106 protein-coding genes and 2 pseudogenes (2 of these 108 only partly in view) are annotated in these 114,769 nt (G+C 66.8%); 55 read left to right on the top strand and 53 right to left on the bottom strand.

Going from position 1 to position 114,769, the window contains the following annotated elements:
• The 3 genes in view from AC4LGL_RS30390 to AC4LGL_RS30380 are tightly spaced (each overlapping or abutting the next) and all read right to left on the bottom strand, a layout consistent with a single transcriptional unit that may run on beyond the window.
• Positions 1-364, bottom strand: the 5' portion of a protein-coding gene (locus tag AC4LGL_RS30390; RefSeq protein ID WP_491841989.1) for a nitric oxide reductase activation protein NorD. The gene continues 1,322 nt to the left of window position 1, outside the view; the window shows 364 of its 1,686 coding nt (coding positions 1-364); its start codon is at positions 362-364; its stop codon lies beyond the left edge, outside the window.
• Positions 361-1,182 carry a CbbQ/NirQ/NorQ/GpvN family protein gene (locus AC4LGL_RS30385; protein ID WP_491841988.1) on the bottom strand — a complete coding sequence of 274 codons (822 nt, stop codon included), beginning with the start codon at positions 1,180-1,182 and terminating at the stop codon, positions 361-363. Before AC4LGL_RS30385 ends, AC4LGL_RS30390 begins: the two co-directional genes overlap by 4 nt.
• Positions 1,182-2,348 carry a spirocyclase AveC family protein gene (locus AC4LGL_RS30380; RefSeq protein ID WP_491841987.1) on the bottom strand — a complete coding sequence of 389 codons (1,167 nt, stop codon included), beginning with the start codon at positions 2,346-2,348 and terminating at the stop codon, positions 1,182-1,184. The genes AC4LGL_RS30385 and AC4LGL_RS30380 overlap by 1 nt, the downstream gene beginning before the upstream one ends.
• A 124-nt stretch (positions 2,349-2,472) precedes the next feature.
• Here AC4LGL_RS30380 and AC4LGL_RS30375 point away from each other — a divergent pair, with 124 nt between their 5' ends.
• Positions 2,473-3,075 carry a TetR/AcrR family transcriptional regulator gene (locus AC4LGL_RS30375; RefSeq protein ID WP_491841986.1) on the top strand — a complete coding sequence of 201 codons (603 nt, stop codon included), beginning with the start codon at positions 2,473-2,475 and terminating at the stop codon, positions 3,073-3,075.
• A gap of 25 nt (positions 3,076-3,100) precedes the next feature.
• Here the strand turns inward: AC4LGL_RS30375 and AC4LGL_RS30370 are convergent, their stop codons facing one another.
• Positions 3,101-4,243, bottom strand: coding sequence for an amidohydrolase family protein (locus AC4LGL_RS30370; RefSeq protein WP_491841985.1), 1,143 nt, complete (start codon positions 4,241-4,243; stop codon positions 3,101-3,103).
• A 16-nt stretch (positions 4,244-4,259) separates the two neighbouring features.
• Positions 4,260-5,720, bottom strand: a complete 1,461-nt coding sequence (locus AC4LGL_RS30365; RefSeq protein ID WP_491841984.1) for an aldehyde dehydrogenase — start codon at positions 5,718-5,720, stop codon at positions 4,260-4,262.
• 147 nt (positions 5,721-5,867) lie between these two features.
• Between AC4LGL_RS30365 and AC4LGL_RS30360 the strand changes: the two genes are divergently transcribed.
• The 4 genes from AC4LGL_RS30360 to AC4LGL_RS30345 are packed head-to-tail and all read left to right on the top strand — an operon-like array spanning position 5,868 to position 9,233.
• Positions 5,868-7,142 carry an aromatic ring-hydroxylating oxygenase subunit alpha gene (locus AC4LGL_RS30360; RefSeq protein ID WP_491841983.1) on the top strand — a complete coding sequence of 425 codons (1,275 nt, stop codon included), beginning with the start codon at positions 5,868-5,870 and terminating at the stop codon, positions 7,140-7,142.
• 4 nt (positions 7,143-7,146) lie between these two features.
• On the top strand, positions 7,147-7,476 hold the full coding sequence (locus tag AC4LGL_RS30355; protein WP_491841982.1) for a hypothetical protein: 330 nt from the start codon (positions 7,147-7,149) through the stop codon (positions 7,474-7,476).
• Positions 7,473-8,732, top strand: coding sequence for a metal-dependent hydrolase family protein (locus tag AC4LGL_RS30350; protein WP_491841981.1), 1,260 nt, complete (start codon positions 7,473-7,475; stop codon positions 8,730-8,732). The genes AC4LGL_RS30355 and AC4LGL_RS30350 overlap by 4 nt, the downstream gene beginning before the upstream one ends.
• 48 nt (positions 8,733-8,780) lie before the next feature.
• Positions 8,781-9,233 carry a MarR family winged helix-turn-helix transcriptional regulator gene (locus AC4LGL_RS30345; RefSeq protein ID WP_491841980.1) on the top strand — a complete coding sequence of 151 codons (453 nt, stop codon included), beginning with the start codon at positions 8,781-8,783 and terminating at the stop codon, positions 9,231-9,233.
• Positions 9,234-9,258: 25 nt separating this feature from the next.
• On the opposite strand, the gene AC4LGL_RS30340 is transcribed toward AC4LGL_RS30345, so the two are convergent.
• Entirely contained in the window at positions 9,259-10,356 is a 1,098-nt protein-coding gene (locus tag AC4LGL_RS30340; RefSeq protein WP_491842016.1) for a fatty acid desaturase family protein, read from the bottom strand.
• A 230-nt stretch (positions 10,357-10,586) separates the two neighbouring features.
• Here AC4LGL_RS30340 and AC4LGL_RS30335 point away from each other — a divergent pair, with 230 nt between their 5' ends.
• From AC4LGL_RS30335 to AC4LGL_RS30315, 5 genes are read left to right on the top strand one after another with little or no spacing between them, the layout of a single operon-like run.
• Positions 10,587-11,651 (top strand): 2Fe-2S iron-sulfur cluster-binding protein, encoded by a 1,065-nt coding sequence (locus AC4LGL_RS30335; protein WP_491841979.1) that lies wholly within the window; start codon positions 10,587-10,589, stop codon positions 11,649-11,651.
• Between the two features lie 7 nt (positions 11,652-11,658).
• Positions 11,659-12,402 carry an SDR family NAD(P)-dependent oxidoreductase gene (locus tag AC4LGL_RS30330; RefSeq protein ID WP_491841978.1) on the top strand — a complete coding sequence of 248 codons (744 nt, stop codon included), beginning with the start codon at positions 11,659-11,661 and terminating at the stop codon, positions 12,400-12,402.
• 55 nt (positions 12,403-12,457) lie between these two features.
• Positions 12,458-13,726, top strand: coding sequence for an aromatic ring-hydroxylating oxygenase subunit alpha (locus tag AC4LGL_RS30325; protein WP_491841977.1), 1,269 nt, complete (start codon positions 12,458-12,460; stop codon positions 13,724-13,726).
• Between the two features lie 2 nt (positions 13,727-13,728).
• Entirely contained in the window at positions 13,729-14,064 is a 336-nt protein-coding gene (locus tag AC4LGL_RS30320; protein WP_491841976.1) for a hypothetical protein, read from the top strand.
• Positions 14,065-14,093: 29 nt separating this feature from the next.
• Positions 14,094-14,939 carry a TauD/TfdA dioxygenase family protein gene (locus AC4LGL_RS30315; protein WP_491841975.1) on the top strand — a complete coding sequence of 282 codons (846 nt, stop codon included), beginning with the start codon at positions 14,094-14,096 and terminating at the stop codon, positions 14,937-14,939.
• A 5-nt stretch (positions 14,940-14,944) separates the two neighbouring features.
• On the opposite strand, the gene AC4LGL_RS30310 is transcribed toward AC4LGL_RS30315, so the two are convergent.
• From AC4LGL_RS30310 to AC4LGL_RS30290, 5 genes and pseudogenes are all read right to left on the bottom strand, one after another.
• Complete coding sequence (locus AC4LGL_RS30310) at positions 14,945-16,453, bottom strand: GMC family oxidoreductase (RefSeq protein ID WP_491841974.1); 1,509 nt, start codon at positions 16,451-16,453, stop codon at positions 14,945-14,947.
• Between the two features lie 75 nt (positions 16,454-16,528).
• On the bottom strand, positions 16,529-16,717 hold the full coding sequence (locus AC4LGL_RS30305; RefSeq protein WP_166907787.1) for a ferredoxin: 189 nt from the start codon (positions 16,715-16,717) through the stop codon (positions 16,529-16,531).
• A gap of 69 nt (positions 16,718-16,786) precedes the next feature.
• A pseudogene (locus AC4LGL_RS30300) lies at positions 16,787-17,541 on the bottom strand (DUF6891 domain-containing protein).
• A gap of 151 nt (positions 17,542-17,692) precedes the next feature.
• Positions 17,693-19,111 (bottom strand): WS/DGAT/MGAT family O-acyltransferase, encoded by a 1,419-nt coding sequence (locus AC4LGL_RS30295; protein WP_491841973.1) that lies wholly within the window; start codon positions 19,109-19,111, stop codon positions 17,693-17,695.
• A gap of 27 nt (positions 19,112-19,138) precedes the next feature.
• The gene (locus tag AC4LGL_RS30290; protein ID WP_491841972.1) at positions 19,139-20,365 is read right to left on the bottom strand and encodes an alpha/beta hydrolase fold domain-containing protein; all 1,227 of its coding nucleotides are present in this window, start codon (positions 20,363-20,365) and stop codon (positions 19,139-19,141) included.
• 124 nt (positions 20,366-20,489) lie between these two features.
• Here AC4LGL_RS30290 and AC4LGL_RS30285 point away from each other — a divergent pair, with 124 nt between their 5' ends.
• Together AC4LGL_RS30285 and AC4LGL_RS30280 are read left to right on the top strand one after the other, a co-directional pair.
• Entirely contained in the window at positions 20,490-22,652 is a 2,163-nt protein-coding gene (locus tag AC4LGL_RS30285; protein WP_491841971.1) for an acyl-CoA dehydrogenase family protein, read from the top strand.
• A gap of 143 nt (positions 22,653-22,795) precedes the next feature.
• Entirely contained in the window at positions 22,796-23,698 is a 903-nt protein-coding gene (locus AC4LGL_RS30280; RefSeq protein ID WP_491841970.1) for an alpha/beta hydrolase, read from the top strand.
• Here AC4LGL_RS30280 and AC4LGL_RS30275 read toward each other — a convergent pair.
• Both AC4LGL_RS30275 and AC4LGL_RS30270 read right to left on the bottom strand, forming a co-directional pair.
• Positions 23,678-23,923: a hypothetical protein gene (locus AC4LGL_RS30275; protein WP_491841969.1), complete on the bottom strand. Its 246-nt coding sequence runs from the start codon at positions 23,921-23,923 to the stop codon at positions 23,678-23,680. The genes AC4LGL_RS30280 and AC4LGL_RS30275 overlap by 21 nt on opposite strands.
• Positions 23,924-23,939: 16 nt before the next feature.
• Positions 23,940-25,475, bottom strand: coding sequence for an APC family permease (locus AC4LGL_RS30270; RefSeq protein WP_064882020.1), 1,536 nt, complete (start codon positions 25,473-25,475; stop codon positions 23,940-23,942).
• A gap of 185 nt (positions 25,476-25,660) precedes the next feature.
• Between AC4LGL_RS30270 and AC4LGL_RS30265 the strand changes: the two genes are divergently transcribed.
• Genes AC4LGL_RS30265 through AC4LGL_RS30220 form a run of 10 tightly spaced genes read left to right on the top strand, consistent with a single transcriptional unit; the run spans position 25,661 to position 33,480 of the window.
• Positions 25,661-26,941, top strand: coding sequence for a class-III pyridoxal-phosphate-dependent aminotransferase (locus AC4LGL_RS30265; protein WP_491842015.1), 1,281 nt, complete (start codon positions 25,661-25,663; stop codon positions 26,939-26,941).
• A 26-nt stretch (positions 26,942-26,967) separates the two neighbouring features.
• On the top strand, positions 26,968-28,515 hold the full coding sequence (locus AC4LGL_RS30260) for an aldehyde dehydrogenase family protein (RefSeq protein WP_491841968.1): 1,548 nt from the start codon (positions 26,968-26,970) through the stop codon (positions 28,513-28,515).
• A 4-nt stretch (positions 28,516-28,519) separates the two neighbouring features.
• Positions 28,520-29,125, top strand: a complete 606-nt coding sequence (locus AC4LGL_RS30255; RefSeq protein ID WP_491841967.1) for a BMC domain-containing protein — start codon at positions 28,520-28,522, stop codon at positions 29,123-29,125.
• Positions 29,122-29,631, top strand: coding sequence for a hypothetical protein (locus AC4LGL_RS30250; protein ID WP_491841966.1), 510 nt, complete (start codon positions 29,122-29,124; stop codon positions 29,629-29,631). Before AC4LGL_RS30255 ends, AC4LGL_RS30250 begins: the two co-directional genes overlap by 4 nt.
• Positions 29,625-29,882 (top strand): EutN/CcmL family microcompartment protein, encoded by a 258-nt coding sequence (locus tag AC4LGL_RS30245; protein ID WP_491841965.1) that lies wholly within the window; start codon positions 29,625-29,627, stop codon positions 29,880-29,882. Before AC4LGL_RS30250 ends, AC4LGL_RS30245 begins: the two co-directional genes overlap by 7 nt.
• A 31-nt stretch (positions 29,883-29,913) precedes the next feature.
• Positions 29,914-30,195 carry a BMC domain-containing protein gene (locus tag AC4LGL_RS30240; RefSeq protein WP_019347921.1) on the top strand — a complete coding sequence of 94 codons (282 nt, stop codon included), beginning with the start codon at positions 29,914-29,916 and terminating at the stop codon, positions 30,193-30,195.
• A gap of 2 nt (positions 30,196-30,197) precedes the next feature.
• The gene (locus tag AC4LGL_RS30235) at positions 30,198-30,860 is read left to right on the top strand and encodes a hypothetical protein (protein WP_055119561.1); all 663 of its coding nucleotides are present in this window, start codon (positions 30,198-30,200) and stop codon (positions 30,858-30,860) included.
• Positions 30,860-31,864, top strand: a complete 1,005-nt coding sequence (locus AC4LGL_RS30230) for a phosphotransferase enzyme family protein (RefSeq protein ID WP_491841964.1) — start codon at positions 30,860-30,862, stop codon at positions 31,862-31,864. Before AC4LGL_RS30235 ends, AC4LGL_RS30230 begins: the two co-directional genes overlap by 1 nt.
• A gap of 19 nt (positions 31,865-31,883) precedes the next feature.
• The gene (gene fabG, locus AC4LGL_RS30225) at positions 31,884-32,663 is read left to right on the top strand and encodes a 3-oxoacyl-ACP reductase FabG (RefSeq protein WP_491841963.1); all 780 of its coding nucleotides are present in this window, start codon (positions 31,884-31,886) and stop codon (positions 32,661-32,663) included.
• Positions 32,664-32,712: 49 nt separating this feature from the next.
• Positions 32,713-33,480 carry a GntR family transcriptional regulator gene (locus AC4LGL_RS30220; RefSeq protein ID WP_064913153.1) on the top strand — a complete coding sequence of 256 codons (768 nt, stop codon included), beginning with the start codon at positions 32,713-32,715 and terminating at the stop codon, positions 33,478-33,480.
• Positions 33,481-33,510: 30 nt separating this feature from the next.
• Here the strand turns inward: AC4LGL_RS30220 and AC4LGL_RS30215 are convergent, their stop codons facing one another.
• Together AC4LGL_RS30215 and AC4LGL_RS30210 are read right to left on the bottom strand one after the other, a co-directional pair.
• Positions 33,511-33,792 (bottom strand): hypothetical protein, encoded by a 282-nt coding sequence (locus AC4LGL_RS30215; RefSeq protein WP_491841962.1) that lies wholly within the window; start codon positions 33,790-33,792, stop codon positions 33,511-33,513.
• Positions 33,793-33,840: 48 nt separating this feature from the next.
• On the bottom strand, positions 33,841-34,833 hold the full coding sequence (locus AC4LGL_RS30210) for an alpha/beta hydrolase (RefSeq protein ID WP_491841961.1): 993 nt from the start codon (positions 34,831-34,833) through the stop codon (positions 33,841-33,843).
• Positions 34,834-34,902: 69 nt separating this feature from the next.
• Between AC4LGL_RS30210 and AC4LGL_RS30205 the strand changes: the two genes are divergently transcribed.
• Positions 34,903-35,604 (top strand): UdgX family uracil-DNA binding protein, encoded by a 702-nt coding sequence (locus tag AC4LGL_RS30205; protein WP_491841960.1) that lies wholly within the window; start codon positions 34,903-34,905, stop codon positions 35,602-35,604.
• Here AC4LGL_RS30205 and AC4LGL_RS30200 read toward each other — a convergent pair.
• The 7 genes from AC4LGL_RS30200 to fadD4 form a co-directional block, all read right to left on the bottom strand.
• Positions 35,520-36,983 (bottom strand): aminotransferase class I/II-fold pyridoxal phosphate-dependent enzyme, encoded by a 1,464-nt coding sequence (locus AC4LGL_RS30200; protein ID WP_491841959.1) that lies wholly within the window; start codon positions 36,981-36,983, stop codon positions 35,520-35,522. The genes AC4LGL_RS30205 and AC4LGL_RS30200 overlap by 85 nt on opposite strands.
• Positions 36,949-38,115, bottom strand: coding sequence for an MFS transporter (locus AC4LGL_RS30195; RefSeq protein WP_491841958.1), 1,167 nt, complete (start codon positions 38,113-38,115; stop codon positions 36,949-36,951). Before AC4LGL_RS30195 ends, AC4LGL_RS30200 begins: the two co-directional genes overlap by 35 nt.
• Entirely contained in the window at positions 38,112-39,389 is a 1,278-nt protein-coding gene (locus AC4LGL_RS30190; RefSeq protein ID WP_491841957.1) for an amidohydrolase family protein, read from the bottom strand. Before AC4LGL_RS30190 ends, AC4LGL_RS30195 begins: the two co-directional genes overlap by 4 nt.
• Positions 39,383-40,495 carry a CoA transferase gene (locus tag AC4LGL_RS30185; protein ID WP_491841956.1) on the bottom strand — a complete coding sequence of 371 codons (1,113 nt, stop codon included), beginning with the start codon at positions 40,493-40,495 and terminating at the stop codon, positions 39,383-39,385. Before AC4LGL_RS30185 ends, AC4LGL_RS30190 begins: the two co-directional genes overlap by 7 nt.
• Positions 40,495-41,397 (bottom strand): hotdog family protein, encoded by a 903-nt coding sequence (locus tag AC4LGL_RS30180; protein ID WP_491842014.1) that lies wholly within the window; start codon positions 41,395-41,397, stop codon positions 40,495-40,497. Before AC4LGL_RS30180 ends, AC4LGL_RS30185 begins: the two co-directional genes overlap by 1 nt.
• Before the next feature lie 74 nt (positions 41,398-41,471).
• The gene (locus AC4LGL_RS30175; protein WP_491841955.1) at positions 41,472-42,356 is read right to left on the bottom strand and encodes an enoyl-CoA hydratase/isomerase family protein; all 885 of its coding nucleotides are present in this window, start codon (positions 42,354-42,356) and stop codon (positions 41,472-41,474) included.
• On the bottom strand, positions 42,353-43,903 hold the full coding sequence (fadD4, locus tag AC4LGL_RS30170; protein WP_491841954.1) for a fatty-acid--CoA ligase FadD4: 1,551 nt from the start codon (positions 43,901-43,903) through the stop codon (positions 42,353-42,355). The genes AC4LGL_RS30175 and fadD4 overlap by 4 nt, the downstream gene beginning before the upstream one ends.
• 225 nt (positions 43,904-44,128) lie before the next feature.
• Between fadD4 and AC4LGL_RS30165 the strand changes: the two genes are divergently transcribed.
• On the top strand, positions 44,129-46,780 hold the full coding sequence (locus AC4LGL_RS30165) for an ATP-binding protein (protein ID WP_491841953.1): 2,652 nt from the start codon (positions 44,129-44,131) through the stop codon (positions 46,778-46,780).
• A gap of 10 nt (positions 46,781-46,790) precedes the next feature.
• Here the strand turns inward: AC4LGL_RS30165 and AC4LGL_RS30160 are convergent, their stop codons facing one another.
• A complete protein-coding gene (locus AC4LGL_RS30160; RefSeq protein ID WP_491841952.1) occupies positions 46,791-47,366 on the bottom strand; it encodes a TetR/AcrR family transcriptional regulator in 576 nt (191 codons plus the stop codon).
• 76 nt (positions 47,367-47,442) lie between these two features.
• On the opposite strand from AC4LGL_RS30160, the gene AC4LGL_RS30155 reads away from it, so the two are divergent.
• A complete protein-coding gene (locus AC4LGL_RS30155) occupies positions 47,443-50,472 on the top strand; it encodes an MMPL family transporter (RefSeq protein ID WP_491841951.1) in 3,030 nt (1,009 codons plus the stop codon).
• 89 nt (positions 50,473-50,561) lie between these two features.
• Here AC4LGL_RS30155 and AC4LGL_RS30150 read toward each other — a convergent pair whose 3' ends face one another.
• The 3 genes from AC4LGL_RS30150 to AC4LGL_RS30140 all read right to left on the bottom strand — a co-directional run bounded on the left by AC4LGL_RS30150 (position 50,562) and on the right by AC4LGL_RS30140 (position 54,863).
• Entirely contained in the window at positions 50,562-52,391 is a 1,830-nt protein-coding gene (locus AC4LGL_RS30150) for a phosphoenolpyruvate carboxykinase (GTP) (RefSeq protein ID WP_491841950.1), read from the bottom strand.
• A gap of 157 nt (positions 52,392-52,548) precedes the next feature.
• Complete coding sequence (locus AC4LGL_RS30145; protein ID WP_491841949.1) at positions 52,549-54,027, bottom strand: hypothetical protein; 1,479 nt, start codon at positions 54,025-54,027, stop codon at positions 52,549-52,551.
• Complete coding sequence (locus AC4LGL_RS30140) at positions 54,024-54,863, bottom strand: P-loop NTPase family protein (protein WP_491841948.1); 840 nt, start codon at positions 54,861-54,863, stop codon at positions 54,024-54,026. The genes AC4LGL_RS30145 and AC4LGL_RS30140 overlap by 4 nt, the downstream gene beginning before the upstream one ends.
• 287 nt (positions 54,864-55,150) lie before the next feature.
• Here AC4LGL_RS30140 and trmB point away from each other — a divergent pair, with 287 nt between their 5' ends.
• The 3 genes from trmB to mmpL3 all read left to right on the top strand — a co-directional run bounded on the left by trmB (position 55,151) and on the right by mmpL3 (position 59,763).
• The gene (gene trmB, locus AC4LGL_RS30135; protein WP_491842013.1) at positions 55,151-55,948 is read left to right on the top strand and encodes a tRNA (guanosine(46)-N7)-methyltransferase TrmB; all 798 of its coding nucleotides are present in this window, start codon (positions 55,151-55,153) and stop codon (positions 55,946-55,948) included.
• Positions 55,945-56,661, top strand: a complete 717-nt coding sequence (locus AC4LGL_RS30130; RefSeq protein WP_491841947.1) for an NYN domain-containing protein — start codon at positions 55,945-55,947, stop codon at positions 56,659-56,661. Before trmB ends, AC4LGL_RS30130 begins: the two co-directional genes overlap by 4 nt.
• A 78-nt stretch (positions 56,662-56,739) precedes the next feature.
• Positions 56,740-59,763 carry a trehalose monomycolate exporter MmpL3 gene (gene mmpL3, locus AC4LGL_RS30125; protein ID WP_491841946.1) on the top strand — a complete coding sequence of 1,008 codons (3,024 nt, stop codon included), beginning with the start codon at positions 56,740-56,742 and terminating at the stop codon, positions 59,761-59,763.
• Between the two features lie 72 nt (positions 59,764-59,835).
• Here the strand turns inward: mmpL3 and AC4LGL_RS30120 are convergent, their stop codons facing one another.
• Complete coding sequence (locus AC4LGL_RS30120; RefSeq protein WP_491841945.1) at positions 59,836-60,972, bottom strand: AI-2E family transporter; 1,137 nt, start codon at positions 60,970-60,972, stop codon at positions 59,836-59,838.
• A 72-nt stretch (positions 60,973-61,044) separates the two neighbouring features.
• Between AC4LGL_RS30120 and AC4LGL_RS30115 the strand changes: the two genes are divergently transcribed.
• From AC4LGL_RS30115 to AC4LGL_RS30105, 3 genes are read left to right on the top strand one after another with little or no spacing between them, the layout of a single operon-like run.
• Positions 61,045-62,193 (top strand): lysylphosphatidylglycerol synthase transmembrane domain-containing protein, encoded by a 1,149-nt coding sequence (locus tag AC4LGL_RS30115; protein WP_491841944.1) that lies wholly within the window; start codon positions 61,045-61,047, stop codon positions 62,191-62,193.
• A gap of 9 nt (positions 62,194-62,202) precedes the next feature.
• The gene (locus AC4LGL_RS30110; RefSeq protein WP_491841943.1) at positions 62,203-63,402 is read left to right on the top strand and encodes a M23 family metallopeptidase; all 1,200 of its coding nucleotides are present in this window, start codon (positions 62,203-62,205) and stop codon (positions 63,400-63,402) included.
• Positions 63,389-63,754: a DUF3054 domain-containing protein gene (locus AC4LGL_RS30105; protein WP_491841942.1), complete on the top strand. Its 366-nt coding sequence runs from the start codon at positions 63,389-63,391 to the stop codon at positions 63,752-63,754. Before AC4LGL_RS30110 ends, AC4LGL_RS30105 begins: the two co-directional genes overlap by 14 nt.
• On the opposite strand, the gene AC4LGL_RS30100 is transcribed toward AC4LGL_RS30105, so the two are convergent.
• The 4 genes from AC4LGL_RS30100 to AC4LGL_RS30085 all read right to left on the bottom strand — a co-directional run bounded on the left by AC4LGL_RS30100 (position 63,742) and on the right by AC4LGL_RS30085 (position 66,980).
• Positions 63,742-65,088, bottom strand: coding sequence for a HAMP domain-containing sensor histidine kinase (locus tag AC4LGL_RS30100; RefSeq protein ID WP_491841941.1), 1,347 nt, complete (start codon positions 65,086-65,088; stop codon positions 63,742-63,744). The genes AC4LGL_RS30105 and AC4LGL_RS30100 overlap by 13 nt on opposite strands.
• A gap of 37 nt (positions 65,089-65,125) precedes the next feature.
• Entirely contained in the window at positions 65,126-65,794 is a 669-nt protein-coding gene (locus AC4LGL_RS30095; RefSeq protein ID WP_167769574.1) for a response regulator transcription factor, read from the bottom strand.
• Positions 65,795-65,870: 76 nt separating this feature from the next.
• On the bottom strand, positions 65,871-66,254 hold the full coding sequence (locus AC4LGL_RS30090) for a heme-binding protein (RefSeq protein WP_491841940.1): 384 nt from the start codon (positions 66,252-66,254) through the stop codon (positions 65,871-65,873).
• A 168-nt stretch (positions 66,255-66,422) separates the two neighbouring features.
• Complete coding sequence (locus AC4LGL_RS30085; RefSeq protein ID WP_491841939.1) at positions 66,423-66,980, bottom strand: hemophore; 558 nt, start codon at positions 66,978-66,980, stop codon at positions 66,423-66,425.
• A gap of 268 nt (positions 66,981-67,248) precedes the next feature.
• Here AC4LGL_RS30085 and AC4LGL_RS30080 point away from each other — a divergent pair, with 268 nt between their 5' ends.
• Positions 67,249-70,116: an MMPL family transporter gene (locus tag AC4LGL_RS30080; RefSeq protein WP_491841938.1), complete on the top strand. Its 2,868-nt coding sequence runs from the start codon at positions 67,249-67,251 to the stop codon at positions 70,114-70,116.
• A 467-nt stretch (positions 70,117-70,583) separates the two neighbouring features.
• Positions 70,584-71,024: pseudogene (locus AC4LGL_RS30075) on the top strand (hypothetical protein); the annotation flags it as partial.
• Between the two features lie 27 nt (positions 71,025-71,051).
• Here the strand turns inward: AC4LGL_RS30075 and AC4LGL_RS30070 are convergent.
• Both AC4LGL_RS30070 and AC4LGL_RS30065 read right to left on the bottom strand, forming a co-directional pair.
• Positions 71,052-71,741 (bottom strand): hypothetical protein, encoded by a 690-nt coding sequence (locus tag AC4LGL_RS30070; RefSeq protein ID WP_491841937.1) that lies wholly within the window; start codon positions 71,739-71,741, stop codon positions 71,052-71,054.
• On the bottom strand, positions 71,738-72,337 hold the full coding sequence (locus AC4LGL_RS30065) for a hypothetical protein (protein ID WP_491841936.1): 600 nt from the start codon (positions 72,335-72,337) through the stop codon (positions 71,738-71,740). The genes AC4LGL_RS30070 and AC4LGL_RS30065 overlap by 4 nt, the downstream gene beginning before the upstream one ends.
• Positions 72,338-72,402: 65 nt before the next feature.
• On the opposite strand from AC4LGL_RS30065, the gene AC4LGL_RS30060 reads away from it, so the two are divergent.
• Entirely contained in the window at positions 72,403-74,391 is a 1,989-nt protein-coding gene (locus AC4LGL_RS30060) for a M13 family metallopeptidase (RefSeq protein ID WP_491841935.1), read from the top strand.
• A gap of 57 nt (positions 74,392-74,448) precedes the next feature.
• Here AC4LGL_RS30060 and AC4LGL_RS30055 read toward each other — a convergent pair whose 3' ends face one another.
• Both AC4LGL_RS30055 and AC4LGL_RS30050 read right to left on the bottom strand, forming a co-directional pair.
• Complete coding sequence (locus tag AC4LGL_RS30055; RefSeq protein ID WP_491841934.1) at positions 74,449-75,468, bottom strand: L,D-transpeptidase; 1,020 nt, start codon at positions 75,466-75,468, stop codon at positions 74,449-74,451.
• 142 nt (positions 75,469-75,610) lie between these two features.
• Entirely contained in the window at positions 75,611-76,858 is a 1,248-nt protein-coding gene (locus AC4LGL_RS30050; protein ID WP_491841933.1) for an MFS transporter, read from the bottom strand.
• A gap of 138 nt (positions 76,859-76,996) precedes the next feature.
• Between AC4LGL_RS30050 and AC4LGL_RS30045 the strand changes: the two genes are divergently transcribed.
• Positions 76,997-77,296, top strand: a complete 300-nt coding sequence (locus AC4LGL_RS30045) for an MTH1187 family thiamine-binding protein (RefSeq protein WP_055119508.1) — start codon at positions 76,997-76,999, stop codon at positions 77,294-77,296.
• On the opposite strand, the gene AC4LGL_RS30040 is transcribed toward AC4LGL_RS30045, so the two are convergent.
• Entirely contained in the window at positions 77,293-77,520 is a 228-nt protein-coding gene (locus tag AC4LGL_RS30040) for a hypothetical protein (protein WP_491841932.1), read from the bottom strand. The genes AC4LGL_RS30045 and AC4LGL_RS30040 overlap by 4 nt on opposite strands.
• Positions 77,521-77,522: 2 nt before the next feature.
• Positions 77,523-77,828, bottom strand: coding sequence for a copper-sensing transcriptional repressor RicR (gene ricR, locus AC4LGL_RS30035; RefSeq protein ID WP_003884906.1), 306 nt, complete (start codon positions 77,826-77,828; stop codon positions 77,523-77,525).
• A gap of 98 nt (positions 77,829-77,926) precedes the next feature.
• Here ricR and AC4LGL_RS30030 point away from each other — a divergent pair, with 98 nt between their 5' ends.
• The 3 genes from AC4LGL_RS30030 (at position 77,927) to AC4LGL_RS30020 (ending at position 81,479) form a co-directional block, all read left to right on the top strand.
• Entirely contained in the window at positions 77,927-78,391 is a 465-nt protein-coding gene (locus AC4LGL_RS30030) for a hypothetical protein (RefSeq protein ID WP_491841931.1), read from the top strand.
• A 65-nt stretch (positions 78,392-78,456) separates the two neighbouring features.
• Positions 78,457-80,157, top strand: a complete 1,701-nt coding sequence (gene ilvD, locus AC4LGL_RS30025; RefSeq protein ID WP_491841930.1) for a dihydroxy-acid dehydratase — start codon at positions 78,457-78,459, stop codon at positions 80,155-80,157.
• Between the two features lie 155 nt (positions 80,158-80,312).
• Positions 80,313-81,479 carry an ankyrin repeat domain-containing protein gene (locus AC4LGL_RS30020; RefSeq protein ID WP_491841929.1) on the top strand — a complete coding sequence of 389 codons (1,167 nt, stop codon included), beginning with the start codon at positions 80,313-80,315 and terminating at the stop codon, positions 81,477-81,479.
• On the opposite strand, the gene AC4LGL_RS30015 is transcribed toward AC4LGL_RS30020, so the two are convergent.
• Positions 81,451-84,057, bottom strand: coding sequence for a LuxR C-terminal-related transcriptional regulator (locus AC4LGL_RS30015; RefSeq protein WP_491841928.1), 2,607 nt, complete (start codon positions 84,055-84,057; stop codon positions 81,451-81,453). The two genes, AC4LGL_RS30020 and AC4LGL_RS30015, sit on opposite strands and share 29 nt — an antisense overlap.
• Before the next feature lie 179 nt (positions 84,058-84,236).
• Positions 84,237-84,677: an SPW repeat protein gene (locus AC4LGL_RS30010; protein ID WP_491841927.1), complete on the bottom strand. Its 441-nt coding sequence runs from the start codon at positions 84,675-84,677 to the stop codon at positions 84,237-84,239.
• A 146-nt stretch (positions 84,678-84,823) separates the two neighbouring features.
• On the opposite strand from AC4LGL_RS30010, the gene AC4LGL_RS30005 reads away from it, so the two are divergent.
• The gene (locus AC4LGL_RS30005) at positions 84,824-86,278 is read left to right on the top strand and encodes a hypothetical protein (protein ID WP_491841926.1); all 1,455 of its coding nucleotides are present in this window, start codon (positions 84,824-84,826) and stop codon (positions 86,276-86,278) included.
• 99 nt (positions 86,279-86,377) lie between these two features.
• On the top strand, positions 86,378-87,358 hold the full coding sequence (locus tag AC4LGL_RS30000; RefSeq protein WP_491841925.1) for an NAD(P)H-dependent flavin oxidoreductase: 981 nt from the start codon (positions 86,378-86,380) through the stop codon (positions 87,356-87,358).
• Positions 87,359-87,447: 89 nt separating this feature from the next.
• Here AC4LGL_RS30000 and AC4LGL_RS29995 read toward each other — a convergent pair whose 3' ends face one another.
• On the bottom strand, positions 87,448-88,164 hold the full coding sequence (locus AC4LGL_RS29995) for a TetR/AcrR family transcriptional regulator (protein ID WP_491841924.1): 717 nt from the start codon (positions 88,162-88,164) through the stop codon (positions 87,448-87,450).
• 90 nt (positions 88,165-88,254) lie between these two features.
• Here AC4LGL_RS29995 and AC4LGL_RS29990 point away from each other — a divergent pair, with 90 nt between their 5' ends.
• Together AC4LGL_RS29990 and AC4LGL_RS29985 are read left to right on the top strand one after the other, a co-directional pair.
• Entirely contained in the window at positions 88,255-89,340 is a 1,086-nt protein-coding gene (locus tag AC4LGL_RS29990; RefSeq protein WP_491841923.1) for an oxygenase MpaB family protein, read from the top strand.
• A 1-nt stretch (position 89,341) separates the two neighbouring features.
• The gene (locus AC4LGL_RS29985) at positions 89,342-91,033 is read left to right on the top strand and encodes an aldehyde dehydrogenase family protein (RefSeq protein WP_491841922.1); all 1,692 of its coding nucleotides are present in this window, start codon (positions 89,342-89,344) and stop codon (positions 91,031-91,033) included.
• Positions 91,034-91,041: 8 nt separating this feature from the next.
• On the opposite strand, the gene AC4LGL_RS29980 is transcribed toward AC4LGL_RS29985, so the two are convergent.
• On the bottom strand, positions 91,042-91,629 hold the full coding sequence (locus tag AC4LGL_RS29980; RefSeq protein ID WP_491841921.1) for a TetR/AcrR family transcriptional regulator: 588 nt from the start codon (positions 91,627-91,629) through the stop codon (positions 91,042-91,044).
• A gap of 140 nt (positions 91,630-91,769) precedes the next feature.
• Between AC4LGL_RS29980 and AC4LGL_RS29975 the strand changes: the two genes are divergently transcribed.
• The 3 genes from AC4LGL_RS29975 to AC4LGL_RS29965 are packed head-to-tail and all read left to right on the top strand — an operon-like array spanning position 91,770 to position 95,687.
• The gene (locus tag AC4LGL_RS29975) at positions 91,770-92,492 is read left to right on the top strand and encodes an SAM-dependent methyltransferase (protein ID WP_491841920.1); all 723 of its coding nucleotides are present in this window, start codon (positions 91,770-91,772) and stop codon (positions 92,490-92,492) included.
• Positions 92,398-92,784: an MmpS family transport accessory protein gene (locus AC4LGL_RS29970; protein WP_491841919.1), complete on the top strand. Its 387-nt coding sequence runs from the start codon at positions 92,398-92,400 to the stop codon at positions 92,782-92,784. Before AC4LGL_RS29975 ends, AC4LGL_RS29970 begins: the two co-directional genes overlap by 95 nt.
• Entirely contained in the window at positions 92,781-95,687 is a 2,907-nt protein-coding gene (locus AC4LGL_RS29965) for an MMPL/RND family transporter (protein ID WP_491841918.1), read from the top strand. Before AC4LGL_RS29970 ends, AC4LGL_RS29965 begins: the two co-directional genes overlap by 4 nt.
• Before the next feature lie 71 nt (positions 95,688-95,758).
• Here AC4LGL_RS29965 and AC4LGL_RS29960 read toward each other — a convergent pair whose 3' ends face one another.
• The 5 genes from AC4LGL_RS29960 to AC4LGL_RS29940 are packed head-to-tail and all read right to left on the bottom strand — an operon-like array spanning position 95,759 to position 99,474.
• Positions 95,759-96,415: an O-methyltransferase gene (locus AC4LGL_RS29960; protein ID WP_491841917.1), complete on the bottom strand. Its 657-nt coding sequence runs from the start codon at positions 96,413-96,415 to the stop codon at positions 95,759-95,761.
• Positions 96,416-96,425: 10 nt separating this feature from the next.
• Complete coding sequence (locus AC4LGL_RS29955; protein WP_491841916.1) at positions 96,426-96,896, bottom strand: TIGR04338 family metallohydrolase; 471 nt, start codon at positions 96,894-96,896, stop codon at positions 96,426-96,428.
• Positions 96,893-97,636 (bottom strand): DUF2786 domain-containing protein, encoded by a 744-nt coding sequence (locus AC4LGL_RS29950; protein ID WP_491841915.1) that lies wholly within the window; start codon positions 97,634-97,636, stop codon positions 96,893-96,895. The genes AC4LGL_RS29955 and AC4LGL_RS29950 overlap by 4 nt, the downstream gene beginning before the upstream one ends.
• 9 nt (positions 97,637-97,645) lie before the next feature.
• The gene (locus AC4LGL_RS29945) at positions 97,646-98,638 is read right to left on the bottom strand and encodes an alpha/beta fold hydrolase (RefSeq protein ID WP_491841914.1); all 993 of its coding nucleotides are present in this window, start codon (positions 98,636-98,638) and stop codon (positions 97,646-97,648) included.
• Positions 98,635-99,474, bottom strand: a complete 840-nt coding sequence (locus tag AC4LGL_RS29940) for an alpha/beta hydrolase (protein WP_064881325.1) — start codon at positions 99,472-99,474, stop codon at positions 98,635-98,637. Before AC4LGL_RS29940 ends, AC4LGL_RS29945 begins: the two co-directional genes overlap by 4 nt.
• 44 nt (positions 99,475-99,518) lie before the next feature.
• On the opposite strand from AC4LGL_RS29940, the gene AC4LGL_RS29935 reads away from it, so the two are divergent.
• Positions 99,519-100,547 carry a sigma-70 family RNA polymerase sigma factor gene (locus AC4LGL_RS29935; RefSeq protein ID WP_491841913.1) on the top strand — a complete coding sequence of 343 codons (1,029 nt, stop codon included), beginning with the start codon at positions 99,519-99,521 and terminating at the stop codon, positions 100,545-100,547.
• A 14-nt stretch (positions 100,548-100,561) separates the two neighbouring features.
• Here AC4LGL_RS29935 and AC4LGL_RS29930 read toward each other — a convergent pair whose 3' ends face one another.
• Together AC4LGL_RS29930 and AC4LGL_RS29925 are read right to left on the bottom strand one after the other, a co-directional pair.
• Entirely contained in the window at positions 100,562-101,458 is an 897-nt protein-coding gene (locus tag AC4LGL_RS29930; protein WP_491841912.1) for a type IV toxin-antitoxin system AbiEi family antitoxin, read from the bottom strand.
• Between the two features lie 164 nt (positions 101,459-101,622).
• Positions 101,623-102,114, bottom strand: a complete 492-nt coding sequence (locus AC4LGL_RS29925; protein WP_491841911.1) for a VOC family protein — start codon at positions 102,112-102,114, stop codon at positions 101,623-101,625.
• A gap of 174 nt (positions 102,115-102,288) precedes the next feature.
• Between AC4LGL_RS29925 and AC4LGL_RS29920 the strand changes: the two genes are divergently transcribed.
• Entirely contained in the window at positions 102,289-103,413 is a 1,125-nt protein-coding gene (locus AC4LGL_RS29920; protein ID WP_064957619.1) for an NDMA-dependent alcohol dehydrogenase, read from the top strand.
• Between the two features lie 58 nt (positions 103,414-103,471).
• On the opposite strand, the gene AC4LGL_RS29915 is transcribed toward AC4LGL_RS29920, so the two are convergent.
• Together AC4LGL_RS29915 and AC4LGL_RS29910 are read right to left on the bottom strand one after the other, a co-directional pair.
• Entirely contained in the window at positions 103,472-103,885 is a 414-nt protein-coding gene (locus AC4LGL_RS29915; RefSeq protein ID WP_491841910.1) for a YkvA family protein, read from the bottom strand.
• A 78-nt stretch (positions 103,886-103,963) separates the two neighbouring features.
• The gene (locus AC4LGL_RS29910; protein ID WP_055119465.1) at positions 103,964-104,740 is read right to left on the bottom strand and encodes an SDR family NAD(P)-dependent oxidoreductase; all 777 of its coding nucleotides are present in this window, start codon (positions 104,738-104,740) and stop codon (positions 103,964-103,966) included.
• Between the two features lie 72 nt (positions 104,741-104,812).
• Between AC4LGL_RS29910 and AC4LGL_RS29905 the strand changes: the two genes are divergently transcribed.
• The 7 genes from AC4LGL_RS29905 (at position 104,813) to AC4LGL_RS29875 (ending at position 112,171) form a co-directional block, all read left to right on the top strand.
• Positions 104,813-105,523: a pirin family protein gene (locus AC4LGL_RS29905; RefSeq protein WP_491841909.1), complete on the top strand. Its 711-nt coding sequence runs from the start codon at positions 104,813-104,815 to the stop codon at positions 105,521-105,523.
• On the top strand, positions 105,501-106,757 hold the full coding sequence (locus tag AC4LGL_RS29900; RefSeq protein ID WP_491841908.1) for a PQQ-dependent sugar dehydrogenase: 1,257 nt from the start codon (positions 105,501-105,503) through the stop codon (positions 106,755-106,757). The genes AC4LGL_RS29905 and AC4LGL_RS29900 overlap by 23 nt, the downstream gene beginning before the upstream one ends.
• A 16-nt stretch (positions 106,758-106,773) precedes the next feature.
• On the top strand, positions 106,774-107,208 hold the full coding sequence (locus AC4LGL_RS29895) for a helix-turn-helix transcriptional regulator (protein ID WP_491841907.1): 435 nt from the start codon (positions 106,774-106,776) through the stop codon (positions 107,206-107,208).
• 5 nt (positions 107,209-107,213) lie between these two features.
• Positions 107,214-107,624: a VOC family protein gene (locus AC4LGL_RS29890; protein WP_491841906.1), complete on the top strand. Its 411-nt coding sequence runs from the start codon at positions 107,214-107,216 to the stop codon at positions 107,622-107,624.
• A gap of 3 nt (positions 107,625-107,627) precedes the next feature.
• Entirely contained in the window at positions 107,628-109,991 is a 2,364-nt protein-coding gene (locus AC4LGL_RS29885) for an ATP-binding cassette domain-containing protein (protein WP_491841905.1), read from the top strand.
• Between the two features lie 305 nt (positions 109,992-110,296).
• Complete coding sequence (locus AC4LGL_RS29880; RefSeq protein WP_491841904.1) at positions 110,297-111,028, top strand: TMEM165/GDT1 family protein; 732 nt, start codon at positions 110,297-110,299, stop codon at positions 111,026-111,028.
• A 63-nt stretch (positions 111,029-111,091) separates the two neighbouring features.
• Positions 111,092-112,171 (top strand): phosphodiester glycosidase family protein, encoded by a 1,080-nt coding sequence (locus AC4LGL_RS29875; protein ID WP_491841903.1) that lies wholly within the window; start codon positions 111,092-111,094, stop codon positions 112,169-112,171.
• Between the two features lie 2 nt (positions 112,172-112,173).
• On the opposite strand, the gene AC4LGL_RS29870 is transcribed toward AC4LGL_RS29875, so the two are convergent.
• The 3 genes from AC4LGL_RS29870 to AC4LGL_RS29860 form a co-directional block, all read right to left on the bottom strand.
• Positions 112,174-112,698 carry a LuxR family transcriptional regulator gene (locus AC4LGL_RS29870; protein ID WP_491842012.1) on the bottom strand — a complete coding sequence of 175 codons (525 nt, stop codon included), beginning with the start codon at positions 112,696-112,698 and terminating at the stop codon, positions 112,174-112,176.
• 218 nt (positions 112,699-112,916) lie between these two features.
• Positions 112,917-113,195 (bottom strand): barstar family protein, encoded by a 279-nt coding sequence (locus AC4LGL_RS29865; protein WP_491841902.1) that lies wholly within the window; start codon positions 113,193-113,195, stop codon positions 112,917-112,919.
• The gene (locus AC4LGL_RS29860) at positions 113,192-113,632 is read right to left on the bottom strand and encodes a guanyl-specific ribonuclease (protein ID WP_491841901.1); all 441 of its coding nucleotides are present in this window, start codon (positions 113,630-113,632) and stop codon (positions 113,192-113,194) included. The genes AC4LGL_RS29865 and AC4LGL_RS29860 overlap by 4 nt, the downstream gene beginning before the upstream one ends.
• A gap of 72 nt (positions 113,633-113,704) precedes the next feature.
• On the opposite strand from AC4LGL_RS29860, the gene AC4LGL_RS29855 reads away from it, so the two are divergent.
• Positions 113,705-114,769 carry the 5' portion of an acyltransferase family protein gene (locus tag AC4LGL_RS29855; protein ID WP_491841900.1) on the top strand. It continues 1,086 nt past the right edge of the window, so only the first 1,065 of its 2,151 coding nucleotides appear in the window; its start codon is at positions 113,705-113,707; the stop codon falls past the right edge of the window.

The raw sequence follows: 114,769 nt of genomic DNA, 5'->3' as shown, positions 1-114,769 counted from the left end.
ACTCCTCGCAGCTGGTCGACTGTGCCGCCGCGGTGGGGGCGACCGATGCCGCCAGGGCAATCCGCGGGCTGAGTTCAGCCAGGACACGATGGCCTTCGACCCCCAGATACCGGCGCGCCAGCGAGGGCCGCGCCCGCAGCTGCTTGAGGTACTGACTGTCGAGGCTTCCGGCTCCGAGGAGCGCGCTCTGGACCAGAGCCTCGCGACGCTGCCGGTCCCGATCCGCGCTCGCCGACACGAAGATCGTCTGCCCGTCGGTGTACGCAGGCTCGTTCGCGCGCGCGACGGCCACCTCGACCGGCCGCCCGGCGAGGAAACCGGCCAGAAACCGAAAGTGATGCGGTTCCGGGAGGTCGGTGCTCACGGTGGTGGCAGGACTGCGTCGACGAGTTCTCCGAGTCCCCGGATCACATCGGGATCGTCGGACAGCACCTCGACCACCGCGGACTGGACAGCGTCGCGCAGGTTGAGTCCTTCGGCGACGAGACCGCCGGCGAGAATCAGCATGCGGGTCGAGGCCACCTCGCTCAGTGCGGAGCCGTCAAGGCGCCGGATGGCGGCTCCGAGGGCGACCAGCGACGCAGCGGTGGATGAGTCGATTCCAGCCTCGACGGCGACGATCTCGGTCTCGATCTCGGCTGTCGGGAAGTCGAGGCTGATCGCGACAAAGCGTTGCCGGGTCGAGTCTTTGAGGCTCTTCAGGATGCTCTGGTAGCCGGGGTTGTAGGAGATCACCAGTTGAAAGCCGGGCGCTGCGGACAAGGTGGTGCCCAGCCGGTCGATCGGCAACTCACGCCGGTGGTCGGCGAGCGGATGGATGACCACCGTGGTGTCCTGACGCGCCTCCACGATCTCGTCGAGGTAGCAGATGGCGCCGTCTCGCACCGCTCTGGTCAACGGGCCGTCCACCCAGACTGTTTCGCCGCCCTTGAGCAGGAAGCGCCCCACCAGATCGGCAGATGTCATGTCCTCGTGCCCGGCGACGGTGATGAGCTCGCGACCGAGTTCGTGAGCCATCGCCTCGACGAAACGGGTCTTGCCACACCCGGTGGGGCCTTTGAGGAGCACCGGCGCCCCGCGGCGGGCGGCCGCCCGGAAGGTCTCCACCTCCCCGCCCGCGGGCCGATAGAACGGCGGCTGTATTCCTGATTCGGCGGTCGACCGAAACTTACTGACCGTCATCACTTTTCGGGCCTTTGGATCGGCACCACGGGCGGGATGCTCACCCCATCCGGCAGCACCAGTTCGCCTTCGTGGTTCACATACCCCGAGTGTTTGGTCGGCAGCGGCAGGTCAGGATTCGGGCACGGCCGGTCAGTCCCTTCGCCGCAGATCCCGGGGTTGAAGTACGAGCGCTTCTGGACATCTTCGGGCCACGCATCCCCGTGCATGCCCAGCCAGGTCGCGGGAACGTTGTAGAAGAGGAAGAAGCACGCGCTGACACCACCGAAGATGGCCAGGAAGCGGACGAACTGTTGTTTCACGAACCCGCCGCGGACCCGGTCGATTCCCCGTTCGACCACGGTGCGGCCGCGGTCGTCGGTGAAGAAGCGCAGGCAGACCAGCGCGGTCTGGACACCACCCCACATCAGCCCCTCGTAGATCGGCCACTGGTAGTAGGTGCCGGCGTTGAACGACAAGGACTGGATGGCGCCGGGATAGGAGTAGAACCCGATCGGCAACATGATCAGGGCCTCCATGACGAAGTCGAAGACGAAGGCGATCGCATAGGTGACCAAGACCAGCCGCAGATTGGTGATCCCAGGCCAACGGTTCTTGATCTTTCGCATGATCGCGCAGCCGACGATGGTGAGCAGCAAGACCCCGTACGCATAGCCGGGGATGTTGGTCAGCAGCGGTTCGGGCACCGTGTGGCCCGGTTCCTCATGCGCCACCCAGCCCGGAATGTACGGCGCCCACGACCCCTGGTTGAACAGCCAGGCGTTGTACGTACACCAGGTGCTGTAGTAGTTGAGCATCGGATCCTGGAACATCATCAGACCCATCGACACGAGCAGCATGCCGTCGAGCGTGATCCGCCGCTCCCGCATCCAAGGCCGAATAATGAAGAACCACAAGGCAAACGGCAGACCCACCCATAGGACCACAGCGTTGGCCATCAGCGGGATCTTCATATACATCGGTGGCTCACTCGGGCCGCCCGACACCGGCTCGAAATAGGGGCCGGTCACCCACCGGGTGAACACGTACAACGTCACCAGCAGGAACACGCCGCCGACGGTCGCCCAGATCCTGTACGCATTCGACGACGGCGGACCTTGCTTTCCGAGTTCGGCGATGCCGCCGACCGATTCGGTGACAGCAGGCTTCTTGGACAGATCACTCATGTTCGGTTTCCCCTTGGCGATCGTGGAGACAGCCGGTGGTGTGAGGCCGGCCAACGGGTGCAAATATACTCATGGGTATCTGAGATTCCAATAGGTCACTCAGATTCTGTGGCAGAATTCTGCCATGGTGGAGCGCTGGACCCGAGAACGCAGACTGGAGCACACGCGTTCGGTACTGCTCGACGCCGCCGAAGAGGTATTTGCCGAAAAAGGTTTTGCCCCAGCCACACTCGATGACATCGCACGAGCCGCCGGTTACACCAAGGGCGCCATCTACAAGCACTTCACGACCAAGGAAGACCTGTTCCTGGCGGTGAGTGACCGCTATTGGCGACGCTATTTCGACAATTTCGCCGAGGTGATGTCGAGCGCGAAACAGGTCGGTGCGCGTGAACGCGACGAGATCGCAAAGCGCTGGCGGCAATTGAGCCAAGACCGCGGCGCCGAGCACGCCGCCTTGGGGCATGAGTTCACGCTCTACCTCCGGCGAAACCCGGAGTCACGAGACCGTGTCGCCGCCAAGCGTTCGGAGGTTGTCGACGCGCTGGCGAAGTTCATCGTCAACGGCATCGAGCAATTCGGCGGCACCCTGCTGATACCGCCGAAGACGTTCGCCCAAGTTCTCATCGCCACCAGCGACTCGGTGGTTCTGGGCAGCGAACTCGACGATGTCGACCTCTACCGGCCCATGGTCGAGATGTACGTATCGGCCATCAAGCTGCCCTGACGCCCCGCCCTGCACGCGCCAAGTCTCAGAAGACGCGAACCTGCCCCTCGAGCACCGGAACGGTCTCGGGCAGCTTGTAGGTCTCGATGCCGTTGCGGAACATGATGGGCTCGCGGGCGTGCTCGGGCAGATGCTTGACCAGCCAGCGGGGATCGTCGAACGTCCAGTGCGGGTAATCGCTGGAAAACAGCAGGATCTTCTCGCACTCCATCCACTCGAAGGCCCGGGACAGTTCGGTCTTGTCCTCGGGATAATCCAACGGCTGGGTGGTGAACTTGATGTGGTCCTTGACGTACTCCGACGGCTTGCGCTTGATGTCCATCCAGTTCTTACGCTTCGCGTAGATGGCATCCATCCGCCACATCAAAGGCAGGATCCAGGTGAACGCATGCTCCACGAACACCACCCGCAGCGTCGGGAAGCGGTCGAAAACCCCGTCGAAAATCAGGCTCATCACCTGGTTGGCCGCCAGCAGCGAGTACGTGACCATGAAGTCGTGGTTGTAGCTGGGCAACCCGACCGGCGGGAGTGGGAGTTCGTCGTACTCGCCGCGGGACAGGTGGCAGCTCACGGTGATGTCGTGCTTGGTCGCCGCGGCCCAGATCGGGTCGTACTTCGGGTCACCCCACGACGGACGCGGCTCGGCCTTGATCAGGATCTGCGCCATGTAGGGATGGCCGGCCCACCGCTCGATCTCCTGCGCCCCCAACTCCGGCGCCTCGACTGCCAGGCAGATGGATCCGCGCCAGCGCTCATGCCAGTTGTTGTGGCTGTCGAGCCAGTGATTGGCCTGCCAGTCGTTCAGCGCGCAGTTCATCACATGGTTGGCCTCGGGAATGTGGGCCGAGTACGCCGCGGGTTCCAGGACGGCGATGTCCGCTCCGGCCTCCATGATCAGCTGCCGGAACGCGAGATCGGGGTCGCTGCCGGCGAATTCGCCGTCGGACGGGAAGGAATCGGTACGCATTGCGTAGGCATGCGCGTAGTCGGGAGCGTCGTAGTAGATCAGGTCGCCGACGTCGTGGGTGTTGAAGTATCGGGACCGCCACGGCTCGGGGATGTACTGACCGAGCTCGCCCCGCCGGGGCACGGGATGCACGTCGGAATCGACGCATCGCACCGCGATGCGCTCAGCCGCAGGAATCCTGGGCGACGTAGTAGTGGTCATCGTCATTCCCTCTCGATCACCGGGTGGCCGCGACGGCGATGGACTTGGTCTCGAGGTACCCGTCGAGCCCTTCACGGCCGAGTTCGCGGCCGTAGCCGCTGTCCTTGATACCGCCGAACGGTGCGAACGGATCCATCGTGTACCCCTGGTTTACCCCGAAAGTCCCGGTTTGTACACGCTCGGCGATCCCGATTCCCCGGTCTGGATCGGCCGTCCACACCGAGCCGGCCAGGCCGTAATCGGAGTCGTTGGCAATCGCGACGGCCTCGTCCTCATCCCGGTATCCGATCACCGTGAGGACGGGACCGAAGATCTCTTCGCGGGCGATGCGCATCGAGTTGTCAGCGCCGGCGAACAGCGTGGGCCGGACGTACCAGCCGGTGTCCACACCGGCGGGCAGATCGGTGCCGCCGCAGACCAGACGGGCGCCCTCGCGCCGGCCGAGGTCGATGTAGTCACGCACGCGTTGCTGTTGGCGTCGGGACACGAGTGGCCCGAGCTCGGTGGCGGGATCGGCGGGATCGCCCACGACGAGTGCGTTCATCCGGTCGGCCAGGGCGTCGACGAATTCGTGTTCCCGATAGGCCGGGACGACGATGCGGGTCAGCGCGTTGCAGATCTGGCCGCTGTTGGACAGGCTGGCCGAGCGCACCCCGGCTGCGACTGTCGCCGGGTCGGCGTCATCGAGGATGATCGCCGCCGACTTGCCGCCGAGCTCGAGGCTGACCTTGGTCAGGTTGGCCGCGGCGGCTGCTGCGACGGCCCGGCCCGCGGCGCTGGAGCCGGTGAACGAGACCTTGTCGACGCCGGGATGACCGACCAGACGGGCACCGACGGCGGCATCCCCCTGGACGACGGAGACGACGCCGTCGGGCAGGCCGATCTCTTTGAGCATGTCGCTTAAAAGCAGTGCATCCAATGGGGATTCGGGGGCGGGTTTGAGTACCACGGCGCACCCGGCCAGCAGCGCCGGCACCAGTTTGGTGACGATCAGGAACTGCGGCATGTTCCAGGGCACGATGGCGGCGACGACGCCCACCGGTTGCTTCTGGATACGTACGTCCGATCCGAAGAAACCGGTGCGGGTCTCCTGCCAGAGGTAGGTCTCGGCGAGGTCGCTGAACGCGGACATCATCATCGTCGGCAGTCCGACCTGCGCCCGTTGGGCGAAAGTGATCGGCGCACCCATCTCGGCCGAGATCAGCTGGGCCATCTCACCGCGTCGGCCGGCGTAGGCCTCGGCGAGGCGCCGCACCGCCGCGATGCGCTCCGCTGGGTCGAGACGTGGCCACGGCCCGTGATCGATGGCCGCACGGGCGGCCGCCACGGCGGCGTCCACCTCGGCCGGCCCGGCCGCCGCCACCCGGGCGATGGGTTGCTCGGTATGCGGCGAGATCACCTCCACGGTGTCGGCAGGGTCGCCGTCGAGCGACCAGTCGGCCTCGATTCCCAGGTACTCCCCAAGATGCTGATCCATCCAGACTCTCCCGCCTCAGTCGAATTCAGAGTATCAACTACTTGTCATTGACGAAACCGCCGTCTACCGTCGAGCCTGAAGCCCCTGGCCGGCATCGCAGCCCCATGTCGGCATCATCGGTCGAACCACATCTCTTTAGGAGCGAGCATGGCTCGGTTTCCCAAGCCGGCTGAAGGCAGCTGGACTCAGCACTACCCGGAGCTCGGCACCGGCCCGGTGTCCTACGAAGACTCGATCAGCCCGGAGATCTATGAGCTGGAGCGCAAGGCGATCTTCAAACGCGCATGGCTGAATGTCGGTCGCGTCGAACAGCTTTCACGCAAGGGCAGCTATTTCACCCGGGAGATGAAGGCCGCCAACACCTCGATCATCGTGGTGCGCGGCAAGTCCGGGGAGGTCAAGGCGTTCCACAACGTCTGCCGCCACCGGGGGAACAAACTGGTGTGGGACGACATGCCGCTGGAGGAGACCAGCGGGGTGTGCCGGCAGTTCACCTGCAAGTACCACGCCTGGCGTTACGACCTGGACGGCGAGCTCACCTTCGTCCAGCAGGAGGCCGAGTTCTTCGACCTGGACAAGAGCCGCTACGGCCTGGTCCCCGTGCATTGCGAGGTGTGGGAGGGGTTCATCTTCGTCAACTTCGCCAGCAATACTGAAGCCCCCGAACAATCTCTCCGCGAATTCCTGGGCCCGATGATCACCGATCTGGAGGGCTACCCGTTCGACAAGATGACTTCACGATTCACCTATCGCTCTGAGGTGAAGGCGAATTGGAAGCTGTACATGGACGCCTTCCAGGAGTTCTACCACGCCCCCATCCTGCACGCGAACCAATCCCCGACCGCCTACTCGAAGGCCGCCGCGGAGTCCGGTTTCGAGGCACCGCACTACCGGATCGAAGGGCCGCACCGGCTGGTGAGCACGTCCGGTGTCCGGGCGTGGGAGATGCCCGACGAGATGCGCAAGCCGATGGAAGACATCTGCCAGAGCGGACTTTTCGGCCCGTGGGAGAAGCCGGATCTCGGCGAGATGCCGGCCGGGCTGAACCCCGCCAAGTGCGATCCGTGGGGGCTGGACTCCTTCCAGCTGTTCCCCAATTTTGTCGTGCTGTTCTGGGGCCAGGGCTGGTATCTGACGTACCACTACTGGCCGACGTCGTTCAACACGCACACCTTCGAGTGCACGCTGTACTTCCCGCAGCCGCGCACGCCGCGGGAGCGGTTGGGCCAGGAGTTGGCCGCCGTCTCGTTCAAGGAGTACGGACTGCAGGACGCCAACACCCTGGAGGCGACGCAGAGCTCCATCGAGACCCGGGTGGTCGACGAGTTCCTGCTCTGCGATCAGGAGATTCTGCTACGTCACCTGCACAAGGAGACCGCGGCCTGGATCGACGACTACCAGCGCAAGACCGCAGGAGTGTGAACCGATGAGCACCCAACTACCCGCTGAATTCGCTGACCTGGAACAGTTTTCAGACTGGTGCCTGCCCAGTGAACCGCAGCGCTACGCCAAGCGGCTGGCTTCCACCATGACCGAGATGCAGGCCTTCTACGACGCGATCACGCCGCGGGCCGAGGAAGCGATCAGCTTCTGCGACAAGTTCAGCCTCGACGATTTACCCGAGGACGTGCTCAACCTGATGCACCTGCTGTACTCGATGATCACGGTGTCGTTCCCGGTGGAGTGCTGGAAGCAGCCTCGGGTACCTGATTCCGGTGCGACATCGTTGGACTGCGTCGCTGAGCCCGTGCCGTGACCCAAACCGAAGCCTCGACGACGATTCTGCGCGCCGCCCGTTGGGTGGACGTGGCCGACGGCCAGGTCCGGTCTCCCGCGGTCGTAGTGATCGAGGGCAACCGCATCAAGGACATCAACCCCGAAGGACCACTGCCGGATTCGGCCACCGTCATCGATCTGGGCGATACCACTCTGCTGCCCGGGCTGATGGACATGGAGCTCAACCTGCTGATCGGCGGTCCGGGCAATCCCGGCGGCCTGCCGACCCCGATGCACGGCGTGCAGGACGATCCGGCGTACCGGACGCTGCGCGGCGCGGTCAACGCCCGCACCACGCTGGACGCCGGGTTCACCACTGTCCGCAACCTGGGCCTGATGGTCAAGACCGGCGGCTACCTGCTCGACGTCGCACTGCAGCGCGCCATCGACCAGGGCTGGCATCAAGGGCCCCGCATCTATCCGGCCGGCCACGCCGTCACCCCCTACGGCGGACATCTCGACCCCACGGTCTTCCAGCGGCTGGCACCGGGCATCATGCCGCTGTCGGTCGCCGAGGGCATCGCCAACGGGGTGCCCGACGTCATCGCGTGCGTGCGCTACCAGATCCGCCACGGCGCCAAGCTGATCAAGGTTTCGGCCTCCGGTGGCGTGATGTCCCACAGCACCGCACCCGGCGCCCAGCAGTATTCCGATGCCGAGTTCGCCGCGATCGCCGACGAGGCCCACCGCGCAGGCGTCAAGGTCGCTGCCCACGCGGTCGGGGACACCGCGATCCAGGCCTGCATCCGCGCCGGTATCGACTGCATCGAACACGGATTCCTGGCCAGCGACGAGACGATCCAGATGATGGTCGACCACGGCACGTTCCTGGTTTCCACCACCTATCTCACCGACGCGATGGCCATCGACCGCATCGCGCCCGAGCTGCGTAAGAAGGCCCTCGACGTCTTCCCACGGGCAAAGGCCATGCTGCCCAAGGCCATCGCGGCAGGCGTGCGTGTCGCCTGCGGCACCGATGCCCCGGCGATCCCGCACGGCGAGAACGCCAAGGAACTGGTTGCCCTCGTCGAACGCGGCATGACCCCGATGCAGGCGTTGCAGGCAGCGACGCTGGTGGCCGCAGAGTTGGTCGATGCCGCCGACGAGCTGGGCCGGCTGGCACCCGGGTACCTGGCCGACGTCGTCGCCGTTGCGGGCGATCCCAGCGTGGACATCGCGACGACGCTCGATGTGCGGTTCGTGATGAAGGACGGCAGCGTCGTCAAGCACAGATAGCACTGTGCGCTAGCGTCGAAAGTGACGGGCACGGCAGGAGACGAGAGCATGGACCTCACCGAGAACACCTTGTGGTGGCTCAAGCAGGCGTTCTACTTCTCGCTCACCGAGGTCAACGAGTCGGTCAAAGAACACGGGGTCACCACGGCCCAGATCGGTGTCCTACGCCAGCTGACCAATCAGCCGGGCCTGTCCGGCGCCGAGTTGGCCCGTCGCCTGCTGATCACCCCGCAGGGCGTGCAGCTCGCGCTCACCGCGCTGGAGAAGCGGGGCCTGGTCGAGCGCAAACAGGATCCCCAGCACGGACGCATCCTGCAGGTCTTCCTCACCGACGAGGGGCGCGCGGTGGCCTCGGCGGTGGTCGCCGACGCAGTCGCCGCCCATGAGCGGGTGTTCGGCGTGCTCACTGACGAGGAGCAGGAGCAGCTGAAGGCACTGCTGCGTCGGGTGATCGAACAGGGCACGGGCCACACCCCGCACTCCGATCACATCGACCCATGACGTCTCCCGGTGGGCGCAACCAGGACTATGTGCGGCGTCGGCGGCCGATGCTCAGCATCCAGTCGGGAAACGCCAACCCGTGGATGATCCGCTGTGTCCGGAAGTACTGGCGCGGAAGCGATGCCGTGTTGTAGGGCAGGTCGTACTTCTCGCACAGTTGCCGTACGCGAACGCTGACCTCGGGGAGGCGGTTGCTCGGCAGGTCGGGGAACAGGTGATGCTCGATCTGATAGCACAGGTGACCGCCTGAGAACGCCAGCAGCCGGCTCGCGTTGAAGTTCGCGGTCCCGACCATCTGCCGCAGATACCACTCGCCTTTGGTCTCGTCGGTGACCACCGCAGGGTCGAACGTCTCGGCGCCGTCAGGGATGTGCCCGCAGATGATGTTCACGTACACCCAAAGGTTCCGGACCACATTCGCGGTGATGTTGGCTGCCAGGGTCCGGCGCCACCGGCGCAGGCTGAGGGCGGGCAGGACCACATAATCCTTGCTCAGCTGGCGGGCGATCTTGCCGAAGAACTTCCGCTTCTCCACGGCCAGACCGTCTGCCGTCTCGTGGCGCAGACGCTCGGAGTGCAGGCCGTGCAGGGCAATGCCCCATTCGAACATCGCGGCCAGCACCAGGTTTCGCACCGGGGTCGCCAAGTGGACCCAGCGCCACGGCTGGTCGGTGGTGACCCGATGCAGGCGGTAGCCGATGTCCTCGTCCATCCCGAGCACGTTGCTGTACACGTGGTGCCGGTAGTTGTGCGAGTACCGCCACTGCGCGGAATGTCCGACCATGTCCCACTCCCAGGTGTTGGAGTGGATCTCGGGATCGTTCATCCAGTCCCACTGGCCGTGGGAGATGTTGTGGCCGAGTTCCATGTTCTCGATGGACTTCGCATATGCCAGTGCGCACGTGCCCACCAACCATCCGGTCTTCGACCGGGTGCCGGCGATCGTCAGTCGCGCCGCGACGTCGAGCGCGCGGTGGAAATGGATCACCCGCCGGATGTAGGCCGCGTCCTGCGCCCCGAGGGACTCCTCGACGTCTCGGCGGATGACGTCGAGTTCATAGGCGATCTCTTCGACATCCTCACTGCTGAGATGCAGGTAGGCGGGAACATCGGCGATCGCCATCAAGGTGTCCTCGGGGTGGTGCGGCAGGTAGAGCGGCACAATCACCGCGAGCGTCGGACCGCAGCCTAGAGCCTCAGACTTACCGACGGGTAATCGAGCGCGCCCACCAGGCAAAATGGCGGCGCAAACGTGCGGCCCGCGCGTATCGACCGGAGTCGGCCATGCCGCCATACCGTCGTTGATATCTACCACTTGAGATTAATGACAAGTACTTGATATTGTTGGCCGCGATGGAGACATCGACTACGACACCACGCATGGAATCCGCCGACGTGATCGACGCCGACGGGTTCACCCCCGTGCCGATCAAGCAGGTGATCAGGGAGACCTCCGACGCGGTGTCCCTGGTTCTCGACATACCCGAGCCGAACCGAGATCAGTTCCGTTATGAGGCAGGGCAATTCGTTACCATCCGGGCGAGAATCGATGGGGCCGAACACCGTCGGTGCTACTCGATGTCGTCGTCGCCGGCCGTCGATCCCGATCTGCGGATCACCGTCAAGCGTGATCGCGACGGCCTGGTCTCCAACTGGGTCAACGACACCGTGGGCATCGGCGATGAACTGCACATCGCACCACCCGAGGGCCGCTTTGTCCTCACCGCAAGCGAACGCAACGTCGTCACCTTCGCCGGCGGCAGCGGCATCACCCCCGTGTTCTCGTTGGTGCAGTCGGCGCTGGCCGCCACCACCCGCAGGACTCGACTGTTCTACGCCAACCGCAATCTCGACTCGGTGATCTTCCGGGAGGCGTTGGCCGCCCTCGTCGACAGCCACAGCGAGCGCGTTGAGGTGCACCATCATCTCGACGATCTGGACGGCGTCGTCTCGCCGCAACACATCGCTGACTTCATCGCCGACGACAGCCGGACTGAAACCGATTACTACGTCTGCGGACCCGCCCCGTTCATGGACACCGTCGAACGCGTCCTGCTCGACTCCGGAATCCCCAGGCAGCAGGTGCATCTGGAGCGGTTCAGCGTCGCCGCGATCCCACCGCCCGACCTGACCGAACCCGTGGTCACCGAAGAGGTGACCATCGAACTCGGCCGCAGCACGATCACCGCGCCGTACCGAGCGGGCAACACCCTGCTGCAGACGGCGCGCCTGGCCGGCCTGAAGGCGCCGTCCTCCTGCGAAACCGGTTCGTGTGGAACATGTATAGCTCAGGTGGTCGAGGGCAGCGCGCGCATGCTCAACAACGATGCCCTCGACGACGACGAGATTGCCGAGGGGTGGGTGGTGACGTGCCAGGCGCTGCCCACCAGCCGCCGAGTGAGAGTGGTCTATGAGTAAAGCAAGTATGAGCAGGGTCGCCGTGGTGACGGGCGGGGCGTCGGGAATGGGTGAGTCGACGTGCCACGAGTTGGGACGACGCGGCCACAAGGTCGCTGTGCTCGACGTCAATGCCGATGCCGCCCAACGCGTCACCGACGACCTGCGGTCGGCCGGCGCCACCGCCTTCGCGGTCGGCGCCGACATCACCGACCGGGCCGCGGTGGAAGAGGCCTTCGGCAAGGTGCGCAGCGAGCTCGGGCCGGTCGGCGTCCTGGTGACGAGCGCGGGCATGTTCGGGTACGCCTCGTTCGCCGACATCACGGAACAGTCCTGGGCCCAGATGATCGACGTGAATCTGAGCGGGACGTTCCGCTGCTGCCAGGTGGCCCTGCCGGACATGGTCGAGGCGGGGTGGGGTCGTATTGTGATGATCTCCTCGTCGAGCGCGCAGCGCGGCACCCCGTTCGCAGCCCACTACGCCGCCTCCAAAGGCGCTCTCTTGACCCTGACGAAATCGCTGGCGCGCGAATACGCCGCGCACGGCATCACGGTCAACAACATCCCACCATCGGGTATCGAGACCCCGATGCAGCACCAGTCGCAAGCCGCGGGCTACCTGCCGCCCAATGAGACGATCGCCGCCAACATCCCGCTCGGCCGGCTCGGCACCGGTGCGGATATCGCTGCCGCCGTGGGGTTCCTGTGCTCCGAGGAGGCCGGTTTCATCACCGGCCAAACCCTCGGGGTGAACGGCGGCGCCGTGATGTAACGGCTCCCGAGCCGTCCGAGCAGTCCCAAAACGCACTAGTCACACGGAGGTTCACATGGCAACCAAGTGGCCCAAGCCGGCTGAGGGCTCCTGGACCGAACACTATCCCGATCTGGGTACGGGACCGATCCCGTTCCGGGACTCCATCTCCGAAGAGTTTTATGCCCTGGAGCGGGAGGCCATCTTCAAGCGGGCCTGGCTCAACATCAGCCGGGTCGAGGAGACGCCCGAGGTCGGCAGTTTCATCACCCGGCAGATCGAGGCCGCCGAAGCGTCGCTGCTTCTGGTGAGAGACCACGACGGCGGTATCCGCGCCTTCCACAATCTGTGCCGCAGGCGCGGGCACACGCTGGTGCCCCCGGACTTCCGCGCCACCGAATTACGCAGTACCGGAGCCGAGTTCGAATGCCGACACTGCGGCTGGCGTTACGGCCTGGACGGAAGGCTGGTATCGCTGCCCGACGCCGACCGCTTCACCGACCTGAACCCTGATGACTACGGGCTGGTTCCGGTGCACTGCGACGTCTGGGCCGGCTTCGTGTTCGTCAACCTCGGCCGCGAACCGCGCCAGAGCCTGCGCGACTTCCTCGGCCCCATGGTGACCGCACTCGACGATTACCCGTTCGACAAACTCAGCGAGCGATACGACTGGGTGGCGCACAACAACAGCAACTGGAAGATCTTCGCCGATGCCTTCCAGGAGTACTACCACGTGCCGTCGCTGCACACCCAGCAGGTGCCTCCGGAGGTGCGGGATCCCAACGCCGGCTTCACCTGTGGACACTTTCAGCTCGACGGTCCACACCGGCTCGTTTCGACCGCCGGCACCCGACGCTGGCTGCTGGCACCGGAATACATGTACCCGATCGAGCGGGCCACCCAGAGTGGCCTGGTGGGTCCGTGGCGCACCCCCGATATCGGCGAGCTACCGATGCACGGGCTCAACCCGGGCAACATCGAGCCGTGGGGCATCAGCAACTTCCAGATCTTCCCGAATCTGGAGATCCTGATCTACGGCGGCTGGTACCTGCTCTACCGCTATTGGCCGACGTCGCACAACACCCACCGCTACGAGGCGTTCACCTACTTCCACCCGGCCCGCACGGTGCGGGAGCGGGTCGAGCACGAGGTGGCCGCCGTGGTGCTCAAGGAGTTCGCCCTGCAGGACGCCGGCATGCTCGGCGGCACCCAGGCCGCGCTCGAATACGACGTCATCGACGAGTACCCGCTCAACGATCAGGAGATCCTGGTGCGGCACCTCCACAAGATGGCGGTCGACTGGGTCGAGGACTATCAGCGCGACCGCACGCCGGCGGGAGCATGAGCATGACCTCGCCCCGACTCCCCAGCGCCTTCGCCGAGCTGGAGCCCTACGCCGAGATCTGGTGCCTGCCAACGGAGACCGAACGGTGGGATCGTCGCCTGGCCAGCACCATGCCGGAGATGCATCAGTTCTACGACGCCTTCTTCCCGCGCGTCGAAGAAGCGATCGAGTACTGCGACAAGTTTCCGCTCGACGACATTCCCGACGATGCGCTGAACCTGCTGCACCTGATCTATTCGCTGATCATGGTCGCCATGTCGGTGGAGATCATGCACCAACCGGCGCCGACCGATTCCGCCGACGCCGTGATGATCCGCACCGGCGAGCCACGGCCGTAACACCACCGAACACCGAAAGGACGCACCCGATGAGTGTGTTGACCATCAACAAGCTGACCACTTCGGTGGGCGCCGAGGTTGTCGGCGTCGACCCCGAACGCCTGGGCACCGACGACAGCCTGGGAGCCGCGGTGCTCGACGCCCTGGAGGACAACGGGGTGCTGGTGTTCCACGACCTGCATCTGGATCCCGAAGCCCAAGTGGCTTTCTCACAGCGCCTCGGCGAGATCGACCGCTCGGCAGACGGCCATCACCCGGTCTCGGGGATCTACCCGATCACGCTGGACAAGACGAAGAACAAGGCCGCCGAATACCTCAAGGCGACGTTCGACTGGCATATCGACGGGTGCACCCCCATGCACGACGAATGCCCGCAGAAGGCGACGGTGCTGTCGGCCTTGGAGGTCGCCGCACGGGGAGGTGAAACCGAGTTCGCGAACACCTATGCGGCCTACGACTCGCTCGATGCGGCCGAGAAGGAGCGCTATCGCGGGCTGCGGGTGGTCCACTCCCTGGAAGCGTCGCAGCGGCGGGTCTATCCGGATCCGACGCCCGATCAACTGAGCCGTTGGCAGGCCCGGCCCACCCACGAGAACCCGCTGGTATGGACGCACCGCAATGGGCGAAAGTCTTTGGTACTGGGCGCTTCGGCGGACTACATCGTCGGGATGGACCGAGACGAGGGCCGGGCCCTGCTCGCCGAGCTCCTCGCCCACGCCACCACCGCAGACAAGGTGTACAGCCACAAGTGGTCGGTCGGCGACACCGTCATCTGGGACAACCAGGGAGTTCTGCACCGCGCCGCGCCGTACGAACCCAACTCCCCCCGCCACATGCTGCGCACCACGGTGCTCGGCGACGAGCCGATCCAGTAACCCCGTCAGGCGCCGCGCAGTACGAGATCGGCGGCGCGGTGGGCGATCATCATGGTGGGCGCGTTGGTGTTGCCCGAAGTCAGTGTCGGCATGACGGATGCGTCGATGACGCGGAGCCCGTCGATGCCGTGCACGCGCAACTCGGGGTCCACGACCGACGCGTCGTCGGTACCCATGCGGCACGTTCCGACCGCATGGCCGATGCTGGTCTCCCGTCGGGCCAGCCATGCGTGATCCTGATCGCCGGTGTTCAGGTACGCGCCCGCAATGCCTCTCATCGCCGAGGCTCCCTCGACGACGTCACGGGCGTGGCTCATCCCCTTGCGCAGCCGATCGATGTCGTCCCCGTCGCCCAACCGCTCGAATTCGATCCGAGGCTTCCCGCCGTGCAGTCCGACCCGGCCCCGGGTCTTCGGATGCATGAGCACGGTGTAGACGGTGAACCCGTCGACGCGCTCGATGGCCGTGCGCCCCGTGCTCCCGTCGAGCTCGTAATGTATGGGGCTGACCGCGATTTGGAAATCGTCGGTGAAGATCTGGGCTTCGAACGGCGACATGGTGAGTATGCCGGTGCCACCGAGCAGCAGTGAGCCGACACCCCTCAGCGCCCTGATCGGGCCGAGCGTATTTGCCGTGGGCACCTTCGATTCCCAGAACTGAGTGCCGACCAGGTGGTCCTGGAAGTTCTCGCCGACGCCGGGAAGGTCGAGTACGGCGCCTGCGGGCCCGATACCCGAGTGCAACAGCAGCGCCGGCGAGCCGATGGCGCCCGCGCTCAAGATAACCTCTTGGCGGGCAATAAGTTTGCGACCCCCGCACTCGACGCCGACGGCTCGACCGTTCTCGATGAGTACCCGTGACACCGTCGTCCTGGCGAGCAGCCGCGGCCGTCGATCTCGGGGCAGCGATCGGAGGAAGCCACGTGCCGAGGAGACCCGCAGGCCCCGGCGCTGGTTGACCTGGGTTCGGGACACGCCCAGTTGCGACCGGCCGTTCTGGTCCGGGTTGAGGTCATGTCCGGCCTCGGCGGCGGCAGCGATGAACGCCTCGTCAACCGCATGGTGGTGCCCACACCACGACACCGGAATCGGGCCAGCGTCGCCGCGATACTCGTCACCGCCGCCGACCCAGTTCTCGATCGCCTTGAAATGCGGCAAAACCACATCGAACGACCAACCCGCGCATCCAGCCTCGGACCAACCGTCGTAGTCGGCAGCGCGTCCACGCACGTAGACCATGGCGTTGATCGACCCGCTGCCGCCGATGATGCGGCCACCGGGGAAGTGCTCGGCGATGTCGCCCTTGCTCGGGTCGGGTGCGCACTGGTGTTTCCAGTTCGCCGTCATGTAGAGCGAGGCAATCCCGGTCGGTACGCGGACGTCGGGCCGGTGATCCGTGCCGCCGGCCTCGATCAGCACCACATCGGCACCTGCCGACGCCAGCCGGGCTGCCACGATCGATCCGGCCGAACCCGCACCGACGACGATGAAATCGGCAATGTCGGCGGCAGGCATGCCACGGAGGCTAGCCAGTTCTCCCGAGATGCGCGGGCGGATCGACCATTTGACCGACAGGCATAGAGGACCCGGTCAGCCGCGCCGCAGTGCCGCGCGCGGGCATTCCTCTATCGCACGAGCGGCGAGTGCTTCCAACTCGGCCGGCACCGGATCGAGCTTCACGACCGAGTAGTCGTCCTCGTCGAGTTCAAACAGCTGCGGCGCGAGTTTCTCGCAGATCGCATTGCCTTCACAACGGTCCAGGTCGACTTCGACGCGCACGGCAACCTCCCGAGGAGTTTCTCCAAGATTTATTTGTAGAAATACTACCTCTGATGGGCACCCGCGGCCCTAGAAACCGTCGCCACGCGGTTTCAACAGACCGCCCAGCCACCGCACCGGCGCCGCCCAGCTCCGGTTCGGCTCCTGCGACACGTCGGCCGCGCGGGGTGACAGCGGCTTGCGCCACTCCTTGATCTCCACTTCGATGCGTTCGCGGCGTGACCCCGACCAGTACGTAGTCAGACCGAAACTCTCGGCCACTGCGACGATTCGCTGCCCCACCATGGTGTCGGTACGGTCCTTTACCTCCTCGGTCGCCGCTTCGTCGCCGTCGTAGGACGCCTGGACCAATGCCTCCGGCAAGTCAGGATGCGCACGAAAAGAGCTGTATCCCAATGCCAATTGCGGCGGGTATTCACCGAGCCGCAGTGCATCTTGCTCGTGGAAGAAGGTGTAGGCCCACTCGCGGTAGCGATACCAGTCCGGCGGATTCGGATTGAGGGTGCGCTCGTCATCGATCTCGCTGGTGCCACAGGTCATGCAACAGGAGAAGCACATCCGGCCGAGATGCCCTCCGATTCCAGCTGAGTGAACGCGTCCTTCAGCCGTCCGTAATCACCGGTGTCGAGCCAGGCGGCCTGCTCGGCCACCCGCTCATCCCACATCGATCCCACCAGGAGCGCCGCGTCGTCAGGCTGCAGCACTTCGGAATCGGACACCCAGTCCAGCAAGCCGCGGTAGTCCCAGAACCCGGCGATCAGTCGAAGCCTGATCTCCTCCTGCAACTCGGCGAGATCGCCGGACCTCGAGTCCCCGATGTCCATGGGTGGAATCCTTCCCTTTGGCCGGCTTATCCGGCACCCCGGCCGATCTGCGAATGCGCGAGGGTGCGGCAACTGTCGCTGCTGCACGGTGTGTCGGCAGGCAAACACGCACGCTCGCGGTGCAGGGAGAGCCGTCTGCCTACCTACGCACCTACTGCGGCATCGCAGACTCGACCACGGTCAACTTCTCCGAAAGCCCTGCGACCCTGCGAATTTCGCGGAATTCCTCGACCATGCCGTCGGTGACCTCGTGCGGATCGTCAACCGTGGCGTCGTCGGAGAGCACCGAGATGTTGAGCTGATCGACGTAGCTCCAGACTGTGATGTTCAGCCCGCTGCCCGTCGTGATCGGCCCGACCGAATAGATCTCGGTGACGGTGGCACCGCCGACCTTGCCGCGTTCCCGAGGTCCCGGAACGTTCGAGATGTTGAGGTTGAGCACCTTGTTCTGACCGTCCTGATGGGACAGCCATTTGAATGCGGCCTCGACGGGCGCGGGCGGCATGTACGCGGCCCAGCGCGCGATCAGTTCCGGACCGATCAGTTGATGGCTTTCCTTCGCCAGCGCGGCTGCATCGTGCGCCCGCTGCACCCGCTCGGCGGTGTCGGCGACATCCACCGGCAGTGCCACCAGCACACCGCTGAAGCGGTTACCCGAGATGCGGTCCGGCGAGAAGTCGAAGCTCATCGGCACCGAGGCCAGCAGCGGATGGTCGGCCTTGCCGTCGTATTTGAGCGACAACGTGCGCAGCGCCCCCGACGACATGGCCAGCACCAGGTCGTTGATCGTCACCCCGAGCTTCTTGCTCGTCTCCTTGACGTCGGCCAATGCCAGTGTGGCCGTGGCGAACAGGCGCTTCTCGTCGAGGATGTGGTTCATGAAGCTGGGCGGCGGGGTGAACGGCCGGGTCAATTCGGGCGACAGCTTGCGGCTGCTGCGTCGAACCCGCCCGAACCCCTTGGCCGTGTATCGCATGGTCCCGGGCAGCCGGCCGAGCTGGCGCATGTGATCGGCGAACGCCGAGCGCACGAGTTCGGACTTGCTCGGCGCTGGATCGGTGGCATACGAGTCGTCGTCGCGGTCCGGTCCGTCGCGCAGGTCCATCCCGCGGGCCAGGAGATTGGCCGAGGCGACCCCGTCGGCCAGGGCGTGGTGGATCTTGCCGACCACGGCGATGCGTCCGTTGGCCAGGCCTTCGACGAAGTACATCTCCCACAACGGCCGGCTACGGTCCAGCGGAGTGCTGCCGATCTCACCGATGGCCTCGTCGAGTTCGCGGCGCCCACCCGGGGCACGTACCCGCCACGGCCGGACGTGGTACTCCAGGTCGACGTCGCAGTTCTCCCGCCACATCGGGTGGTGGAACTTGAACGGGATGTCGACGAGCTGATAGCGGAACGGGTCGAGCTTGTGCAGCCGCCCGCGGATCACCTCCCGGAACTCGTCGATCCCGAAAGTCCGCTCACCCATGTCGTCGAGCGCGATGACCGCGATCTTCAACGTGTGCATATGCACGTTGGGCGTCTCTGTATACAGCAGGAACGCGTCCCACCCACTCAACCGCTTCACGGTGTCCCTCCCCAGGTGTGGAAACGTCTATATGACCGCTTTAGCCTCGTCCATCGCCCGGTTTCGGTGAATCTGGTTGAGGAACAAGCCGATTGCCGTAGCCATCGTCCCGGTTCTGGCCCCGTCCGTCATGTCGAAGGCATGTCCGGCGCCGGGCAACTCGAGGTAGCTGACCGCGGCCCGCGACACCGCTTTGAGCTTGTCGACGAAACTGCGTGCCTGCGCGACCGGGATGACACTGTCGCCGGTGCCGTGGATGACCAGGAACGGCGGCGCATCGGGATGGATCTGCGCGATCGGTGAGGCCTTCCGGAAGATCTCCGGATATCGATCGAGCTTGCGGCCCACCACGATCCGTTCCAGGAAGTCGACGAAGCGGACCCGCTCCTCGGTGGAGCGGTCCTCCCAGTCGTAGCGCCCGTAAATGCCCACGACGGCATCGACCGAGGTGTCGGCGCCCTCCGGCAGGTCTCCTTGGAGCTCGGGGTCGTTCGGGGTGAGCCCGGCGAGCGCGGCCAGATGACCGCCGGCCGAGCAACCCGCGACGGCGACGAAGTTGCGGTCGCCGCCGAACTTGTCGACATTGGCCCGCGCCCAGGCGATGGCGGCCTTGACGTCGGTGATGTGCCGCGGCCAGCGATGATGCGGGGCCACCCGGTAATCGATCGACAGACACACCCAGCCCTGCTGGGCCAGATGCGACAACAGCGCGTAGCCCTGCAGGATCCGGCCGCCGTGCACCCAGGCACCGCCCGGTACGAACAACAGGACGGGAGCGGGGGCAGCGCTGGGCAGATCCTTGGACCGCCACACATCGAGCAGCTGGGTCGGGTCGTCGCCGTAGCGCACCGAGGTCCGGTACACGTCGCGCCGGTACTCGTAGGTGTGCCACAACGGCGCCACGCTGTCGGGAGCCGGCCAGTCGATGGCCAGGTCGGCCGGCGAGACCACGCCGCGCAGCGCCTCCTGGGCGACGGCGTTGGTCTGTTCCCGCTCCGACTTCCGCAACTCGCTGTTGTCCGGGGCGAACCAGGACTTCGCCGAGGAGGCGACGAACTCGGGCAGGTGGCGGAATCCCCACACGCTCATGGCAGTAAGGGCGCCGAGCGGTTCCAGGTGCTTGCCCACGACGGGCAGCGAAGCCGATGCCACGCTAAGCGCCAGCATATGATCGGAAGGCTTGGCATGCAGCAACCATTTTGCTCGATCAGCGAGCGTCGGTGCGGGGTACCGGTTATCCGGTCGTGCCGTCATTGCGCGAGCGTACCCCGCAGCCTATTGACTCAGGCGACAACTTCGCCGACTTGTCCACCCGGCGTCGAATTGTGACCTGCATCACGTCGACTTAGCCGCATAACCCCCGTTAGCTTCGCTAACCATGACTAAGTCTGCGCTGGCCATCACCGAAGAGCACCTGGACCTCGCCGATGCTGCACTCGGGCAGTTGAACCGCCTCGACAGCCGCGCAGCCGCCCGCGCCACCTTGGAGAAGGCGGGCAGCTATCCCGACGAGATCTGGGCGGCCGGCGCCGGGCTCGGCTGGAACGGACTCGCCCTCTCCGAGGAGTACGGGGGCTCGGGCTTCGGCCTGCCCGAACTCGCGGTGGTGGCCGAGGTCGCCGGACGCGAACTGTGCCCGGGTCCGTTCCTGCCCACCGTGTCCGCCTCGGTGGTCATCGACCGCTATGCACCGGATTCCGTTCGCGCCGAACTGCTTCCGGGCCTCGCCGAGGGAACGACGGTGGCGGCACTCGGACTGGCCGGCTCGGTGAGCATCGGCGCCGACGGACTCCTCGGCGGGCAGGCCCGTGCGGTACTGGGCGCCCCCGATGCGCAGGTACTCGTGCTGGCCGCCGGGGACGACATCGTCGTCCTCGACGCCGTTTCCGACGGAATCACCGTCACCGCAGAGGATTCCCTGGACACCACCCGCAGCATCGGCGCGGTGGACCTGCGCGCGGTGGCGGTCGACGAGAGCCGGATCCTGCGTGGGGCCGCACGCGGGGCCCGCACGGTGTTCCGGATCCTCGGCTCGGCTGAGGCGGTCGGTGTGTCCTGGGCCGCGCTGGACATGGCGGTCGAGTATGCGAAGGTGCGCGAGCAGTTCGGTCGCACCATCGGTACCTTCCAGGCCGTCAAACACCACGCGGCCAACATGCTCGTCGACGCCGAACAGACCACCGCAGCGGTGTGGGACGCCGCCCGCGCCGACAACCTCGACGGAGCCCCGTTCGCCGCCGCGGTGGCCGCCGCCCACGCCATCCGGGCCCAGATCTTCTGCGCCGAGACCAACGTTCAACTGCACGGCGGCATCGCCTTCACCTGGGAGCATGACGCGCACCTGTACCTGCGACGCGCCAGGACCCTGGCCGCGGTACTCGGCGACGGCGCCGATCCGCTGATCGACGTCGTCGACGGCCAGCGCAGCGGACAGGCGCACGGGGCGTCCTTCACACTGCCCGAAGACGCCGAGCAGTATCGCCAGGACGCGCAGGCCGCGGCATCGGCAGTGCGGGCGCTGCCCGAGGACAAGCGCCGCGACTACCTGGTGGATTCCGGCTACCTGGTGCCGCACTGGCCCAAGCCGTATGGCCGTGCCGCAGATGTGTTGGAACAGTTGGTGATCGAGGAAGAATTCACCGACATCGAGCGCGCGGACATGGGCATCACCGGCTGGGTGACCCTGACCATCGCCCAGGCCGGTACCGACGATCAGCGCGAGCGCTGGGTGGAGCCGGTGCTGCGCGGTCAGGTGATGTGGTGCCAGCTGTTCTCCGAGCCGGGTGCGGGTTCGGATGCCGCCGCCGTGCGCACCGCGGCGAAGAAGGTCGACGGCGGCTGGCGGGTAACTGGTCAGAAGGTGTGGACCAGCCTGGCCCAGCACTGTCAGTGGGGCCTGGCCACCGTGCGCACCGACCCCGATGCACCCAAGCACGCCGGCGTCACCATGATGGCGATCGACATGAAAGCCCCTGGGGTGACGGTGAATCCGTTGCGCGGGCTGACCGGTGACGCACACTTCAACGAGGTGTTCTTCGACGACGTGTTCGTCCCCGACGCCGATGTCGTCGGCGATGTGAACAAGGGCTGGCTGGTCGCCCGGGCCACGCTGGGTAACGAGCGCATCTCCATCGGCGGCGGTTCGGCGGCGCCCACCGGATTCGACGCCGACGAGCTGGTGGCGCTGATCGACGCGGATCCGGATGGCGCCCGCTATGTGCGGCGCGCCGGCGAGGTGATCGCCGTGGGCCACACGCTGCGTCTACTGAACCTGCGCCGGGTGAGCCGGGCCATCGCCGGCACCGAGCCCGGACCCGAGGGCAACGTCACCAAGCTGTTGGTCGCCGAGCATTCTCAGCACCTGACCGAGCTGGGCATGGATCTGGTCGGTTCGGCCGGCGTGACCGGGCAGACGCCGAAGCTGACCCGCGCCTATCTGGGCAACCGGGCCATGACCATCGCGGGCGGGACCTCCGAGATCACGCGGAACACCATCGCCGAGCGCATCCTCGGTCTCCCCCGCGACCCGCTGCTGAAGTAGTGCCCGCTTGGCGCTGGCGCACCGATTTCTACCTGCGGGTCGCGGTGCGACGCGACGCACAACCCGGGTGTGGAAACGGCACGAATGGACGGACGGAGGGCCTGCTTGACATGGCCTCGAGATCACCGGGTAGAACGGTATTTGTGACCTCAAGCACAGGCGCCCGGCCCGCGTTCCACCCGGACCTCGAGCGGATCGCCCGTTTCATCCCCCGCAAGCTGGTGTCCAGGCGCACGCTGCCGGTACTGCAGCGTCTCACGGTGCTGCAGAACCGGCAGACACCCAAGGACGTCGAGGTGCTCACCTTGAGCTCCGGCGTCGGGGTGCGGCTGTTCCGGCCTACCGGGGTCACCGCACCGGCGCCGGCGCTGTTGTGGATCCACGGCGGCGGCTACGTGCTGGGGAGCCCGGCGCAGGACGACGCCCTGTGCCGACGCTTCGCCAGGGAACTCGGCATCACAGTGGCGGCGGTCAAATACCGACTGGCGCCGCAGAACCCCTACCCGGCCGGGTTGGAGGACTGCTACGAGGCACTGAAATGGCTCGCCGCGCTGCCCGCGGTCGACGCCTCGAAGGTGGCGATAGCCGGTGCCAGTGCGGGCGGCGGATTGGCTGCCGCCCTCGCGCTCCTGGCTCGTGACCGCGGCGAGGTGTCCCTTGCCGCACAGATACTCGTGTACCCGATGCTCGACGACCGCTCGGTGGGACCGGAACTGGAGAATCCCGGCCACCGACTGTGGACGCAGGGAAGCAACAAGTTCGGCTGGTCGGCCTACCTCGGCGATGCCGACCCGGCCACCGCGGTGCCGGGACGTCGTGACGATCTGGCCGGCCTGCCGCCGGCCTGGATCGGGGTGGGAACACTGGACCTGTTCCACGACGAGGACATGGCCTATGCCGAGCGCCTTCGGGCCGCCGGGGTCGACTGCCAGGTGGAACAGGTGTACGGGGCGTTCCACGGATTCGACCAGATTGCCGCGAAAACACCGGTGGCCCAAGCCTTCATGGCCAGCCAGTGTGAGCGCCTACGCGCGGCGTTCGCCTGATAGACGCTGCTCGCGCAGATGCCGGCAGGCCAGTCCGAGCAGTGACCGGTCCGCCGCCGACAGCGCCCTGACCCTGGGCACCTGACCGGAGACGATGCCGGCGAACCGGGCGCACAACTGCTCGGCGGTCATCCCGAACTCGAGCCAGACGTCGTCCTCGCGCGGACCCCCATAGGGAGCCCACGCGAGGACGAACTTCAGCAGGACACGCTCGAAGGAGTCCATCTACCTGTCGAACGCGTCAGTCTCGAACAACGTTGTCCTCGAACACGATCCGGCCGATCAACTCGTAGCGGCGTGGATCGCGCAGCTTGAAGTAGGTGGCCATTCCCGCGCCCAGGACGAAGATCCCCACCACGATCCACGGCGTCAACTTGAACAGCAGGGTGCCGGATGCGGTACCCGCGGCGGCGTCCTTGTGTTCCCACAGCAGGTACACGACATAGAGCATGCCGATCCCGCCGAGGCCGGGGGCGATGAGCGTCTTGAACCAGTGCTTGGACACCGGGTGGTTCTTGCGGATGTGGAAGTAACTGATCACCGAGAACGCACACAGCGACTGCACGATCAGGATCGCCATCGTCCCGAGGATCGCCAGCAGCGTGTACATGTGCACGTAGGGGTCCATTCCGGCGAACAGGAAGGCCAGGATGATCACCAGCGCGATGCCACTCTGTACGAACGAGGCGATGTAGGGCGAACCGTGCGTGGGATGTGTTGAGCCGATGGTCTTCTGCAGTCCCTTGGACAGACCCTCACGGCCGAGCGCGTACAGATAGCGCGAGGCGCAGTTGTGGAATGCCATCCCGCAGGCGAACGATCCGGTGACCAGCAGGACGTTGAACACCGTGATGGCCCATTCGCCGTAGGCATCCCGCACCGGGGCGAAGAAGATCTCCGAGGACGTGGCCGAATCCTGTGCGAGTTCCACCGCGTGCTGCGGTCCGGTGCCGGCGATCGCCATCCAGGACACGAACACGTAGAACACGCCGACACCGACGACGCTCAGCATCGTGGCGCGGGGAATGATCTTCTTGGGGTTACGCGACTCCTCGCCGTACATCGCGGTCGACTCGAACCCGACCCATGACCAGAATGCGAAGAACAGGCCCAATCCGGCACTGGCACCGGCGATTCCAGCTGCCGGAGAGAAGGCGCCGATCGGGTTGATGGTCTCGGCGATCGCGAATCCCTGCGGGCCGCCGCCCTTGAACAGCACCGCCACCGCGCCGAGCGCCAACATCACGATCTCGGTCACCAGGAACACGCCGAGTACCTTGGCGGTCAGGTTGACGTCGAAGTAGGTCAGGGCCGCGTTGATCACCAGCATCAGCAGCGCCGGGATGATCCAGTGGATATGGACACCGAGCTGGGATTGCATGAAGTTCTGGAAGAAGAACGAGAAGATCCCGATGAGCGAGGCCTCGAACACCACGTAGGCCATGGTGATCAGCCCGCCGCTGGCCATCCCCACGATGCGGCCGAGGCCGTGGGAGATGTAGCCGTAGAACGCGCCGGTGGTGGTGATGTGCTTGGCCATGGTCGCGTAGCCGACGGCGAAGAGGCCGAGGACGACCGTCGCCACGATGTAGCCGGCCGGGGCGTGTGAACCATTTCCGAAGCCAACTGCGATCGGGACATTGCCGACCATTGCGGTGATCGGTGCTGCCGTCGCCACCGCCATGAAGATGACGCCGACCGTCCCGACGGCGTTGCGCTTTAGTCGCTGTACATCGTGAGCTGCAGATTCACTCTTTGCGACAACTTGTTCGGTCATCTAGCGGAATACCTTCCAGGTAACAGTGGATGCTCGATGTGGCGTGGGCCACAGTGCGAACCTAAGGCATATTGGCACGACCAAAAGCGGTTCGCAAGCACTACTCGCAACCATTGACATAAATGGTTGCGACCGTTTACGGTGAGGGCCATCACAGCTACCGGGTAGCTACTCAAGGGAGCCGCATGTACGACTACGGCACGTTCACGTTCGAATCCAAAGCCGAAGTGCTGGATAGGGCGAAGACGTTCTGGAATCCAGACAAGACGCAGTTCTGGACCGATACGGGTGTCGATCTGGTGATCGACCGCAGGGAAGGCTACTTCCTTTGGGACATGGAGCAGCGTCGTCTCATCGACATGCACCTCAACGGCGGCACCTACAACCTCGGTCACCGCAATCCCGAAGTGATGCAGGCGATTACCGAAGGCATGCAGCACTTCGACGTCGGTAACCACCACTTCCCCTCGGTGGCCCGTACCGCCCTGGCACAGCGCCTGGTCGAGACGGCCCCGGCGTCGATCAAGAAGGTCGCGTTCGGGTCAGGTGGCGGCGAGGCCATCGACATCGCGCTCAAGAGCGCCCGGCACGCGACCAAGCGCCGCAAGATCGTCTCGATCGTCAAGGCCTATCACGGCCACACCGGTCTGGCGGTGGCCACCGGCGACGACAGGTTCGCCAAGTTCTTCCTGGCCGACCAGCCCGATGAGTTCCTCCAGGTGCCGTTCAACGACATCGCCGCGATGGAGAAGGTGCTGGCTCCCGGCGATGTCGCCGCGGTGATCATGGAGACCATCCCGGCCACCTACGGATTCCCTCTTCCCGCACCGGGATACCTGGAGGCGGTCAAGGCCGCCACCGAGAAGCACGGCACGCTCTACATCGCCGACGAGGTGCAGACCGGTCTGATGCGCACCGGTGAACTGTGGGCCATCACCAAACACGGCATCGAACCCGACATCCTGGTCACCGGCAAGGGCCTGTCCGGCGGCATGTACCCGATCACCGCGGCCCTCCTCGGCGATCGCGCAGCGCAGTGGCTCGATGAGGACGGCTTCGGCCACATCTCCACCTTCGGTGGCGCCGAACTCGGTTGTGTCGCGGCGATCAAGACCCTGGAGATCTGTACCCGACCCGAGGTGCGCTCGATGGTCCACTACATCTCCGACATCTTCGACCAGGGCCTGCGCCGCATCCAGGCCGACCACCCGGACTGGTTCGTCGGAATCCGGCAGAACGGTGTGGTGATCGGCCTGGAGTTCGACCATCCCGAGGGCGCCAAGTTCGTGATGCGCGAGCTCTACCAGAACGGGGTCTGGGCGATCTTCTCGACACTGGATCCCCGTGTGCTGCAGTTCAAACCGGGTCTCCTGCTCTCGCGCGAGCTGTGCGAAGACGTCCTGGACCGCCTCGAAGTAGCGGTGAGCCGGGCCAAGACCGCCGCCATCGGACGGAAGAACGGGTGAGCGAAGCGATGGAAAACCAACACGGTATGACCAGTACTGCACAGGCCGGCCACATGCTCGAACGGGCCCGGTGGGCCGCCGCGGCCTACGCCGACTACGACGCAGCCGCGGTGAGCAACATCGTCAACGCGGTGGCCGAGGCCGGCTACGCCGAGGCCGAACGCTTTGCCGCCGAGGCGGTCGCCGAGACCGGCATGGGTGTGGTGGCCGACAAGGTCACCAAGAACCGGGCCTGCTCCCGGGGCATTGTCGACTACTACCGGGGAGAAGATTATGTGTCTCCCCGGATAGACGATGCCCGCAAGATCGTCGAACTGCCCCGGCCCGCGGGTGTGGTGCTGGCACTGACGCCGACCACCAATCCCGTTGCCACGGTGTATTTCAAGGTGATCCTGGCGCTGATGACGCGCAACGCCGTCGTCGTCGCGCCACATCCGCGGGCCAAGCAGTGCTCGGCCGACGCCGCCCGTGTGCTCGCCGAGGCCGCCGTCGCGGCCGGCGCACCCGACGGCATCGTGCAGGTCGTCGACGAGCCGTCGATTCCGCTGGTCCAGGCGCTCATGGCCGACGAACGCACCGACGTCATCGTCGCCACGGGCGGCACCGGCGTGGTCCGTGCCGCATACTCGTCGGGCAACCCCGCGCTCGGGGTCGGCCCGGGCAACGTCCCCGTGTTCGTCGACGCCAGTGCGGACATCAACGCCGCCGCCAAGCGGATCGTGGACAGCAAGGCATTCGACAACTCGGTGCTGTGCACCAACGAGTCGGTGCTGATCGTCGAAGAGGCCATCGCAGACAAGCTGCGCTCGGCGCTGACCCGGGCCGGGGCGCACATCCTCGACGAGGACGGCGCCAAGCGGCTGCGGGCCTACATGTTCGCCGACGGCCACCTCAATACCGATGTGGTCGGACGGGACGCCGCGTGGATCGCGGGGCAGGCCGGTCTACGGGTGACCCCCAAGACCCGCGTGCTGATCGCGCCGTTCGACGACGTGATCACCGAGGAGATGCTCGCCCACGAGAAGCTGTCCCCGGTGCTCGGCATGACCACCGCTGCAGACGCGGCACGGGGCATCCGGGCGGCCCGGGCCGTGGTACGGATCGGCGGGGCCGGGCATTCCGCCGCCATCCACAGCGAGAACCCCTCGGTCATCACCGAATTCGCCGCGCAGGTCCCCGTACTGCGGGTATCGGTCAACGTCGGCAACTCCACCGGCAGCTCGGGGCTGGACACCAACCTGGCACCGTCGATGACCATCGGCACCGGGTTCGTCGGCCGCAGTTCGATCGGGGAGAACCTGCAGCCGCAGAACCTGATCAACTGGGCCCGTGTCGCCTACAACAGCGACGCCGGGGTACCGATGGGCAATTTCGCGGGCATCAACCCGTGGCACTCCCCGGCCGGTCCGGTGCCCGAATATCCCCGCGCCTCCAACGACCGCGACGGCGTGCCCGTCACGCCGCGCCGTTCGTACCCGACAGCCAACCGGTCGTCGGATCCCGGGCTGGACACGCTGCGCGCCGAACTGCGCGCACTGGTCGTCGAAGAACTCGCACAACTGATCAAGAGGTAGGGCTGTGGCTGAACTTCGTTCCTTCATTTTCATCGACCGGCTGCAACCGCAGACCATGTCATATCTGGGTACCTGGATCAAAGGTGCCCTGCCCAGGGCCAATCAGGCCGCCCAGATCATCGAGGTGGCTCCCGGTCTGGACATCGAGGGCGTCACCGACGTCGCCCTCAAACACGCCGAGGTCAAGGCTGGAATCCTGGTCGTCGAAAGGCAATTCGGCTACCTGGAGTTCCACGGCGAGACTGGGGCCGTCAAGGCCGCTGCCGACGCCGCGCTCGATGAGCTGGGCGGCGACACCGGAAGCGCTGTGGCACCGAATGTGCTGGCCTCGCGGATCATCTCCAGCGTCGACCATCAGCATGCATTCCTGATCAACCGCAACAAGATCGGGTCGATGGTGCTGCCGGGTGAGTCGTTGTTCGTGCTGGAGGTTCAGCCCGCGTCGTACGCCATCCTGGCCACCAACGAGGCCGAGAAGGCCGCCGACATCAAGGTGGTCGACTTCCGGATGATCGGCGCCACCGGCCGCGTCTACCTGTCCGGTACCGAAGCCGACATCCGCACCGCGGCCCAGGCCGCCCAGGACGCACTCGCCAGGGCCACGGCATGAACCGTGACGAGCTGCGCGCCCTGGTACGCGAGGTGGTGCGGGAGGCCGTCCGGGATGCCGGCGCCGCCGCCAAGACTCCGGGGCCGGTGGCTGTCCCCCCACCACCGGCTCCGGCTCCAAAAGTGCCACCTACAGTCGCGGCCCAGTTCGGTGTGGAGCCCACCGGGCCCCGCGCCGTCGACGGCAAGAACCGCACCGAGACCGTGCAGCTGGCCAACGACAGGGACCTCGACACCTTCGTCCGGAAGTTGTTGCGTCTCTTCGAAAGCCCCAAGACACGCGCTGACCTGAAGGCCGGCCGGCTCAGCTTCCGGTTGGCCGGAGCATCCCGCACGTCGGGTGGCGGGGCCAGCAGGCGCATCGACAGCGGCGCGGTCACCGAACGTCAGATCGCCGACATGGCCGGCGGCACGCTCGTGCTCGGTCGCAAGGCGGTGCTCACCCCGCTGGCCCGGGAGAAGGCCCGCACCTTGGGAATCAAGATTGAAAAGGAGCCAAAGTGCTAGCAGCGACTGTCACCGGCAACGTGTGGTCGACCCGACGCATCGACGGTATCCCCGCGGGCGCCTTCCTCGAGGTCGAGGTCGACGGCACCGGATCGAAGCTGATCGCCTTCGATGTCCTGGGCACCGGCGTGGGCGAGCACGTCCTCGTGTCCCAGGGCTCGGTGGCTTCGGGTTGGTTCACCGGAACCCCGCCGCCCGTCGACGCCCTCATCATCGGATCCATCGATATCAATTCAGACACCCAACCCTGATACCGAACCCAACAAACAAGGAGAAACAACTATGTCCAGCAACGCAATCGGATTGATCGAAACCAAGGGCTTCGTGGCTGCGCTGGCCGCCGCCGATGCCATGGTGAAGGCCGCCAACGTCACCATCACCGATCGGCAGCAGGTCGGCGACGGCCTGGTCGCCGTGATCGTCACCGGTGAGGTGGGTGCGGTCAAGGCCGCCACCGAGGCCGGCGCCGAGACTGCCTCGCAGGTGGGCGAACTGGTCAGCGTGCACGTCATCCCGCGTCCGCACAACGAGCTCGGCGCGCACTTCTCGGTCGCCAGCAAGTAGCCATGCCTACCAAAGCGGAGGAGAGCACGCGGATTCGCACCCAGATCCGCGTCTACCTGTTGGTGGAGGATCTGCAGCGCCAGTTCGCTGCGTACCTCGGAACGCCGACCCGGGCGCGGGGATACCCGCCGTACGAGGGTGAGCATGCGCTCATCGTCGAGGTATCCCCCGCCCTGGCCATCGAGCGGGTGATCGATCTGGCCCTGCGTGAAGTCCCCGGCATACAGCCCGGAATCCTGTACGTGGAGCGCCAGTTCGGCGTCCTGGAGATCCACTCGGCCAATCTGGACGATGTCCGGCGGGCCGGCGAGGCGATCCTGGCCGGCACCGGCAACAAGGCATCTGACCAGTTGCGGCCGCGGGTCCTCTACCACGACATCATCGAGAACATCACCGATCAGCACGCGGTGATCCTCAACCGCAACCGGCAGGCATCGATGATCCTGCCCGGGCAGTCACTGCTGGTGTACGAGATGACCCCGGCGCTGTTCGCGGCGGTCGCGGCCAATGAGGCGGAGCGCGCCGCACCCGGGCTTACTGTGGTCGACGTGCAGATGATCGGCGCTGCTGGAAGGCTCTACATCGGTGGCAGCACCGCGGATGTCACGGTGGCACGGGACCGGATCACTGCAGTGCTCGACAGTATCGAAGGACGGGATCACTAATGGTCATCACCGACGAGATCGATGTCGCACAACTGGCGTTACGCCAGTACGACATCGGGACGGACGCGACCCTGCGGTTGCTGAACCTGTCCGAGAATGCCACGTATCTCGTCGAGGACGGCAGCACCCGGTCCATCCTTCGAGTGCACCGGCAGGACTACCACCGCCCCCACGAGATCGAGTCCGAACTGGACTGGCTGCAGGCGCTTCAGACCGACAGTGACGTCACGGTGCCCTCGGTGCTGCCGGCCACTGACGGTCGGCGGCTGGTCACTGTCCAGGGCGAGGAGACCGGCGGAATCGCCCGGCATGTCGTACATTTCGGCATGGTCGCCGGGGCCGAACCCGACGAAGGGTCGTTGACCCTCGACGATTTCCACACGCTGGGCCGGATCACCGCTGCGCTGCACGACCATTCGCAGCGGTGGGAACGCCCGGCCGGGTTCGGCCGGTTCTCGTGGGACTGGGAGCACAGCCTCGGCGCGAAACCGCGCTGGGGCCGCTGGCACGATGCCGAAGGCGTCGGCCCGGCCGAGCAACAGGTGCTCGAACGCGCCCAGGCGCTGCTGCACGACCGGCTGCAGGCGTACGGCACCGGCTCCGACGTCTACGGGCTCATCCACGCCGATCTGCGGCTGGCCAACCTGTTGGTGGACCCTGACCCCGCAGGAACTCCCAACATCACCGTCATCGACTTCGATGACTGTGGATTCGGTTGGCATTTCTATGATTTCGGCACCGCCGTATCGTTCATCGAACACGACCCAGCCCTGCCGGAATGGCAGGACGCCTGGGTGAGCGGCTACCGCACGCGACGCGACCTGCCGGCCTCCGACGAGGACATGCTGGCCTCGTTCGTGCTGCTGCGCAGGCTGTTGCTGCTGGCCTGGATGGGCAGCCACAGCCACTCCAGGGAATCGGCCACCAAGGCCATAAGCTATGCCGCGGGTAGCTGTGAACTCGCCGAGCGCTATCTGCGCTCCAACGGCCTCACCTTGACCTGACTCTCAAAGGATCCCAACCATGTTCGCATCGCTTCAGGGCCGCTCGGCCATCGTCACCGGCGGCAGCAAGGGCATCGGCCGCGGCATCGCCCAGACTTTCGCAAATGCCGGCGTGGACGTCTTGATCACCGGTCGCAACCAGACCGACCTCGATGAGACGGTCTCGGCGCTCGCCGACACCCCGGGCCGGGTCAGCGCCCTACGCGCCGACGTGACCAGCCCCGAAGACGCCCGGCAGGTGGTCGACGCCGCCGTCGAACGGCACGGCGGCCTGGACATCGTCTGCGCCAACGCCGGCATCTTCCCGTCCGGACGCCTGGAAGACCTGACCCCCGACGACATCGACCAGGTCCTCGCGGTGAACTTCAAGGGCACCGTCTATATCGTGCAAGCCGCCCTCACGGCACTGACCGCCAGCGGCCATGGACGCGTCGTCATCACTTCGTCCATCACCGGCCCGATCACCGGATACCCCGGTTGGTCGCACTACGGTGCATCCAAGGCTGCCCAGCTGGGCTTCCTGCGCACCGCGGCGATGGAACTGGCACCGAAGAAAATCACCGTCAACGCCGTCCTGCCCGGCAACATCGTCACCGAGGGCCTCGATGAAATGGGCCCCGATTACCTCAACCAAATGGCCTCGGCAGTGCCTGCCGGTCGCCTCGGTTCGGTCGCCGACATCGGTAACGCGGCGTTGTTCTTCGCCACCGACGAGGCCGCCTACATCACCGGACAGTCGCTGGTCGTGGACGGCGGACAGATTCTGCCCGAATCGCACATGGCGATCGCTGAACTCTAGTTCAACCTGGATAGAATTGGCTGGACCAATACACGGGCAGGGGGCCGGGGTGGCAGTTCACAGCGAAGAGTTGCGCAGGCACATCGTCGCCGACATCAACGCGGGCACCCCCGGCGCCAAACTCGGCAGCGAGCGTGACCTGGCCGAACGCTACGGCACCAGTCGCTCCAGCCTGCGCCAGGTGCTGGCCGCGCTGGAAGAAGCCGGGATGGTGCACCGGGTGATCGGCCGGGCCGGCGGCATCTTCATCAGCCACGGCCAGGTGGAGCGGCATCTCTCCGATGTGGTGGGTGTGCCCGCGTTCCTGGCCAACCAGGGGTACGTCGCCGGTACCCGGGTGCTCTCGACGCGCATCACCACCCCCGACGACGCCACCCGGAGCGCGCTGCGGCTGGGTGCAGGCGATTACGTCATCGAGATCCAGCGCGTCCGCCTGGCCGACGGCTCGCCCATCTCGCTCGAACACGCCCAGTTCCCTGCGGACGCGTTCCCCGGCCTGCTCGACCAGCAGTTGGGTGGGTCACTCTACGAAATCCTGCAATCCCGATACGGTTTGGTCACCGGCCGGGCCGATGAGCGGATCGAGGCAGTCAACGCCACCAGCAATGAAGCCACCCTGCTCGGCATCAAGCCCAAGGCGGCACTGCTGTTGATCACGCGGGTCACCTACGACCAGAACGGTTCCCCGTGCGAGTTCTCCCGCGACCTGTTCCGCGGGGACCGCACGGCGCTGGCCGTCACGGCGAAGGGCAGCGGCATCGCCACCCACGCCGATGCCAACACCGCCTCTGTCACCCTGCAGCGCCAGGCCGGCTGACGGAATACTCCACCGCCCGGGTCGATTTCGTCACTCGTCCTGAGGCTCGTCGTCGGGGCTCACGATCCGGAAGCCGTCAGGCTCGACGATCGCCTCGTCGACGTCGCGCGCAGGCCCCGGCCCGGCCGGCTTGTCGGGCCGCTCCGCCTCCAGCTTGCGCTCGAGCGATTCCGGCTCGCCCGCACGGTCAGCACCGTGCCACTGCTCCGGCGGATCGACCACATCGTCGCCGTCGGCATTGGCGACTTCGTCGGAATCGGTCGACTCACTCGGCGACAGAGTGTCGTCCGGGCCATTTTCGATATCGCTCATGGTGGTGGAATGCCCACGGCACCGCCGCGGGAAACTCCGGCAGATCGATCAGGCCGCACTCTGAGCAGGCGCGGCGGTCACACCTTTGACGAAGTCGCCGATATAACCGATGGCCCGCCTGCCTTCCGGCAGGACCTCGGCGGCGAGCGGGAAGTCGTGGATCTGGCCGCTCCAGACGTGAAGCTCGCAGGGTACATGCGCAGCGGCCAGCCGGTCGGCCACCAATTCCGAGTCCGCCAAGAGTAATTCGTCCGCGCCCACATGGATCATGACCGGTGGCATGCCCGCCAGCTCCGCGGTGGCCGGGTCGATCAACGGCTCGGCGTCACACCGGCCGGGCTCACATTGGCTGCGCCGCACACAGTGAGCGAATGCCGACAACGCCGCACCGGTGAACATCGAGCATCGAGAGACATTGCGGTGAGCCAGTTTTTGCGCCGGGTTGAGATCGATCAACGGCGAGATCGCGGCCAGACCAGCCGCCGGCACCACACCGCGGGCCAACGACCTGAGTGCCGTCCCGAAGGCCAGGTATCCGCCGGCCGAGTCACCGGCGATCACTGTCCGCTCGGCGTCGTAGCCTCGCCGCCGAAGCCAGGACAACCCGGCCAGGGCATCCTCGACGGCGTCGGCAAGGCCGCACACGGGCAACATCCGGTAGCCGACGTTGAGCACCAGCGCGTCTGCCGCAGCCGACAATCGAGAAGCCAGAGCACGGTGGGTGTTGAGCCCACAGGTAAGAAACGCCCCACCGTGCAAGTACAGAATCGCGTTACGCCCCGATGTCCCCGGTGCGCGCACCAGTTCCGCCGGGCAATTCGGCAGTGCCACGGGCTGCACCGACACCGGCGAGCGCCGCGGGACCAATCCGACAAGATGATCGATGGAGCTCAGCGGCCACGCCAGATCAGGCTGCAACGCCCAGGCACGGATCGCGTTCTTCACGGCCAACCGACAGCCGATTCCCAGGACCGCGGCTTCAAGGCTGCTTCTGCGATGCAATACCCGTTTCGCCGCGTATGCCCCGGTCATGTCGATCATCTCCTGTTGTCATCACAACGAATACCCGCACTTGCGCGTGGCAAACGGTCGATCGGGTATTCCACGGCAATGCACAGCGCAGCGCCGTTCGTCCCTGAGACACATGAGTTGTCCGAACTGGCCAGCGCGGCGCGGCACTGTGAAGGATGTCCGCTGTATCGCGACGCCACCCAGACTGTCTTCGGGTCCGGACGACCGTCTGCACGGGTGATGCTGATCGGCGAGCAGCCGGGCGATCAAGAGGACCGGGCGGGAGAACCCTTCGTCGGTCCGGCCGGCCGTCTCCTGGACAAGGCCCTGACCGCTGCCGAGATCGACCGAGACGAGCTCTATCTCACCAACGCCGTGAAGCACTTCAAGTTCACCACCAACGAGCGCGGTAAACGCCGTATCCACAAGACCCCCAGCCGAACCGAGGTGGAGGCATGCCGGCCATGGATCGTCGCTGAATTGGACACGGTCTCCCCGGAGGTCGTCCTTCTTCTCGGGGCGACGGCGGCGAAATCCCTGCTGGGAAACGACTTTCGGGTCTCGCGCCACCGCGGGGAGATCCTCCGTGCCGACGGCCTGATGTCCGACGGGGACCCGGCACTGGTGGCGACGATTCACCCGTCGGCCGTGCTGCGCGGGCCGTCGCAGACGCGGGACGAAGCCTTCGACGGACTGGTCGCCGACCTTCGCACCGCCTACGCAACGACGCGAACCGTGCGCAGCGAAGGATCGGCGGGGTCCGGCACGTTCATCCCTGCCGCCAAACCGGTACGCAGGTAATCCAGGACCGCCTCGTTGATCCGTTCACCGGGAACCACTGCCGGGATGCCCGGCGGGTACGGGGTGATCTGCTCGGCGGAGATCCGGCCGGCCGCCTGCTCCACCGGAACATCCTCGACCCGGCCGAAAAACGCATCGCGGGGCGACGCCACGGTCTCCAGCTCCAACTCCGTCGGCGAAGGCAGGTCGACGCGCGGCGGCGGGTCGAAATCGTAGGCGGCCTTGCGCCACAGCTTCAGCGCCTCGACCAGCCGGCCCGCGGTATCCGGGCCGTCGGCCAACGACATGGTGGCCAGGACCCGGCGATGGTCGGTCATCCCCAGGTCGAGTTCACAGCGCTTCCGCAACCAGTCTGCCGCCTGGTAGCCCGACGTACCGGTCCCGGCCACATCGATCAGCACCTGCAACCGATCCAGATCGTGTGAGGCCTGCTTGCCCAGTAGCTCCTTGTCGAGCACCTCGACATCGTCGATCTCCTCGATCTCGCGCCGGGTCTGCCCAGCCAGATCCAGTGCGGCGCCCATCAACTCGTGACCGTGCTCGACCATCTGCCGACGCCAGCCGTCAATCGCGCTGTACACCAGTACATTCGGGCTCGTCGTCATGAGGAGATCCGCACATGCCGATAGGCGGTCCTCGTCCACGAGATCGCCCTGCAGATGAAACACCGAGCCCTGCTCGAAACCGGCTCCCATCTTGTGCACGCTGACCACGCACACGTCGGCGCCCGCGTTCATCGCCCACGTCGGCAGATCCTCGTGGAAGGGCAGATGCGCGCCCCAAGCCTCATCGACGATCAGCGGCTTGCCCCGGCGGTGGCAGACCTGGGCGATGCCCTCGATATCGGCGCAGGTGCCGTACGGACTGGGGCTGACGATCAGCGCGGCGGCGGCATCCGGGTGCCGCTGCCAGGCCTCCTCGACCTGTTGCGGTGACGGCGGGTGGGAGAGGTGGCGTTCGGCGTCCCATTGCGGGGTGATCCAGCGGGGCACCAGACCCGAGAAGATCAGGCCGGCCACCACAGACTTGTGGCTGTCCCGGCTGAGCAGGAGACTGCCATCGCACCCGGCCACCGCCATCATGGCGGCCTTGACCGACAGCGAACTGCCGCACGTCGAAAACCAGGCCGCCTGCGCTCCCACGGCCTCGGCCATCAGGTCCTCCGCCTGCTTCAGATAGCCATTGCTCATCCGTCGGTCATCGAGGCCGCCGCTGGCCAGAACATCGCTGAAGAACGGCTCTCGACCCAGTACCTGCAGCACCCGCCGATCGACACCGCGGCCCTGGCGATGCCCTGGCGGCGAGAACCCGTACCGGTTGGAAGTGTGGTACTCGTGCAGCGCGTCAAGCAGCGGCGCCGCGGCCTGATTGCCCGTCATGGCGGGTGAGTACCCACATCAGCCCAACCGCCACACACGCGGCCGTCATCACCGCGAATGCTGTCGGGAACGAGAACGAGGTGGCCAGCGCACCGACAGCCAGAGAGCCGAGACCGGTACCGGTGTCGAATCCGACGTTCCAGGCCACGCTGACCGCACCGCGCGCGTGCTCACCGGTCGCGGCGAACGCCTGCACCAGGGTGAGGTTCTGCAGGGCCCCGTAGGCGATCCCGAGCAGGACACAGCCGAGGATCACCCCGGCCGCGCCGCGGGTCGAGCCGACTCCGATGCCGATCGCGATCACCGCAAGGCCGACCGCACCGATTCCCAGCATCGGGGCGATGAATCTTGCCGGGCCATGACGATCGGCGACGCCCCCGATCCACCACCGGGCCAGCGCGGCCGTTCCGGTCATTCCGAGCAGTGCCGCGAATGCGGTGGTGGCGCCACCCAGTTGCGGGGCGAAGGTCAGGATTCCGCCGCCGGCCGCGGTGATCACCACAAGTGCGGCGATCGGCCCGACCAGCCCGCCGACACCGTGCAGCCGATCGGAGTGCACCTCGTGGGCCAGGATCGGGGCGGGGCGGGCGAAAGCCAGCGGCAGCCCCAGTAGCGGGGCGGCGGCCAGCGCGAACACCAACTGATAGCCGACATGCTCGGCCAGCCACGGCGCCAGCGGAATGAGCACGAACTGCGGTGCCGCGATGGCCAACCCGTACGCTCCGATCGCCCGGCCGCGGCGCTCCTGCGGGATCAGCGCCGCGATACCGCTGACACCGCAGACCGTCAGGACGCCGAAACCCAGTCCACGCAACGCCGCCAGCACCAACACCTGCCACAGGGAAGTGGCCAGCGGGTGCAGCAGTGCCGGAGCTCCCAGCAGTACCAGCCCGAGCGACAGCGTGAGCGCCCATCCGGCGCGCCGCAACAACCGCCCGACCAACAACTGCGCGATGACGGTGCACAGCATGAGCAGGCCATTGACCACTCCGGCCCCGAGGTTGTCCGCGCCGATCCGCACGGCCCACATGGGGGCCACCGGTAGCAGCAGGGAGAAGCCGGCGAATCCCAGTGCGGCACAGGCCAACAATGCGGGCATGCCGGGTACCCGCCACACGCTGTCGCGGGTCACCGCCGGAACACCACCGCACCGGCGATGATGGTAGCGGCCACCAGATCGGCGTCGAGCGTGTCCACCACCCTCTGCGGGGAGGCCGCCAGCAGGCACAGGTCGCCAGGCTCGCCGGGGGCGATGCGGCGCGGCCGGGCCGGCTGGGTGGCGCTGCCCAGGAACAGCGTCAGCGCGCGACGCCCCGAGATCCGTTCGACCGGGTTCAGCACCACACCGTGCGGGGTACGCCGATCCATCGCGGCGCGCATGGCCGCCCATGGGTCGGGGGCGCCGAACGGCGCGTCCGTGGCCAGCGCCACCGACACCCCGGCGGCCAGCAGAGTCGCCAGCCGCCACAGTTGATCGTGTTCGGCGCCAGGCACATCCGCGTGGTACTGGTCGCCGCGCTCCGCGACGAAATTGGGTTGGGTCACCACCGTGATCCCGAGGGAGACGAGGTCGTCGATACAGTCCTCGGGCACCATCGCGGCATGCTCGATCCGGTCGGCCGGGTGACTGCCTGCGGCGCGTAGCGCGGCGATGGTGACGACGAGTTGGGCAGCCGTCACGCAATGCACGGCCACGGGTTGACCGCCACGGTGCCGCTCGGAGATCCACGCCGTCAGCTCGTCCAGGTCGAGTGCGTCATCGTGCAGGATTCGCTTGCCCGGCGCCAGGTAGTGCACGCGTTGCCGCATCCCGGTGGGGCGGTCCGCGGGCTGCAGGTCCGGGGTCGCATCGGTGACGCCGGTGACGCCATAGCCGGCGAGGCGAGCGCTGAACTCCGCGATCTGAGTGGGACGCCGCTGCAATGCATCCGACCAGGTCGGGTCCGCGCTGCGCAGCCGCCCATCGGGATGATCGCCCAATCCCAGGGCCGCGAGACCGGGCGAATTCACCATCCACATCACCCCGCTGCGATGCTGCACCCGCACCGGGGTGCCCGGCAGCAACCGGTCCAGCAGGTGCCGGTCCAACGGGCCGGCCACCGCCTCGTGATAGCCGACGGCCCGGATCCAGCCGTCGCTGCCCACGACCGCGGCCGTCAGCGCCTGCGCCAGTGCCGCCTCATCGGCCACCTCGGCTGGGCCGACCCGGATCGAATCCTGCTCGGCTGCAGCCGAATGCACGTGTAGATGGTGATCGTGCAGCCCTGGGATCACGGCACCCGATGCGGCGTCGAGCACCTCTTCACCGGGCTCGGGCGACAGCGACTCCGCGACCTGCTCGATGGTCTCGCCGACCCGGATGTCGACCACCGCTCCGTCCAGCAGCGTCGCGTGACGAATCAGCATGGGGCCACGGTCCGTTCCGCCACCAACCGGCGCACCGCCTCGTTGTCGGCTCCGAGTTCGGGGCCGGCCGCACCTGGAGTGGGCCGGACCGCCTGCACCCGGGTGCCGTCACCGTCCGATGAGCGGTACCCGGCAGCCACCGCCGCCATCGAGAACTCGATCAGCTCACCGCCACCGCGTGCGCGCGATTGCGCCACCGCAGCGGCGGCGTGCAGTCCGGTGAGAGGGTCGGCGATGGCGTCGCCGCTGAACATCGGTGCACCGTCTTCGTATTCGACCAGGCCACCGGATACCGCGGCATCATCCCCGAACGCCACCCAGTCGGCCCTGTCCCCACCGGTACCGTGACCGGTGATGCGCAGCCAGATCCGCCCTGGCCGGTCCGAGACTCTGTCCGGCCCCAGGCCGCGACGGGCCAGCGCGGCCGGCCGCGAGGCCTCGATCACCACATCGGCCGCGTCGATCAGTGCGCCCAGCCCATTGGGATCGTCGAAATCAGTGGCGTATGAAAGCTTTCCACCGTTCATCCAGTCGAAGAACTCCGGCTCCCCGGCGCGAGTGCCGTCCGGCCGGCTCCAGCTCTCGACCTTGACCACGGTGGCCCCGGCCCGGGCGAGCAGCTGACCGCACAGCGGCCCGGCCCACATCGACGACAGATCGGCCACCAGCACCCCGGCCAGCGATGCCGGCCCTGCCGGGCCGAGCGAGCGCACCAAGGGGGGCGCCGGCCGCGTTTCGCCCAGCACGCCGACCGGCAACCCGAGCAGGCGAGCGCGTTCGGCGACCGTCGCGGCGCTGGTTTCCGCCACCCACCTCCGGATCGCCGGCCAGGCATCGGCGGCTACCGAATCATCCTGCAGCAGTGCGGGGATCATGGCGATGTCGTCGGGGCGCGAGAGGGTCAGGGCACACCATCCGTCGCGAGCAGCCAACAGGTGCGTCGCCCCACCCGCCGAGATCTGCCCCCGGGGCGCGATGTCCAACAGCGCGGCGCGTCCGGTCAGCAGTTCGACGGCATCGAGCGGCACACCGGTGTGTGCGGTGAAGCCGTCGGCGACCTCCTGGGCCTGCCTCAGCAGGGCCCTCGGAATCGCCAACTCCGCCATCAGAACTGCAACGCGCTGAACCGCCAGTCCAGCACCTGGCGGTCGGGGTCGTCGGGTCCGCCGGCCGCGTACACCAGCGAGCGCAACCGCAGCACCCCGGCATCGGCCGATTCCACGTGCAGCTCACTGAACAGGGTGTCGCCCTCGTGCACCGGACCGGTGTGGTCGCAGGACTCCCAGCCCAGCACGGTCACCAGGTTGGGCAACAACCGGTTGGCCTGGGCCAGCGCGAGCCCGATGGTGTGTCCGCCGTACACCAGGCGCTGGCCACCGGCCCGCCAATCATGATGGGTGGCAGCAATGTTCAAGGTCAGCCGGGCCAGTTCCGGGGCACTACTGACCACATCGGCGGTGCTGTGCAGCACTGCGCCGGACAGGCCCGGATCGAAATGCGGTCCGGGCACCCGGGCGCGGAATGCCTCGGCATCCCATCCGGCGGTCGGGTTCGGCGCGGTGGTATCGGCCCCGATCGCCGATAGGTCGTCGGCGTGTCCGGTGTCGACGTCATCTCCGGACAGCGGCAACATCGCACAGCGGTAGAAGTCGAGGACCTTGCGGTCCTGCTGGTCGACGGTCGTCATCCGCAGGGCGGCCAGACCGGTGGCCGCGCGGCCCGGCTTCGTCGAATTCTGTTTGAGACCAACCACTTCGGTGCGGGTATACAGGGTGTCCCCGATCACCGGGCAGCGGTGGAACGCCAGGCCGCGGTAGAACAGGTTGGCCTTGACCCGCTGCGTCACCAGCGTGCTCTGACCGATCGCCACATCGCAGACCAACCCCGGGTGTGCCAGCGGCCCCGGCTCTCCCGTCACTGCGGTGGCGAGGTCGGCGTCGAGCGCCAGCCGCAACCGGTCGCCGAGGATCGCCTGATGCGTCGCGGCCGCACCGGCGGTCAGCGTCATAGACGGTGCGGTGTCGAATACCTGGCCAACCACCAGGTCATCGAAGTACGGGCCACCCTGTTTCACATCTGGCACTATGCCACCTCGTCTACGAGGCCCCACGTCTGCGCCGTCGCGGCGTCGATGGTGCGCCCGGAGAGCACCAGATACGCGGTGCGCCACCGGCCGATGCGTCGCGTGATGCTCACCGTGCCGCCCGCGCCGGGAATCAGTCCCAGGGCCAGTTCCGGCAGGCCGACGACGGCGTCCGGGTGGCACCGTACCCATCCGCAGAACGAGGCCATCTCCAGACCGCTGCCCAGCACCTGACCGTGCACCTCGGCGCGGCAGCGCCGTCCCAGCCTTTCGGTGAGTTCAGCGAGGACCAGGGCCGGGCTGTGCCGGGTCCGGGCCAGATGGGCGCTGGCCGGGTCGGTGAATGTGCCGAACTCGGCCAGATCGCCGCCGCTGCAGAAGGATCGGCCGTTTCCAGCCAGCACCACCTCGTCGACCGACGGATCCAGTCGGGCCACCTCGAGGGCCTCCAGCAGGGCGCCCCGGGCGTCGGTGGAGAACGCGTTGTGCCGCTGCGGCCGGTTGAAGCGGACGTGCAGCGTGTTCCCGTCACGGTGGGCCTGCACCGGGTCCGGCAGCAGCGGCGCGTTGGCGGGCCCGCGCTCGGCCAGCCACCGGGCGAACTCCGAACCCGACTGCAGCGTCGAGTAGGCCAGCGATTCCGTGATCACCCCGGCGCGGGTCGGCCCGTCCGGATCGAGCGAACGCAGCACGTCATCACACACCGCGGCGGCCTGCGGCCACGCCTGGCAGCGCTCGGTGAGTTCGGCCAGGGCCTGCTCGACCGAGTCCACGGTGACCGCTCGCCGGTCGGTGCTGGGGCGCTCGGTCAACGTGAACGTCACGGCATCGGTCGGGGCGTCGACCCCGACGTGGATCCCCGCGGGCAGTTCCAGGACGGTCACGAGTACTTGTTTATCAGCTCCTGCTTGTACAGCTTGCCGGTATCGGTGCGGGGCAGTTCGATCTCGAACGAGATGGTCCGCGGGCACTTGTAATGCGTCAGCTTGTCACGTAGCCAGGCCAGCAGTTCCTCGGCGAATTCCGGGGTCGCATCGGCCGGGTCGACGGTCTGCACCACGCCCTTGACGCTCTGCCCCATCTCGTCGTCCGGGATGCCGAATACCGCGGCGTCCATCACCTTCGGGTGCACGACGAGCATGTTCTCGGCTTCCTGCGGGTAGATGTTGACCCCACCCGAGATGATCATGTGGTGGCGGCGGTCCGTCAGGTACAGGTAGCCGTCCTCATCGACATAGCCGATGTCCCCCACGGTCTTCCAACCGTGCGACTCACGCGAGGAGGCGGTTTTCTCGGCGTCGTTGAGGTATTCGAAATCGGCACCGCCCTCGAAGTAGATCTCGCCGGCCTGACCGGCGGGCAGTTCGTTGCCGTCCTCGTCGAGGATGTGCACCAGGCCGTTCATCGGCTTGCCGACCGAACCAGGGTGCGTCAGCCAGTCCTCGGCGAAGATCACCGTCGCGCCGATGGCCTCCGAAGAGGCGTAGTACTCGTCGACGATGGGCCCCCACCAGTCGATCATCTGCTGCTTGATTTCCACCGGACACGGTGCGGCCGCGTGCATCACGCGCCGCAGGCTCGACACGTCGTACGAATTACGCACGCTTTCAGGGAGTTTCAGCATCCGGGTGAACATCACCGGGACGAACTGGCCCTGGGTGACCTTGTGTTTCTGGATGGCGTCCAGGCAACCTTCGGCGTCGAACTTCTCGAGCACCACGGTGGTGATGCCGGCGGCGTGGGTCTGCATCGACCACACCGAGGGTGCGGTGTGATAGAGCGGCGCCGGGCTGAGGTACACCGAATCGGGCTGCATCCAGAATCCGACCAGGGCCGACATCATGCCGGGGGTTTCCGACGGCGGCACATGCGGCAGTTCACGTTTGATGCCCTTGGGCCGGCCCGTCGTCCCCGACGAGTACTGCAGCAGATCGCCGTCCATCTCGTCGGCGATCGGGGTGCTCGGCAGGTCCGAGACGGCCTCCGGGTAGCGCTTCCAGCCGTCGAGTTCGCTGGAGGCGCTTGTCGCCGACGGTTCGGCTCCGTCGGCAATCAGCAGAGTGCCCGGCAAGCCGTTGGGCAGCTCCTTCTCCAGGCCGCCCAGGACGTCCTTGAGGACGGCGGAGCCGACGATGGCCTTGGCTCCGCTGTTGTCGATGATGTAGGCCGCCTCGGCGGCGGTCAGGTGCGTGTTGATCGGCACGTAGTAGAGCCCACTGCGGCGGGCCGCCCACATCACCGCATGAATGTGCTCGTTGTTCTCCATGAGGATCGCGACCACATCGCCCTCCTGCAGACCCTGCTGCCGGAAGTAGTGGGCCAGCCGATTCGCGCGGGCTTCGAGCTCACCGAAGGTGACGACGGTTCCCGTCGGGTGGAGGATGATCGCCGGCTTTTCGGGGTTGGCCTCGGCATGCTCGCGGATCTGCATGATGGCACTGTAACCGGCGCCACTTGACAGGTGTCAATTAGGTCGGGGTTACACCCGCCGGGCTGGCCGTGAGCAGGTGTTTGACTGCAGAAGCACCGGGACCGCTCGCACCGCCAAAGTCGTGTCCGGCCCCGCGCAACGGTCCTACGATGTCAGAACGCCCAGCGGATCCAGCGTGGGGAGCGCCGATGCGATTCACCGAACGGCGCTGAGGACGGCCCAGACATGCCGTCGGGAGTCCTCACGTTTCTGTTCACCGATATCGAGGGATCCACTCGACGGTGGGAGTCCGACCGTGACGCCATGCGGGCGGCGCTCGAGGTCCACGATGAGGTGCTGCATCGGACGATAACCGAGCATGAAGGACAGGCATTCAAACACACCGGCGACGGGGTGTGCGCTGTCTTCACCTCACCAGCGGGCGCCGTCGAGGCCGCGGTGGCCGCGCAGCGGGAGTTGGGACTGCCGGTCCGAATGGGTATCGCCACCGGAGAAGCTCAATTGCGCGGCGACGACTACTTCGGACCCGTGCTCAACCGAGCGTCCCGCATCATGGCCGCCGGCCACGGTGGACAGATCCTGCTCGACGGAGTGACATCCGAAATGCTGAGCGACGTAGACCTCATCTCGGTTGGCCCCCGCACGCTCCGCGATATCACCAAACCTGTTGAGCTTTTCCAGGTTCGGGCAGATGGCCTACGCGCCGAGTTCCCACCGTTGAATACGATCGATGCCCAGCCAGGCAATCTGCGAACGCCGAGCACGAGCCTCATCGGCCGCGCGGCCGAACTCGACGAGTTGGACACGACTCTGAAAGCACACCGCGTGGTGACGTTGACCGGTGTCGGCGGTGTCGGCAAGACCCGTCTCGCACTGGAGTTGGCTTCACGATCCGCAGACCGGTACCCGGATGGGGTGTTCGTCATCGAACTTGCCGCGGTCGGAGACCCGGCAGCCGTACCCGATGAGGTCGCAGCCGTGCTCGGAATCACCCAACAGGCAGGATTGAGCGTCTCAGATAGTGTCGCCGTGGCGTTGGAAGGCCGATCCCGGCTGCTGGTGCTCGACAACTGCGAACACGTCCTTGACGCCACGGCGGACCTGGTCGAACGGATCTTCGCCCATTCCGACACCGTCGGAATCCTGGCCACCAGCCGGGAAGGGCTCCGACTCAACGACGAACAGCTCTGGCCGGTACCGTCATTGGATATCCGGGCCGGCAACAATTCGGCCGCTGCCGCATTGTTCATCGATCGGGCGCAAGCGGTGTCACCGTACGCCACGTTCACCGCACCAGCGGAGGCCGCCGCAGTAGTCGAGATCTGCCGCAAGCTCGACGGGATTCCGTTGGCGATCGAGCTTGCGGCGTCCCGCACCGGGTCGATGACGGCTGCCGAGGTGCGGGACCGCCTCGATGATCGCTTCCGATTGCTCATCGGAGCACGGCGCGGGTTGGAGCGCCACCAGACGCTGCGCCACGCTGTGCAATGGTCCTATGACCTCCTGCAAGGCGATGAAAAGGCCCTGCTGGCACGGTGTTCCGTGTTCTCCGGCGGATTCGATCTGGCGGGAGCGTGCGCGGTGTCGGGCTCCGGCGACGAACTCATCACCTTGGATCTCCTCGATGCCCTGGTCCGCAAGTCGCTGCTGGTGGCCGACCGAGCATCCGCGCGAACCCGCTATTCGATGCTGGAGACGATCCGCCAGTTCGCCGAGGAACAACTCGTCGAATCAGGCGACGGCCAAGCTGTCCGCGCCGCGCACGCGCGCTACTTCGCGAACCTGGAGCCGGAAGTGCTTGCCCTGTGGGACAGCCCGCTCCAGCGGGAGTCCTACGCATGGTTCTCCGGCGAACTGCCGAACCTGCGTGCGGCATTCCGATGGGTGGCCGATCACGGCGACCTCGATACCGCCGCCACGATCGCGGTGACGTCGATCTTCCTCGGGTACTTCCTCGAGCAATGGGAGCCCATCGCCTGGGTCGAGGAGATAATCCCACTCGCAAGAGCAACTCGACATCCGCGGCTGGCGCAGTTGTACGTGGGGGCTGCGAACTGTGCGGCATTGGGCCGACTCAACGACTTCGACGAGTACGCCGACGCCGCCCGGGCGGCGATCGACAGCGGAGAGTTCGACGACGTGGGCGACGCGTTCTCGTGTGTGGTGGCCGCCGGGTACAGCACGACGGGTCGGCCCGAGCGGGCAGTTGAGTGGTGCCGGGCCAGCATTGCGCGAAGTCCGGACGGCCACACCGCCAGCGAGTCGGTGATGGTGGTGGCGTTGGCCGTCTGCGGCGCCGCGGCCGAAGCGATGGCGGTGTCGGAGAATCTGCCCGCGGCCGCGGCGGCCGCCGACAATCCCAGCCTGGCGGGCGCGGCGCTGCTCGGATACGGCTGGGCCCGGCGGGAGTCCGATCCCACTACGGCGTACGAAGCCCTTCGCCGGGCACTGGTGATCGCCGACGAAAGCGGCGACCGGCAGCAGACTTCCATCATCGCGGGGCTTCTGGCGGGGCTCGCGGCCGACCGCGGCGAGCTTTCCGAAGCGTTTGGTTACATCGCCCAAACCGTCCGGCACTACTACGATTCCGGGACCACTGAGCTCATGCGAGTCACGCTTGGGCTGCTCGCGGCGCTGCTTGTGCGGCTGGGCATTCACGAGCCGGCGACTACCATCATGGGATTCACCACGGCTGCAATCGGATACCCGAGTTTTCCCGAGATCAGCGCCGCAATCGCCCATCTGCGCGACGTTCTCGGCGACGAACGCTATCAATCACTGGCGATGACCGGCGCCACCATGACCACCACCGAGATTGCCGACTATGCGTTCGAACAGATCGACCGGGCACGATCCGAGCTGGCCACCGAAGGTTGAACCGGGACGTTCAGTCAGCCCCGACACCCCGCAAAAGCAACAGCAGACCGGCACCCGCGTCATCGAGTGGTTGCAGCGACCGGGCGCTGCGGCACTGGATGATGGCGCCCTCGAGTGAACTGACGATGAAGCTGCCGAGCGAGCCCGCAGTCCCGGCGTCCACGCCCTTCGATTCGATCGAAGCGCCGATCACCCGCGCCCAGTCAGCAAACACTGATGCAGAGGCTTCACGCACCGCGAGCGCGTCGGGACCCGCCTGGGCGGCCGCCACGATCGGACATCCGCCGGTGAAATCACTGTCGATCAAGTTCTGTTTCCAACCGCCGATGAAGGCGTGGATCACGTCCTCGGCAGGCAATGCCTGCGTCAACTCTTCGATCCTGGCGGTGATGATCCGCCCGGCCTCCAGCGTCGCCTGCTCCATCAGTTCCGTTTTCCCGGCCGGAAAATGCTGGTAGATCGAACCACGGGCGGTACTGCTGCGCTGCAGGAGGTCGCTGAGGCCCGTCCCGTGGACGCCGTACTCACGCATCAACTCGATCGCGCTCAGAATGAGACGTTCCCGCGGGCCCGCCACCGCCGCCACCCCTCTCCATCACCGAATAGACCAGTCGGTCCATCCTAGTTCACCGCTCATAGACCGATTGGTCTACGATGCCGAAATGCACAATCTGGCGATCTTCGGCAAACTCGCCCGAGTCTGCGCGAAGTATGCGTGGGTGGTCCTGGGAGCGTGGCTGGCCCTGGCCGGCGTGCTCAATCTGGCCATCCCCCAGCTCGAACGCACCGTGGCCGAGCACTCCGCGCCGTTCACCCCGGAGAGTGCGACCACCGAAACCCTGCGGCAGATGTCGCGGGATTTCGACGTCCCCGACACCACCGCTGTCGGCAGCATCGTCGTATCCAGCGACCGGGTCCTCGACACCGCGGACACCACCTACTACCGCGACCTGGTATCGCGACTGGTGGCAGACAAAGACGACGTCGCCTATGTGCTCGACACCTACGGCACCCCCGGACTGGAGGACCTCGGACTGAGCCCCGACGGGAAGGCCATCCACCTGATCGTGGCAACCACCGGCGACGTCGGCTCGACCCGCGCGCACCGGTCCACCGAGAACGTCCGGGCCGTGGTCGAAGAACTTCCCCGCCCGGCCGGGCTCGACGTACATTTCACCGGCGCCGCACCGACGCTGTCGGATCTGTTCTCCGCCATCGACACCTCGCTGGCCATCATCACCGTGGTATCGGTCGTGCTGATCACGCTGCTCCTGCTCGCCGTCTACCGGTCGCTGCTGACGGCGATGATTCCCCTTCTCACGGTCGCTATTTCGCTGGCCGTGGCGCGGCCGGTCATCTCGTGGCTGGGCGGACACGACCTGATGACGGTTTCGAACTTCACCATCGCGCTGGTCACCGCGATGGTGCTGGGCGCGGCCACGGACTACGGCATCTTCCTGCTGGCCAACTACCACGAGGGCCGACGGCGAGGGCTGGGTGTCGACGACGCGGTGGCCCGCTCCGGCGCGCACACCGCGGGTATCGTCATCGCCTCCGCTCTGACCATTGCCGGTGCCGGAATGGCCATGATCTTCACCAAGATCGGGATGTTCCGCACCGCCGGACCTCCCATCGCACTGGCGATCGCGATAGCGGCGGCGGTCAATCTGACGCTGACCCCAGCGGTCATGGCACTGTGGGGCCGGCGCGGATATGCCGAACCCCGGCCGCTGGATGAACGGCGCTGGCGCAAGCGCGGTGCGGCCATCATCCGCCGAGCCCCGGCCCTCGTCGCCGCATCATTGGCGTTCCTGCTCGCCACCAGTTCAGTGCTGTTCACGTTCCAGCCGAACATCGACGAGAACGCCATGCAGTTGCGCGCAACCGACAGCAAACGCGGCTACGAGGCCGTCTACCGTCACTGGGGCGTCAATGAGGCGGCCCCGGAATTCGTCACCATTCGGGCCGACCACGACATGCGCAACACCAATGACCTGGCCGCGCTGGACCTGATCGCCATGTCCATCGGCAACATCCCCCAGGTCGCCTACGTCCGCTCGATCACCCGGCCCGAGGGAAAACCCTTGCCCGAGACGGCCATCAGTTCTCAGACCGCACAAGTCGGCGCCGGCCTGGCGGACGCCCACAATCGCGTCGAACAGGCCATACCGCAGCTGAAACGCCTGGCCTCGGGGGTGACCCAGCTGCACGACGGCTCTACCGGCGCCGCCGAGAGGCTGCCCGAACTCGCCAAGGGCGCCCACGATCTCGTCACGCTAACCCGAAACCTGCTCAGCACCCTGGAATCCGCGAACCGGGTGGTCGACACCGCCTCAGACGGGTCGCTCGATGTGTCGGCTGTCGTGCGCACCATGTCCGGCGCCACCGACGCACTGGAAGGTGCGGTGAACGAGATCGATGCCACCCGAGACAAATTGGCCGTCCCCACGGCAGCCGTACACGCGGTGTTCGACCCACTCACCGCAGCCGATCCCGGCCCCGACTGCACGGCGGACTGCCTGCGCGCACGGCAGGCATTCGCCGACCTCAACACGGCCACCGGCGGGAAGGCGCAACTCGCGATCACCGGATTGACGCTTGCCGCCCCACTGGTCCCCGAGCGTCCGGTGAGCACCGCGCTGGAAACACTGCCCGACCTGCGCGCGGGCATCAAGGGGCTGCGAGCCATGCTCGACCAGCTGGGCACCCGCACGCCCGAGCAGACCCGCGGAGACCTCACCCGGCTGATGTCCGGAATCAACGAACTGTCAACGGGTCTGGGCCAACTCACCACCGGGCTTGGCCAGGTGAAGTCCGGCACCGACACCATGATGGCGCTGACCACCGAACTCAGTGCGGGGCTCAACCGCGCGTCGGACTTCCTGCAGCGGATGTCTGCCGACACCAGCACCGGCGCGGGCCGCGGCTTCTACCTGCCCGAGGAGGGCCGCAGCGACCGCCGGTTCACCGCAGGCGAACGAATGCTCATCTCCCCTGACGGCCACAGCGCCCGCATGATGGTGGTCTGGGCGGTGAACCCGTACGGTGCCGAGGCCATGGGCGCGGTACCCGACGTCATCGCAGCGGCGAACAACGCCGCAACGGGAACCGTGCTGGAGCACGCCCAGATCAAATCGACCGGCCTGGCGTCGCTGTCCCAACGCCATATCGACCAAACCTGGCGTGATTTCGCACTTTTCGGTGTCGTCGCGGTGGCAGCCGTGCTGCTGGTACTGATCGTGATGCTGCGCAGCCTGGTGGCTCCCCTGCTGATGATCGCCGCGGTCGTGCTGTCCTTCGGCGCGGCAGCGGGAATGTCCACCCTGATCTGGCAACACCTGATCGGCATCAGCCTGGACTGGTCGGTCTTCCCGGTGGCGTTCATGGCCCTGGTCGCCGTCGGCGCCGACTACAGCATGCTGTTCGCCGCCCGGATCCGCGAGGAATCCCACAGCGGCGTGACCAGCGGCATCATCCGCGGCTTCGGCAGCACCGGCAGCGTGATCACCACTGCCGGAGTGGTTTTCGCGATCACGATGTTCGCCCTGACCAGCGGGACGGTGCTCAACCTGGTGCAGATCGGATCGACCATCGGCATCGGCCTGCTGCTCGACATCACGGTCGTGCGGACCTACCTGGTTCCCGCCGCGATGAGCCTGCTGGGCGAGCGCATGTGGTGGCCGGCGCGCTGACCCGGGCCCAGACAGCCGAAAGGCCAGTTATTGCACGCTTTTTCGTGGTTTGCGTGCGATAACTGGCCAGTCGCCGGTTCTGGAAAGGGTTAGGCCTCTTCGTCGAGACGGTGCTTGAGGGCGTCGAACTCGTCCTTGATGCCGGTGGGCAGCTTCTCACCGACGAACTCGAACCACTCCTCGATCAGCGGGAGCTCGGCCTTCCACTCCTCGGCGTTGACGGCCAGGGCCTCGTCCACGTCGGCGGGATCCACGTCGAGCCCGTCCAGGTCCAGGTCGGCCGCGGTCGGCACGATGCCGATCGGGGTGCTCTTGCCGTCGGCCTTGTGCTCGATGCGCTCGATGGCCCACTTCAGCACGCGGCTGTTCTCACCGAAGCCCGGCCACAGGAAGCGGCCGTCATCGCCCCGGCGGAACCAGTTGACGAAGAACACCGCGGGCATCTTGGACTCGTCGGCGTTCTTGCCGATGTTGATCCAGTGCTGGAAGTAGTCGCCGACGTTGTAGCCCAGGAACGGCAGCATGGCCATCGGGTCGCGACGGACGGTGCCGACCTTGCCCTCGGCGGCGGCGGTCTGCTCGGAGCCCAGGGTGGCGCCGATGAACACACCGTGCTGCCAGTCGCGGGCTTGGGTCACCAGCGGGACCGTGGTCTTGCGACGGCCGCCGAACAGGATCGCCGAGATCGGCACACCCTGCGGGTCGTCCCATTCCGGTGCCAGCGTCGGGCACTGCGAGATCGGGGTGCAGTAGCGCGAGTTCGGGTGCGCCGCTTTGGTTTCCGCCTCCCGCAGGTTCCAGTCCTGACCCTTCCAGTCGATCAGGTGGTCGGGCTCGCCCTCCAGGCCTTCCCACCACACGTCGTTGTCGTCGGTCTTGGCCACGTTGGTGAAGACGGTGTTGCCCGCGGCAATGGTCTTCATCGCGTTCGGGTTGGAATCCCAGTTGGTGCCGGGCGCCACGCCGAAGAAACCGAACTCCGGGTTGACGGCGTAGAGCCGACCGTCCTTGCCGAACCGCATCCAGGCGATGTCGTCACCGACGGTCTCCGCGCGCCAGCCGGGGATGGTGGGCTGCAGCATCGCGAGGTTGGTCTTGCCGCAGGCCGACGGGAACGCCGCCGCGACGAAGTAGGCCTTGTTCTCGGGAGAAATCAGCTTGACGATCAGCATGTGCTCGGCGAGCCAGCCCTCGTCGTGGGCCATCGCCGAGGCGATGCGCAGCGAGTAGCACTTCTTGCCCAGCAGCGCGTTACCGCCGTAGCCCGAGCCGAAGCTCATGATCTCGCGGGTCTCCGGGAAGTGGGTGATGTACTTCGTGTCGTTGCACGGCCATGGCACATCCTTCTGCCCGGGCTCCAGGGGAGCGCCGATCGAATGCAGCGCCTTGACGAAGAAGCCGTCGTCACCGATCTTGTCGAGCGCGGCCTGGCCCATGCGGGTCATGGTGCGCATCGAGACCACGACGTACTCGGAGTCGGTGATCTCCACACCGAGCTTGGGATCCTCGGCGTCCAGCGGGCCCATGCAGAACGGCACCACGTACATGGTGCGACCGCGCATCGAACCGCGGTAGAGGTCGGCCAGGATCCCGCGCATCTCGGTGGGATCCATCCAGTTGTTGGTGGGGCCGGCATCGATCTCGCGCTCGGAGCAGATGAAGGTGCGTGATTCGACGCGGGCGACGTCGGACGGATCGGAGAGCGCCAGGTACGAGTTCGGCTGCTTCTCCTCGTTCAGCTTCTGGAAAGTGCCCGCCTCGACCAGGTGGGCGGCCAGACGGTCGTACTCCTCGGCGGACCCGTCGGCGAAAACCACCCGGTCAGGCTGAGTCAACTCTGCGACCTCCTGAACCCAGGCCAGCAGTCCCTGATGTTTCGTCGGTGCGGTGTCCAGACCCGGAATGGTCGCTGAGGTCATCAAATTCTCCTGCGTAGGTTTGTGTAACCCAACCCCGCGTCACGACGCGGTCACGGCTACCCCTTGGGTAGAGGTTAACGCGGGTGACATACCCACGGTGAACCAGTGGTATGTCCGATCACTCACAGGAACGATTCAGATCGACGTTATCAGCTGGTTACTCGTCAGTAGCATCGCTGTTGCCGTACAAATCCGCCCGGACCGCGTCCAGCGCCCGCTGTAGCGGAGGGATCCGACGGTCCCGCTGAGCCGCCGCCCGCGCGGTGGCGATGGCATGTTCGCGCAGTTCGGCGTCCATCGCGGCGGTCTTCTCAGCCGCCGCGGCGCCGTCGGCTTCCTCCCGGGCCGCCTGCTCGGTGGTGAGTGCGGATTCCGCAGCGAGCACCCGCGTCGCGACGAGTTGTTCCACCGCCGAACGCAGCGTCGTGGTGATCTCGCCGACCCACCGATCCAGCACCGCCCGGTCGTGCAACAGCGCGCGGGTGCCGACCACCCAGACCGCCAGGAGCAGGCCCACCACCGCACCGACCACGAGTCCGGCCACGGCCAGTCGCGGCGCCGCGCCGACCAGCAGCCGGCTGACCGCCACCGCGACGCCGAGCCCGAACCCCGCACCCAGAACCAGCATCAGCCGGGTCTCGGGTGTGCGGGATTTCAGGGGCGGTGGCGGCAGGTCAGGGATGGCCGCCGACTGAGTCAGCGGCTCGGGCACGGTCAATTCGAGTTCGGCCGCCATGCCGCGCAGGTGCGCGGTGATGCCCTCGTCGACCTCGCCGACAACCTCGCCGGCGCGCTGACGGGCGTACTCCTCGAACGTCGCGACCCGGCGACGGCTGATGCCTGCGACATCCTCCTGCAGTTCGGTGCGAACCGAGTTGCAGCGATTCCGGGCGAAGTAGCCGAGTTGAACCCGGGCCTGCTGCATCTGACTGCGCAGCGCGATGCTGCGTTCGGTGCGGGTCAGCCTCCGGGCCCGTGCCAACTCGGCGCGACGCTCCCGCAACACATCCACCCGCGCCTGACGATCCGCCCCGGACCCGTCGGCCTCGTAGCGGCCGATCACGGCTTCCAGACGAGTTTCCCAGGCGCGCAACCTGTTCCGGCGGGCTACGTCGGGATCGGCCAACTGGCCGGACAGCAGGTCGACGAGTTCGTCGAGTTGCGGTTCGCCGAGATCGGGTGCCGCCGACACGCCCACCCAGGGCATGCGGTCGTAGCGCTCGTCGCGTCCGCTCAGGATCTCCGCGTCGGCGTCGCGTACGTCGCGCCAGTCGCGGTAGGCATCGATCTTGGACACCACGCCGATCACCAGGTCGGTGTAGCGCGACGCCAAATCAACCAGGGCACAGTCGGATTCGGTGATCGGAGCGGCCGCCGAAACCACGAAGATCACGGCCGCCGGCGCCTCACCGGCCACCAGTTCGGTGGATTCCACGAACGTGGTCTCCGGCATCCGCTCCCGCAACGCCGCCATCACACTCGTCGAACCGGCCAACCACGGACCGGCCACCAGCACCGCGTCGCGGGTCTCCACCCCCGGCGAGTTCAGGCCGGGATCGATCGCCGCCACCACGGCGTCAGCCGCCGCCACCGCATCCGCCACGGCCTCGTCCCGGGCCGTACCCACGTCGGTCATCGTTCCTTACCCGCCGCACCCAACAGTCTCAGTGACCCTCGCACAATGTCGTCGCCACAACTACGGTGCAGGGCATTCACCGGACCGTCACGGTAGCGCCGCCAGTGCCGGGCCCGGCACAGGTGGGCGTCACGGTCGGCGCCGGGATCCACCGTCAGCCCGTCGGCCTGCGCCACGTCCACGGCCGCGGCCATCAGCGCGATCACCGTCTCGTCCGCGGCCAGGAAGCGGCCCACGGCCGGACCGCCGACCGCGCGCAGCTCAGCCAGTGCCCACCGCCCCCGTCGGTACCGGACCGAAGCGGCCGCGGTATCGATGGCCGCGACCACCCGGTCGACCTCACTGAGCCGCCGCAACAACTCCGGCAGGCTCTCGGCGGTTGCACCGCGGCTCAGCGCCAACGTGGTGTGCGCGATCCCGAACCGGTCGAGGCGGTTCAGGAGGTCGACGCGCACCGGCACGTCCAGCCGATGCGGAGCAGAGACGAAGGCGTCCACCGACGTCAGGTCCGCGGGCTCGGCAGCCAGCAGCCGGAGTGCATCTACCAGCGGCCCCGGCAGAACCGTCCGGCTCAGCAGCGCGATCATCGGCGCCACCGGCACTCCGGCCAACTCCTGCAGACGCCGCGCCCGGTGACGGGCGGTCGCGATCGGACCGCCGGGCCCGGACCCGGCCAGATCGGCCTTGTTGAGAACGACGAGTGTCGGACGGCCCGCCCGGCGCAGCTCGGCGAGCAGGACCTCATCCTCAGGTTTGAGCACCTCGGCGATGACGACCACCGTGACATCTCCGCTTTCGGCGATCTCCAGACCTGCGCCCGCAAGGGCGTGCTCCACCGAGGTCACCCCGACGCCTCGACGTCCCCGCACACCCACCGTCAGGGGAGCCGAAACCCGCGCACCGATCTCCGCCAACCGCGCATCGCCGTCACGGTCGGCAAAGCGTGTGAGTTCGTCTGCGAAAATCTGGCGGCCTTCCCTACGCGGTGACGGGCGCAACCCCGGTGCCTCACAAAAAATCGTGACACGACCCGGACGGACTCGCGAACGGATGTTTGAGCCCTGGCAGCTGGAGGCAACTGTTGGGTATCAATCTCTACCACGATGCGGGCACACCGCCCCCGATAAGAGACGATGGACGGATGCACCCGTCCAGGTCCGACGTCGGTGGGCCGGCGTCGGCAGATGAGGCGGCCGACGTGCCGCCTGCCCAACCGCACCGTTTTCCCCGGGTGACCAGCTTCCGTACCCGGCGGTCGACGCTGTCGCCGGCCCAGCAACAGACGTGGGACCGGCTGTGGCCTGAGGTCGGCATCCAGGCCCGTGACGAGGATTCGCAACCGGTCGTCGACCTCGACACCACGGCCTGGTTCGGCCGCTCGGCCCCGCTGATCCTGGAGATCGGCTCCGGCACCGGGACGTCCACGCTGGCGATGGCCCAGGCCGAGCCCGATTTCGACGTCGTCGCGGTGGAGGTCTACCGCAAGGGCCTGGCCCAACTGCTGAGCGCGATCGACCGCACCAACCAGACGTCGTCCCCCGTCACCAATATCCGCCTGGTTCGGGGGGACGGCGTCGACGTGCTGGAGCACATGTTCACCACCGGGACCCTGACCGCCGTGCGGGTGTACTTCCCGGACCCCTGGCCCAAGGCCCGCCATCACAAGCGCCGCCTGCTGCAGCCGGCCACCGTGGCCCTGATCGCCGACCGGTTGCTCCCCGGCGGAATCCTTCATGCGGCCACCGACCACGCCGGATATGCCGAGCACATCGCCGAGGTCGGCGACGCCGAGCCCCGGTTGCGCCGGGTCGAGCCCGGTGCGGCCCTGCCCGTCTCGGTCGAGCGTCCGGTCACCAAGTACGAGCGCAAGGCACTGGCCGGCCCCGACGTCACCGAGCTGGTGTGGGAGAAACTGCCATGAGTGTGACCGAAGACATGCAGGACGACACCGCGCAGGTAGAGGCCCGATCGAGCGCAGGTTCCGACACGCCGGACGGCACGCCCCCACGCCGCGTGTTGCTGGTCTGGGATGCGCCGAATCTCGACATGGGGCTGGGCGCGATCCTGGGTGGCCGTCCGACGGCGGCGCACCGTCCCCGCTTCGACGCGTTGGGCCGCTGGTTGCTCGCGTACACCTCTGATCTGGTCGCCGAAAGCGGCGATGACGGGGACGTCTCGCTGGAACCGGAAGCCACCGTCTTCACCAACATCGCCCCAGGTAGCGCCGATGTGGTGCGCCCATGGGTGGAAGCGTTGCGTAACGTGGGTTTCGCCGTCTTCGCAAAACCGAAGATCGACGACGACAGCGATGTCGACAGCGACATGCTCGACCACATCGACCTGCGTCGCAGCGAGGGACTGGCAGCGGTTCTGGTTGCGTCGGCGGACGGACAGGCGTTCCGGCATCCACTCGAAGAAATAGCCCGCGAGGGCACCCCGGTGCAGGTGCTCGGATTTCGCGAACATGCGAGCTGGGCGTTAGCGTCGGATACCTTGGAGTTTATCGATCTGGAGGACATTCCTGGTGTGTTCCGGGAACCGTTGCCACGGATCGGCCTGGACTCGCTTCCCGAGCAGGGAGCATGGCTGCAGCCGTTCCGGCCGCTGTCATCGCTACTGACCGCGCGGGTGTGACAACTGAAGACCTTCGTCGAATCCATGCGCGGGTCACCACAAGTTTTGAAGCGAAATGTTAAAGCGTTAGGAGCCTAAGTGTTCGCCTGGTGGGGTCGAACGGTGTACCAGTTCAGGTACATCGTCATCGGTGTCATGGTGGCGCTGTGCCTAGGTGGCGGCGTCTACGGCGCCAGTCTCGGAGAGCACGTCACCCAGAGTGGTTTCTACGACGAGGGCAGCCAGTCGGTCCAGGCGTCGCTGTTGGGCGACGAGGTCTACGGCCGCGACCGAACCAGCCACGTTGTCGCCATCCTGACGCCGCCGGATGACAAGAAGGTCACCGACAAGGCGTGGCAGAAGACGGTCACCGAGGAACTCGACAAAGTCGTCGCCGATCACCCGGACCAGGTCCAGGGTTGGGTCGGCTGGCTGAAGGCGCCTGACGTCGCCTCGCTCGCCGCGATGAAGACCGAGGACGGACGTCACACCTTCATCAGCGTGCCCCTCAAGGGCGACGACGACGACGCGATCCTGAAGAACTACCAGGCCGTCGAGCCCGATCTGCAACAGGTCAACGGCGGCGACATCAAACTCGCCGGCCTCAACCCGCTGGCCAGCGAACTGACCGGCACCATCGGCACCGACCAGAAACGAGCCGAGCTCGCGATCGTGCCCTTGGTGGCAGTCGTGCTGTTCTTCGTCTTCGGCGGTGCGGTCGCCGCCGCCCTCCCCGCGATCATCGGTGGCCTGACAATCGGCGGCGCGCTCGGCATTCTGCGGTTCACCGCCGAGTTCGGACCGGTGCACTTCTTCGCCCAGCCCGTCGTGACGATGATGGGCTTCGGTATCGCCATCGACTACGGCCTGTTCATCGTGAGCCGGTTCCGAGAGGAACTCGCCGAGGGTTATGACACCGAGGCCGCAGTACGAAGATCGGTGATGACCTCAGGCCGGACCGTGGCCTTCTCCGCGGTGATCATCGTGGCGTCCTCGCTGCCACTGCTGCTGATCCCGCTCGGTTTCCTCAAGTCGATCACGTACGCGATCATCGCCTCGGTCATGTTGGCGGCATTCCTGTCGATCACGGTGCTGCCGGCTGTCCTGGCCATCCTCGGCCCCCGCGTCGACGCCCTGGGCGTGACCACGCTGCTGAAGATCCCGTTCCTGGCCAACTGGCCGTTCTCCCGCCGGATCATCGACTGGTTCGCCGAGAAGACCCAGAAGACCAAGACCCGCGAAGAAGTCGAGCAGGGGTTCTGGGGCCGACTGGTCAACATCGTGATGAAACGGCCCATCGCCTTCGCGACCCCGATCCTGGTCGTGATGACCCTGCTGGTCCTCCCGATCGGCTCGCTCACACTCGCGGGTATCAGCGAGAAGTACCTGCCGCCGGACAACGCGGTGCGCCAGTCGCAGGAACAGTTCGACAAGCTCTTCCCCGGGTTCCGCACCGAACAGATCACCCTGGTGATGCAGCGCCAGGACGGTGAGCCGATCACGGACGCCCAGATCGCCGACATGCGGGCCAAGGCGATGACCGTCTCGGGCTTCACCGATCCGGACAACAATCCGGACGCCATGTGGAAGGAGCGCGCGGCCACCGACAGCGGTTCGAAGGACAAGTCGGTCCGGGTGATCCAGAACGGCCTGGTCAACCGCGGCGACGCGGCGACGAACATCTCGGACCTGCGGGCCCTGCAGCCCCCACACGGCATCGACGTGTTCGTCGGTGGCACCCCGGCCCTCGAACAGGACTCGATCCACAGTCTGTTCTCCAGACTGCCGCTGATGGTGACGATCCTGGTCATCACCACCACGGTGCTGATGTTCCTGGCGTTCGGATCGATCGTGCTACCGGTCAAGGCCGCGTTGATGAGTGCCCTGACGCTCGGTTCGACGATGGGCATCCTGACCTGGATGTTCGTCGACGGCCACGGTTCGGGGATATTGAACTACACGCCACAGCCACTGATGGCACCAATGATCGGTCTGATCATCGCGGTGATCTGGGGTCTGTCGACCGACTACGAGGTGTTCCTGGTCTCCCGCATGGTGGAGGCCCGAGAACGCGGCATGTCCACCGCCGAGGCCATCCGCATCGGTACCGCGACGACCGGTCGCCTCATCACCGGTGCCGCCCTGGTGCTGGCGGTCGTGGCCGGTGCGTTCGCCTTCTCCGACCTGGTGATGATGAAGTACCTGGCGTTCGGTCTGCTCATCGCACTTCTGTTGGACGCCACGGTCATCCGTATGTTCCTGGTGCCCGCGATCATGAAGCTGCTCGGCGACGATTGCTGGTGGGCACCACTGTGGATGAAGCGCGTCCAGGAGAAGCTCGGCCTCGGTGAGACCGAACTGCCCGACGAGCGCAAGCGCCCGATGGCGCAGGACTCCGGCGAGGACCCCCGGGCTCTGGCCGGTGTCGGCGCCCTGCCGGCACCGCGGCCCCACGATCCGACGCACCCGGCGGCCGAACCCATGCGCCCGCTGATGCCACGGACCAACGCCCCCTCGGCTGCGGGCACGGCCCGGATCAGCCCGCCGCAGCGGCAGCCCGCGCAGCAGCCACCGCAGCCCAACCAGGAACCGTCCACCACCCGGTTCGCCATGGCCCGTAACGCCGTGCGCAATGCGGTGAACACGGCCGTCAACACGGTCAACACCGCAACCGGCAACACCAACGCCAACACCGAGCGCACCCCGCAGCCGCCGGCCGGACGGCCTGCCGGAGGCCCGGCGGGGCCGCCGCAGCGCGAAGATCGCGAGATCGAGTCGTGGCTGGGTGCATTGCGCGGCGGTCCGGCCAAGGGTGGTCCGTCCAACGGCACCCCTCCGCCCCCGCCTCCGCCACCGGCACCATCGCCGGCACCGCGACCGTCTGCTGATGCCACCCGCGCGATGCCGCAACAGCAGCACCGTCCGCCTGCCGGTGGTGAGGCTGCGCCGACGACGGCGTTCAACGCGCAGCGTCCGGGACCGGGCCCCGGCCCGAATCCGGCCCCGCGCCAACGTGATCAGGATCCGTCGACCCAGAAGTTCAACCCCCGCGACGACGAACCTCCGCGTCGCGGCGGCGGGATGAGTGCGCAGGATCTGCTGCGCCGTGAAGGCCGTCTGTAGGAGCTCGCTGATCGAACGTCGGCCTGTGTTCGTCGATTCGCCCGAATCGCAACCACAGGCCGACGTTCGGCGTTAATCGTCCGGGTCGTCCGGCGGCGGTACCGCCACCACCGTCCCTTCGGCTTCCTCCTGCCTGGCTTGCTCGGCGTCGGGGTCGTCTGCCAGCAGTACCCGCGTCGCGCTGTTGATGAACGCCACCGTGGGCACCGCGAGCAGGGCACCGACAATGCCCGCCAGGACACCGCCGCCGGCGATGGCCAACACCACCGCCAGCGGGTGGATCGACACCGCACGGCCCATCACCAGCGGTTGCAGCACATGGCCTTCGAGCTGCTGCACCGCGATGATCAGCCCGAGTGTGATCAGGGCGTAGACAAACCCCTTGGCCAGCAGGGCCACCACCACCGCCAGGAATCCGGCGACCACCGCACCGACCAGCGGGATGAACGCGCCCATGAAGACCAGCGAGGCCAGTGGCAGCGCCAGCGGGATACCCATGATGGCCAGGCCGGTACCGATGCCGACCGCATCGACCAGGGCCACCAGGAACGTGGCCCGCATGTAGCCGCCCAGCGAGTGGAAACCGGCCCGCCCGGCATCCTGGACCCGTTCCCGCACATGGGCCGGGAACACCTTGGTGACGAACCCGAAGATGCTGCGCCCGCCCTGCAGCAGGAAGATCAGCGTGAACAACACCAACAGCGCGCCGGTGAGCAGCTCGGTGAGAGTGCCCGCGGTGGACAACGCCCCGGTGGTGAGCTTCTCCTGGTTGCGCTGCAGCGCCTCGATCGCGGTGTTGCCGGCCTGGTCGATCTGCTCCTTGCTCAGCTGCAGCGGGCCGTTGATCAGCCAGTTGCGCAGCCCGTCGATGCTTCGCGTCACCTGCTCGACGAGTTGCGGTGCGCCCTCGATGAATTGGGAGATGACGAAGCTCAGGATGCCGCCCACCACCGCGAAACTGGCGAGCAACACCAGGGCGACGGCGGCACCGCGCGGGGCACCCCGGCGGTCCATGAAGTCGACGGCAGGCAGCAGCAGCGCCGCGACCATGGTGGCCAGCGCCACCGGCACCACGATCACCTCAAGGTGTTTGATCAGCCACAGCAGCGCTACAACGGCCGCCAGGATGACCAGCAGACGCCATGACCACGCCGCGACCTTCCGGACGAACGGCGTAACGGCCTCATCAGCAACAGGGTCCAGTGCCATGTCGGTAGCGTAATGCGGCGCGCCGCCGCAACCGGTGAGGTCGTCGCGACCAGCGCGGTTACCCTGTAGGGCGTGTCACAGGACGCGCCGGCCGACACAGCCCGGGACCGGGTCGGCTCCACGCGCGGCAAGTACTGGTGGGTCCGCTGGGTGGTCATCGCACTCGCGGTGACGGTGCTCGCCGTCGAAGTGACCCTGGTCTGGGACCAACTGGCGAAGGCGTGGCGCAGCCTGCTCACCGCGAACGGGTGGTGGGTGCTGGCGGCAGTGGGCGCCGCGATGGCCTCGATGCACAGCTTCGCCCAGATCCAGCGGACGTTGCTCCGCTCGGCCGGGGTGCCCGTCAGACAGTGGCGTTCGGAGGCCGCGTTCTACGCCGGCAACGCGCTGTCCACCACCATGCCCGGCGGCCCGGTGCTCTCCGCAACGTTCGTCTATCGCCAACAACGCATCTGGGGTGCCTCACCGCTGGTGGCCTCGTGGCAGCTGGTGATGTCGGGGGTGCTGCAGATCGTCGGCCTGGCGCTGCTGGGCCTCGGCGGGGCGCTCATGCTGGGCGCCAGCAAAAACCCACTGTCACTGATCTTTTCGCTCGGCGCGTTTCTGGCGATCATCCTTCTCGCCCAGGCCGTGGCGACCAGACCGGAGTTGATCGACGGCATCGGCGCCAGGGTGTTGTCGTCGGTGAACTCGTTGCGTGGCAAGCCGGCCAACACCGGGCTGTCCAAGTGGCGCGAAATCCTGCAGCAACTCGAGTCGGTCAGCCTGGGCCGCCGGGATCTCGCAGTGGCGTTCAGTTGGTCGATGTTCAACTGGGTCGCCGACGTGGCCTGCCTGGCCTTCGCGTGCTACGCCGCTGGCGGTCATCCGTCGCTGGCCGGGGTCACCGTCGCCTACGCCGCGGCCCGGGCCGTGGGGTCCATCCCCTTGATGCCGGGCGGCCTGCTGGTGGTGGAGGCCGTTCTGGTGCCAGGTCTGGTCTCCTCCGGAATGACGCTGGCCTCGGCCATCTCGGCAATGCTCATCTACCGCCTGGTCAGCTGGATCTTCATCTCCACGATCGGCTGGGTGGTGTTCTTCTTCATGTTCCGCACGGAGAAGGACATCGATCCGGACGCCGGCGGGCCGGCAATCCAGCAAGACGCCGGCGGCCGGCCGCCGACACAGCCACCGGATCCCGGTGCAGATCCCACTTCCCCGAAACCTGAATCCGAGCGCTAGGAGACGTCCATGCGAATCCGGTATCCGATCGCGGTGCTCGTGCTGACCTTGGCCGGGTGCTCGTCGGCGCAGACTCCGCAGTCGGAGTCGCCCACGACCACCACTCCGCCACCGGTGGTCACACCCGTGGTGGGATCGGTTCTGGCCGAACCGGTCCCGGTGGCGGCCACCGATGGCCGCACCCACCTGGCGTACGAGGTGATGCTGACGAATACCTCGCCGGGTGTCGTCACCCTCAACTCACTGAGCACCGCGACGGGCGACCGCAAGCTGCTCACCCTCTCCGGGGACAGCCTCAAGTACTGGACCAGGGCCGTGGGAAATTCCGCTGTCGGAACCAACGTGCTCGGCCCCGGGCAAAGTGCTTACGTGTGGCTGGACGTGATCGCCGACGATCCGACGCAGGTGCCCACCGAGCTCACCCACGAACTCGGGATCACCGTGGCCAAGCCGATGCCGCCGCTGGTCCCGCCGACCCTGACCGAATCCGTGGCGCCGGTATCGGTGCAGACCCGCAAGCCGGTGTCCATCTCCCCGCCGCTGACCGGCGACAACTGGGTCGACGCCAACAGTTGCTGCGACATGACACCGCACCGCATGGCGCTCAACCCGATCAACGGAAAAGTCTGGGCGGCAGAGCGTTTCGCGATCGACTACGTGCAGCTCGGCGCCGACGGCCGGATCTTCGCCGGGGACCGGGCGAAGGTGGCGAGCTACCCCTATGTCGGCTCGGAGATCCACGCGGTCGCCGACGGGCCGGTGGTGGCCGTGCTCGACGGACTCAACGAGCAGGTTCCCGGTGTCACGCCGAACGGTCTGACCCTGCAGCAGTACGGCGGCAACCACATCGTGCAGGACATCGGTGACGGCAACTACGCCTTCTATGCGCATTTGCAGCCGAACAGCCTCAAGGTCAAACCCGGTGACAAACTCAGCACCGGGCAGGTCATCGGCGCGCTCGGCAACTCCGGCAACTCCGATGCACCGCATCTGCACTTCCATGTGATGGACGGGCCGGATCCGTTGGCGTCCAATGGCTTACCATTTACCTTCAAATCGTTCCGGCTCGATTCCCGGCTCACATCGCTGAGCGCCGCCGACGCACTCTTCGACGGGAAGCCGGCCGCGCGGCAACCGGGCTTCGCCGAGCGCGACCAAACCGACGTCAGCCCACTGGTACTGGATGTGATGACCTATGCGACGAGCTAGCGGCACGGCCTTCCTGGTGGACCTGATCTGCGTGGTGGTGTTCTGCACCATCGGCCGGCGCAGCCATGCGGAGGGCCTGACGGTGGCCGGCGTGGCCGAGACCGCATGGCCGTTCCTGACCGGAACCGTGGTGGGCTGGTTGCTCTCCCGCGGTTGGCAGCGGCCGACGTCGTTGGCCCCGACCGGGGTCGTGGTGTGGATCAGCACGGTGGTGGTCGGCATGGTGTTGCGCAAGCTGACCTCGACCGGAGTGGCCGTCAGCTTCATCATCGTCGCCTCGCTGACGACCGCGCTGCTGCTGTTGGGCTGGCGCGCGGTGCTCGCCGGGCTGCGGCGTCGTCAATCCGCCTGAGCCGCATCCTCTGTCGGTGAGCCCGACATGGCAACGGTCAACGTGGCCCGCAGGCCACCGAGAGGCCCGTCGGACAACGTGATCTCGCCACCGTGCAACTGAGCCTGCTGCGCCACCAGCGCCAGGCCCAGCCCGGAGCCGCCTGCCATCGCGGTGCTGCCGCGGCGGAACCGGCCCAGCACGGTCTGGTGCTCCTCGACCGGTAGGCCGCGCCCGTTGTCGTCGACGGTGATGACCAGGAACTCGCTGTTGCGGTGCGCGGTCAGCACGATCCGGGTGGCCTCGCCGTGGACAACCGCATTGCGCACCAGGTTGTCCACCGCGATGCGCAGCCCGCCGGGCCAGCCCATCACCAGGCCGATGTCATCGGCGACGTGCACGTCGATCCGGACATGCGCGCTGCCCCGGGCGTTCTCTCGCACCACCCGGTCGAGCAGATCGGCGATGTCGATCAGTTCGCGGTCTTCGGCCTGGGCCAGTTGTCCCGAGGCGAGCTGACCCAGTGCAGTGATGATGGCCTCGACCCGGCGTTGCGCCCTGGACAGATCGGCGACCACCTCGTCACGTTCGGACTCGGGCAGGTTGTGGATTCGCAGGGTGTCGAGGTCTGCGCGCATCGCGGTCAGGGGCGTGCGCAGCTCGTGTGCGGCGTTGGCGGCGAAATCCTGTGCCGCCTGAAGGGAATTGGTGGTGGCGCGCTGCGCGGCAGCCAGCCGGGTGAGCATGCCCGCCATGGCCTCCGACAGGTCCTCGGCCTCCCGCACGCCGCGCACCTTCGGCATCGTGTCGGTGCCGCTGTCCAGTTTCGAGGTGTGCTCGGTGAGCTTACGCAGCGGCCGGATGGCCGGCCCCGCCAACAGCCAGCCCAACCCACCGGCCACCAGAACCGTGGCCACGCCGAACGCACTGTACAGCGGAATTCTGTTGGGGCTCAACAAAATACTGTCCGCGCGGATACCGATGGACATCAGCACTCCGCCGTGCTGGTCCACGTGGACGGTGCGTACCCGGTAATCGACGCCGTTGACCTCGACGGTCTCGGTTCCCGGCGGCAGCTCAGGCAACTGGAAGCCCCGCTGGAACACCACCTGCCCGGTTGACCGCGACCGGCCGGTGGTCAACACGCCGCGCGTCGGATCCTGGAGGTGCTCGGGGTTGATGCTGGCGTCGACGATCGAATCGAGCCTGCGGTCCAACTGTGCAGAGTCGTTGTTGGCCAACACCACCGAGGTCAGGATGGTGAACACCGCGACCACCGCAGCGGCGGCCAGCGCCGAGGCCACCGCGACCCTGGTGCGCAGCGACGCCGAACGGATGAAGCCGAAGATCCGCACCTACTGCTGGTTCCCCACCGAATCGATCACGCGACCCTCACGCATCTTCCCGCAGCACGTACCCGATCCCCCGGACGGTATGGATCACCCGGGGCACGTCCGGTCGCTCGAGCTTGCGCCGCAGATACGAGATGAACACGTCGGCGACGTTGGTGTCCACGTCGAAGTCGTATCCCCAGACCAGCTCGAGGAGCCGCTGCCGGGACAGCACCACGCCGGTGTTCTCCGCCAACACGGCCAGCAGGTCGAACTCCCGCTTGGTCAGGTCGACACGATCGCCGCCGACGAACACCAATCGGCGGGCGGTGTCGATGGTCAACGCCCCGACGGTCATGGTGTCCGACGGACGGTCGGTGTGGCTCGCCCGGCGCAACAACGCGTTGAGACGTGCCACGAGTTCACCGAGGTCGAACGGTTTCGTCAGATAGTCGTCCGCGCCTGCCTCCAGTCCCGCGATGCGGTCGTTGACCGTGTCACGGGCCGACAACACGCAGATCGGGATCTCGTTGCCCAATGCCCGCAGGGCGGTGACCACGGCGACGCCGTCGAGTTCCGGCATCTGGACGTCGAGAACGAGCGCGTCGTGCGACTCGTTCGACAACAGGCGCAGTGCCTCCTTGCCGGACGCCGCGACCCGGACATCGAACCCCGAATGCCGCAATCCGCGGGCAACCGAAGTACGCACATCCGGGTCGTCGTCGACCATCAGCACCGTGCGGTTCACGCTCTCGGGTGTCACGTGTCCTTCGCCGCTGGCGGGGGTAGCTTCCACCCGCACTCGGTTACGGGATGGAGGGAGCCGGAGCTTCGCCGCAGCGGTTCTTCAGGTCTACCAGCGGCTGGCGGATACCGGTCAGCTCGGCCTTGGTCTGCGGGTTTGCTTCGAGGTAGTCGTGCACCTTGGTCTTGACCTCCTCGCGCGGCAGGCCTTCCAGGCTGGTGAAGAAGTTGTTCACATCGGGATGGGTGAACAGGTAGGCCGAAGTCGATGCCGATACGCCCGAAGCCACGCCGGCCAGATCGGCTGCGCTGCAGTTGGGAGGGTTGTTCGCCGGGTCGTCGGCAAGCGCCGACGGGATGGCGCCGAGCAGCATCGCACCGGCTACAGCGCCGGCGCCGGCCACGCCAGCTACCACGCGCCGCGCATTTCGGGCCGAGAGCAACATGGTCAAGCTCCTTCATCGGATAGGGAAGGCCGTAACCCCAAACGGTTATCGGCTCAAGAAAGCTAAGCAGAATCCGTGACGACTTTCCTGCCTTGTGCGCAAACCGCCGCGCCGGGCCGTGAACCCGCAGCTCAACGGTGTCACCGCCGCGACGCGACGGCGGCGGAGCTAGCGCGTCGAGGCCGTTGTGGGACCCGGAAGCGGACCGGAGCCCGGTCGCACGGCCGAGGCCGCCGGGGATTGCGCGGGCACCGCGACGCTGGGCACTCCGACGTTCTGCGCCGAGGGCAGCGCACCCGGCAAACCACCGGTGGCCGTCCCGCCCTGTGATTGGGTGGCCTGCACCAGCCCCATCAGCTGCGGCAGCGTGACCGGCAACTTGCAACGCGATCCCAAGACGGTCAGGGGCTGCTGCAACTGCTGGATGTCCTTGGCCGCCTGCGGGTTGGCGTCGAAGTAGGTCTTGAGGGCCGCGATCGACTGGGCTCCACCCTGCTGCTGACTGATCGTGGTCAGGGCCTGGTTGGTCTGCGGGTGGGTGTCGAGGTAGTTGCCGATGTTGGTCGCCACACCGCCCGCGGTACGGGCGACCTCACTGGCCGCGCAGGGATCGCTCGCAGCCGTGGCGGACGGAACCATGAGCGCGGCCACCGTCGCACCGCCTGCCGCGATCGCCGCGAAGGCGACGGCCAGCGAGCGGCGCAATCCACCGTTGGTCGGTTGCATGGAGAACTCCTTCAGCGTGGGCCCCGGCGCATACGTCAGCCGGGGTCGTCCTTGGCTATGTCGCCGGACAGCGCTGTTCTGTTAGCGACGGTGACGTAACGCTATCGGGGTCAGCTGTGGATATTGCTGTGAGAAGTCTCAGGGCGATCTCAGAACCCGCAGAGAGCGGGCCACACTACACCGCTAGAGGTACGCTCTGGCTGACACAAGCCAGGACACGCCCAGCCACGTCGGGGGGAGAAAGCGGGGACCTCGCATCCAGCAGTTCATGATGCGCTTGAGCAGCTATCTGCGCAGATTCCGCTGGGCGGTTTTCGCGACATGGTTGTTGCTTCTGGTGCCCTCGATCTACCTCGCGATCAACCAGTCGTCCAATCTGACCGGCGGCGGTTTCGACGTCGAAGGTTCACAGTCGCTCCACGTCCAGCGACAGCTCGAGGAACATTTCCCGGATCAGGGCGCGTCCCCGCTTGCCCTGATCGCCTCTCCCCGCGCGGACGCCTCGTTCCAGGACATGAACGCCGCGGTGGCCACGCTGGAGAAGATCGCGGGGCAGGTGCCCAGCGTCAAGATCGTGCCGAATCCCCAACAGCCCGCCCCCCAGCCAGACCGGCCCTACGTCATCACCTTGCAGCTGGACTTCAACAACACCGGCGCAGTGGACGTGGCCAAACAGCTGCGCCAGAAGGTCGGGGTGCACGGCGAAGACCCGGGTGAGAACGAGAACGGCAAGGTCAAGTTCTACGTCATCGGGCAGGGCGCGCTCGGCGCGGCGGCCACCCAGGCCACCAAGCACGACATCGCCGCGGCCGAGAAGTGGAACCTGCCGATCGTGTTGATCGTGCTACTGGCGGTGTTCGGCTCGCTGGCCGCCGCGGCGCTGCCACTGGTGCTCGGTATCTGCACGGTCGTGGTGACCATGGGCCTGGTCTATCTGCTGTCGATGTACACGCAGATGAGTGTGTTCGTCACCTCGACGGTGTCGATGTTCGGCATCGCCCTGGCCATCGACTACTCGCTGTTCATCCTGATGCGGTACCGCGAGGAGTTGCGGGCGGGCCGCGACCCAGCCGATGCGGTCGACGCTGCGATGGCCACCTCCGGGCTGGCGGTGGCCCTGTCCGGCCTCACCGTCATCGCCTCGGTCACAGGCATCTACATCATCAACACCCCGGTGCTGGTGTCGATGGCCACCGGCGCGATCCTCGCGGTCGCGGTCGCGGTCCTGACCTCCACCACACTGACCCCGGCGGTGCTGGCGACGTTCGGCCAGGCGGCGGCCAAGCGCTCGTCCTACCTGCACTGGTCGCGCCGCGCCGAGGCCACCCAGTCGCGGTTCTGGACCCGCTGGACCGGCGCCGTGATGCGCCGCCCGTGGGCTTCGGCCGTCGGCGCGACGATCCTGTTGCTGATTCTGGCTGCACCGGCGTTCGGCATGGTGCTGGGCAACAGCATGCAGCGCCAGTTCGAGCCCACCCACGAGATCCGCGGCGGGGTCAACGCGGCCGCCGACGCCCTCGGGCCCGGCGCGCTCGGCCCGGTGCGGGTGCTGGTGACGTTCCCCTCAGGAGACGCAGGCGGCGCGTCCTCTCCCGCGCGCACTGCCGCACTCGACGCAGTGCGCCAGGAGATGACCCGGGCACCCAACGTGCAGACCGTGCAGCCGCCCGTTTTCGCCGACAACAACAACAGCGCACTGCTGTCGGCAGTGCTGAAGGTGGACCCCGAGGATCTGGCTGCCCGCGAGGCCGTCGACTGGATGCGGGACAACCTGCCGAAGGCCGCGGGCTCGAACGCCAGCGTCGACGTCGGCGGTCCCACCGCACTGATCAAGGACTTCGACGACCGGGTGTCGAGCACCCAGCCGCTGGTCTTCCTGTTCGTCGCACTGATCGCCTTCGTGATGTTGTTGGTGTCGATCCGGTCGGTGTTCCTGGCACTCAAGGGTGTGCTGATGACGGTGCTGTCGGTGGCCGCGGCCTACGGCAGCCTGGTGGTCGTCTTCCAGTGGGGCTGGTTCGAGGAGTTGGGCTTCCAGAAGATCAGCTCGCTCGACAGCACCGTTCCGCCGTTGGTGCTCGCCATGACCTTCGGTCTGTCGATGGACTACGAGATCTTTTTGCTCACCCGGATTCGGGAGCGGTTCCTCCAGACCAACAGCACGCGTGACGCGGTCGCCTACGGAGTCAGCACCAGCGCGCGCACCATCACCAGTGCCGCGTTGATCATGATCGCGGTGTTCATCGGGTTCGCTTTTGCCGGCATGCCGCTGGTGGCACAGCTGGGAGTGGCCTGCGCGGTGGCCATCGCGGTCGATGCAACGGTGGTCCGGCTGATTCTCGTGCCCGCCCTGATGGCCATGTTCGACGAGTGGAACTGGTGGTTGCCGCACTGGTTGGACAGGCTGTTGCCCGAGGTGGACTTCGAGAAGCCTTTGCCCAAGGTCGAGGTCACGGATCTGGTGATCATCCCCGACGACATCTCCGCGCTGGGCCCGAGCGGATCAGACCTGCGCATGATGGTCCGAACTGCCGCCCGAATGAAACACCTTGCCCCACAGACGATCATCGTCACCGATCCACTGGCCTTCAGCGGCTGCAGCAAACCATCTGCGCGGCTGGCGGCGCGGCGGCCGGGCGGACCGAAGCGCTGCCCCGGTGTCCATCCGGTGACGATGTGGCGGGGCAGGCTGTCGGTAGCCGTGGACGCGCTGGAGGCCGAGGCGGACGCGCAGCGGGCACCGATGGAGCGCCTCGGCCCCGTCGAGACCACCAATGTGCAGCTGCCGACCGGTGATCGGCTGCAGATCCCGACCGGCGCCGAAACGTTGCGGCTGAAAAGTTACCTGGTGATGTGTCGTAACAGCGCCAAGGACTTCGAAGAGTTTGCTGATCTTGTCGAGTCGATGGAAACCGAGACTGCAGCTCTGGTGTTGTCGGGCATGGACCGGTATTACTGTGGGCAGAACCCGAAGAGCAGATGGGTGGCCACGCAGCTGGTGCGGCGACTGGCCGACCCGCAGCCGTCCGATGAACACGAGTTCGCGATGTCGGACCCGGATGCAGCTGCCGAATGGGAGAAGGTCAGGCAGCGCTGCCTGTCAGTTGCGGTAGCGATGCTGGAGGAGGCGAAGTGACGTTGGCCCCCGACGTCCGGGAACCGAGGGATGCGCGGATTGCGCGTCGCGACGAGATTCAACCGGTTCAATCGTCCGCTCGGCGTCCCCAGGGACCGCAGGCCCAACGCACCGCCGGGCCGCGCACGCCCGCCCAACGCACCACCGCCCAACGCGCCAACGCCCAGCGGCCGGCGTCGACTCAACGGCCCGCATCCGCTCAACGCGACGCTTCGGCTCCGCGCACGACATCACAGCGCGATACCGCCTCACGCACTTCCGGGCAACGCAGTTCGGCACAACGCTCCCAGAATGCGTCCACCCAGGTACAACGGAAACAGGAGCAACGCACTCCTGGGCACGACACCAAGGGACAACGCACACAGGGACAAGGAACGCAGACGTCACGCACACCGGTACAGCGCTCACAGCAGCCGGCACAGCCACGGCCACCGCGTCAGGGCCAGGCCGCGCCGCAGCAGCGTCAGCCCGCCTTCGACGACCGGCCGGTCGAGTACTGGCCGACCGCGGCGATCCGCGCCGCCCTGGAGACCGACGACATGGCGGTCTGGCAGCGCATCGTCGCCGCGATCAAGCGTGACCCCTACGGCCGCACCGCCCGCCAGGTCGAGGAAGTGCTGCAGACCGCCCGCCCCTACGGGGTGTCCAAGGCGCTGTCCGAGGTGCTGGTGCGCACCCGTGAGCACCTGGAAGCCACCGAGCGCGCCGAGGTCGCCCACCAGATCCAGGCCATGCTGCGCCGGTCCGAACTTCAGGCACCCGAGTTCGCCTCGCGCATCGGGATATCCAACGAATCCTTCGCCGACTACCTGGAGGGCACCACCAGTCCGCCGGCCTCGCTGCTGCTGCGCATGCAGCGCCTCTCGGACCGGTTCGCCAAGCTCTCCGCGCAACGTTCGGCGAAGTAGTCCGCTCCGGCTGAGGACCCCGCCGCGTCAGCGAGAGTGCAGCGGGGTGACATTGTCGACGAGCCAACGCCCGTCGCTCTTGCTCAAGGCCACCCGCAGCGCCATGACGGCATTGTCGGTGGGTTTGCCCGGAGCACTCTGAGTTCCCCGCAGCACCACAGCCACACTGGCCACCTGCGGACCCAGTGCCTCCACCCCGGCCGAAATGGTAGCGGCCGTGGCGGATACGTTCTTGCTCGCCAATTCCTTTGCCACATTGGCGAATTCGTTCTTGAACTGCTGAGCCTGATCGGGCGACATCATGGCGGTCGCACGGTCGATCGAGGAGGTCGGGCTCTGCGGGCTGAACGTGGCGGTGGCCTCCGAGACGCTGCTGGCGATGCGCACCACCTCGTCACGGTCGTTGTTGAAGGTGCGGTCGGGCACCGTCCAGCGCAGGTAACCCACCGTCACCGCGGCCACCACAGCGGCGGCAGCCACGCCCGCGACTGCGAGACGCAGCCCGGGGGCATCGTCATCGGTGCCCAGGGTCACGCCGTCGCGCCGGGCCAGCACGATGTTGACGATGACGCCCTGCACGATCAGCAGGCACAGCACCGAGCACAGCGACACCCACCACAGCGGCCAGGACAGCGCCAGCCCGATGTAGAGGACCGCCGCGATCGCGGCCAGCGGGGCGGCGATGTCGAACGCCAGGACGCGCAACCGGTTCCTCATCGGATCGGCTCCAGCCGCGAGACCATCAGGTTGCCGTCGACGTCGGAGACGTCCAGCCGCAGGTTCCAGCGCACGGTCTGGGGCTTGTCGGTGCCGGCGTTCTCACTGACCGAGGTGGCCACCACGAGCACGGTGTCGGTGCGCGACACCATCCCGGCCAGCTCCTGCTTGGGCGCGGGCACCGGACGACCGTCCGGGCCTGGCGGCGGGTGGTACAGCGATTCGATGGCCACCGAGTCGATCTGGCCGGTGGTGCGGGCCTGCAGCCGCTGCACCAGGTCGCGGTAGGGCTGCACGGCCGCATCGAAGTCGGCATTGAGCTGACCGACGGTGCCCTCGCGCAGCTTCTGCATACCGGCCTCGACGGAGTCCTTGTTGATGTTGATCAGGATGTTGGACCAGTCGGCGGCCGCCCGCAGCACCCGGGTCTGGTACGCGCGTTCGTCGGTCTCACTGCGATGTCCGGTCCACACCATCGCGGCCAGGACCACCGCGGCGACGGCGATCAGGCCCGCGACCGCCGAGGCGAAGCCGAAGCCGGTGATAGCACCGCCGGAGTGATCGTTGGTGCTGTCCTTGCTGGGCGCCTCGGGCATGGCCGTGAGGGTACCGGCAGCCGAACCGCCCCAGCGCACCCGCGGCCTTCTGGAAGAATGTCGGGGTGACGGTAGAAGCGATCAAGTCGGGTATCGACCTGAGCCATGTCGACCCGCAGGCACGCCCGCAAGACGATCTGTTCGGCCACGTCAACGGCAGTTGGCTGACCGACTACGAGATACCCGCCGACCGCGCCACCGATGGCGCCTTCCGGCTGCTGCACGACCGCGCCGAGGAACAGATCCGCGATCTGATCACCCAGGCAGCAGCGTCCGGCGCCGAGCCCGGCACCGACGAGCAGCGCATCGGCGATCTGTACGCCAGCTTCATGGACGAGCAGACCATCGCCACGCGTGGCCTGGCACCGCTGCTGGCCGAGCTCGCCCTGATCGACGGCGCCGCCGACAGCGACGCGCTGGCCTCGGTGCTGGGCGGCCTGGAGCGCACCGGGGTGTCCGGTGGAGCCGGCGTCTATGTGGACACCGATTCCAAGGACTCGACGCGCTACCTGCTGCACATGAGCCAGTCCGGCCTCGGGCTGCCCGACGAGTCCTACTACCGCGACGAGCAGCACGCCGAGATCCTGGCCGCCTACCCCGGCCACATCGCCCGGATGTTCACGTTGGTCTACGGCGCAGACACCGCGGAGGCCCAGACCGAGACCGCGGCTCGGATCGTCGCGCTGGAATCCAAGCTGGCCGCCGCGCACTGGGATGTGGTCAAGCGCCGCGACGCCGACCTGACCTACAACCTGCGCAAGTTCACCGACCTGTCCACCGATGCGCCGGGATTCGACTGGACCTCCTGGCTTGGCGCTATCGGCACCACCCCGGAGAAGGCCTCCGAGCTGGTGCTGCGTCAGCCCGACTACGTGACGGCGTTCGCCGCACTGTGGGCGAGTGAGGATCTGGAGGACTGGAAGGCCTGGACCCGCTGGCGCGTCATCCATTCGCGCGCGAGCCTGCTGACCGATGACCTGGTGGCAGAGAACTTCGATTTCTACGGCCGCACCCTCAGCGGCACCGAGCAGAACCGCGACCGGTGGAAGCGCGGCGTCTCTCTGGTGGAGGGCCTGATGGGCGATGCGCTGGGCAAGCTCTACGTCCAGCAGTACTTCCCGCCGGAGGCCAAGGCGCGGATGGACGAGCTGGTGGCCAACCTGCGCGAGGCCTACCGGGTGAGCATCAACGAGCTGGACTGGATGACGCCGGAGACCAGGGCCAAGGCGCTGGTGAAGCTCGACAAGTTCACCCCCAAGATCGGCTACCCCGCCCGGTGGCGCGACTACTCGGCCCTGGTGGTCGAGCGCGACGACCTGTACGGCAACTACCGCCGGGGCCACGTCGTGAACTCCGACCGCGAGCTGGCCAAGCTGGGCGGGCCGGTGGACCGCGACGAGTGGTTCATGACCCCGCAGACGGTCAACGCCTACTACAACCCGGGAATGAACGAAATCGTCTTTCCCGCAGCCATTCTGCAGCCGCCGTTCTTCGACGCCGAGGCCGACGACGCCGCCAACTACGGCGGTATCGGCGCGGTGATCGGGCACGAGATCGGCCACGGTTTCGACGACCAGGGCGCCAAGTACGACGGTGACGGAAACCTGGTGGACTGGTGGACCGATGCCGATCGCGCCGAATTCGGGGTCCGCACAAAGGCTTTGATCGACCAGTACGAAAAGTTCACCCCGCGTGGGCTGGATGGCTCCCACCACGTGAACGGCGCGTTCACCGTCGGGGAGAACATCGGCGACCTCGGCGGGCTGTCCATCGCCCTGCTGGCCTATCAGCTGTCGTTGAAGGGCCAGGAAGCTCCGGTGATCGACGGACTCACCGGTGTGCAGCGCGTCTACTTCGGCTGGGCCCAGGTGTGGCGGACCAAATCCCGTGATGCCGAGGCGATCCGGCGCCTGGCCGTGGATCCTCACTCACCGCCGGAGTTCCGCTGCAACGGCGTCATCCGCAACATCGACTCCTTCTACGAGGCGTTCGAGGTGGCCGACTCCGACGAGCTGTACCTGGAACCGGCTCAGCGCGTGCGCATCTGGAATTAGTCCGGATACAACAAAACCCCTGCCCACCGGCAGGGGTTTTGTTGTATCGACGTTCGTCTAGAACATCTGCCAGTCGGATGCACCGTCAGGCGTGTTGTACCAGCCGCCACCGGTGTTCTTGATCACCACCGGGTCACCGCTGCCGAAGTTGTCATAGAACCACTTGGCGTTCTCCGGGCTGAGGTTGATGCAGCCGTGGCTGGTGTTGCTCTTGCCCTGCTGGGCGACGGACCACGGGGCGCTGTGCACGAAGACGCCGCTGTTGTCGATGCGGACGGCGTCCTGCACCTTCAGCTTGTAGCCCTCCTTGGAGTCCACCGGCACACCGTAGGTCGAGGAATCCATGATGATGTCGGGGAACTTCTCCAGCACGTAGTAGGTGCCGTTCTTGGTCTCATGCTTGCCGTCAGGCTTGCCCATCGACACCGGGAAGGTCTTCTCCAGCTTCCCGTTGCGCAGGATCTCCATCTGGTGGGCCTTGTCGTCAACCGTCGCCACCAGGTAGTCGCCCACCCGGAAGCTCGACTTCGTGCCGGCCGCGTCGATGTTCACCACGGTGTTGGACGGCCAGAAGTCCTGCGGGCGCCAGCGCAGCTGAGTGTCGGTGACCCAGTAGAAGCGGCCTGCCACCGGCGGGTTCGACGTGATCCGAATGGCGTCCTGGGCCATCTGCCGGTTGGCGATCGGCCGTTGGAAGTTGATGTAGATCGGCTTGGCGACGCCGACCATCGACCCGTTGACCGGGTTGAACGACGGCGGCAGGAACGGTGCTTCGCCGGTGAACGGCTCGGAGCTCTGCCCGGGCGCGTTGCCCTCGGTGAACGGGACGGTCGGGGAGCCGTAGTTGATGATCGGCGCGGGCGTCGACGGAGCGCCCGGAGCGGCGGCGGCCGGAGCCGCCGGGTCGGCCGGCAGCGGGGGGATGTAGGCGCCCGGCGGGGGGCCCGGAACAGCAGGGTCGACGGGTGCCGGCGGCACCTCGGGGTCTGCGTACGCGGCCGGGCTGAGCACCAGCCCACCGAACAACCCCGCAGCCATGAAAGCAGTGATCAGTCGACGTTTTGCCGATTTCGGCATGAGTAACCTCCAGACAGCACAACTCGCTCCAGTGTCTCACAGCACGGTGACCAGCTACTGCCGCGAGAAGCCGTCATCCCCCGGCAGCAGCCGATTCCACGGCGCTGAACTGCGGTGTTTATCGAGTGTGAGCGTGCTCGCGTTACTTCTCGGTGGTGGGGCAGGAAACTACGAATACGCCACGGGACGACGCGACGCCACACATCGACACGACGATCAGGGCCGCGGCCGCGGCCACTGTCGGCGCCGCTCCGCCGTGGTCGTAGATGCCGCCGCCGATCAGCGCACCGCCCATGATGCCGATCTGGAAGGCCGCGACATACAGCCCGGAGGCTCTGTCGGGGTCTTCCGGAGACGTGCGCATCGCCGAGGCCTGCAGCATCGGCGGCAACGCCGTGGAGGCCGCGCCCCAGGCCACGATGGCCAGCGCACCGAGCACCAGAGCCACCCGACCGTCAACGTGTTCGACGGCCACCATCGACAGCGTCAGCAGCGCGGCAGCCAGCACCGCGAGGCACCCCAGCACCGACGCCTTCGGCCACAGGTCCAGCGGCCGGGCCATGGCGGCCATCCCGGCCAGACCCGCGACGCCGAACGCCGCCAGCAACCAGGCCAGATGTGGGCCGTGGATCCCGACCACGTCGCGGATGATCACCACGATGAAGGTGAAGGCGATGAAGTGCCCGGTGACACCGATCATCGTCACCGTGGACAGGATGAGCAGACGCCGGTTTCGCCGGCGTCCGTGCCGCGCCCCATCGACAGCGGTCGAGCCGGCCGTGGGCGCGAGCGGTGGCAGCATCGTCCATGCCGCCAGCGCCACCACCGCCGCAGCCACGGCGACCACCACCACGGCAAGCCGCCAGCCCCACATTTCGCTCATCGCCGCGGCGAGTGGGTTGCCCACCACCAGAGCCAGGCCGGTGCCGACATAGATCGCCGCGGTGGCCCGGCCGGCGTGACTGGCCGGGACCAACCGTGCGCCGATCGGTGCGATCACCGACCACATCAGTCCATGGGCCAGCGCGCACAGCACCCGCCCACCGGCCAGCACCGCGAAGTTCGGGGCGAGCGCCGAGATCACCTGCGAGACCGTCAGGCACACGAGGGTGGCGACCAAGGTCCGGCGTCGCGGCCAGCGTGCCGTCAGCCGGACCAGCGCGACGGTGGTGAGTGCGGCGACCAGGGCGTAACTGGCCATCAGCGTAGCGACCAGGCCCTCGCTGACCCGGAGGTCTGTGGCGATCGCCGGCAGGGCACCGACCGGGAGCATCTCGGCAGTGACGTAGATGAACGCCGCCGCTGCGAGGACGGCGAGTTGCGTGGCAACACGCGGTGTCCACGGGCTGATGTGGGCGGAAAGCGATTCGCCGGTGACGCTGAAGGTCATTCTGGGATGCCACGGTAGTGCCATAACGTTGCCGTGCGTGGTTGCCGACCCGAGAGACCGCTACCCGCGTTCGTAACGTCAGGGCGGGACTTCGGCGCCCGGACCGCCGCAGCATTACGAGCGCGCACAATCGAATCTGTGATTGTCGCGTTCAGCATCAGCCCCGCCGGCGGGGACGAGTCCGGAAGTGTCAGCGCTGCGGTGGCCGAGGCCGTGCGGGTGGTGCGGGCCTCAGGCCTGCCCAACGAGACCAACGCCATGTTCACGAACGTCGAAGGTGAATGGGACGAGGTGATGGCCGTGGTGAAACAGGCCGTCGAGGTCGTCGCGGCGGTGTCCCCACGGGTCAGCCTGGTGTTGAAGGCCGACATCCGGCCCGGTTACACCGGGCAGCTCACCGCGAAGGTCGAACGGATCGAGCAGGCGCTGGGCGGCTAGCGCGGTTCCCGGTTGTCGTCGAACGGCTCCTCGGCCACGATCTGGACGTTGTCCTCGATCGGCGGGGTCCAGTGGCCCGCCATCGGCGCTCCATATCGCGCCGCGTACGCCTCGCTCAGGTCGACCAGGTCCGGGTCCTTGCGCCACCGCCGGATCCCCGTGACGACGATGAACACCACCGCCGCCACGATGAAGGCGACAAGTGCGAGCTTGAGGATAAGCATGGTCAGGAGCGGACCAAGCGGGCAATCGCGGCCGATGCCTCGGCCAGCTTCGCCTCGGCCTGGTCACCACCTTCGGAGACCGCCTGCGTCACACAATGCCCGAGGTGCTCGTCGAGCAGACCGAGCGCCACGGATTGCAGAGCACTGTTGACGGCGCTGATCTGGGTCAGCACGTCGATGCAGTACTTGTCCTCGTCGATCATCTTGGCGATGCCCCGGACCTGGCCTTCGATCCGGCGCAGCCGCTTGGCGTAGTTCTCCTTCTGCGCCGAGTAGCCATGTGCGCCCGAGCTGTCAGCCACGTCCATGAACCCCATCATACCGGTACCCCACCGGGGTATGCACGCCCGTTTGGCCGGGAGAAATGCCGCAGAACGGCCGGCGCTCGGCCGATACGCTGACTCCGATGACGATGCCACCCTGGCCAGGGCCGCACGGACAGCCGCCGGCCTATACCGCACCGGGGTACCCGCCCGCCCAGCCGGCCCCGTATCCCGCGGCCCCGGGTGCGCGCCGGTCATCTGCGGTCGGCACCACGGTCACCGTGGTCAGCGTCGTTCTCGCGGTCGCACTGTGGATCGTCGCCGTGCTCGGTGCGGCGGCGGCCGCGTGGCTGTCGTTGTTCTTCGGGATGTCGACCGATACCTGCCACGCCACCTGCGGCCCGACCCCGTATGACGATCAGGTCTATCCGACCATCTTCGGCTGGATCGGGGGCGGTCTGATCGCCGGATTCGCCGGCAGCATCGTCATGGTCTTCTTCACCCGCCGCTGGCTCTGGGTGTGGCCGCTGGTGTCGATCGTGTGCACCGTGATCGGGTTCCTCATGGGGCTCGACCTGACCATCAAGTCCACCGAGTGGACCGGCTGACCTGCGCCGCTTGGGCATGGTAAAGAATTTGGGCGGCTAACTAACCCGGGGGCATACTTACCCCCATGTCTTCCGACCAGCCCGATATCAAGCCCCGCAGCCGCGACGTCACCGACGGCCTGGAGAAGGCCGCAGCCCGCGGAATGCTCCGCGCGGTAGGGATGGGCGACGACGACTGGGTCAAGCCGCAGATCGGCGTCGGCTCGTCGTGGAATGAGATCACCCCGTGCAACATGTCGCTGCAGCGGCTCGCCCAGGACGTCAAGGCCGGTGTGCACGAGGCCGGCGGCTACCCGCTGGAGTTCGGCACCATCTCGGTGTCCGACGGCATCTCGATGGGCCACGAGGGGATGCACTTCTCGCTCGTCTCCCGTGAGGTGATCGCCGACAGCGTCGAGACCGTGATGCAGGCCGAGCGCCTCGACGGTTCCGTGCTGCTGGCCGGCTGCGACAAGTCGATCCCGGGCATGCTGATGGCCGCGGCCCGTCTGGACCTGGCCTCGGTGTTCTTCTACAACGGCTCGATCATGCCGGGTGTCGCCAAGCTCACCGACGGCACTGAGAAGGAAGTCACCATCATCGACGCCTTCGAGGCCGTCGGGGCGTGCGTGCGCGGGCTGATGTCGCGGGAGGACGTCGACATCATCGAGCGTGCCATCTGTCCGGGCGAGGGCGCCTGTGGCGGCATGTACACCGCGAACACCATGGCATCGGCAGCCGAGGCACTCGGAATGTCGTTGCCGGGCAGCGCATCTCCGGTGGCCGTGGACAAGCGGCGCGGCGAGTTCGCCCGCAAGTCGGGCGAAGCCGTCGTCGAGATGCTGCGCCGCGGCATCACCGCGCGCGACATCCTCACCAAGGAAGCGTTCGAGAACGCCATCGCCGTCGTGATGGCGTTCGGCGGGTCCACCAACGCGGTGCTGCACCTGCTGGCGATCGCGCGTGAGGCCGAGGTGGAGCTGACCCTGGCCGACTTCACCCGCATCGGCAACAAGGTGCCGCACCTGGCCGACGTGAAACCCTTCGGCCGCCACGTGATGAAGGACGTCGACGAGATCGGCGGCGTGCCGGTGGTCATGCGCGCGCTGCTGGATGCCGGTCTGCTGCACGGCGACTGCCTGACCGTGACGGGTAAGACCATGGCCGAGAACCTGGCCCACATCGCGCCGCCGGACCCCGACGGCAAGGTGCTGCGCGCGATGAACAACCCGATCCACCCCACCGGCGGCATCACGATCCTGCACGGATCGCTCGCCCCAGAAGGTGCCGTGGTGAAGTCTGCAGGGTTCGAATCCGACGTTTTCGAGGGCACCGCAAGGGTTTTCGAGCGCGAACGGGCCGCCCTGGACGCGCTGGAGGACGGCACCATCACCCACGGCGACGTCGTGGTCATCCGCTACGAGGGGCCCAAGGGCGGCCCGGGAATGCGCGAGATGCTGGCCATCACCGGCGCGATCAAGGGTGCCGGGCTGGGCAAGGACGTGCTCCTGATGACCGACGGCCGGTTCTCCGGCGGGACGACGGGCCTGTGCGTCGGGCACATCGCTCCGGAGGCGGTTGACGGTGGGCCGATCGCGTTCGTCCGCGACGGTGACCGGATCCGGCTCGACGTCGCCAACGGCACGCTCGACATCCTGGTCGACGAGGCCGAACTCGCCGGCCGCAAGGACGGCTGGCAGCCGCTGCCCCCGACCTACACCACCGGCGTCCTGGCCAAGTACACCAAGCTGGTCCAGTCAGCCGCCGTCGGCGCCGTCTGCACGTAGGACCCCGGCAAAGCTCAGTGGTAGCGTGACGTCGGGCGTGCAGGAACGCCCGACGTCCGCTCGAAGAGGCCAAGCCTCCCTGCACGTTGAGTTGTCGTGTGACCGACCTCTTCTCAGCCCGATTCGCGGACACGGGCGTCTGAGAGGAGGCCGTCATGGCCAGCCGTCTGCCGAGCAACCCCTCGATCGAGCACCTCCGCGATGAAGCCCGCAGGCTGCAGCGCGCGAATCGCACCCCGCTGCACCAGGCGCAGCTGACCGTCGCCCGCGCGTACGGTTTCAGCAGTTGGCCCAGGCTCGTGCACTACCTTCGGGATGCGGCACAGCTCAGCATCGACCCAGGCGCGCTCGACGAGAACAACCTCGACGCCGCCGATCGATTCTGCTCATGGGCATCGTTGCGCTACAACGAAACCGATGCTCCGCCCCGGTGGCAGGCCGCCGCCGAGATGCTCGAGTCCGAAAGGAATCTGGTCGACGAGCACGTCTGGGCCGCCGCGTCGGCGACGGATCCGGCCGCGCTGGCACGCCATCTGACGAATCATCCGGAACTCGCGAACACCGGCGGCGGACCGTTCGGCTGGGTTCCGTTGATGTACCTGTGCTATTCGCGGGTTCCGTTGGGCTGCAGTGCCGATGACGTCCTCACCAGCGCGACGCTGCTGCTCGACGCCGGCGCCGATCCGAATGCCGGGTACCTCTGGTGCGGGATGTCGACGCCGTTCACGGTGCTCACGGGTGTGTTCGGTGAGGGGGAACAGGGTCCGCGGCGTCAGCCCCGCCATCCGTTCGCGCCGGAGCTGGCCACGTTGCTGCTGACGAGAGGCGCTCATCCCGCCGACCAACAGACGCTGTACAACCGGATGTTTCGCGCCGACGATTCCCACCTGGAACTGTTGTTCGCCCACGGTCTGGCCGAGGCTGGGCCCAGCCCGTGGGAGCTGAGGCTGGGTGAGGCCATGGAAAACCGTGCCGAGATGTGGGGACGCCAGATCGGCTGGGCCGCCGAGCATGGCTTCACCAGCCGGCTCGACCTGCTGGCCCGGCACGGTATCGACGTATCCGCAGCGCACGTCGTCGTCCCGGCGTTCCCGGACGACCCGAACGTTTTCGACGACGAAGGCGCGACGCCCCTGCACCAGGCGGCCTGGTCCGGTGATCTCGAACTGATCCGACGACTCCTCGACGCCGGTGCCGACGCGACCATCACCGACCGGAGATTCGGCTCCACGCCACTGGATTGGGCCGAGCATGCCTACCAGACCGAGGCTGCAGATCTGCTCAGAGGCGTCGTCACAGCCCCTTCGGACCCCGCCGGATGATCGCGGCGAGTTCCTCGCGTGAACTGACGCCCACCCGCTGGCAGGCCCGGTACAGATGGCCTTCGACGCTGCGCACCGACATCACCAGCCGCTCGGCGATCTGTTTGTTGGACAGACCCGCTACGACGAGTTCGACGATCTCACGCTGCCTTCCGGTCAGCGGCTGTCCGGCCGGGTTGCGCAACGCCGGGGTGCACAGCCCGCCGCATTCGTCGGCGCCCTCCTGCGCCAGCGCGGCCGCGTAGGCGCTGCGCTTGCCCTGACCGTGGCGGCCGAAAGCGACCGCGGCCTGCGCCATCGCGTCGGTGGCGGTGGCCCGGTCGCCGAGAGCCCGGTATTCCTCTGCGGCGGTGAGCAATCCGGTACCGTCATCGGCTGCGAGTGCCTCAAGATGACCGGCCACCGTTTGGGCGAGCGGCAGTTTCAACGTGTCGGCCAGCTCGCGTGCGCGCGCCGCACCGGTGGTGTCGCCCCACTGGGCGGCCGTCTGCAGACACAGCAGTTCATGGGTCGGCTGCTCGCGTTGCCCGGCATCGCGCCCCGCGGCGCGGACCACATCGATGGCATCGGTCAGCGCACCACCGGCCGCCAACGTCCACCCGGTGGCCACCGACATCGCGGTGTTCATGAACACGTAGTCGTCGGGCACCCGCCGCTCGGCCCAGGCCAGCGCCTCCTCAGCGGCGGCCGTCTGCCCGAGCTTGGCGTGCGCCTCGGCCAGCGAAAAGCAGCTGGCAACCCGCAAACCCGTGTTCACCTCATGCGTTTCGGCACCTGCGTATGCCTCGTGCAGGTGTTTGACCGCAGTGGCGAGGTCGGCTCGAACCAGTTCCGCATGGCCCAGCAGGTAGGCGAGGTTGGCGTAGGCCAGCCCGGGGATGTCGCGCGCCGATTCATCCAGCCGCGCGGCCGTGGTCGTGCACTCTTCGATACGCCCGGTGAGACGACAGGCCCTGCCGTGGACCGCACCGAACCAGTAACGCATCCAGGAAGATTCGAACGAAGCAGCGGACCTCGCGATCGCGGTGTCCGCAATCTCGTTGATCTCGTCGGCATGCCCCAACGCACCGAGTGCCATCATCAGCGCGATCGAGGCGACCATGGCATGGAAATCCGGCAGCTCGCCAGATGCCAGAGCAGTCCTGGCACCTTCTTCCGCGTCGACACAACGGCCGAGGACCACATCGACTCCGGCCTGTACTGCCAGCCGTTCCATCCGCTGTCCATCGGATTCGTCAGTGCCGGAGAGCTTTTCCAAGACCGCGTGCGCATCGAGTGGCCTACCGAGCATCCAGGTGAGATTCGCCGCCCGCACCGTCGCCCAGTGGTGACTGTCCGGCTTGCCTTCGGCGCTGATGTCGCGCAGCACCGCCTCGGCCTCTTCACCCCGGCACAGCAGGATCAGCGTCATGGCCCGCATCGGCGCGGCCTCCGGTGCGCCGCATTCGGCTGCGGCAGCGGCGAATCGGTCAGCGGCGTCAGGGTCGAGCAGAACGGCAGCGCAGCGGGCGGCCGTGAGGTAGAGCTCCGGATCCGGCGGCAGGTCGGAGTGCAGGGCCAGCAACGCGCGGCGAACGGTCGCCCGCATGTCTCCGTCGGCCTCCGACTCCAGCCGTCGCGCGAGCCTCCCCCGGATCCTCGACAGGTGCATCTCGCCCGCTGTCGCCCTGCGCAATTGGCCGTACAACGGATGCGCGAGGGTCGCCACCAACCCGCGCCCGGAGCGCTCGACCCTGACCAGATGCATCTGCTCTGCGGCTTCCAGGTCGGCGGGCTCCACGAGATCGCCCAGGACGTCGACGCTCAGTGGCTCGCACTGTGACAGCGTGTCGAGCACCAACGCCATGCCGGGGTCGAGTCCACCGAGGCGACGCCCCACCATGTCGGTGATGCTCTGGGACACGGCCACATCGCCGTCCCACATCCACACCCCGGCGGACTTGCGCATCCGCCCGGCGGCGATCTGGTCCTTCACCAGCTGCAGCAGGTACAGCGCGTTGCCTCCGGTCAGCTTCCAGAACCGGCGCGTGCTGCGGCTGTCCACCGGGCCCGCGACCGCCGATTCGATCAGCGTGGCGGCCGCCGCGGCGGACAGCGGTTCGAGGTCGATCCGGTCGAGCAGGCTGTCCTTCCACAGGGCGGTCACCGCGTCGGGTTCCGGACCGCCGGAACGCGCGGTGACGACGAGACGTACTCCCTGCGTCTGCGCCAGTTGATGTACGACGTGCGCGGACAGCGGGTCGAGCAGGTGGGCGTCGTCGACGCCGATGACCACCTTGCCCATGCGCTGCTGAGCGACGAAGGAATCGATCACGCGACGCACGTCCGGCAGCGGGTCGCACATGCTCTGGCTGATCGATCCGGTGAACGCCCCGAGCGGGATGGCGCGTGCGGATTCGGTCCCGACGAACCAATTGGTCCGGTGTCCTGACGACGCCGCGTGGCTCAGGGCCTCCCGAGCCAACCGGGTCTTGCCGACCCCGGCACTGCCGACGATCACCACACCGTGGTGGGTTCCCGGCCCACCAAGGGAGCGACGGATCGTCGCCAGTTCTTCTTCCCGCCCCGCCAGCTTCATGTCAGCAGTTGGTACCCGCCATCGCCGTCATCGGAAGTCCCGCGATTGCCCAGGATATGGCGTCAAACCTGCCCGCGGGTGGCAAATTGACGCATCTTCGGATACCCGGACGTGATCCAGGCGCGCCGATTCCCCACCAGCCGGGGTCCGGCTGGTGGGTCAAGGTGCGCGCTTGCCGGTTAGGCGTGCCGCGCTTCGGAATTGCGCACCTGCATCCCGAAATACATCGCGGTGAAGCCCAGCACCATCACCAGCGCACCGCTGATCACATGCGACCAGATCATCCCGGCGCCCGGTCCACTGACGAACACCCACGGCGAGATGATCAGCCACACACCGAATATCGGCAGTGTCCAGGTCATGCCGTGCGCGCGATCCAGCGCGAAGCTGAAACACATCGACAGGAACGCGATCGCCCCACCGACGATCAGATCGTTGACCGTCAGCCGGTTGAAGGCGTCGTAGCCGACGATCCACGGGGACAGCGCGACGTACATCGCTGTCAGCAACGTCAGGCCGAAGGTGACCTGCGCGGCCATCGACTCTGCGACGCGGTCATAGCCGGCCCGCAGGGCCAGGATGTCCGGGTGTAGGTCGATCGATGAATGGACTGCACTCATTTCTTGTCCTTTCCGTTACACAGCAAGGCGTTTGGGCCCTACCGCCCCCATCCATCGCTTTCCAGATTACGCCGCGTCAGGCGAGATGGCGGCGACGGGAAGCGGCCAGAATCGGCCACTGGCGGGCGCCAAGTAAGGTGTTCTCAATGCGGTGGCGCAGCAACGCCCGAACGGATCAACCCACCGGCCCTCGTCAGCAACTCGGCTGGTTCGCAACGCTCTTCGCGATGGCGTTGGTGTTCCACTACACCGACAGCCAACCCCTCGCGATGCTGCCGGCATTGCTGGCGGGTCTGCCCGCCCTGCTATTTCCCGGCTCGGTGGCCGCGGCCGGTCTGGCCGTCACAGCCGGCGCCACGGTGGCCGCGCTGAACCTGCCCGCGGCCGCGAACCATCTGGTGCTGAGCCTGCTGATCGCCGTGGCGCTCGGCACCGCAGCCTTGTGGGCCCTGGCCACCCGGAACCGGCCGGGCGAACCGGACAATTTCGTGGAGCGCTGGCTGAATGCCGCGCGGAGTCCGGTCGGCCTCATGTTGCTCGTGGTCTACCTGTTCACGGTCTTCGACAAGTTGAACACCGCTTATTTCACCCCGGCGACCTCGTGTGGCAGCGAGCTGTTCGGCCAGCTCATCTGGCTGAACGGCTTCGACGGTGTGACGCCGGGCCAGGGTGTGGGTGAGTTCGTCGGCATCGCCGCGGTGGTGATCGAGGCCGCCATTCTCGGGTTGCTGGCGGTGCCGCGGTTGCGCTTCTGGGGCGTGCTGCTGGGGGTGGGCTTCCACTCGATACTGGCGATGGCCTCGTTCTACGACTTCGCCACGGTCGTGTTCGCGGCGTACGTACTGCTGGTCCCGACCGAGGTGTTCGCGACCCTGGCCACCCGCGCTTCCGTGCTGCGGACCGTCGCGCTCGCCGGGTTTGCGGCGCATGTGCTGCTGAGTGTGGTGTCGAGCTCGGCCGACTCTCCGAGGAGCCCGGTCGGACTGCCCTGGCACACCCTGCTGGTGCTCACCTGGTTCGTCGCGGTGGTGCCGTTCATGGCCGCGCTGCTGCGCACGTACTACTCCGCACAGGCGGCAGGTGTCCGTCCGTCGAACTGGAGCTTTCGCCCCGTGGTGCTGCTTCTCGCCCCGCTGCTGGCTCTCGCCAACGGGTTGACGCCGTATGTGGGGCTCAAGACCGTGTCGAACTACTCGATGTTCTCCAACCTGCACACCGAGGAAGGCGCCACCAATCATCTGGTGCCGGGCGTCACCGCACTCCAACTGGCCGACTATCAGCGCGACACCGTCACCGTGGTGGGGATGGAGTTTCCGCAGCAGCCGGAGGACCCGACATACCTTCGCCGACAGCTGCGTTGGATGTCGGAAGATCCCCCGGTCCGCATTCCGTGGCTCGAGTTGCGGCGCAGTGTGGTGCTGTGGCAGGAGGCGGGTATCAGTGGCGTGCGGATCGCCTATCTTCGCGACGGACCACCCCGCGTCGTGGACGACGCCACGAAGGATCCCGTACTCGCGGCACCACTGCCCTGGTGGCAACGGCATCTGCTTGCTTTCCGCCCCGTCGACTCGGGTTGGGGCGCCGACGTCTGCCGCTGGTAGCCCAGGCACCGCGACCGTGCGTGTCTGTCGGCCGCCACGCCGCAAGAAGTCGGCAGTTTGCGCACGCTCACACAGACCCACATGGCGCAGAATCGCGGAATGGACATCCCGGATCGGCTGAAACTCGATGCGCCCGTGGTCCAGGCCGGCATGGGCGGCGGCATTGCGGGTGCTCCGCTGGCCGCCGCGGTGTCAGCGGCCGGCGGACTGGGAACCCTGGGGCTCGTGCCGCCCAGGAAGCTCAGGGCGGCCATCGCAACGGTCCGCGACCAGGCCCCCGGCCGTGCGGTCGCCGTCAATCTCTTGATGCCGTTCACCCGTCGTCCCCATATCGAGGTCTGTCTCGAAGCGAAGATCGACATCGCGGTGATGGCGTTTGCGATCGACCGGGCGTTGATCGAACGACTGACGGACAGGGGCATTTTCGTCATCGTGATGGTCGGCACTGAACGGCAGGCCACGGAGGCGCTCGCCTACGGCGCCGACGGGTTGATCGCGCAGGGCCGTGAGGCGGGTGGGCATCTGGTCGGCACCGTGGCGCAGGCCGATTTCCTGCCAAAGGCTTTGGCACTGGCCGGTTCCCGCCCGGTGTTCGCCGCGGGTGGCATCGCCACGGCGGACGACACGAGAGCGGCGCTCGCCGCGGGCGCGACGGGCGTGGTGGCGGGCACGCGGTTCCTGCTCACCCACGAGTCAGGTGCACATCCCGTTTACCGGCAGCGGATCATCGACACGGAAAAGACGCTGGAGACCACCGTGTTCGGCCTCGCCTGGCCGGAACGTCATCGGGTGATCCCCAACGCGACAACGGATCGGTGGTGTCACCCGGACGGCACGGCCCGCCGGTTGCCGGCGGCCATCAACAAGTTCAGCGCGCCGCTGTCCCGAGTCCCCGACCGTGGTGACGGCGCGATGCTCCGCCTGCAACGTCCGGCGCTGCCGTTCCTCACCCCGGTCACGCTCACTGCCGACATGCCTGCGACGTGGGCGGACCGCGCCGCGCTGTACGCCGGGGATACCGCACTGCGGTTGGACCGGGTTACGTCGGCAGCGCAGGCCGTCGCCGATCTCACACCGTAGGCACGCCCGGAACGCCCGCGTATGTGCGCAAAATGCCGGCGAAATACGGCGTGGCGGGCGGCAGACACGCACGCACGCGGTGCAAGGGCTCAGACGCCGAGCCGTTCCGGGTTGCGGTAGCTCTCGACCTGCGCGGCGATCACGTCGGGCGTCGGCAGCGGCTCGGCGCTGTCCAGGTACACGCCGCCGGCACGCAGTGTGTCGTCGACCAACAGCCAGATCCAGCGCACGAGATCGGCCACCAACCGGCCCTGTGCGGTTGAGCCGGGTTGGTCGAGCCACCGGCCGGTCGTCGATTCCACCAACCCGACGATGGCGAACGCCAGTGGTTGAGGGTCGGTGTCCATGCCAAAGGCGTTGAGATACACCGTGAACAGCGCATCCAGTTGAGTTCCGATGGTCAGCCGGATGTCGGCGATGGCATCGGGCGCCGAGCCGTCGTCACCCAGGGAGCACCGTGCCAGGTAGCGGTAGAGATTCCGGTGTTCGACGAGGAACCGGACGTGGGCACCGACGCCGGCCTCGATGATCTGGGCCATCGATCCGTGGGGCGTCCACAGTGGGGCAAGTTCGGTGTTGAGCATCTCGGCTGCGCGCTGCGCGATCGCGCTCTGCAGATCGGCCGCGCCGGCGAAGTGCCGGTAGAGCTTGGTGCGGGTCACCCCGACATGCGCGGCGATCTGCTCGGTCGAGGCCTGCGGACCGTGTTCGGCGATCGCCGACAGTGCGGCGTCGACGAACTCCGCCCGCCGCCGCTCCCGCTGGCCGGCCCATCGACTCACGGAACCGCTGCCCTCAGTTGCCACAGGCACACCCTAGCCAATCAAGTGGTACATGACGTACCATATCGCAACTGGTACATAACGTACCACTAGATTTCGAAGGGAACGACGCAGATGGACGCGGTAATCGCACTTCGCAAAGCGGCAGGTCTGCCGGCAGTTGCCGAACCCCTGGCACCGGCGGAGGACTACGGTTTCTTCGGCCCCGGGTCGGTCACCTGGAAGGTGTGGAGTTACCCCACCTCGCTGCTGATCGGCTTCTCCCGCGCCGTCACCATCGAGCACCTCGATCCGTTCCTGGCCGCCGCCGTCGACGCCACCGGGCAGGTCTACGCCCGCACCCGCCTGCGTTACGACCGGACCATGCAGTACTTCGCCCTGGTGGCGTTCGGCGACGCCAAATCCGTCCTCGACGCATCCGAGATCCTGGTCAAGATCCACTCCAAGGCTGTCGGCACCGAGCCCATCACCAAGCGGCCGTTCGACGCCAACGATCCGCACTCACAGTTGTGGATCCACCTGACCGCATGGCACTCGATCCTCAAGAGCTACGAGATGTTCGGCCCCGGCAAGCTCTCGGCCGAAGAGGAGAGCCAGTACTGGGAGGAATGCGCGCGGGCCGCGGAGTTCCAGACCATCGACCCCGACGACGTGCCACGCACCCGTGAGGGCATCCGCGCGTACTTCGAGGGCTTCCGCCCAGACCTGGTCGGCTCCGAGGTGGCTCAGCGCATGATGGATTACCTGGTCGATCTGGGCTACCACATCCTGCCCGAGCGGATGCCGCGCTGGATGCGCAAGGCGTTCAACATTCCGATGCGCGCCGCCATCATCGCCACCATGCCGCAGTGGATGCGGCTCCTGGGCGGTATCCCCCAGCGCCGGTTCGCCGATGTCGCGGCCCGCGCCGTGGTGCGGCCCTTCCTGCGGATCATCGCCGCCAAGCCGCGACTCGAACTGGCAGTCCTGGACCTCACCACGCCGAACACCACGCCGATCGTCGGCCCCACCCTGGTCGGCATCCCGGCCAGGAACACGGTCACCTACACGCCCGCCGAGGCCCGGGCGAAGTGGGGCAGACAGACTCCGTTCGAGCAGTACAGTCAGATCATGGCCAAGCGGGAGATCGGGCAGGGTCCGACTCCCTACGCCCACAACCACCACGACGCACTGATGCAATTCGACAAGAGCGTGAGCTGATATGAACGAATCGCAGATCGACCAGGCCCTCGATGATCTCGCCGAAGGCGAAAAGACCTGGGCTTCCCTGTCATTGGCGGCCCGCCGCGGACTCCTCGACGAGGTACGCGCCCTTACCGTGCGCCATGCCACCGAGTGGGTCGACGCTGCCGTCGGGATCAAACAACTCGACCCGGCCTCGCCCCTGGTCGGCGAGGAATGGATGTCCGGCCCGTACTCACTGGTGGCCGGGCTGGCCGCACTGTCGGAGAGCCTGACCAAGCTGGAAGCGGGCCGCAGCCCGCTCGACGGCGCCGAGTTCGGCTACGCGCCCGGCGGCCGGACCACGGTAAAAGCTCTGCCGCTCAACACCTTCGATCAACTTCTGCTGTCCGGGTTCAGCGCCGAGGTGTGGTTGCAGCCCGGAATCGAGAAGGCCGAGGCCATCCGGTCGGCCGGTCTGGCTCAACGCGACCCGTCCCGCACCCACGGTGTGGGCGCGGTGCTGGGCGCGGGCAACATCTTCTCCATCGCGCCGCTGGACACCATCTACGAGTTGTACGCCAACAACCGGGTGGTCGCCCTCAAGCTCAACCCGATCACCGATCCGTTGCAGCCCGTGCTGACCAAGGTGTTGGCACCGTTCATCGCCGTCGGCGCGGTGCGCATCCTTACCGGCGGGGCCGAGGTCGGCACATATCTGGTGCAGCACAAGCTCGTTGACCACGTGCACATGACCGGCAGCGCCCTGACGTACGACGCCATCGTGTTCGGCACCGGCGAGGAGGGTGCCCGACGCAAGGCAGCTGACGAACCCGTACTCGACAAGGAGATGACCGCCGAACTCGGCGGGGTGTCCCCGACGATTGTGCTGCCCGGCTCCTGGAGTGCGGCCGACATCGAGTTCCAGGCCAATCACGTTGCCACGCAACGCCTGCACAACAACGGCTACAACTGCGTGGCGGCGCAGGTGGTGGTGCTGCCCAAGCACTGGGCGCAGCGCGACGAGTTCATCGCCGCCATCCGCAAGGCCTTCAACGATGCACCTGCCCGCCCGGCCTACTACCCGGGCTCAGACGTCAGGGTCGCCGGCGCGGACACGTCGTATCCGGACGCACAGCACCTGGGCTCGAGGGGTGCCCGGGTGCTGGTGGTCGATCCCGCCGACCGCGAAGCGTTGTTGTGCACCGAGTATTTCGGTCCGGTTCTCGGCGTGATCGAGCTCGACGTACCCGACGATCAGTTCGCCGAAGAAGCGGTACGCGTCGCCAACGACGAGTTCGTCGGCACCCTCGGGGTGAACATCATCGCCCACCCGGACTCCATCAAGAACATGGGCGACAAGTTCGACCGCCTCGTCGAGCAGCTGCGCTACGGCACCATCGCGATCAACGCGTGGACCGGCGTCGGCTATCTGACCCCGACGGCCACCTGGGGCGCGTTCCCCGGCCACCGGCGCAATGACATCCAGAGTGGAGTCGGCGTGGTGCACAACGCTTTTCTGCTCGATCGGCCGGAGCGCACGGTGGTCCGCGGTCCGTTCCGTCCGGCGCCGCGTTCGGTGTTCCGCGGCGAGTGGTCGTTGTCCCCCAAGCCGCCGTGGTTCGTCAACAACCGCACCGCGGCGACGACGGGCCGGCTGTTGGTGGACTTCGCCGGGGCACCCGGTTGGAGCAAGCTGCCCGCGATCTTCGCGTCGGCGCTGCGGGGTTAGGTACGGGGCTACCCGGATGCGACGGGCGCGGCCGGCGCCACTGCAGGCAGCAACCGTTGCGCGCAGTCCAGCAGCACCCGGTGCAGCTCTTCGTCGGTGATGTCGTTGAGGGCGGGATCGGTGGCACTGCCGTAGACACCCGAGGCAAGCACCGACATGCAGATCCGGCCTGCGGCGTCGGGCTCGGGGCCCAGCAGGATCAGCGTGAGCCGTTCGATGGTGTCCTGGAGTTCGGCCCGGTCGTGCACCAGAGCGTCGATCACCGGGTCACCGTGGAACACCGCGGTGACCCGGCGGTGCCGCACAGCCATCTCGACCATGCCGCTGACGGCGGCCTCGCGCCGCGCCTCCGGCGTGGACATCGCCTCGGCGATGCGGACCAACCGCACCATGTCGTCGAAGACAGGTTGGATGACCGCGAGCGCGATCTCGTCCTTGGAATGGAACTGGTAGTAGACGGCCGCCTTGCTGACGCCGAGGCGGTCGGCGATCATCTGCAGCGACGTACCTTTGACGCCGTGCTCTGCGAACAGGCTCAGCGCCGCCTCCAGCACCCGCTCGCGGGCAAAGCCACGCGGCGCAACAGCCTTCGCCACACCCGTCCCTTCGTCGCGCTGAGCGTACCGAACGCGTTCTAGATCACAGCGTCAATAGCCAAACTAACTTGATTGAAGTTAGCCGACTGTATAGGTTTCACTTTACATCCGGCAAGGAATCCTGCGGGGGAGGAGTGATGATGCCAACTACATGCGCGTCATATCCGGCAGAACTCCTCGACACCTTTCTCCTCGCCGCTGCCGAAACCGGCATCGAACAGGTGGTGTTCCTGTCCTCCGATCTGGACCCACGTCCTTATCAACTGCCCTGGCCCGCAGGCACCCACGTGTACGTCGTCGACCATCCCGCGATCCTCGACGTCAAGACCGCCGCCATGGCCGGCACCACGCCGACCACAGTCGTGCGAGGAGTCCCCGCCGATGTCAGCGGCGACTGGTCTGCCGCACTGGTCCGGGCAGGATTCGACACCGACCGGAGCGCCCTGTGGAGCGTGGAAGGCGTACTACCCTTCGTTCCATCGGATGAACAGCGTCGACTCGTCGCCGACATCACCGCCCTGAGCGCGCCGGGCAGCCGGCTGATCTCAGAGGTGTCGGTCAGTCCGTTCCGGGACGATTCCGACGGGGACGTCACCGCGGACATCGACGTAGAAAGATGTTGGCGGGATTCCGCCGACACCGAAATGATCACGAAGTGGCAATGGAGCTTCGCCGCCGCCCGGTACGTCACCGCGTACCTGACCTCCGAAAGGCCGACCAGCGAATATGAAGCTGTTGAGACGGTTCTGGATTCCGTTGATCATCATCGTGGTGGTGTTGGTAGGCGGATTCACGGTGATGCGGGTGCGCACGTTCTTCGGCGCAGGCGCCGGCTCCGGCATTTCCAGCGCCAAGGTCGATGACACCAAACCGTTCGACCCCAAGGTCGTGGTCTACGAGATCGACGGCGTGCCCGGGGCCACCGCGGACGTGAACTACCTCGATCTCGACGCCCAGCCCCAGCGCGTCGACGGGGTCACCCTGCCCTGGACGCTGCGTCTGGAGTCCACCGCCCCGTCGGTGTTCCCCAACATCGTCGCGCAGGGCGACGGCAACACGATCAGCTGCCGCATCACCGTCGATGACGAGCTCAAGGACGAGAGAACCTCCAACGGCGTGAACGCCCAGACCTTCTGCTTGGTGAAATCTGCATGAGCAATTACGACACTCCTACCGACTCGATCCCGGTCAGCGGCCCACAGCACGCGCAGCCCGCCGGGCACGGCGGGATCGCCAAATGGATCCGGCGCCTGGCCATCCCGATCATCATCGGCTGGATCGCCGTCATCGGTGTCCTCAATGTGATCGTTCCCCAGCTCGAAGAGGTGGGGAAGATGCGCTCGGTGTCGATGACGCCGGACGACGCACCGTCGATGATCGCCATGAAGCGGGTCGGCGAGGTGTTCCAGGAGTTCAAGTCCAACAGCTCCGTGATGGTCGTGCTCGAGGGCGACAAGCCGCTGGGCGACGACGCACACAAGTACTACGACGAGATCGTCGCCAAGCTCGAGGCCGACAAGAAGCACATCGAGCACGTCCAGGATTTCTGGGGCGACCCGCTGACCGCGTCGGGTGCCCAGAGCTCCGACGGCTTGTCGGCCTACGTGCAGGTCTACACCGCCGGTAACCAGGGCGAGGCGCTGGCCAACGAATCGGTCGAGGCCACCGAGAAGATCGTCCAGAGCGTCCAGGCGCCGGAGGGCGTCAAGGCGTATGTGACCGGCCCGGCAGCGATGTCGGCCGATCAGGAGATCGCCGGTAACCGCAGCCTCGAGATGATCACCGCCCTGACTTTCGTGGTCATCATCATCATGCTGCTGTCGGTCTACCGCTCCATCGTGACCGTGCTACTCACCCTGGTCATGGTGGTGCTGTCGCTGTCGGCCGCTCGCGGTCTGGTGGCTTTCCTGGGCTACTACAACATCATCGGGCTCTCGACGTTCGCCACCAACCTGTTGGTGATGCTGGCCATCGCCGCCTCCACGGACTACGCCATCTTCCTGATAGGCCGATATCAAGAGGCCCGAAGTGTCGGCGAGGACCGGGAACAGGCCTACTACACCATGTTCCACGGCACCGCCCACGTCATCCTGGGTTCGGGCCTGACCATCGCCGGCGCCACGTTCTGCCTGCATTTCACGCGCCTGCCCTACTTCCAGTCGCTGGGTATCCCCCTGGCGATCGGCATGGTGATGGTGGTGCTCGTCGCGCTGTCGCTGGGCTCGGCGATCATCACGGTGGCCACCAGGTTCGGTAAGACGCTGGAACCCAAGCGGGCCATGCGCACCCGCGGGTGGCGCAAGATCGGTGCCGCGGTGGTGCGTTGGCCGGGACCGATCCTGATCGCCACCATCGCGATCTCGCTGATCGGCCTGCTCGCACTGCCGGGGTACAAGACCAACTACAACGACCGCAAGTACCTGCCGCCAGATCTGCCCGCCAACACCGGCTACGCCGCGGCCGACCGGCACTTCTCGCAGGCCCGGATGAACCCCGAGCTGCTGCTGATCGAGAGCGATCACGACCTGCGCAACTCCGCGGACTTCCTGGTGATCGAGCGGATCGCCAAACGCATTGTCGGCGTGCCGGGTGTCTCCCGGGTCCAGGCCATCACGCGCCCGCAGGGAACGCCGATCGAGCACACCTCGATCCCGTTCAACATCAGCATGCAGGGCACGACGCAGACGATGAATCAGAAGTACATGCAGGACCGGATGGCCGACATGCTCAAGCAGGCCGACGAAATGCAGGTCACCGTCGACACGATGACCCAGATGATCGCGCTCATGGAACAGATGCGCGGCGTCATGAACAGCATGGTCGGCAAGATGCACGGCATGGTCGACGACATCAAGGAATTGCGCGACCACATCTCGGATTTCGACGACTTCTTCCGTCCGATCCGCAACTACCTGTACTGGGAACCGCATTGCTTCGACATCCCGATGTGCTGGTCGATCAGATCGGTCTTCGACACCCTTGACGGAATCGACACCATGACAGCCGATTTCGAGCAGATCGTCCCTGACATGGACAAGATGAACGCGCTGATCCCGTTGATGATCGCCAACATGCAGCCGATGATCACCACGATGAAGACGATGAAGACCATGATGCTGACCATGCAGGCCACCCAGGGCGGCATGCAGGATCAGATGGCGGCCATGCAGGATAACTCCACCGCCATGGGTCAGGCCTTCGATGCCGCCAAGAACGACGACTCGTTCTATCTGCCACCGGAGACCTTCGACAATCCGGACTTCAAGCGCGGCATGAAGATGTTCCTGTCCCCTGACGGGCATGCAGTGCGGTTCATCATCAGCCACGAGGGCGATCCCATGAGCCCCGAAGGCGTCGCACACGTCGAACCGATCAAGCTGGCGGCCAAGGAGGCCATCAAGGGCACGCCGCTGGAGGGGTCCAAGATCTACCTCGGCGGCACCGCGGCCATGTTCAAGGACATGCAGGAGGGCGCCAACTACGACCTGCTGATCGCCGGAATCGCCTCGCTCTGCCTGATTTTCATCATCATGTTGATCCTGACCCGAAGCATGGTGGCCGCCGCGGTCATCGTCGGCACCGTCGTGTTGTCGCTCGGCGCCTCGTTCGGCCTGTCGGTGCTCATCTGGCAGCACCTGATCGGCCTGGAATTGCACTGGATGGTGCTGGCCATGTCGGTGATCATCCTGTTGGCCGTGGGGGCCGACTACAACCTGCTGCTGGTCTCCCGATTCAAAGAGGAGATACACGCGGGCTTGAACACCGGCATCATCCGCGCCATGGGCGGTACCGGGTCGGTGGTCACCTCGGCAGGTCTGGTGTTCGCGTTCACCATGATGTCGATGGCGGTCAGCGAGCTGGCCGTGATCGGCCAGGTGGGCACCACCATCGGTCTGGGTCTGCTGTTCGACACCCTGGTCATCCGCTCCTTCATGACCCCGTCGATCGCAGCCCTGATGGGCAAGTGGTTCTGGTGGCCGCAGATGGTGCGTCAGCGTCCCAAGCCCGAGCCGTGGCCGAAGCCGATCCAGCGCGAGCCGCAGGACTCCCTGGCTTAGCCCTGACCTCAACCCCGCGAGCGTGCGTGTCTGCTGATGGACACGCACGCTCGCGGCGTTTGAGGGTCCGTTTACCGCACGAGCGTCACGGCGAAACCGTCCCAGCCCTTGGTGCCCACGGTTTGAATGGCCGCGGTGTCCAACCGCGGATCGGCACCCATCATCTCCAGCATGTCGCGCACGGCCTGCGCCTGTGCGTCGTCGGCCGCCGGTGCGAGAACCCGACCGAACCGGGTGACGTTGTCCACCACGATGATCGAGCCCGGCCGGCCCAGCTTGATCGCCCACTCGACGTAGCGGACGTTGTTCTCCTTGTCGGCGTCGATGAAGACAAGGTCGAACACGTCACCGCGTTCGGCCAGCCGCGGCAGCGTGTCGAGTGCGGCACCGACGATCACCTCGACGCGGTCAGCGACCGCGGCCCGCGCCAGATTCGCCTGTGCGATCTCGGCGTGACGCGGCTCGTATTCGAGCGTGACGACGCTGCCGTCGGGTCCCACACCACGGGCCAGGTTGATGGTGCTGTACCCGGCGAGAGTGCCGATCTCAAGCACCCGACGCGCCCCGGAGATCGTCGCGAGCAGCGACAGCAGCTTGCCGTGCTGAGCCGACACCTCGATGGCGGGCATATCGGCGGCGTGTGCGGACTGACGCGCCGCGATCAGCGCCTCGTCTTCAGTGCGCAACACCTCGTTGAACATGGCATCGACGTCAGCGGCCTCGGTCATGTGCGCCAGGCTAGAGGACGCCTTCCTTGGCGTACACCATCCGCAACACCAGCCCGACCTCCGGACCCATGACCGTTTCGCAGAGCTCGCTGTAGGCGGCGACGAAGGCCGGCCCGTGGGGCGGGTCGGCATGGCTGACGTGGTGGGCCAGTTCGTGAAGTACCACCAACTCTCGCAGTGCCCAGGTATCGCGCTCGGGGACGGCGATGACGGCCTTGCCGTCGACCCATTCGTAGTGCGCCGCCGTGGCTCCCCGACGGGAACGCACCGCAACCGGGCCGGCTCCGACCCGGGCGACGACGTCGTCGACGTAGCGCTGCACCGAATCGACGGACCCGAACCTCGCCTCCGGCGGCAATGTCAGTGAGGTACCGAAGAAGTCGATGGCGCGCGAACTGTGTTGTGCCGCACGGTCGAACATGGTGCGCACGAACTGTTCGGCGGCGTACACCCTGGCGCGCTGGGTGTCCCTGGTGCTCACTGCTCCAAGGCGCCGCGCGCGCCGGAGATCTCCTGGCCGGCCCCGAGCCGCGCGTGGCGACCGGCGCGGTCCCCGGCCCGGCGAGCGGCCGACGAATACCCGGCCGAGGCGTTCGTCGCGCGCCAGGTCCCACGGGCCTGCGAGGCTTCCCGGTAGAAGCTGCGCAGCTCGATGTCCTTGTCCCGCAGGGCGATAGCGGTGCCCGGCCGGTCGGCCTCGTCGGCCTCGCGTTGCGCTTCCTCCCGGGCCTCGGTCAGGCGCTGGCCGATCCGGGCACCGAAGGCCAGCTGGAAGTTCAGCCGGGCGGTGATGGTCGGGGTCGGACGGTGGGCGCCCGAGGCGATATAGCTCTCCGACGCCTTGACCATCTGCACCAGCAGGCTGGTGTAGAGGGCGTGGGTGGCGTCGATGTCCTCGGCGAACCCGTAGGCGTAGACGAAGGTCGAGTTGGACGCCACATCACATTTCACGTCGTTGGCCATCCCGATCACCACGAACAGCTGTACATAGGTACGCAATCCGCGTCTGCCGGCCTCGCCGATGGTGATGGTGCGTTGCACCGGCATCTGCGCTTTGGTGCGCTCCGCGGAATGCGCGCGGGCCAGGGCCAGGTCGATGGAGGTGGCGGTGGCCAGCCGCTGAGCGGCGGCCATGAACGCCTCGGCCTCGTGGAGGTTGTCGGTGCCCTCCGCCTGACGCAGCAGTGCGGCGATGCGCGCCAACATCTTGTCGTCGCTCACGCGACAAACCTAGCCACCGGTACCGACAAACTTGCCGATCGCCTCCACCACCTGGAGTGACAGCGATCCGGGCTTGCCGTAGTTGGCGATGCTGTCGGTGGGATCGTCGCGCAGCACGTGGTTGACGCCCTTCAGTTCGACGACCGTGAGCGCAGTGTGCTTGAGCGCGCCGATCAGCGGACGTTCGGTCTCACAGTTGGCCTGCGCGTCGGAGTCTGAGCAGGTGAGCAGCACCGGCATGCCGTCGGGCAGCCGGGCCGCCAGTTGCAGCGGGTCGATCTTGTCGGCCTCGACGATGGCGTTGAGGTTGTCCTTGTTGACGATGGCGCTCAGGCCCTCGGGCAGGTTGGCGGGCACGGTCCCCTTGGTGCGGATCTCGTCGACGGCGGCCAGCCAGGCTGTCAGTACCTCAGGAGTGGCCCCGGCGCGCACCCGGTTGGTGATGATGTCCAGGTAGCGCCCGGACAGTGGCTGAAACAGGGCCAACGAGTGGACCTTCGGATCGGCAGCGCCGGCCAGGGTCATGGCGTGGATGGCGCCCTCACCCACCGCGTAGATCGACAGCTCGGCCTTGTCGGCGTCCGGCTGTGCGGTCAGGAAGCGCAGAGCGGCGGCCGCGCCGGTGGTGTACACGGCGCTGACCACGTCGGTGGGCTTCTTCGCGTAGGGGCCGAGCTTGGTGGCACCGGTTCCGATCTTGTCGTAGCGCAGGGACGCAACACCCTTGTCCGACAACGTTTCCGCGAGCTGACGCATGTTGCCGACCGGGCCGACGACCTTGTTGTCGCCGTTGCGGTCGGTGGGTCCGCTCTCGGAGATCAGCAGCGCGGCCGGGCGCGCCGCGCCCGCGTGCCGGTAGGACCCGTGGATGGTGAGCCCGTCGGCGTCGAAGGTGACGTCGGTGTCGGTCCACGTCGGCTGCTGAGCCTCCTTCGACGCCTCGTCCGTACCGCAGCCGGCGACCAGGAGCACCGAAAGCAGTGCCACCACAAGCTTTCTCACAGGTGCGTCTCGATCCAGGACGTCACGTCGTCGAGAACCAGCCCCTTCTCGGGCTCGTTGAACACCTCGTGGAACAGGCCCGGGTACACCTTGAGGTGCACATCCTCGGACGCCACACATTCGACAAGACGGTGGCTGCCTTCGACGGCCACCAGCCGATCCTTCTCGCCGTGCACCACCAGCAGTGGCGCGGTCAGGGCCGAGGCCCGCTGCGGCATGGTCTCCCCCACGATGATCAGCGCACGGGCGATACCCGCGGGAACCTTGCCGTGCCACACCAGCGGATCGGCCTTGTAGGCCGCCACCACCTCGGGGTCGCGGGACACCGCATTGGCGTCCAGATTCTCCACCGGCAACCCGGGGGCGATCTTGCCGAGCACCTTGGCCACCGCCGCCAGCACCGGCGACACGGCGGCCTGCGCGGCCACCGCGGGTCCCGACAGCACCATCGCGGTGTACTCGTCGGGGTATTCGACGCCGTAGCTGAACACGATGCCGCCACCCATGCTGTGCCCCAGCACGAGGCGCGGGAGGGCGGGATACTCGGCGGTCGCGATGCCGACGAGCGTGTGGAAGTCGCCGACGTACTCGGACATGTCGCGCAGGTACACCCGCTTGCCGCCCGAGCGGCCGTGACCGCGGTGGTCCAGGGCGTAGACGACCAGTCCGGCCTCCCCGAACCGTTGCGCGACGTGGTGGTACCGCCCGGCGTGTTCGCCCAGGCCGTGGGAGAGAACGACGACGCCCCGCGGTGCGGTGTCGGGCGTCCATACGTCGTAGACGATGCGGACCCCGCCGACGCCGTCAAAGGTCTGTTCACTGCGGGTGCTGGTCACCCTGGCGAGCGTAGCCGCACCGGTCGGAGATTTTCCGGTCGTGGTTGTCGGGGGTGCTGCGTAAGCTCGCGAATGTGACGGTCCTCGCCCACCGCCTGGATGACGACAGCCCGGCCGATGCGTTCCTGGCCGATGCTCAGCGCTACCGTCGTGAGCTGCTGGCCCACTGCTACCGGATGACCGGCTCGCTGCACGACGCCGAGGATCTGGTGCAGGAGACCTACCTGCGCGCCTGGAAGGCGTACGGGGGTTTCGAGGGCAAGTCGTCGGTGCGGACCTGGTTGTACCGCATTGCCACCAATACGTGCCTGACGGCGTTGGAGGGCAGGCAACGCCGCCCGCTGCCGTCGGGCCTGGGTAATCCGAGTTCGTCACCCACCGACGAGATCGCCGAACACCACGAGATCCCCTGGTTGCAGCCTCTCCCCGATTCCACCGACGACCCGGCGGATCCGAGCACGATCGTGGGGACCCGTGATTCGGTGCGGCTCGCGTTCGTCGCGGCACTGCAGCATCTGTCGGCCCGTCAACGCGCGGTGCTGGTGATGCGGGAGGTGCTGCAGTGGAAGGCGGCCGAGGTGGGCGAGGCGATCGGGGCGTCGACGGCCGCGGTCAACAGCCTGCTGCAGCGCGCCCGGGCCCAGCTCGACGCGGTCGGCCCCAGCCAGGACGACGCGGTGGACCCGCCGGATTCCCCGCACGCCCAGAACCTCCTGCGCAACTACATGGCCGCCTTCGAGGCCTACGACATCGACAAGCTCGTCGAGTTGTTCACCGCCGAGGCCATCTGGGAGATGCCGCCATTCGACAGCTGGTATCAGGGGCCGCAGGCCATCGGCGACCTGTCCCGCTACAAGTGTCCGGCCGAGAAGCCCGGGGACATGCGGTTCATCGCGACGAGCGCCAACGGCCAGCCCGCCGCAGCGATGTACATGCTCAACGCCGAGACGGGCCGGCATGAGGCCTTTCAGCTGCACGTCCTCGACGTCGGCCCTGAGGGCATCTCCCACGTGGTGGCGTTCATGGAGCTGTCGCTGTTCGAGAAGTTCGGTCTGCCCGTCGTCCTGCCTTGACGTCGAGTGGCCAGTTACGCCACACGATCTACTGAAGCCCGTGCAACAACTGGCCACTGAGCTCCTCGGACCCGCAGGGCTTCGCATGTTCGAGCGACGATCACCTGCGGACGATGGTTCAGTAGGTCAGCTCCGACCCTGATGATCAACCACCCTTGCGCGGCGAGTTCGGCATAGCGGTCGATGTCGTTGGTCCGCACCCGAGGATCGGTCCAGTGCTGGGCGCCCTCGTATTCGACTCCGACCTTGAAGTCCGCATAACCCATGTCGATACGCGCAGACCGCCTGGTGCCGAAGTTCCCATGCACCAAGATCTGTGTCTGCGGCTTCGGTAGACCGGCATCGATCAGCACCAGACGGGTGCGGGTTTCCGGCGGCGATTCGGCACCACCGTCCATCAGGTTGAGGACCTCGCGCAGTTGCACCAGACCGCGAACACCCCGATGCCGGTCGAGGAGCGGTGCGATATCGGCCGCGCACAAACCAGTTGCCTGCGAGAGCGCGTCCACCTGGATGACGGCCTCGTCCCGGCCCGGCCGCCGGCCCAGGTCGAAAGCAGTGCGTGCGGGTGTCGTCACCGGAAGACCGGAGAAACGGCGAGTCTCGTCTGCATACAACTCGTCGCGGTGAATCAGGATCCCGGTGGTCGGTTTTCCATTGCGACGGTAGAGCTCGGCAGGCGCTGTCGGGTCGATCCACTGCGTGCCGTACACCGCCGACGCAGACAGACCCGTCAACGTCGCCTGGCGCCCGGACCACAGCCAGGCGGCCAGCGCGCGCTTTGCAGCTGTCATCTCGGCGCCCTTGGCGAGGTAGACATCGCGATAGACAGCCTCATGACGGCTCGCGAGTTTCCGCCTCGTCACCGTCCCAGCCGTCAGCGCCTCTGTGCCGAGAAAGGGATCTTCCATGCCCGTACGGTCACCGCACCGCGTGACACATCCCGCGGCCCCCGGCGCCGTGGCACCCCTGTTGTGGATCAAAGCCGCGCTGGGGATATCCCACTCGAATGGCCAGTTATTGCACGCCAAGCCGGTCTTAATGTGCGCCAACTGGCCACTCGCCGGTCATGAACCTACGAACCTTTGTAGGCCGCTTCTAATTCAGCGATGTCGAACTTCCCGTGGGTGCTCAGCACGGCCGCCATCAACCGGCCATCGGCGGCGTCATCGCCCTTGTCCAGCAGGTCGTAGTACTCCGTCGGGGTGATCTGCCAGGCCAACCCGTACTTGTCCTTGAGCCAGCCGCAGGGCAGTTCCTCGCCGCCCTCTACCAGTGCCGCCCAGATCTGATCGAGCTGTTCCTGTCCGGTGACGCGCACCTCCAGGGAGACGGCCTCGGTGAAGTGGAAGTGCGGGCCACCGTTGATGCCGACGAAGCGCTGACCGGACAGTTCGAATTCGACCACCACCGGCACGTCCTGGGGAGAGGGCGAATCGGGGTGGGAGGCGATGGTCTTGACGATGCGGCCATTACCGCCGAACGCGTCGATGTAGTGCTGCGCGGCCTGTTCGGCCTCGCGGTCGAACCAGAGGTTGGGGACGATGCTTGCGTTGATCTCGGTCATGCGGGATAGACCCGCGTCGGCCGCGCTACTCATCGCCGAGTGGCCACCTGATGCACACAGATCGACCTGACGCGTGTCACAACGAGCCACTCGACGACGAAATCAAGCAGACAAACTGCCTGTTCAGGGGCCAGTTACTCGGCGGTATTGCAACCTGTTCTATTATCGCCTCCCATGAAGACCAAAGGCGCCCTGCTGTGGGAACTCAACTCGCCATTCAAGGTCGACGAGATCGACCTCGGCGACCCCGTCGCCGACGAAGTACAGATCCAGATGCATGCCGCGGGCATGTGCCACTCGGACTACCACCTGACCACCGGTGCGACCCCGATGGCGCTGCCGGCGCTCGGCGGCCATGAGGGCGCCGGCGTCGTCACCAAGGTCGGCAAGAACGTCACCGGCATCGAGGAGGGCGACCACGTCATCCTCGCCTTCATCCCGGCCTGTGGTGAATGCCCGCCGTGTCTGAAGGGCTTCCGCTCACTGTGCGACCGCGGTGCGGTCCTCCTCGGCGGCAAGGCCATCGCCGACGGCACCAGCCGCATCACCGCCGGCGGCCGTGAGGTGTCGCCGATGAACCTGCTGGGCACCTTCGCGCCGTACATGACGGTGCACAAGGATTCGGTCGTCAAGATCGACAAGGACATCCCGTTCGAGACCGCGGCCATCATGGGCTGCGCGGTGCCGACCGGCTTCGGTTCGGCCACCAACGTCGCCGACGTCAAGCCCGGCGAGACCGTCGTCGTCGTCGGCGTCGGCGGCATCGGCATGAGTGCGCTGCAGGGCGCGGTGATCTCGGGCGCCAAGCACGTCATCGCGATCGACCCGAACGAGTGGAAGCGCGAGCAGGCCATCAAGTTCGGCGCCACCCACGTCTACGCGTCGATGGCCGAGGCCATCGCGCCGATGATCGAGTTCACCTGGGGTCTGATGGCCGACAAGGTCATCATCGCCGTGGGTGAGATGAAGGGTGAGTACATCGAAGAGGCGATGATCCTCACCGCCAAGACCGGCACCTGTGTGGTGACGGGCATGGGTTCGATGATGGACGCCGACGTCAAGCTCAACCTGTTCCTGTTCACCATGTTGCAGAAGACGTTGAAGGGCAACATCTTCGGCGGCGGCAACTCGCACGTCGAGACGCCCCGGCTGACGGCGCTGTACAAGTCGGGCCTGCTCAACATCGACGACATGATCACGCGGACCTACAAGCTCGAGGACATTAACCAGGGCTACCAGGACATGTTGGACGGCAACAACATTCGCGGTGTCATCAAGTTCGACGAGTCGGACTGGTAAACCCCCACAGACACGGAATCCCCCTTTTCAGCGTCGAAAAGGGGGATTCTGCTTTTGTTCAGCGGGACAACCCGGTCAGCCGTGTCAGGGCGTCGAACCCGTCGTCGGTACCCGGCCAGTGCGCCCGGACAGCCGCCAACCCCGCATGGCGTACGACGCTGCGCAGCACCAAGGTGACGATGATGGCGTCGTCGGCATAGCCGAGCACGGGGATGAAGTCGGGGATCAGATCGATCGGCAGCGCCAGGTACACGACCAACAGCGCCAACCGGAAGCGCACCCCGCGGGGCAGCGTTTTGTCCCTGGCCAGGCGAGGGATCAACCGCAACAGGTCCGGAAGTATGCGCAGCGCCTCGGTGAGCAGATTTCCGCGCGGCCGCACGATGAGCAGCGCGCCAACCAGGACGAGCCAGCTCAGCAGCAGAGCGGCGCCGAGACCGAGCAACGCATCGCCCCACCAGGTGTCGGTCACACGACGATTTTCCAGCAGACGCAAAAGTCCCCCGGAACTGAAGCGCTCCGGGGGACCTCTCGTGTCTGTTCGCGAAGGTTACTTCGGTGGCATCCGGATGCCACCGTCGACGCGGACGACCTCGGCGTTCATGTACGAGTTGGTCAGCAGCTCGACGACCATGGAGGCCAGCTCGTCGGGCTTGCCGAGGCGGTGCGGGAACAGCACCGACTCACCGAGCTTGGCCTTGAATGCCTCGGAGGCCTCGCCCTCGCCGTAGATCGGGGTGTCGATGAGGCCGGGGGCCACGGTGTTGACGCGGATGCCGACAGCGGACAGATCGCGGGCCACCGGCAGGGTCAGGCCGACAACGCCGCCCTTGGACGACGAGTAGGCCGCCTGGCCGATCTGGCCGTCGAACGCCGCGACGCTGGTCATGTTGACGATGGCACCGCGCTCGCCGGTTTCGCTGAGCTCGTTCTTGCTCATCTGGGTGGCGGCGATGCGGATGCAGTCGAAGGTGCCGACCAGGTTGATGTCGAGCACCTTCTTGTACAGGCCGAGGTCGTGAGCCGAGGAGAACTCGCCGTCCTTGCCGATGGTGCGCTGGGCCCAGCCGACGCCGGCCGAGTTCACCAGGGCGCGCAGCGGGCCGAGGTCCGCGGCGGTCTTGACCGCATCGATGATCTGGTCGGTGTTGGTGACGTCGACAGTGACGAAGATGCCGCCGATCTCCTTGGCGAGGGCCTCGCCCTTGTCCGCCTGCAGGTCAGCCACGACAACGCGGGCTCCCTTGGCAGCCAACTGGCGGGCAGTCGCCGCGCCGATACCTGATGCGCCACCTGTGACGATGGCGCTTGCTCCGTTGAGTTCCACGCCCAACACACTAAGCCCCGGCCCTCCCCGATCCACCGGTTGGTCAGCTACTGCCCTCGGTAGGCTGGCACCATGCCTGCCACGGTCGACATCCGCCGCGCCGGGGACCGCGGCGCCAGCACAACCGACTGGCTGAATTCACGGCACTCCTTCTCGTTCGCCGACTACTACGACCCGGCCAACACCCACCACGGCCTGTTGCTGGTGAACAACGACGACATCGTCGCGCCGGATGCGGGGTTTGACACCCACCCGCACCGGGACATGGAGATCGTCACCTGGGTGTTGTCCGGGCAATTGGCGCACGAAGATTCGATGGGCAATTCCGGGGTGATCTATCCGGGTCTGGCCCAGCGGATGTCGGCGGGCACCGGCGTGCAGCATTCGGAGAAGAACGGATCTACCGATGAGCCGGTGCATTTCGTGCAGATGTGGGTATTGCCCGATACGGCCGGCGTGACTCCGAGCTATCAACAGCAGGAGATCGAGTTGGCCGCCACGCTGACCCCGATCGCCTCCGGTGCCCGCGATGCGGCCGTCACGCTGCACAACCGCGACGCCACGCTGTACGGCGCGCGGCTGCAGCCCGGCGATTCGGTCGAACTGCCGCAGGCCCGCTACGTCCACCTGTTCGTGGCACGCGGCGCGGTGACGCTGGAAGGATCCGGGCGACTCGCCGAGGGCGACGCCGCCCGCCTCACCGATTCGGGCGGACGGGTCACAGCTGACACCGAAGCCGAGATCCTGGTCTGGGAGATGAATGCGGGTTTGGGCGGCGCGTAGCGCGATCGCACTGGTCACCGCGGTCGTCCTGACCGCGTGTGGGACGAACCCCGGAACCGGATCACCGCCGACCCCCTCGGCGTCGGCCTCGGAGCCTCCACCTGCCGGCCTCGAGTCGGTACTCGTTCAGGTGCCCGAGCGATTCGCCCAGGCCCCGCTCGACGAACCTCGCCTCGCCCAGATACCCGCCGGTTGGACCATCGAGGTGATCGCCCGGGTGCCCAAGGCCAGGATGGCCGTGTTCGCCCCCGACGGCGCATTGCTGGTGTCGGTGCCGGCCACCGGGCAAGTGCTGACGGTGCGCCCCGACCAGCGCACGCTGCTCGACGGGCTGGAGCAGCCGCACGGCCTGTTCTTCGCCGGGCCGACGTTGTACGTGGCCGAGAGCAACCGGATCGACGCCTATGACTATGTCGAAGGCCGGGCCGTCAATCGCCGCACCATCGCCGACGATCTGCCCGACGCCAAGAGCCCCGACCTGCACGGTGCCTACGCCCACGCGCTCAAGAGCGTCGCCGTGGGACCCGATGGCGCCGTGTACTTTTCGATCGGCTCGACGGGCAACGTCTCGGCCGAGGATCGCACCGCCACGCCGCCGCGGGCCACCATCATGCGGGTACCGCCCGGTGGCGGACCTGCCACCCCGTTCGCCACCGGAGTCCGCAACGGAACGGGCCTGGCGCCGGCCCCCGACGGCTCGCTGTGGACGGCGGTGAACAACCGCGACGACGTCGCCGATCCACAGAGCCGGGTCCGCCAGGACTACGTGGACGACCACCCGCCGGAGTCGATGGCCAAGCTGACGCCCGGACGCGAATTGGGCTGGCCATACTGCAATCCCGACGGCCCGCCACCAGCCGGGTTCATCCGCGACATGCAGACCAACCCCGACGGCAGCAAGCTGGACTGTGCGGCGCTGACACCCGTCGAGCAGACCCTCGGTGCCCATTCCGCCCCGCTGGGCATGAGCTTCGCCGAACTGCCGCCACCCTACGGACCAGGTGCCCTCGTCGGGGTGCACGGCTCCTGGAACCGGCGGTCACCGCAAGCGCCGGAAGTGTCGTTCTTCGGTTGGCACGACGGCACATTGGGCCCGCAGCAGACCCTCGTCGGCGGCTTCCAGGCCGACGACGGCTCCCGCTGGGGACGTCCGGTGGCGGCGGTGACGGGCCCCGACGGCGCCGTCTACATCACCGACGACTACGCCGGCGCGGTGTATCGACTGGGAGCCTAGACGTACCATCGCCGATGTGGCCGACCAACAGCTGGGTGATCTCAAGCTGCTGCGCCGGGTGCGGGACCGCATCGACCGCGAGTACGCGCAACCGCTGAACGTCGAAGCGCTTGCCCGCGGGGTCAGTATGTCGGCCGGACACCTCAGCAGACAGTTCAAGATCGCTTACGGCGAGTCGCCCTATTCGTATCTGATGACCCGTCGTATCGAGCGCGCCATGGCGCTGCTGCGCCGCGGTGACCTGTCCGTCACCGAGGTCTGCTTCGCCGTCGGCTGCTCCTCGCTCGGCACGTTCAGCACCCGGTTCACCGAACTCGTCGGCATCCCGCCGAGTGCGTATCGGCAACAGACCGCGGGAGTGACGAATGGCATGCCGTCCTGCGTCGAGAAGCAGGTCACCAAACCGATCAGGAATCGAGAAGCGCCGGCCACCCGCCTGCACCTAGCGTGAAAACCATGGAACTCACCATTCACTCAAGCATGCTCCCGCTCGACGACCCGGAAGAATCCCTCGCGTTCTATCGCGACGTCCTCGGCTTCGAGGTCCGCCTGGACGTCGGCAAGGACAAGATGCGGTGGATCACCGTCGGCCCACCGAACCAGCCCGACACCTCGATCGTGCTGTACCCGCCGACCGCCACCCCCGGCCTCACCGACGACGAGCGCCGCACCATCGCCGAGATGATGGCCAAGGGCACTTTCGGGACACTCCTGCTGGCCACCAAGGACCTCGACGGTACGTTTGAAAAAGTTCAGGCCGGAGACGTCGAAGTAGTCCAGGAACCCACCGAGCAGCCATACGGTGTGCGGGACTGCGCCCTTCGCGATCCCGCCGGCAACATGGTCCGTATCCAGGAGTCGCGCTAACCGATGCATCCCGCCGACAGTCACGATCTGATCCGGGTCACCGGTGCCCGCGAGAACAACCTCAAGGACGTGGACATCGAGTTGCCCAAGCGGCGCTTGACGGTGTTCACCGGTGTCTCGGGGTCGGGCAAGAGCTCGCTGGTGTTCGACACGATCGCCGCTGAATCCCAGCGGTTGATCAACGAGACCTACAGCGCGTTCGTGCAGGGCTTCATGCCGAACCTGGCCCGGCCCGAGGTCGACGTTCTCGAGGGGTTGACCACCGCGATCATCGTGGACCAGCAGCGGATGAGCGCCGACCCGCGTTCCACCGTCGGCACCGCCACCGATACCGGAGCGATGCTGCGCATCTTGTTCAGCCGGCTGGGCAGCCCACATATCGGTTCGCCACAGGCGTTTTCGTTCAACGTGGCGTCGATCAGCGGGGCGGGAGCGGTGACGCTGGAGAAGGGCGGCCGCACGGTCAAGGAGCGGCGCGACTTCAAGATCGTCGGCGGGATGTGTCCGCGATGCGAGGGGCGCGGCGCGGTCAACGACATCGACCTGACCGCGCTGTACGACGACACGAAATCGCTGAACGAGGGTGCGCTGAGCATCCCGGGTTTCAGCATGGACGGCTGGTACGGCCGGATCTTCCGGGGTTGCGGATTCTTCGATCCGGACAAGCCGATCAACAAGTTCACCAAGAAGGAACTCGACGCGCTGCTGCACAAGGAGGCGACCAAGCTCAAGGTCGACGGGGTCAACCTGACCTACCTGGGGCTCATCCCGCAGATCCAGAAATCGTTCCTGGCCAAGGACGTCGAGGCCATGCAACCGCACATCCGCGCCTTCGTGGACCGCGCGGTCACCTTCACCACCTGCCCGGAATGCGACGGCACCCGCCTGTCGGAGACCGCGCGGTCGTCGAAGATCAAGGGTGTCAACATCGCCGAGGTCTGCGCGATGCAGATCACCGACCTGGCCGGGTGGCTCGGCGGCGTCAAAGATAAATCGGTGGCTCCGCTCCTGACGGCGCTGCAGCACACGCTGGACTCATTCGTCGAGATCGGGTTGGGCTATCTGTCGCTGGACCGCCCTGCGGGCACCCTGTCCGGCGGAGAAGCCCAGCGCGTCAAGATGATCCGTCATCTGGGCTCGTCACTGACCGATGTCACCTACGTGTTCGACGAGCCCACCATCGGGCTGCACCCGCACGATATCGCCCGGATGAACAACCTGCTGCTGGCCCTGCGGGACAAGGGCAACACCGTGCTGGTCGTCGAGCACAAGCCGGAGACCATCTCGATCGCCGACCATGTCGTCGACCTCGGGCCGGGCGCCGGATCGGCCGGGGGCGAGGTGGTCTTCGAGGGCAGCGTGGCGGATCTGCGCGCCGGCGACACCATCACCGGACGCCACCTGGGCTACCGCGCGGCCCTGAAGAACAAAGTGCGGGAACCCAACGGTGCGTTGGAGATCCGCGGTGCCGACACCCACAACCTGTGCGACGTGGACGTCGACCTCCCCTTGGGTGCACTGGTAGTGATCACCGGTGTCGCAGGCTCGGGAAAGAGTTCGTTGATCGACGGCTCGGTGGCCGGCCGCGACGGCGTGGTGGTGGTCGATCAGAGCCCGATCCGCGGTTCACGCCGCAGCAACCCGGCCACCTACACCGGGCTGCTCGACCCGATCCGTAAGGCCTTCGCCAAGGCCAACGGCGTCAAACCGGCGCTGTTCAGCTCGAACTCCGAAGGTGCCTGCCCGACCTGCAACGGCGCGGGGGTCATCTACACCGACCTCGGGGTGATGGCCACCGTCGAGACCACCTGCGAGGAATGTGAGGGCAAGCGGTTCGGCGCCTCGGTGCTGCAGTACACCCTCGGCGGACGTGACATCGCCGAGGTGCTGGCCATGCCGGTCAGCGAAGCGGAGCAGTACTTCTCCGACGGTGAGGCGAAAGTTCCTGCGGCGCAGAAGATCCTGTCCCGGATGGCCGATGTGGGTCTGGGCTATCTCACCCTCGGGCAGCCGCTGACCACCCTGTCCGGCGGCGAGCGGCAGCGGCTGAAGCTCGCCGCCCGGCTCGGAGATACCGGAGCCGAGAAGGCCGATACGTTGATCCTGGATGAGCCGACCACGGGGCTGCACCTGGCCGACGTCGAACAGCTTCTCGGGCTGTTGGACCGGTTGGTGGATTCGGGAAAGTCGGTGATCGTGATCGAGCACCACCAGGCCGTGATGGCGCATGCCGACTGGATCATCGACCTGGGTCCCGGCGCCGGGCACGACGGCGGCCGCGTCGTCTTCGAGGGCACCCCGGCGGATCTGGTCGCGGACCGTGCCACGCTCACAGGTAAGCACCTCGCTGAATATGTGGGTGCCTGAACCGGCACTGTCAGGGCACCCGAACTTTCCCGTGTTGATCCCCAAACTTATTGTCGAATAAGCACTTTCGCGCGCCACGGTTTGCGCCGACCCGGCGAGCGTGCGTATGGTGGACAACAGCGAAGGGGAGTAGCCCCCAATCGGATATTCGACATACTGGCCGCGCATCAGCGACGCATGAGCGGCCCGGTTATCCGAACCGGTCACGACCGGTGGGCGAGACCTTCGGCCGTAGACCATTGGTTTGCCGGCCGGAGGCATCTGTTCAGCCCCCAACGGCAGCCAACGACCGAGGAGTTTGTCGAGTGCTGGCTGCACTGCTCTTGAGTTTCGCTGTCATCTTCGTCGCCGAGCTCGGCGACAAGTCCCAGTTGATGGCCATGACGTTTGCGCTGCGCTACCGCTGGTGGGTGGTGCTCATCGGCATCACCGCGGCCACCACCGCAGTTCACCTGATCTCGGTCGGCGTCGGTCACTACCTGGGCGCGGCGCTGCCGACACACCTGCTCGGCATCCTCGCCGGTGTGGCGTTCGTGTTCTTCGGGCTGTGGACCCTGCGTGGCGACAAGCTGTCCGACGATGAGGCGACCAAAGCCCAGCGCTCGACGGCGCCGGCGTTCTTCACGGTCACCTCCGCGTTCCTGCTGGCCGAGCTCGGCGACAAGACGATGCTCGCGACCATCACGTTGGCCGCCGACAACGACTGGGTGGGCGTGTGGATCGGTTCCACCATCGGCATGGTGGCGGCCGACGCGCTGGCCATCGTGGTCGGGGCGATCGCAGGCAAGCACCTCCCCGAACGGGTGATCCAGCTGGGCGCTGCTGCCCTGTTCGTCATCTTCGGTGTCGCGATGCTGCTGGAGGGCGCGTTCCCGGCAGCCCCGGCGTTGTTGACCACGGCGGGCGCGATTGCGGTGACGGCGCTGGGTGCGGCAGGCCTGCGCCTGCTGCCCGCACATTTGCGGCCGGCGGTACTCCGCAAGACCGAGACGGCCGATCCAGCTAACACCGATCAATCAGGTGCGATCGCCCCTTGATCCAACCGTGACCAGGCTGTTACGCATGTTGACAGAGTTTCCTGTGTGGTTATTGTGTAGTTCGTGCCAGCCCTGGCAAAACTCTTCCAACGTGCGGTCGCTACTGCGGCCGCCGTTGCCGTCTGCGCGGCACTAGCCACCACCGGCTCGCCCGTCGCACGCGCCGAGGACGCCCGGACGCTGCTGCTCGGAGCGATCGCCAACACCAAGGGCGCCTACCTCGTCTACAACTTCGGCGGCCAGTTCGCCGCACCGTTCCTGTCTGCCGACGGCCGCGCCTACACGTTGAACAACGGCGGCCATCTGATGGCGATGAAGAACGCCTCCGGACGGCTCAACCCGCGCCTGCTGGTCGACAGCCATCAGGGCTATCAGTCCCGCTGCGAGCGCACCCCCGGCGCGCGGACGAGCGAAGGACTCTGGCAAGCGTCGGAGACCTACGCGCCGCTGGCCGCCTGGCAGGTCCTGGGTCAGCCGACCATCGCGGTGAACGCCAACTTCTTCGACGTACGCGGGCAGAAGGGCGGCTCGTGGCGCGATACCAAATGCTCGTCCCCGCTGGGCGCCTACGTCGACAACACCCGCGGCCAGGGCCGGGCCAACGCCGCGGTCACGGGCACGCTGGCCTACGCGGGCAAGCAGGGCCTGTCCGGCGGTGACGAGCGTTGGGCCGCACTGGCGACCATGATCCTTCCGATGGGCGGCGCCCCGTATGTGGTGATGCCCAAGGGTCCCGACGACTACGACTCGGCCACCCCGGTGATCCAGCGCCTGCTGGATCAGAACGCCCGGTTCGTCGCGGTCGCCGGCATCGGACTGCTCGCTCCCGGCGACACCGGTCAGCTCAACGACAACGGCCCGAGTGCGGCCCGCACCGCCATCGGCTACAACAGGGCCACCGACCAGCTCTACGTCTTCCAAGGCGGCAGCTATACCCCGGACAACATCCAGGACCTGTTCCGCGGCCTCGGCGCCGACAACGCACTGCTGCTCGACGGCGGCGGTTCGTCGGCGATCGTGTTGCGCCGTGACACCGGAGGCATGTGGAGCGGAGCCGGATCACCGCGCGGCAACTGCGATACCCGTCAGGTGCTGTGCGATTCTCGTGAGCGGGCCCTGCCCAGCTGGCTTGCCTTCAACTGAGCTCAGTTGACCAGCACTTCAGCGAGAACCGCATTCGGCATGCGCAAGGGCCGCAGGTATTGGTGCAATCCCGGATGGCACAGCTGCAGGAGGCGCTCCTGGGGCTCGCCGCCGTCCATGCGTTGATCGCCAAGGTATTTCAGCGTCGTACCGGACGGAAGGTCGTCGGCAACCAAGGAGGCCGTCGTGCCCGATATCAATGTCTGCCCACCATGGGCGATGTCGCGCAGACGCTCGGTGCCGGCCGCAGTGCTGTGCACACCGATGCACAGCTCAAACGGATCCAACGGCGTCAGTTGCAGATACAGCGCGCAGGACACGGCATCGGATGCGCGGTCGAAGGCAGCCACGAAACCGTCGCAGGGCCATCGCTTCCCCGATAACGCGCCGCCGTGGAGCGCGACAAAGTGGGTCATCGTCGCTCGAAAGTACGGGAGCGCGGCGGCCATCCCCCTGGGGTCGGTTTGCCACAGGTGTGCGGACCCCTCGGTGCGGGCCATCAGCCACGTCGTCGCCGTCGCCGGCATTTCGGTCACGCGCGCGTCGCTCCCGCCTGTTGTCCGCCAGTGATCCCGCACCTGACGGCGCGCAGAACGCCAGGGTAACCAGTTTTCGCAGGCTTCGCTTCAGCCCTCAACACCGTTGCCGCAGAAGCTCGTTGCCAACCCGATGCCGCAGCACCATTGCCCACGCCGGACGCGCGTAAGCTGTCACAGCCGTGATTTGCCGGCCTGACAACTGAGGGTCAGTTCTCCAGCCAGAGGTCGACGCCCTCGGTGGTGAAGATGGACAGCACGGTGCTCCAGGTGTCCTCGCCGAGCGTGTCTTTGATGTTGCGGTAGTCGGTCATCACGAACCGGAACTTGCGATTCTCCGGCGTACCGAAACCGCCGCGCAGGCAGTCGGCCAACGCGTCCAGATTCGAGCCGAAGTAGCCGCCGTCGCCGTTGACCGCGCGGCCGATCTCGGTGAAGAAGTCCGCTCTGGAACCCACCTTGGTCCCGTCGATCCGATACGTCTTCACATGCCTCCGATCAGGCAGAACGATTCGTAATGGTCGCCGGTGTAGTAGTACTCGGGCGGGTCGGTCTGCGGTGATCCCCCGGTGACGATGCGCCGCTTGCCACGGTGCTTGTTGCCCGGCGTCGGGACCGTGTACTCGTGGTAGTAGCCGCGCTCGTGTTTGGGCAACCGGCCTTCGTAGTTTCCGAAAACGACGCCGTCGTTGCGCGGGTAGGGAAACGGCCCTCCGGACTGGATGAGCTCCACGGTCTTGTCCGCTTCCGGCGGGAGGCCGTTCAGCGCGCAGGTGCCGTCGGCTGCCGCAGACTTCGCCGGTGCTGCCGGTCCCGATGTCGAAGCCGGTGGCGCAGCCGGAGATGACGTGGTTTCGGTCGGAGCGCAACACCCTGAAAGCAGGCCGCACAGCACTGCCAGCGCCGCAATGCGTGATCGTCCCATCGGCACGAGGCTAGCAACAGCGGTCGCAAATCCAGGGTCAACACGGGTTGCCGTGCGACGATCGTTACTCGAGTGAACAGAGTGATTACCCCAGCGCGGCCCACCGCCCGCCGCGGCAGTGCCGCGAGCGGGCGAAAACCCCTGTCGAACAAACAATTTCGCCCCGACATCGAGGGGCTACGAGCGGTCGCGGTGCTCGCCGTGGTGCTGTTTCATGCCGGGGTACCCGGCTTCGGTGGCGGGTTCGTCGGCGTCGACGTCTTTTTCGTCGTGTCGGGATTCCTGATCACCGGGATGCTGTGGCGCGAGGCGTCGGGCAGCGGGACCGTCCGGATGGCCCAGTTCTATGCCGGACGCGCGCGTCGTCTGCTGCCGGCAGCTGCACTCGTCCTCGTGGCGACGTCGATGGCGGCGACCCTCCTGCTGCCGCCACTGCAGGCCCGATCCGTGCTGGCCGATGCGATCGCCAGCGCCTTGTATGCCGGGAACTACCGCTTCGCGGCGCAGGGCACCGACTATCTGGCGGCTGAGACGGCAGCGTCGCCGCTACAGCACTACTGGTCACTCGGTGTCGAGGAACAGTTCTATCTGCTGTGGCCGGCCCTGATCCTCGGCACCGCGTGCCTCCTGGCCCGCAACGGCCGGGGCACCCGGTCAGCAGTCCCTTATGCGTGCGTCCTGGCGGTGGTGGCCGGCGCGTCGCTCGCGGTGTCGCTGTCATGGACCCAGACCATGCCGCCCTGGGCGTTCTTCTCCCTGCCGACCCGCGCCTGGGAGTTGGCCGCCGGCGGTTTGATCGCGTTGACGGCGGCGCACTGGCGCACCCTGCCGCCGGTGTGTGCGGCGTTGGTCGGCTGGGGTGGCTTGGCGCTGATCCTGGCCACCTGCACTCAACTCGGCACCGCCACGCCCTATCCGGGTACGGCGGCAATACTGCCGGTGATGGGGACCGCACTGGTGATCGGCGCTGGTTGTGCGATACCCGACCTGGGTGTGGGACGGCTCCTGTCGAAACCGGCGATGCGCGGTATCGGCCGGTTGTCGTACTCGTGGTACCTGTGGCACTGGCCCGTACTGCTGTTGGCGCCCGCACTGTTCGGCCACGGCCTGGGCCTCGCCGGCCGGTTGGCGATGGTG

It is taken from the genome of Mycolicibacterium arcueilense (genome assembly GCF_058536225.1).
This window is presented reverse-complemented; position numbering and strand designations above follow the sequence as displayed.

Bases quoted from the DNA above. Each gene is read 5' to 3' on its own strand.
- AC4LGL_RS30360 (WP_491841983.1), top strand. From the start codon at position 5,868: ATGGCTCGGTTTCCCAAGCCGGCTGAAGGCAGCTGGACTCAGCACTAC.
- AC4LGL_RS30250 (WP_491841966.1), top strand. From the start codon at position 29,122: ATGAACCGTGACGAGCTGCGCGCCCTGGTACGCGAGGTGGTGCGGGAG.
- AC4LGL_RS30095 (WP_167769574.1), bottom strand. From the start codon at position 65,794: ATGGTCGACGACGACCCGGATGTGCGTACTTCGGTTGCCCGCGGATTG.
- AC4LGL_RS30335 (WP_491841979.1), top strand. From the start codon at position 10,587: ATGGAGACATCGACTACGACACCACGCATGGAATCCGCCGACGTGATC.
- AC4LGL_RS30080 (WP_491841938.1), top strand. From the start codon at position 67,249: ATGATGCGCTTGAGCAGCTATCTGCGCAGATTCCGCTGGGCGGTTTTC.
- AC4LGL_RS30270 (WP_064882020.1), bottom strand. From the start codon at position 25,475: ATGACCGAACAAGTTGTCGCAAAGAGTGAATCTGCAGCTCACGATGTA.
- AC4LGL_RS30215 (WP_491841962.1), bottom strand. From the start codon at position 33,792: ATGAGCGATATCGAAAATGGCCCGGACGACACTCTGTCGCCGAGTGAG.
- AC4LGL_RS30155 (WP_491841951.1), top strand. From the start codon at position 47,443: ATGCACAATCTGGCGATCTTCGGCAAACTCGCCCGAGTCTGCGCGAAG.
- AC4LGL_RS30070 (WP_491841937.1), bottom strand. From the start codon at position 71,741: ATGAGGAACCGGTTGCGCGTCCTGGCGTTCGACATCGCCGCCCCGCTG.
- AC4LGL_RS30235 (WP_055119561.1), top strand. From the start codon at position 30,198: ATGCCTACCAAAGCGGAGGAGAGCACGCGGATTCGCACCCAGATCCGC.
- AC4LGL_RS30180 (WP_491842014.1), bottom strand. From the start codon at position 41,397: ATGACGCTGACCGCCGGTGCGGCCGCGACGCATCAGGCGATCCTCGGC.
- AC4LGL_RS30015 (WP_491841928.1), bottom strand. From the start codon at position 84,057: ATGAAGCTGGCGGGGCGGGAAGAAGAACTGGCGACGATCCGTCGCTCC.
- AC4LGL_RS30020 (WP_491841929.1), top strand. From the start codon at position 80,313: ATGGCCAGCCGTCTGCCGAGCAACCCCTCGATCGAGCACCTCCGCGAT.
- ricR (WP_003884906.1), bottom strand. From the start codon at position 77,828: ATGGACGTGGCTGACAGCTCGGGCGCACATGGCTACTCGGCGCAGAAG.
- AC4LGL_RS30210 (WP_491841961.1), bottom strand. From the start codon at position 34,833: ATGATCGACATGACCGGGGCATACGCGGCGAAACGGGTATTGCATCGC.
- AC4LGL_RS30000 (WP_491841925.1), top strand. From the start codon at position 86,378: ATGGACATCCCGGATCGGCTGAAACTCGATGCGCCCGTGGTCCAGGCC.
- AC4LGL_RS30320 (WP_491841976.1), top strand. From the start codon at position 13,729: ATGACCTCGCCCCGACTCCCCAGCGCCTTCGCCGAGCTGGAGCCCTAC.
- AC4LGL_RS29985 (WP_491841922.1), top strand. From the start codon at position 89,342: ATGAACGAATCGCAGATCGACCAGGCCCTCGATGATCTCGCCGAAGGC.
- AC4LGL_RS30130 (WP_491841947.1), top strand. From the start codon at position 55,945: ATGAGTGTGACCGAAGACATGCAGGACGACACCGCGCAGGTAGAGGCC.
- AC4LGL_RS29990 (WP_491841923.1), top strand. From the start codon at position 88,255: ATGGACGCGGTAATCGCACTTCGCAAAGCGGCAGGTCTGCCGGCAGTT.
- AC4LGL_RS30120 (WP_491841945.1), bottom strand. From the start codon at position 60,972: ATGGCACTGGACCCTGTTGCTGATGAGGCCGTTACGCCGTTCGTCCGG.
- AC4LGL_RS30385 (WP_491841988.1), bottom strand. From the start codon at position 1,182: ATGACGGTCAGTAAGTTTCGGTCGACCGCCGAATCAGGAATACAGCCG.
- AC4LGL_RS30365 (WP_491841984.1), bottom strand. From the start codon at position 5,720: ATGGATCAGCATCTTGGGGAGTACCTGGGAATCGAGGCCGACTGGTCG.
- AC4LGL_RS30380 (WP_491841987.1), bottom strand. From the start codon at position 2,348: ATGAGTGATCTGTCCAAGAAGCCTGCTGTCACCGAATCGGTCGGCGGC.
- AC4LGL_RS30105 (WP_491841942.1), top strand. From the start codon at position 63,389: ATGCGACGAGCTAGCGGCACGGCCTTCCTGGTGGACCTGATCTGCGTG.
- AC4LGL_RS30325 (WP_491841977.1), top strand. From the start codon at position 12,458: ATGGCAACCAAGTGGCCCAAGCCGGCTGAGGGCTCCTGGACCGAACAC.
- AC4LGL_RS30290 (WP_491841972.1), bottom strand. From the start codon at position 20,365: ATGACGGCACGACCGGATAACCGGTACCCCGCACCGACGCTCGCTGAT.
- fabG (WP_491841963.1), top strand. From the start codon at position 31,884: ATGTTCGCATCGCTTCAGGGCCGCTCGGCCATCGTCACCGGCGGCAGC.
- AC4LGL_RS30065 (WP_491841936.1), bottom strand. From the start codon at position 72,337: ATGCCCGAGGCGCCCAGCAAGGACAGCACCAACGATCACTCCGGCGGT.
- AC4LGL_RS30205 (WP_491841960.1), top strand. From the start codon at position 34,903: ATGCACAGCGCAGCGCCGTTCGTCCCTGAGACACATGAGTTGTCCGAA.
- AC4LGL_RS30085 (WP_491841939.1), bottom strand. From the start codon at position 66,980: ATGCAACCGACCAACGGTGGATTGCGCCGCTCGCTGGCCGTCGCCTTC.
- AC4LGL_RS30345 (WP_491841980.1), top strand. From the start codon at position 8,781: ATGGACCTCACCGAGAACACCTTGTGGTGGCTCAAGCAGGCGTTCTAC.
- AC4LGL_RS30150 (WP_491841950.1), bottom strand. From the start codon at position 52,391: ATGACCTCAGCGACCATTCCGGGTCTGGACACCGCACCGACGAAACAT.
- AC4LGL_RS30355 (WP_491841982.1), top strand. From the start codon at position 7,147: ATGAGCACCCAACTACCCGCTGAATTCGCTGACCTGGAACAGTTTTCA.
- AC4LGL_RS30285 (WP_491841971.1), top strand. From the start codon at position 20,490: ATGACTAAGTCTGCGCTGGCCATCACCGAAGAGCACCTGGACCTCGCC.
- AC4LGL_RS30185 (WP_491841956.1), bottom strand. From the start codon at position 40,495: ATGGCGGAGTTGGCGATTCCGAGGGCCCTGCTGAGGCAGGCCCAGGAG.
- AC4LGL_RS30190 (WP_491841957.1), bottom strand. From the start codon at position 39,389: ATGCTGATTCGTCACGCGACGCTGCTGGACGGAGCGGTGGTCGACATC.
- AC4LGL_RS30005 (WP_491841926.1), top strand. From the start codon at position 84,824: ATGCGGTGGCGCAGCAACGCCCGAACGGATCAACCCACCGGCCCTCGT.
- AC4LGL_RS30275 (WP_491841969.1), bottom strand. From the start codon at position 23,923: ATGGACTCCTTCGAGCGTGTCCTGCTGAAGTTCGTCCTCGCGTGGGCT.
- AC4LGL_RS30370 (WP_491841985.1), bottom strand. From the start codon at position 4,243: ATGACCACTACTACGTCGCCCAGGATTCCTGCGGCTGAGCGCATCGCG.
- fadD4 (WP_491841954.1), bottom strand. From the start codon at position 43,903: ATGCAGATCCGCGAGCATGCCGAGGCCAACCCCGAAAAGCCGGCGATC.
- AC4LGL_RS29965 (WP_491841918.1), top strand. From the start codon at position 92,781: ATGAGCAATTACGACACTCCTACCGACTCGATCCCGGTCAGCGGCCCA.
- AC4LGL_RS30090 (WP_491841940.1), bottom strand. From the start codon at position 66,254: ATGTTGCTCTCGGCCCGAAATGCGCGGCGCGTGGTAGCTGGCGTGGCC.
- AC4LGL_RS29890 (WP_491841906.1), top strand. From the start codon at position 107,214: ATGGAACTCACCATTCACTCAAGCATGCTCCCGCTCGACGACCCGGAA.
- AC4LGL_RS30330 (WP_491841978.1), top strand. From the start codon at position 11,659: ATGAGCAGGGTCGCCGTGGTGACGGGCGGGGCGTCGGGAATGGGTGAG.
- AC4LGL_RS29860 (WP_491841901.1), bottom strand. From the start codon at position 113,632: ATGGGACGATCACGCATTGCGGCGCTGGCAGTGCTGTGCGGCCTGCTT.
- AC4LGL_RS29885 (WP_491841905.1), top strand. From the start codon at position 107,628: ATGCATCCCGCCGACAGTCACGATCTGATCCGGGTCACCGGTGCCCGC.
- AC4LGL_RS30260 (WP_491841968.1), top strand. From the start codon at position 26,968: ATGACCAGTACTGCACAGGCCGGCCACATGCTCGAACGGGCCCGGTGG.
- AC4LGL_RS30375 (WP_491841986.1), top strand. From the start codon at position 2,473: ATGGTGGAGCGCTGGACCCGAGAACGCAGACTGGAGCACACGCGTTCG.
- AC4LGL_RS29930 (WP_491841912.1), bottom strand. From the start codon at position 101,458: ATGGAAGATCCCTTTCTCGGCACAGAGGCGCTGACGGCTGGGACGGTG.
- AC4LGL_RS29870 (WP_491842012.1), bottom strand. From the start codon at position 112,698: ATGCCGGCGACGGCGACGACGTGGCTGATGGCCCGCACCGAGGGGTCC.
- AC4LGL_RS30315 (WP_491841975.1), top strand. From the start codon at position 14,094: ATGAGTGTGTTGACCATCAACAAGCTGACCACTTCGGTGGGCGCCGAG.
- AC4LGL_RS30010 (WP_491841927.1), bottom strand. From the start codon at position 84,677: ATGAGTGCAGTCCATTCATCGATCGACCTACACCCGGACATCCTGGCC.
- AC4LGL_RS30110 (WP_491841943.1), top strand. From the start codon at position 62,203: ATGCGAATCCGGTATCCGATCGCGGTGCTCGTGCTGACCTTGGCCGGG.
- AC4LGL_RS30040 (WP_491841932.1), bottom strand. From the start codon at position 77,520: ATGCTTATCCTCAAGCTCGCACTTGTCGCCTTCATCGTGGCGGCGGTG.
- AC4LGL_RS30165 (WP_491841953.1), top strand. From the start codon at position 44,129: ATGCCGTCGGGAGTCCTCACGTTTCTGTTCACCGATATCGAGGGATCC.
- AC4LGL_RS30230 (WP_491841964.1), top strand. From the start codon at position 30,860: ATGGTCATCACCGACGAGATCGATGTCGCACAACTGGCGTTACGCCAG.
- AC4LGL_RS30200 (WP_491841959.1), bottom strand. From the start codon at position 36,983: ATGACGGGCAATCAGGCCGCGGCGCCGCTGCTTGACGCGCTGCACGAG.
- AC4LGL_RS30265 (WP_491842015.1), top strand. From the start codon at position 25,661: ATGTACGACTACGGCACGTTCACGTTCGAATCCAAAGCCGAAGTGCTG.
- AC4LGL_RS29975 (WP_491841920.1), top strand. From the start codon at position 91,770: ATGCCAACTACATGCGCGTCATATCCGGCAGAACTCCTCGACACCTTT.
- AC4LGL_RS30310 (WP_491841974.1), bottom strand. From the start codon at position 16,453: ATGCCTGCCGCCGACATTGCCGATTTCATCGTCGTCGGTGCGGGTTCG.
- AC4LGL_RS29920 (WP_064957619.1), top strand. From the start codon at position 102,289: ATGAAGACCAAAGGCGCCCTGCTGTGGGAACTCAACTCGCCATTCAAG.
- AC4LGL_RS30340 (WP_491842016.1), bottom strand. From the start codon at position 10,356: ATGGCGATCGCCGATGTTCCCGCCTACCTGCATCTCAGCAGTGAGGAT.
- AC4LGL_RS30240 (WP_019347921.1), top strand. From the start codon at position 29,914: ATGTCCAGCAACGCAATCGGATTGATCGAAACCAAGGGCTTCGTGGCT.
- AC4LGL_RS29900 (WP_491841908.1), top strand. From the start codon at position 105,501: ATGCGGGTTTGGGCGGCGCGTAGCGCGATCGCACTGGTCACCGCGGTC.
- AC4LGL_RS29925 (WP_491841911.1), bottom strand. From the start codon at position 102,114: ATGACCGAGATCAACGCAAGCATCGTCCCCAACCTCTGGTTCGACCGC.
- AC4LGL_RS30055 (WP_491841934.1), bottom strand. From the start codon at position 75,468: ATGCCGAAATCGGCAAAACGTCGACTGATCACTGCTTTCATGGCTGCG.
- AC4LGL_RS30145 (WP_491841949.1), bottom strand. From the start codon at position 54,027: ATGACCGACGTGGGTACGGCCCGGGACGAGGCCGTGGCGGATGCGGTG.
- AC4LGL_RS30050 (WP_491841933.1), bottom strand. From the start codon at position 76,858: ATGACCTTCAGCGTCACCGGCGAATCGCTTTCCGCCCACATCAGCCCG.
- ilvD (WP_491841930.1), top strand. From the start codon at position 78,457: ATGTCTTCCGACCAGCCCGATATCAAGCCCCGCAGCCGCGACGTCACC.
- AC4LGL_RS30030 (WP_491841931.1), top strand. From the start codon at position 77,927: ATGACGATGCCACCCTGGCCAGGGCCGCACGGACAGCCGCCGGCCTAT.
- AC4LGL_RS29960 (WP_491841917.1), bottom strand. From the start codon at position 96,415: ATGACCGAGGCCGCTGACGTCGATGCCATGTTCAACGAGGTGTTGCGC.
- AC4LGL_RS29905 (WP_491841909.1), top strand. From the start codon at position 104,813: ATGCCTGCCACGGTCGACATCCGCCGCGCCGGGGACCGCGGCGCCAGC.